The 115343-nt window shown below is 37.2% G+C and carries 114 protein-coding genes, 1 tRNA gene, 3 pseudogenes and 1 other annotated feature; of the genes and pseudogenes, 93 read left to right on the forward strand and 25 right to left on the reverse strand.

Annotated elements, in window-relative coordinates; all coding sequences use genetic code 11:
* Nucleotides 1-26 precede the first annotated feature (26 nt).
* Complete coding sequence (gene icd / locus R6U77_RS12195) at nucleotides 27-1292, forward strand: NADP-dependent isocitrate dehydrogenase (protein WP_293928705.1); 1266 nt, start codon at nucleotides 27-29, stop codon at nucleotides 1290-1292.
* 263 nt (nucleotides 1293-1555) lie between these two features.
* Nucleotides 1556-2497 carry a malate dehydrogenase gene (mdh, locus tag R6U77_RS12200; RefSeq protein WP_319835841.1) on the forward strand — a complete coding sequence of 314 codons (942 nt, stop codon included), beginning with the start codon at nucleotides 1556-1558 and terminating at the stop codon, nucleotides 2495-2497.
* Nucleotides 2498-2581: 84 nt separating this feature from the next.
* Here mdh and R6U77_RS12205 read toward each other — a convergent pair whose 3' ends face one another.
* Complete coding sequence (locus tag R6U77_RS12205) at nucleotides 2582-3016, reverse strand: hypothetical protein (RefSeq protein WP_319835842.1); 435 nt, start codon at nucleotides 3014-3016, stop codon at nucleotides 2582-2584.
* Nucleotides 3017-3038: 22 nt separating this feature from the next.
* Nucleotides 3039-3533 carry a hypothetical protein gene (locus tag R6U77_RS12210; protein WP_293928710.1) on the reverse strand — a complete coding sequence of 165 codons (495 nt, stop codon included), beginning with the start codon at nucleotides 3531-3533 and terminating at the stop codon, nucleotides 3039-3041.
* Between the two features lie 183 nt (nucleotides 3534-3716).
* Between R6U77_RS12210 and R6U77_RS12215 the strand changes: the two genes are divergently transcribed.
* From R6U77_RS12215 to coaE, 11 genes are all read left to right on the forward strand, one after another.
* Entirely contained in the window at nucleotides 3717-4154 is a 438-nt protein-coding gene (locus R6U77_RS12215; protein ID WP_319835843.1) for a MaoC/PaaZ C-terminal domain-containing protein, read from the forward strand.
* Nucleotides 4155-4199: 45 nt separating this feature from the next.
* Complete coding sequence (locus tag R6U77_RS12220; protein ID WP_293928712.1) at nucleotides 4200-4910, forward strand: response regulator transcription factor; 711 nt, start codon at nucleotides 4200-4202, stop codon at nucleotides 4908-4910.
* Nucleotides 4907-6454 carry a two-component system histidine kinase PnpS gene (pnpS, locus tag R6U77_RS12225; RefSeq protein WP_319835844.1) on the forward strand — a complete coding sequence of 516 codons (1548 nt, stop codon included), beginning with the start codon at nucleotides 4907-4909 and terminating at the stop codon, nucleotides 6452-6454. Before R6U77_RS12220 ends, pnpS begins: the two co-directional genes overlap by 4 nt.
* Nucleotides 6455-6663: 209 nt before the next feature.
* Nucleotides 6664-7620 carry an FtsH protease activity modulator HflK gene (gene hflK / locus R6U77_RS12230; protein ID WP_293926094.1) on the forward strand — a complete coding sequence of 319 codons (957 nt, stop codon included), beginning with the start codon at nucleotides 6664-6666 and terminating at the stop codon, nucleotides 7618-7620.
* Nucleotides 7617-8639, forward strand: a complete 1023-nt coding sequence (hflC, locus tag R6U77_RS12235) for a protease modulator HflC (RefSeq protein ID WP_319835845.1) — start codon at nucleotides 7617-7619, stop codon at nucleotides 8637-8639. The genes hflK and hflC overlap by 4 nt, the downstream gene beginning before the upstream one ends.
* Nucleotides 8640-8947: 308 nt before the next feature.
* On the forward strand, nucleotides 8948-10093 hold the full coding sequence (locus tag R6U77_RS12240) for an ATP-grasp domain-containing protein (protein ID WP_319835846.1): 1146 nt from the start codon (nucleotides 8948-8950) through the stop codon (nucleotides 10091-10093).
* A 368-nt stretch (nucleotides 10094-10461) separates the two neighbouring features.
* Entirely contained in the window at nucleotides 10462-10899 is a 438-nt protein-coding gene (locus tag R6U77_RS12245) for a DNA polymerase I (protein ID WP_319835847.1), read from the forward strand.
* Nucleotides 10900-11046: 147 nt separating this feature from the next.
* A complete protein-coding gene (gene polA / locus R6U77_RS12250; protein WP_319835848.1) occupies nucleotides 11047-13677 on the forward strand; it encodes a DNA polymerase I in 2631 nt (876 codons plus the stop codon).
* A gap of 11 nt (nucleotides 13678-13688) precedes the next feature.
* Nucleotides 13689-14564: a bifunctional DNA-formamidopyrimidine glycosylase/DNA-(apurinic or apyrimidinic site) lyase gene (mutM, locus tag R6U77_RS12255; RefSeq protein ID WP_319835849.1), complete on the forward strand. Its 876-nt coding sequence runs from the start codon at nucleotides 13689-13691 to the stop codon at nucleotides 14562-14564.
* Between the two features lie 75 nt (nucleotides 14565-14639).
* The gene (locus R6U77_RS12260; RefSeq protein ID WP_406601106.1) at nucleotides 14640-15560 is read left to right on the forward strand and encodes an arsenic resistance protein; all 921 of its coding nucleotides are present in this window, start codon (nucleotides 14640-14642) and stop codon (nucleotides 15558-15560) included.
* Nucleotides 15557-16150, forward strand: a complete 594-nt coding sequence (coaE, locus tag R6U77_RS12265) for a dephospho-CoA kinase (protein ID WP_319835851.1) — start codon at nucleotides 15557-15559, stop codon at nucleotides 16148-16150. The genes R6U77_RS12260 and coaE overlap by 4 nt, the downstream gene beginning before the upstream one ends.
* Before the next feature lie 47 nt (nucleotides 16151-16197).
* On the opposite strand, the gene R6U77_RS12270 is transcribed toward coaE, so the two are convergent.
* Together R6U77_RS12270 and R6U77_RS12275 are read right to left on the reverse strand one after the other, a co-directional pair.
* The gene (locus tag R6U77_RS12270; RefSeq protein ID WP_319835852.1) at nucleotides 16198-17076 is read right to left on the reverse strand and encodes a hypothetical protein; all 879 of its coding nucleotides are present in this window, start codon (nucleotides 17074-17076) and stop codon (nucleotides 16198-16200) included.
* A complete protein-coding gene (locus R6U77_RS12275) occupies nucleotides 17063-17569 on the reverse strand; it encodes an RNA polymerase sigma factor (RefSeq protein WP_319835853.1) in 507 nt (168 codons plus the stop codon). Before R6U77_RS12275 ends, R6U77_RS12270 begins: the two co-directional genes overlap by 14 nt.
* Before the next feature lie 276 nt (nucleotides 17570-17845).
* On the opposite strand from R6U77_RS12275, the gene R6U77_RS12280 reads away from it, so the two are divergent.
* The 12 genes and pseudogenes from R6U77_RS12280 (at nucleotide 17846) to R6U77_RS12335 (ending at nucleotide 30715) form a co-directional block, all read left to right on the forward strand.
* Entirely contained in the window at nucleotides 17846-18865 is a 1020-nt protein-coding gene (locus tag R6U77_RS12280) for a glyceraldehyde-3-phosphate dehydrogenase (RefSeq protein WP_293926118.1), read from the forward strand.
* Between the two features lie 213 nt (nucleotides 18866-19078).
* Entirely contained in the window at nucleotides 19079-19441 is a 363-nt protein-coding gene (gene speD, locus R6U77_RS12285) for an adenosylmethionine decarboxylase (protein ID WP_293926120.1), read from the forward strand.
* A gap of 246 nt (nucleotides 19442-19687) precedes the next feature.
* A complete protein-coding gene (locus tag R6U77_RS12290; RefSeq protein ID WP_319835854.1) occupies nucleotides 19688-20176 on the forward strand; it encodes an RNA polymerase sigma factor in 489 nt (162 codons plus the stop codon).
* 3 nt (nucleotides 20177-20179) lie between these two features.
* A complete protein-coding gene (locus R6U77_RS12295) occupies nucleotides 20180-21100 on the forward strand; it encodes an anti sigma factor C-terminal domain-containing protein (RefSeq protein WP_319835855.1) in 921 nt (306 codons plus the stop codon).
* A gap of 25 nt (nucleotides 21101-21125) precedes the next feature.
* Nucleotides 21126-22037: a VanZ family protein gene (locus R6U77_RS12300; protein WP_319835856.1), complete on the forward strand. Its 912-nt coding sequence runs from the start codon at nucleotides 21126-21128 to the stop codon at nucleotides 22035-22037.
* Nucleotides 22038-22218: 181 nt separating this feature from the next.
* Entirely contained in the window at nucleotides 22219-22686 is a 468-nt protein-coding gene (nrdR, locus tag R6U77_RS12305) for a transcriptional regulator NrdR (RefSeq protein ID WP_293926127.1), read from the forward strand.
* 21 nt (nucleotides 22687-22707) lie between these two features.
* Nucleotides 22708-25404, forward strand: coding sequence for a DnaD domain protein (locus R6U77_RS12310; RefSeq protein ID WP_319835857.1), 2697 nt, complete (start codon nucleotides 22708-22710; stop codon nucleotides 25402-25404).
* Nucleotides 25391-26332 (forward strand): primosomal protein DnaI, encoded by a 942-nt coding sequence (gene dnaI / locus R6U77_RS12315; RefSeq protein WP_319835858.1) that lies wholly within the window; start codon nucleotides 25391-25393, stop codon nucleotides 26330-26332. Before R6U77_RS12310 ends, dnaI begins: the two co-directional genes overlap by 14 nt.
* Before the next feature lie 311 nt (nucleotides 26333-26643).
* Nucleotides 26644-28575: a threonine--tRNA ligase gene (thrS, locus tag R6U77_RS12320; RefSeq protein WP_319835859.1), complete on the forward strand. Its 1932-nt coding sequence runs from the start codon at nucleotides 26644-26646 to the stop codon at nucleotides 28573-28575.
* A 384-nt stretch (nucleotides 28576-28959) separates the two neighbouring features.
* Nucleotides 28960-29502, forward strand: a complete 543-nt coding sequence (locus tag R6U77_RS12325; RefSeq protein ID WP_319835860.1) for a hypothetical protein — start codon at nucleotides 28960-28962, stop codon at nucleotides 29500-29502.
* 7 nt (nucleotides 29503-29509) lie between these two features.
* Nucleotides 29510-29641, forward strand: a pseudogene (locus tag R6U77_RS12330) (His/Gly/Thr/Pro-type tRNA ligase C-terminal domain-containing protein); the annotation flags it as partial.
* Between the two features lie 78 nt (nucleotides 29642-29719).
* Entirely contained in the window at nucleotides 29720-30715 is a 996-nt protein-coding gene (locus R6U77_RS12335) for a GNAT family N-acetyltransferase (RefSeq protein ID WP_319835862.1), read from the forward strand.
* Nucleotides 30716-30786: 71 nt separating this feature from the next.
* On the opposite strand, the gene R6U77_RS12340 is transcribed toward R6U77_RS12335, so the two are convergent.
* Nucleotides 30787-31281, reverse strand: coding sequence for a hypothetical protein (locus R6U77_RS12340; protein ID WP_319835863.1), 495 nt, complete (start codon nucleotides 31279-31281; stop codon nucleotides 30787-30789).
* A gap of 170 nt (nucleotides 31282-31451) precedes the next feature.
* On the opposite strand from R6U77_RS12340, the gene R6U77_RS12345 reads away from it, so the two are divergent.
* Nucleotides 31452-32354 carry a hypothetical protein gene (locus R6U77_RS12345; RefSeq protein ID WP_319835864.1) on the forward strand — a complete coding sequence of 301 codons (903 nt, stop codon included), beginning with the start codon at nucleotides 31452-31454 and terminating at the stop codon, nucleotides 32352-32354.
* A 505-nt stretch (nucleotides 32355-32859) separates the two neighbouring features.
* The gene (locus R6U77_RS12350; protein WP_319835865.1) at nucleotides 32860-33939 is read left to right on the forward strand and encodes a hypothetical protein; all 1080 of its coding nucleotides are present in this window, start codon (nucleotides 32860-32862) and stop codon (nucleotides 33937-33939) included.
* A 400-nt stretch (nucleotides 33940-34339) separates the two neighbouring features.
* Here the strand turns inward: R6U77_RS12350 and R6U77_RS12355 are convergent, their stop codons facing one another.
* From R6U77_RS12355 to R6U77_RS12365, 3 genes are read right to left on the reverse strand one after another with little or no spacing between them, the layout of a single operon-like run.
* On the reverse strand, nucleotides 34340-34720 hold the full coding sequence (locus R6U77_RS12355) for a hypothetical protein (RefSeq protein ID WP_319835866.1): 381 nt from the start codon (nucleotides 34718-34720) through the stop codon (nucleotides 34340-34342).
* A 52-nt stretch (nucleotides 34721-34772) separates the two neighbouring features.
* Complete coding sequence (locus R6U77_RS12360; RefSeq protein WP_319835867.1) at nucleotides 34773-34925, reverse strand: hypothetical protein; 153 nt, start codon at nucleotides 34923-34925, stop codon at nucleotides 34773-34775.
* Nucleotides 34926-34973: 48 nt separating this feature from the next.
* The gene (locus R6U77_RS12365) at nucleotides 34974-35984 is read right to left on the reverse strand and encodes a DUF2332 domain-containing protein (protein WP_319835868.1); all 1011 of its coding nucleotides are present in this window, start codon (nucleotides 35982-35984) and stop codon (nucleotides 34974-34976) included.
* A gap of 111 nt (nucleotides 35985-36095) precedes the next feature.
* On the opposite strand from R6U77_RS12365, the gene R6U77_RS12370 reads away from it, so the two are divergent.
* The 8 genes from R6U77_RS12370 to R6U77_RS12405 all read left to right on the forward strand — a co-directional run bounded on the left by R6U77_RS12370 (nucleotide 36096) and on the right by R6U77_RS12405 (nucleotide 42158).
* Nucleotides 36096-36980 (forward strand): LysR family transcriptional regulator, encoded by an 885-nt coding sequence (locus tag R6U77_RS12370; RefSeq protein WP_319835869.1) that lies wholly within the window; start codon nucleotides 36096-36098, stop codon nucleotides 36978-36980.
* A 453-nt stretch (nucleotides 36981-37433) separates the two neighbouring features.
* Nucleotides 37434-38006: a glycerol-3-phosphate 1-O-acyltransferase PlsY gene (gene plsY / locus R6U77_RS12375; protein ID WP_319835870.1), complete on the forward strand. Its 573-nt coding sequence runs from the start codon at nucleotides 37434-37436 to the stop codon at nucleotides 38004-38006.
* A gap of 433 nt (nucleotides 38007-38439) precedes the next feature.
* Nucleotides 38440-38988, forward strand: coding sequence for a hypothetical protein (locus R6U77_RS12380; RefSeq protein WP_319835871.1), 549 nt, complete (start codon nucleotides 38440-38442; stop codon nucleotides 38986-38988).
* 556 nt (nucleotides 38989-39544) lie between these two features.
* Nucleotides 39545-40225: a helix-turn-helix domain-containing protein gene (locus R6U77_RS12385; RefSeq protein ID WP_319835872.1), complete on the forward strand. Its 681-nt coding sequence runs from the start codon at nucleotides 39545-39547 to the stop codon at nucleotides 40223-40225.
* Between the two features lie 333 nt (nucleotides 40226-40558).
* Entirely contained in the window at nucleotides 40559-41065 is a 507-nt protein-coding gene (infC, locus tag R6U77_RS12390) for a translation initiation factor IF-3 (RefSeq protein WP_107840680.1), read from the forward strand.
* Nucleotides 41066-41097: 32 nt separating this feature from the next.
* On the forward strand, nucleotides 41098-41298 hold the full coding sequence (rpmI, locus tag R6U77_RS12395; RefSeq protein ID WP_293926149.1) for a 50S ribosomal protein L35: 201 nt from the start codon (nucleotides 41098-41100) through the stop codon (nucleotides 41296-41298).
* A 68-nt stretch (nucleotides 41299-41366) separates the two neighbouring features.
* Nucleotides 41367-41726, forward strand: a complete 360-nt coding sequence (gene rplT, locus R6U77_RS12400; RefSeq protein ID WP_107840681.1) for a 50S ribosomal protein L20 — start codon at nucleotides 41367-41369, stop codon at nucleotides 41724-41726.
* A 162-nt stretch (nucleotides 41727-41888) separates the two neighbouring features.
* Nucleotides 41889-42158 (forward strand): DUF1294 domain-containing protein, encoded by a 270-nt coding sequence (locus R6U77_RS12405; protein ID WP_406601042.1) that lies wholly within the window; start codon nucleotides 41889-41891, stop codon nucleotides 42156-42158.
* A 22-nt stretch (nucleotides 42159-42180) separates the two neighbouring features.
* On the opposite strand, the gene R6U77_RS12410 is transcribed toward R6U77_RS12405, so the two are convergent.
* The 3 genes from R6U77_RS12410 to pxpB all read right to left on the reverse strand — a co-directional run bounded on the left by R6U77_RS12410 (nucleotide 42181) and on the right by pxpB (nucleotide 44292).
* A complete protein-coding gene (locus R6U77_RS12410; protein WP_293926154.1) occupies nucleotides 42181-42579 on the reverse strand; it encodes a sigma-w pathway protein ysdB in 399 nt (132 codons plus the stop codon).
* A gap of 67 nt (nucleotides 42580-42646) precedes the next feature.
* A complete protein-coding gene (locus R6U77_RS12415; protein ID WP_319835873.1) occupies nucleotides 42647-43582 on the reverse strand; it encodes a 5-oxoprolinase subunit C family protein in 936 nt (311 codons plus the stop codon).
* On the reverse strand, nucleotides 43579-44292 hold the full coding sequence (pxpB, locus tag R6U77_RS12420; RefSeq protein ID WP_406601043.1) for a 5-oxoprolinase subunit PxpB: 714 nt from the start codon (nucleotides 44290-44292) through the stop codon (nucleotides 43579-43581). The genes R6U77_RS12415 and pxpB overlap by 4 nt, the downstream gene beginning before the upstream one ends.
* A gap of 54 nt (nucleotides 44293-44346) precedes the next feature.
* Between pxpB and R6U77_RS12425 the strand changes: the two genes are divergently transcribed.
* The 4 genes from R6U77_RS12425 (at nucleotide 44347) to argF (ending at nucleotide 48182) form a co-directional block, all read left to right on the forward strand.
* Entirely contained in the window at nucleotides 44347-45105 is a 759-nt protein-coding gene (locus R6U77_RS12425) for a LamB/YcsF family protein (protein ID WP_319835875.1), read from the forward strand.
* Nucleotides 45106-45175: 70 nt separating this feature from the next.
* The gene (locus R6U77_RS12430) at nucleotides 45176-46264 is read left to right on the forward strand and encodes a M42 family metallopeptidase (RefSeq protein ID WP_293926162.1); all 1089 of its coding nucleotides are present in this window, start codon (nucleotides 45176-45178) and stop codon (nucleotides 46262-46264) included.
* 65 nt (nucleotides 46265-46329) lie between these two features.
* The gene (locus R6U77_RS12435) at nucleotides 46330-47064 is read left to right on the forward strand and encodes a DUF3784 domain-containing protein (RefSeq protein WP_319835876.1); all 735 of its coding nucleotides are present in this window, start codon (nucleotides 46330-46332) and stop codon (nucleotides 47062-47064) included.
* 152 nt (nucleotides 47065-47216) lie between these two features.
* Complete coding sequence (argF, locus tag R6U77_RS12440) at nucleotides 47217-48182, forward strand: ornithine carbamoyltransferase (protein WP_319835877.1); 966 nt, start codon at nucleotides 47217-47219, stop codon at nucleotides 48180-48182.
* 332 nt (nucleotides 48183-48514) lie between these two features.
* Here argF and sspI read toward each other — a convergent pair whose 3' ends face one another.
* Nucleotides 48515-48721 (reverse strand): small acid-soluble spore protein SspI, encoded by a 207-nt coding sequence (sspI, locus tag R6U77_RS12445; protein WP_319835878.1) that lies wholly within the window; start codon nucleotides 48719-48721, stop codon nucleotides 48515-48517.
* A gap of 123 nt (nucleotides 48722-48844) precedes the next feature.
* On the opposite strand from sspI, the gene R6U77_RS12450 reads away from it, so the two are divergent.
* The 3 genes from R6U77_RS12450 to pheT all read left to right on the forward strand — a co-directional run bounded on the left by R6U77_RS12450 (nucleotide 48845) and on the right by pheT (nucleotide 53574).
* Nucleotides 48845-49600, forward strand: a complete 756-nt coding sequence (locus tag R6U77_RS12450; RefSeq protein WP_319838377.1) for a TrmH family RNA methyltransferase — start codon at nucleotides 48845-48847, stop codon at nucleotides 49598-49600.
* A 227-nt stretch (nucleotides 49601-49827) separates the two neighbouring features.
* Nucleotides 49828-50067, forward strand: a binding site (T-box leader).
* A gap of 48 nt (nucleotides 50068-50115) precedes the next feature.
* Nucleotides 50116-51153, forward strand: a complete 1038-nt coding sequence (gene pheS, locus R6U77_RS12455; protein WP_293926174.1) for a phenylalanine--tRNA ligase subunit alpha — start codon at nucleotides 50116-50118, stop codon at nucleotides 51151-51153.
* 12 nt (nucleotides 51154-51165) lie between these two features.
* Nucleotides 51166-53574 (forward strand): phenylalanine--tRNA ligase subunit beta, encoded by a 2409-nt coding sequence (pheT, locus tag R6U77_RS12460; RefSeq protein ID WP_319835879.1) that lies wholly within the window; start codon nucleotides 51166-51168, stop codon nucleotides 53572-53574.
* 45 nt (nucleotides 53575-53619) lie between these two features.
* On the opposite strand, the gene R6U77_RS12465 is transcribed toward pheT, so the two are convergent.
* The 3 genes and pseudogenes from R6U77_RS12465 to R6U77_RS12475 form a co-directional block, all read right to left on the reverse strand.
* Nucleotides 53620-53991, reverse strand: coding sequence for a VOC family protein (locus tag R6U77_RS12465; protein WP_456319653.1), 372 nt, complete (start codon nucleotides 53989-53991; stop codon nucleotides 53620-53622).
* A gap of 33 nt (nucleotides 53992-54024) precedes the next feature.
* A pseudogene (locus R6U77_RS12470) lies at nucleotides 54025-54897 on the reverse strand (helix-turn-helix domain-containing protein).
* A 30-nt stretch (nucleotides 54898-54927) separates the two neighbouring features.
* Nucleotides 54928-55410: a nucleoside-diphosphate sugar epimerase gene (locus R6U77_RS12475; RefSeq protein WP_319835881.1), complete on the reverse strand. Its 483-nt coding sequence runs from the start codon at nucleotides 55408-55410 to the stop codon at nucleotides 54928-54930.
* Between the two features lie 113 nt (nucleotides 55411-55523).
* Between R6U77_RS12475 and R6U77_RS12480 the strand changes: the two genes are divergently transcribed.
* Both R6U77_RS12480 and R6U77_RS12485 read left to right on the forward strand, forming a co-directional pair.
* Nucleotides 55524-56060, forward strand: a complete 537-nt coding sequence (locus R6U77_RS12480; protein ID WP_293926181.1) for a hydrolase — start codon at nucleotides 55524-55526, stop codon at nucleotides 56058-56060.
* Between the two features lie 86 nt (nucleotides 56061-56146).
* Nucleotides 56147-56560: a VOC family protein gene (locus tag R6U77_RS12485; RefSeq protein WP_319835882.1), complete on the forward strand. Its 414-nt coding sequence runs from the start codon at nucleotides 56147-56149 to the stop codon at nucleotides 56558-56560.
* A gap of 42 nt (nucleotides 56561-56602) precedes the next feature.
* Here R6U77_RS12485 and R6U77_RS12490 read toward each other — a convergent pair whose 3' ends face one another.
* A complete protein-coding gene (locus R6U77_RS12490; protein ID WP_319835883.1) occupies nucleotides 56603-57793 on the reverse strand; it encodes a coenzyme F420-0:L-glutamate ligase in 1191 nt (396 codons plus the stop codon).
* 116 nt (nucleotides 57794-57909) lie between these two features.
* Here R6U77_RS12490 and R6U77_RS12495 point away from each other — a divergent pair, with 116 nt between their 5' ends.
* The 4 genes from R6U77_RS12495 (at nucleotide 57910) to R6U77_RS12510 (ending at nucleotide 61671) form a co-directional block, all read left to right on the forward strand.
* A complete protein-coding gene (locus R6U77_RS12495; RefSeq protein ID WP_319835884.1) occupies nucleotides 57910-58806 on the forward strand; it encodes a LysR family transcriptional regulator in 897 nt (298 codons plus the stop codon).
* Nucleotides 58807-58857: 51 nt separating this feature from the next.
* Nucleotides 58858-60342, forward strand: a complete 1485-nt coding sequence (locus R6U77_RS12500) for a DEAD/DEAH box helicase (RefSeq protein ID WP_319835885.1) — start codon at nucleotides 58858-58860, stop codon at nucleotides 60340-60342.
* Nucleotides 60339-61127: a YqhG family protein gene (locus R6U77_RS12505; protein ID WP_319835886.1), complete on the forward strand. Its 789-nt coding sequence runs from the start codon at nucleotides 60339-60341 to the stop codon at nucleotides 61125-61127. The genes R6U77_RS12500 and R6U77_RS12505 overlap by 4 nt, the downstream gene beginning before the upstream one ends.
* Nucleotides 61128-61209: 82 nt before the next feature.
* Nucleotides 61210-61671, forward strand: a complete 462-nt coding sequence (locus R6U77_RS12510; protein WP_319835887.1) for a DUF2798 domain-containing protein — start codon at nucleotides 61210-61212, stop codon at nucleotides 61669-61671.
* Between the two features lie 49 nt (nucleotides 61672-61720).
* Here the strand turns inward: R6U77_RS12510 and R6U77_RS12515 are convergent, their stop codons facing one another.
* Nucleotides 61721-62599 carry a TetR/AcrR family transcriptional regulator gene (locus R6U77_RS12515; RefSeq protein WP_319835888.1) on the reverse strand — a complete coding sequence of 293 codons (879 nt, stop codon included), beginning with the start codon at nucleotides 62597-62599 and terminating at the stop codon, nucleotides 61721-61723.
* Nucleotides 62600-62868: 269 nt separating this feature from the next.
* Between R6U77_RS12515 and R6U77_RS12520 the strand changes: the two genes are divergently transcribed.
* Nucleotides 62869-64368: a DHA2 family efflux MFS transporter permease subunit gene (locus R6U77_RS12520; RefSeq protein WP_293926196.1), complete on the forward strand. Its 1500-nt coding sequence runs from the start codon at nucleotides 62869-62871 to the stop codon at nucleotides 64366-64368.
* 57 nt (nucleotides 64369-64425) lie between these two features.
* Here R6U77_RS12520 and R6U77_RS12525 read toward each other — a convergent pair whose 3' ends face one another.
* Both R6U77_RS12525 and rnhC read right to left on the reverse strand, forming a co-directional pair.
* Complete coding sequence (locus R6U77_RS12525; protein ID WP_319835889.1) at nucleotides 64426-66219, reverse strand: M3 family oligoendopeptidase; 1794 nt, start codon at nucleotides 66217-66219, stop codon at nucleotides 64426-64428.
* A gap of 158 nt (nucleotides 66220-66377) precedes the next feature.
* Entirely contained in the window at nucleotides 66378-67295 is a 918-nt protein-coding gene (gene rnhC, locus R6U77_RS12530) for a ribonuclease HIII (protein ID WP_319835890.1), read from the reverse strand.
* Between the two features lie 172 nt (nucleotides 67296-67467).
* Between rnhC and R6U77_RS12535 the strand changes: the two genes are divergently transcribed.
* From R6U77_RS12535 to R6U77_RS12600, 14 genes are all read left to right on the forward strand, one after another.
* Nucleotides 67468-68592 carry a DUF4062 domain-containing protein gene (locus R6U77_RS12535; protein ID WP_319835891.1) on the forward strand — a complete coding sequence of 375 codons (1125 nt, stop codon included), beginning with the start codon at nucleotides 67468-67470 and terminating at the stop codon, nucleotides 68590-68592.
* A 3-nt stretch (nucleotides 68593-68595) separates the two neighbouring features.
* Nucleotides 68596-68748: a hypothetical protein gene (locus R6U77_RS12540; protein WP_293926205.1), complete on the forward strand. Its 153-nt coding sequence runs from the start codon at nucleotides 68596-68598 to the stop codon at nucleotides 68746-68748.
* A gap of 304 nt (nucleotides 68749-69052) precedes the next feature.
* Complete coding sequence (zapA, locus tag R6U77_RS12545; RefSeq protein WP_293926207.1) at nucleotides 69053-69313, forward strand: cell division protein ZapA; 261 nt, start codon at nucleotides 69053-69055, stop codon at nucleotides 69311-69313.
* A gap of 4 nt (nucleotides 69314-69317) precedes the next feature.
* Entirely contained in the window at nucleotides 69318-69857 is a 540-nt protein-coding gene (locus tag R6U77_RS12550; protein ID WP_293926210.1) for a CvpA family protein, read from the forward strand.
* A gap of 52 nt (nucleotides 69858-69909) precedes the next feature.
* The gene (gene polX, locus R6U77_RS12555; protein ID WP_319835892.1) at nucleotides 69910-71619 is read left to right on the forward strand and encodes a DNA polymerase/3'-5' exonuclease PolX; all 1710 of its coding nucleotides are present in this window, start codon (nucleotides 69910-69912) and stop codon (nucleotides 71617-71619) included.
* Nucleotides 71620-71637: 18 nt separating this feature from the next.
* Nucleotides 71638-74004, forward strand: coding sequence for an endonuclease MutS2 (locus tag R6U77_RS12560; protein WP_319835893.1), 2367 nt, complete (start codon nucleotides 71638-71640; stop codon nucleotides 74002-74004).
* A 13-nt stretch (nucleotides 74005-74017) separates the two neighbouring features.
* Entirely contained in the window at nucleotides 74018-74431 is a 414-nt protein-coding gene (locus tag R6U77_RS12565) for a DUF350 domain-containing protein (protein ID WP_319835894.1), read from the forward strand.
* Nucleotides 74432-74597: 166 nt separating this feature from the next.
* Nucleotides 74598-75458 carry an alpha/beta fold hydrolase gene (locus tag R6U77_RS12570; RefSeq protein WP_319835895.1) on the forward strand — a complete coding sequence of 287 codons (861 nt, stop codon included), beginning with the start codon at nucleotides 74598-74600 and terminating at the stop codon, nucleotides 75456-75458.
* A gap of 213 nt (nucleotides 75459-75671) precedes the next feature.
* Nucleotides 75672-77360: a long-chain-fatty-acid--CoA ligase gene (locus tag R6U77_RS12575; RefSeq protein ID WP_319835896.1), complete on the forward strand. Its 1689-nt coding sequence runs from the start codon at nucleotides 75672-75674 to the stop codon at nucleotides 77358-77360.
* 127 nt (nucleotides 77361-77487) lie between these two features.
* Nucleotides 77488-78069: a fatty acid metabolism transcriptional regulator FadR gene (locus R6U77_RS12580; protein WP_293926224.1), complete on the forward strand. Its 582-nt coding sequence runs from the start codon at nucleotides 77488-77490 to the stop codon at nucleotides 78067-78069.
* A gap of 16 nt (nucleotides 78070-78085) precedes the next feature.
* The gene (locus R6U77_RS12585) at nucleotides 78086-78859 is read left to right on the forward strand and encodes an enoyl-CoA hydratase (protein WP_293926226.1); all 774 of its coding nucleotides are present in this window, start codon (nucleotides 78086-78088) and stop codon (nucleotides 78857-78859) included.
* Nucleotides 78860-78986: 127 nt separating this feature from the next.
* The gene (locus R6U77_RS12590) at nucleotides 78987-79760 is read left to right on the forward strand and encodes an electron transfer flavoprotein subunit beta/FixA family protein (RefSeq protein ID WP_293926229.1); all 774 of its coding nucleotides are present in this window, start codon (nucleotides 78987-78989) and stop codon (nucleotides 79758-79760) included.
* Between the two features lie 37 nt (nucleotides 79761-79797).
* The gene (locus R6U77_RS12595) at nucleotides 79798-80775 is read left to right on the forward strand and encodes an electron transfer flavoprotein subunit alpha/FixB family protein (RefSeq protein WP_293926232.1); all 978 of its coding nucleotides are present in this window, start codon (nucleotides 79798-79800) and stop codon (nucleotides 80773-80775) included.
* 564 nt (nucleotides 80776-81339) lie between these two features.
* Nucleotides 81340-82026 (forward strand): M23 family metallopeptidase, encoded by a 687-nt coding sequence (locus R6U77_RS12600; protein ID WP_319835897.1) that lies wholly within the window; start codon nucleotides 81340-81342, stop codon nucleotides 82024-82026.
* A gap of 423 nt (nucleotides 82027-82449) precedes the next feature.
* On the opposite strand, the gene R6U77_RS12605 is transcribed toward R6U77_RS12600, so the two are convergent.
* Together R6U77_RS12605 and R6U77_RS12610 are read right to left on the reverse strand one after the other, a co-directional pair.
* Nucleotides 82450-83085 (reverse strand): hypothetical protein, encoded by a 636-nt coding sequence (locus R6U77_RS12605; RefSeq protein ID WP_293926236.1) that lies wholly within the window; start codon nucleotides 83083-83085, stop codon nucleotides 82450-82452.
* Nucleotides 83078-83596 (reverse strand): sigma-70 family RNA polymerase sigma factor, encoded by a 519-nt coding sequence (locus R6U77_RS12610; protein ID WP_293926238.1) that lies wholly within the window; start codon nucleotides 83594-83596, stop codon nucleotides 83078-83080. Before R6U77_RS12610 ends, R6U77_RS12605 begins: the two co-directional genes overlap by 8 nt.
* A 455-nt stretch (nucleotides 83597-84051) precedes the next feature.
* On the opposite strand from R6U77_RS12610, the gene R6U77_RS12615 reads away from it, so the two are divergent.
* The 3 genes from R6U77_RS12615 to uvrC all read left to right on the forward strand — a co-directional run bounded on the left by R6U77_RS12615 (nucleotide 84052) and on the right by uvrC (nucleotide 86798).
* Nucleotides 84052-84543 (forward strand): GNAT family N-acetyltransferase, encoded by a 492-nt coding sequence (locus R6U77_RS12615; RefSeq protein WP_319835898.1) that lies wholly within the window; start codon nucleotides 84052-84054, stop codon nucleotides 84541-84543.
* Nucleotides 84544-84614: 71 nt separating this feature from the next.
* Nucleotides 84615-84929 (forward strand): thioredoxin, encoded by a 315-nt coding sequence (gene trxA, locus R6U77_RS12620; RefSeq protein ID WP_319835899.1) that lies wholly within the window; start codon nucleotides 84615-84617, stop codon nucleotides 84927-84929.
* Between the two features lie 81 nt (nucleotides 84930-85010).
* Complete coding sequence (gene uvrC, locus R6U77_RS12625; RefSeq protein ID WP_319835900.1) at nucleotides 85011-86798, forward strand: excinuclease ABC subunit UvrC; 1788 nt, start codon at nucleotides 85011-85013, stop codon at nucleotides 86796-86798.
* Between the two features lie 129 nt (nucleotides 86799-86927).
* Here uvrC and R6U77_RS12630 read toward each other — a convergent pair whose 3' ends face one another.
* On the reverse strand, nucleotides 86928-87341 hold the full coding sequence (locus R6U77_RS12630) for a YslB family protein (RefSeq protein WP_293926248.1): 414 nt from the start codon (nucleotides 87339-87341) through the stop codon (nucleotides 86928-86930).
* A 269-nt stretch (nucleotides 87342-87610) separates the two neighbouring features.
* Between R6U77_RS12630 and R6U77_RS12635 the strand changes: the two genes are divergently transcribed.
* From R6U77_RS12635 to R6U77_RS12700, 14 genes are all read left to right on the forward strand, one after another.
* Nucleotides 87611-88225 carry a succinate dehydrogenase cytochrome b558 subunit gene (locus R6U77_RS12635; protein WP_293926251.1) on the forward strand — a complete coding sequence of 205 codons (615 nt, stop codon included), beginning with the start codon at nucleotides 87611-87613 and terminating at the stop codon, nucleotides 88223-88225.
* Between the two features lie 41 nt (nucleotides 88226-88266).
* Nucleotides 88267-90024, forward strand: coding sequence for a succinate dehydrogenase flavoprotein subunit (gene sdhA, locus R6U77_RS12640; protein ID WP_293926254.1), 1758 nt, complete (start codon nucleotides 88267-88269; stop codon nucleotides 90022-90024).
* A 2-nt stretch (nucleotides 90025-90026) separates the two neighbouring features.
* A complete protein-coding gene (gene sdhB, locus R6U77_RS12645) occupies nucleotides 90027-90803 on the forward strand; it encodes a succinate dehydrogenase iron-sulfur subunit (RefSeq protein WP_293926257.1) in 777 nt (258 codons plus the stop codon).
* A 235-nt stretch (nucleotides 90804-91038) separates the two neighbouring features.
* The gene (locus R6U77_RS12650; RefSeq protein ID WP_293926260.1) at nucleotides 91039-91485 is read left to right on the forward strand and encodes an acyl-CoA thioesterase; all 447 of its coding nucleotides are present in this window, start codon (nucleotides 91039-91041) and stop codon (nucleotides 91483-91485) included.
* A 70-nt stretch (nucleotides 91486-91555) separates the two neighbouring features.
* A complete protein-coding gene (locus R6U77_RS12655) occupies nucleotides 91556-91783 on the forward strand; it encodes a helix-turn-helix domain-containing protein (protein WP_107840794.1) in 228 nt (75 codons plus the stop codon).
* Between the two features lie 67 nt (nucleotides 91784-91850).
* Nucleotides 91851-92294: a MarR family winged helix-turn-helix transcriptional regulator gene (locus tag R6U77_RS12660; RefSeq protein WP_293926265.1), complete on the forward strand. Its 444-nt coding sequence runs from the start codon at nucleotides 91851-91853 to the stop codon at nucleotides 92292-92294.
* 16 nt (nucleotides 92295-92310) lie between these two features.
* Entirely contained in the window at nucleotides 92311-93105 is a 795-nt protein-coding gene (racE, locus tag R6U77_RS12665) for a glutamate racemase (RefSeq protein ID WP_319835901.1), read from the forward strand.
* 106 nt (nucleotides 93106-93211) lie between these two features.
* Nucleotides 93212-93967 carry a ribonuclease PH gene (gene rph, locus R6U77_RS12670; protein WP_319835902.1) on the forward strand — a complete coding sequence of 252 codons (756 nt, stop codon included), beginning with the start codon at nucleotides 93212-93214 and terminating at the stop codon, nucleotides 93965-93967.
* Between the two features lie 6 nt (nucleotides 93968-93973).
* Nucleotides 93974-94567 carry an XTP/dITP diphosphatase gene (locus R6U77_RS12675; protein ID WP_293926273.1) on the forward strand — a complete coding sequence of 198 codons (594 nt, stop codon included), beginning with the start codon at nucleotides 93974-93976 and terminating at the stop codon, nucleotides 94565-94567.
* 25 nt (nucleotides 94568-94592) lie between these two features.
* Entirely contained in the window at nucleotides 94593-95099 is a 507-nt protein-coding gene (locus R6U77_RS12680) for a metallophosphoesterase (protein WP_319835903.1), read from the forward strand.
* 83 nt (nucleotides 95100-95182) lie between these two features.
* Nucleotides 95183-95256 (forward strand) — tRNA-Arg (locus tag R6U77_RS12685).
* A 132-nt stretch (nucleotides 95257-95388) separates the two neighbouring features.
* Nucleotides 95389-96375, forward strand: a complete 987-nt coding sequence (locus R6U77_RS12690) for a tyrosine-type recombinase/integrase (RefSeq protein ID WP_319835904.1) — start codon at nucleotides 95389-95391, stop codon at nucleotides 96373-96375.
* A gap of 11 nt (nucleotides 96376-96386) precedes the next feature.
* Complete coding sequence (locus R6U77_RS12695; RefSeq protein WP_319835905.1) at nucleotides 96387-96815, forward strand: hypothetical protein; 429 nt, start codon at nucleotides 96387-96389, stop codon at nucleotides 96813-96815.
* 470 nt (nucleotides 96816-97285) lie between these two features.
* Nucleotides 97286-98767 carry a DEAD/DEAH box helicase gene (locus R6U77_RS12700; protein ID WP_319835906.1) on the forward strand — a complete coding sequence of 494 codons (1482 nt, stop codon included), beginning with the start codon at nucleotides 97286-97288 and terminating at the stop codon, nucleotides 98765-98767.
* 874 nt (nucleotides 98768-99641) lie between these two features.
* Here R6U77_RS12700 and R6U77_RS12705 read toward each other — a convergent pair.
* Nucleotides 99642-99971, reverse strand: coding sequence for a helix-turn-helix domain-containing protein (locus R6U77_RS12705; protein WP_319835907.1), 330 nt, complete (start codon nucleotides 99969-99971; stop codon nucleotides 99642-99644).
* Between the two features lie 139 nt (nucleotides 99972-100110).
* Between R6U77_RS12705 and R6U77_RS12710 the strand changes: the two genes are divergently transcribed.
* Nucleotides 100111-100287, forward strand: a complete 177-nt coding sequence (locus R6U77_RS12710) for a hypothetical protein (protein WP_319835908.1) — start codon at nucleotides 100111-100113, stop codon at nucleotides 100285-100287.
* Between the two features lie 16 nt (nucleotides 100288-100303).
* A complete protein-coding gene (locus R6U77_RS12715) occupies nucleotides 100304-101107 on the forward strand; it encodes a hypothetical protein (RefSeq protein WP_319835909.1) in 804 nt (267 codons plus the stop codon).
* A gap of 424 nt (nucleotides 101108-101531) precedes the next feature.
* Here R6U77_RS12715 and R6U77_RS12720 read toward each other — a convergent pair whose 3' ends face one another.
* Nucleotides 101532-102305: a hypothetical protein gene (locus R6U77_RS12720; RefSeq protein WP_319835910.1), complete on the reverse strand. Its 774-nt coding sequence runs from the start codon at nucleotides 102303-102305 to the stop codon at nucleotides 101532-101534.
* Nucleotides 102306-102545: 240 nt separating this feature from the next.
* Between R6U77_RS12720 and R6U77_RS12725 the strand changes: the two genes are divergently transcribed.
* The gene (locus tag R6U77_RS12725) at nucleotides 102546-103175 is read left to right on the forward strand and encodes a recombinase family protein (RefSeq protein WP_319835911.1); all 630 of its coding nucleotides are present in this window, start codon (nucleotides 102546-102548) and stop codon (nucleotides 103173-103175) included.
* 761 nt (nucleotides 103176-103936) lie between these two features.
* On the opposite strand, the gene R6U77_RS12730 is transcribed toward R6U77_RS12725, so the two are convergent.
* Nucleotides 103937-105523: a GmrSD restriction endonuclease domain-containing protein gene (locus R6U77_RS12730; RefSeq protein WP_319835912.1), complete on the reverse strand. Its 1587-nt coding sequence runs from the start codon at nucleotides 105521-105523 to the stop codon at nucleotides 103937-103939.
* 693 nt (nucleotides 105524-106216) lie between these two features.
* Here R6U77_RS12730 and R6U77_RS12735 point away from each other — a divergent pair.
* The 10 genes and pseudogenes from R6U77_RS12735 to R6U77_RS12780 form a co-directional block, all read left to right on the forward strand.
* Entirely contained in the window at nucleotides 106217-107233 is a 1017-nt protein-coding gene (locus R6U77_RS12735; protein WP_319835913.1) for an HNH endonuclease, read from the forward strand.
* Nucleotides 107234-107319: 86 nt separating this feature from the next.
* Complete coding sequence (locus tag R6U77_RS12740) at nucleotides 107320-107739, forward strand: hypothetical protein (protein ID WP_319835914.1); 420 nt, start codon at nucleotides 107320-107322, stop codon at nucleotides 107737-107739.
* Nucleotides 107740-108882: a hypothetical protein gene (locus R6U77_RS12745; protein WP_319835915.1), complete on the forward strand. Its 1143-nt coding sequence runs from the start codon at nucleotides 107740-107742 to the stop codon at nucleotides 108880-108882.
* A gap of 180 nt (nucleotides 108883-109062) precedes the next feature.
* Complete coding sequence (locus R6U77_RS12750) at nucleotides 109063-109605, forward strand: hypothetical protein (RefSeq protein ID WP_319835916.1); 543 nt, start codon at nucleotides 109063-109065, stop codon at nucleotides 109603-109605.
* Nucleotides 109532-110284 (forward strand): hypothetical protein, encoded by a 753-nt coding sequence (locus R6U77_RS12755; RefSeq protein ID WP_319835917.1) that lies wholly within the window; start codon nucleotides 109532-109534, stop codon nucleotides 110282-110284. The genes R6U77_RS12750 and R6U77_RS12755 overlap by 74 nt, the downstream gene beginning before the upstream one ends.
* A 205-nt stretch (nucleotides 110285-110489) precedes the next feature.
* Nucleotides 110490-110864, forward strand: coding sequence for a hypothetical protein (locus R6U77_RS12760; protein ID WP_319835918.1), 375 nt, complete (start codon nucleotides 110490-110492; stop codon nucleotides 110862-110864).
* Nucleotides 110865-111470: 606 nt separating this feature from the next.
* Nucleotides 111471-113207: a DUF2075 domain-containing protein gene (locus R6U77_RS12765; RefSeq protein ID WP_319835919.1), complete on the forward strand. Its 1737-nt coding sequence runs from the start codon at nucleotides 111471-111473 to the stop codon at nucleotides 113205-113207.
* Nucleotides 113208-113482: 275 nt separating this feature from the next.
* The gene (locus R6U77_RS12770) at nucleotides 113483-113809 is read left to right on the forward strand and encodes a nucleoside triphosphate pyrophosphohydrolase (RefSeq protein ID WP_319835920.1); all 327 of its coding nucleotides are present in this window, start codon (nucleotides 113483-113485) and stop codon (nucleotides 113807-113809) included.
* Between the two features lie 23 nt (nucleotides 113810-113832).
* Nucleotides 113833-114885 (forward strand): HNH endonuclease domain-containing protein, encoded by a 1053-nt coding sequence (locus R6U77_RS12775; protein WP_319835921.1) that lies wholly within the window; start codon nucleotides 113833-113835, stop codon nucleotides 114883-114885.
* 225 nt (nucleotides 114886-115110) lie between these two features.
* Nucleotides 115111-115221, forward strand: a pseudogene (locus R6U77_RS12780) (HesB/IscA family protein); the annotation flags it as partial.
* Between the last annotated feature and the right edge of the window lie 122 nt (nucleotides 115222-115343).

Below are 115343 nucleotides of genomic sequence, written 5' to 3' on the forward strand. Positions count from 1 at the left end.
TTGACGAATATAGGAGGCAACTATTCATGACTAACGGTAAAATTGTAGTAGAAAACGGCGTGTTAAACGTACCAAACAACCCAGTGATTCCTTTCATCGAGGGCGATGGTATCGGTCCAGATATTTGGGCAGCAGCTTCTCGCGTAATTGATGCAGCGGTAGAAAAAGCATACAATGGCGAAAAGAAAATCGAATGGCTAGAAGTTCTTGCAGGTGAAAAAGCATTCAACCAAACAGGTGAATGGTTACCACAAGAAACTTTAAATAAAATTGACGAGTATTTAATCGCGATTAAAGGACCTTTAACTACACCAATCGGTGGCGGTATCCGTTCTTTAAACGTAGCATTACGTCAAGAATTAGACCTATATGTTTGCTTACGTCCAGTACGTCACTTTGACGGTGTGCCTTCACCAGTAAAACGTCCAGAAGATGTAGACATGGTTATTTTCCGTGAAAATACGGAAGATATTTATGCTGGTATCGAGTACCAAGCTGGTTCTGACGAGCAAAAGAAATTATTAAACTTCTTACAAACTGAATTAGGCGTTAACAAAATCCGCTTCCCAGAAACTTCTGGTTTAGGTATTAAGCCTGTTTCTCAAGAAGGTACAGAGCGTTTAGTGCGTGCTGCAATTGAGTATGCAATCAAACACGACAAACCAACTGTTACTTTAGTACACAAAGGTAACATCATGAAATTCACTGAGGGTGGCTTCAAAAACTGGGGTTACGAATTAGCTGAAAAAGAATTCGCTGATAAAGTATTCACTTGGAACCAATACGATGCAATTAAAGCTGAGCAAGGCGAAGCTGCTGCAAACGAAGCACAAAAAGCTGCTGAAGCTGCTGGCAAAATCATCGTAAAAGATTCTATCGCTGATATTTTCTTACAACAAATTTTAACTCGTCCAACTGAGTTCGATGTAGTTGCTACAATGAACTTAAACGGTGACTATATTTCTGATGCATTAGCTGCACAAGTTGGTGGTATCGGTATCGCACCAGGGGCAAACATTAACTACGTAACTGGTCACGCTATTTTCGAAGCTACTCATGGTACAGCTCCAAAATATGCTGGTCAAGATAAAGTAAACCCATCTTCAGTTTTACTTTCTGGCGTATTAATGCTTGAGCACTTAGGTTGGCAAGAAGCTGCAGATTTAGTAACAAAATCTGTAGAAAAAACAATCTCTTCTAAAGTTGTAACTTACGACTTCGCACGTTTAATGGACGGCGCTACAGAAGTAAAATGCTCTGAATTCGCTAACGAATTAATTAAAAACCTATAAAAGTGAAGGCTGTCGGAAAAATTTTTCCGACAGCTTTTTTATGTGAGAAGTATGCTTTTGAAAAAGAGATTTTGCTAGTTTAAAAATTATGACTCGCACGATAGACAGGGAGTTTCGCACATTAAATGCTATATTTCGCACATTAATTGTCCATATGCCCCTGCTAAATTTGCTGATTTTGCCACTTCTTTTACTTATACAAGTGGTAGTTTTTTGTTAATATAGAACTAGTAAGACATTTCATCAATAGGAGTGGATTGATTATGGCATTAGGACGTAAAAAAATCACGGTAATTGGTAGCGGATTCACTGGCGCAACGGCAGCATTTTTAGCAGCGCAAAAGGAGCTTGGCGATGTTGTATTGTTAGATATTCCACAAGCTGAGAACCCAACAAAAGGGAAGGCACTCGATATGTGGGAGGCAGCACCAATTCAAGGCTATGATGCATATGTAAAAGGAACGGCTGATTATGCTGATACAGCAGATTCAGATATCGTCATCGTAACAGCAGGCGTCGCACGCAAGCCAGGCATGAGCCGCGATGATTTAGTACAGACGAATGAAAAGGTCATGATTGCTGTATCTGAGCAAATTGCGAAGTATTCACCAAATGCAACAGTGCTTGTATTAACAAACCCTGTTGATGCAATGACATATACGGTTTATAAAACAACAGGCTTCCCGAAAAATCGCGTTATCGGTCAATCAGGTGTTTTAGATACAGCCCGCTTCCGCGCATTTATCGCAGAGGAATTAAACATGTCTGTAAAAGATGTAACAGCATTAGTTTTAGGTGGTCATGGCGATACGATGGTACCATTAACACGCTATTCATTCGTAGGTGGTGTACCAATTGAATCATTGATCGCACCAGAACGCTTAGAGGAAATTGTCAACCGCACACGCAATGGTGGTGCAGAAATCGTTAACCTGCTTGGTAACGGCTCTGCCTACTACGCACCAGCAGCGGCAATGATTGAAATGGCTGAAGCGATTATTAAAGACCAAAAACGTGTACTGCCATCAATTGCTTACTTAGAAGGCGAATATGGCTATGAAAACCTTTGCTTAGGTGTACCAACATTATTAGGTGCAAACGGCATAGAAAAAATCTTTGAGCTAGAGTTAACAGAGCAAGAAAAATCAGCGCTCGACTATTCAGCAGAGGCTGTAAAATCGGTGATGGATGTTTTGAGTAAGTAAAATATTATGATAAATAGGATTACCTAGAAAGAATGTTCTTTCAAGGTAGTCCTATTTATATTTTTGGTGTTTTCTATTAAAATTTTATTTTATAGTAACTACAGGCTGTATCTCACTTAGTACATCGATAAAAAAATCAGATGTAATAAAGAGGTGATGTTCCACATTAGGTTGTAAAGTAGCCCTAGCAGAAAAGTTATTATCATACCAAGCTAAAAAATCGGAGTTTTCTACTTTATAAAAAGTAGGGTTGTACATTGGGGGATTCTCCAATAACCCAATAAGCGATTCAATATCTGGTCTTGCCATTTCTTCACAGGAACGAAAAGTAAGTATAGGATAAGGTCTTTCTTCAGGTTTTTTATAAGTAAATGTATATTCAAAGGATGTTTCATAGTCTTTAAATACTAAAATGAAATCTACCTCATATACCATTTTAACAAATAGCATTTCTCGCTCTAATCTACTAAATGGATTTTCTGTTAAGGGCTCCCATAACAACAATTTTTCTTTTGTCACAATATTCATCACCTTTCAAGTTTCAGTCTCCCATAAATCTAACTTTGTCATTACCAAAAGTTAAAGTAGGTCTCTGATTACCAAGTGTTTCTGATGTACTTCTATATAGAGTTACATAACCGCCATCTGTTTGTTTTACATAAGTTATTTTATCTCCGTTGATATGTGTTACGATTTCTCCATTTCCTCCTATTCTATTAAGTTCGGCTCTAGCAGTAGTATAATTTCCACTATTATGATAAATTCTTGTGCTGCCAGATTGATTTGAAAAGACTGAACGTCCTAGTAAACCACCCCAATCAACTTTTGCTTTGCTATAAGGCTTAGAAAATGGAGTAATTATTTGATTATTTATTTCTATATTTGTTGTTGAATTTTCAAAGTTATCATTGGTATAATTTGATGCATTCAAATCATTTACTTCTTCAGCAAAAGTAGAAATAGAAAACAATGTGCTACTTAAGAAAATAAGTGAAACTATTAGCAATACATTTCTAAAAAGTGATTTTTCTCCCATAAAAACAACTCCTTAAAAAATTTGCTTAAATTGTAACCTGACTATTCTGAATTTGTCAATCTGTCATGATAGAGGTAAAGAGTGAATGAAATATTACTTTTACCATAGCCATTCCACAACATTGTACTTTCCACAAAAAATTGATACTATAAAAGTATCGCATAAAGAAGGAGTTGCTTCGTATTGCTACAAAAGAGTAGAAAGCAAGGCAGGTTGATAACGACTTTAACAGTTGGTGAAAAGCTACATATTACAGAAAAAATGGATGATAAAGATTTGTTAATTTATTTAGGCTTAACAAATGATAATAATCCATTATTTATTCAGCATGATTATGCAGCGATTACATCATTTAAGCAGCCGATAGTTCCACAAATTATGTTAAATGGTATTATTACTGCTGCTATTTCTAAGCATCTACCTGGTCCAGGCTCTTATATTTTAGAGCAAACGATAAAATATGTAAGTCCGGCATATCATTATGAAACAGTGGATTTTGTATTGGAAATCGAGCATATTGATGAAATCAAGAATGAAGTGTTAATAGCAGTTACAGCAATTAATAGCGATAAGCTACAACTGTTGGAAGGGAAGCTTAAAGTATCTCCTCCTCTTATATAATGGATTTGGGATGGGGGTTTCAAATCGATGATGGAGGCAAGGGAAATGACGAAAACCATTTTAGTTGTAGAGGATGAATTATCCATCGCAACATTATTACAATATAATTTAGAGCAGGCTGGCTTTCATGTGCTTTTGGCACATGATGGGAAAAAAGGGCTTGATTTAGCGGTTGAAAAGACGCCAGATTTAATGCTGTTAGATTTAATGCTGCCGACAATGGACGGGATGGAAGTGTGCAAGGAATTGCGTAGCTTAAGAATGAACATCCCGATTATTATGTTAACAGCACGCGATGATGAATTTGACAAGGTGCTAGGCTTAGAGCTTGGTGCGGATGATTATATGACAAAGCCCTTCAGTCCACGTGAAGTGATTGCACGTGTGAAGGCTGTGCTTCGCCGTTTCACACCATCTGCATCAGCAGAAGAGGTGAAGACAGGGGAGACGACATATGAATATGGTAGCTTAAAGGTATTCCCAGAGCGCTTCGAGGCATTCTTAAATGAAGAGGCATTGGAATTCACACCAAAGGAATTTGAACTGCTTGTTTATTTATTAGAAAATAAAAATCGCGTTTTAACGCGTGATCAGCTACTAAGCTCTGTATGGAATTATGATTTTGCTGGTGATACGCGTATTGTCGATGTACATATTAGCCATTTACGCGATAAAATCGAGGAAAATAGCCGTAAACCATTATTTATTAAGACGATTCGCGGGCTAGGCTATAAATTTGAGGAGCCAAGAAAATGAGTAAATCGATGAGCAGTCGACTCTTTCTTTCTTTTATTTTACTTGTTACAGCGATTTTTGTTGTTCTAGAGCTTGTAATAGGTCAGCTTTTTCCTTTTTATTTAAATGACTATGTGCAAGTTCAAACAGAAGTTGTGCAGCAAAATGTGACGGAGCTGATTGAGCAAGAAAAGATTGATTTAACCTCGGCTCAGCAAGAAAAATTGCTGCAAGCATATGACGGTGATGTAGATGAAGACTATTTTCACTATATTCGTGTACGCTTGATGCTTGTCCTTATATTTTTATTTGTAATAGCGGTTGCGATTATCGGCTTAGTATCGTATCGAATGGTCAACAACTTTGTAGAGCCGATTGAAGCTGTAACACGTACAGCGCAGGAATTAGCAGTTGGAAACTATTATGCACGTGCGTTTGCAAATGGGCCAAAGACGATTGTAGAGCTACGCAATTCAATCAATGTATTAGCCCGTAATTTGCAGGATATTACAAAAATCCGTGAAATTGAAGAAGAACGTTTGAAAACATTGATTGAAAATATGGGCAGCGCCTTAATGATGATTGACCGAGAAGGCTATATATCCATCGTTAATAAGCAATTTCTTCAACGCTTTGATTTAACATTTGAGCAAGTGCAGGGCAAAAACTTTTTAACGGTTGGTCTGCCCGAAAATTTAGAAGTATTTATTGATCATGTTTTTCTAACGGAACAGCCTTATCAAAAGCAGCTTAAAATGGAATTGCAGCAAGAAATCACACATAAGCTTGTGTATGGAGCGCCCGTTGTTGGGGAGCATGGGCGCTGGCTCGGTGTCGTCTTAGTTATGCATGATGTGACAGAGTTGATTCGTTTGGAGCAAATTCGCAAAGATTTCGTAGCGAATGTTTCACATGAATTGCGCACGCCAATCACTTCAATTAAAGGCTTTTCTGAAACATTATTAGACGGTGCATATAAAGATGAAAGCATGCTGCTATCATTTTTAGAAATTATTTATAAAGAAAGCAATCGCCTTCAGGAATTAATTCACGATTTATTAGAGCTATCCAAAATTGAGCAGCACGGTTTTTCAGTAGCGATTGCTCCGACAAGCTTGCAGGAGGTCATTGCAAGGGTCGTAGATGTCACAAGCCCTCGACTTGATGAAAAAAATATGCAATTTGATATGCAAATAGATCGAGATGTACGTGTACTAGGTGATGAAAACCGGTTAATTCAAATTTTTACGAACTTAATTTCTAATGCAGTTACGTATTCTCCAGATGGCACAACTGTTACAGTGACAATGAAGCAAGGTGCGGAATATGGTATTGTTGAAGTGGAAGATCAAGGTATCGGTATTGAAAAGCATGAAATCGCTCGTGTATTTGAGCGTTTTTATCGAATTGATCGCGCACGGAGCCGCAATTCGGGGGGGACAGGGCTAGGTCTTGCCATTGTAAAGCATTTAGTGGAAGCACATCACGGCAAAATCGTCGTCACAAGCGAGGTAGGGAAAGGAACAAAAATTCAAATCCATTTACCGCTTGCACCATCATCTTAACAAAATCTTTACAATCGCTTTATAAAATCTTAAAAAAACATCTATATAATAAAGCGTAAGAAACCCCATTTCAAAACTATTATATACAGGAAGGCGTCCGGAAATTATCTGGGCGCTTTTTTTATTATTTAAAAAATCAACATAATTCTGAAACCTTTTCGTAGGCTTCTTCGTAAAAAAGCTATAGCAAAATAAAGGGAGGCACATAAATGAGTACAAAGCGTACATTACTAACAATTGCTTTAGGGCTTTTTGCAATATTCGCCATCATCGCTGCTTTTACAACATGGTATACAGTAGATGAGTCTGAGCAAGCGGTTGTTGTGACTTTTGGTAAGTCAGGAGAAACGATTACAGAGTCGGGGCTGCATTTTAAGCTACCATGGCCGATGCAAAAAGTAGAAGTTTTATCGAAGGAAACATTTAGTTTAGAATTTGGCTATAAAGAGCGTTCTCAAGGGGATATGGAGCTATATCCATCCGAAACAAAAATGATTACAGGGGATGAATTTTTCGTTTTAACAGATTTAGTTGTGCAATGGAAAATTACTGATCCAAAAAAGTATTTATTTAATTCAGAGGAGCCAAAGGAGCTATTACATAGTGCGACATCTAGCGCCATTCGTTCCATTATCGGAAACTCTAAAATTGATGCTGCTTTAACGGATGGAAAATCAGAAATTGAATCGAAAACACGTGAGCTATTATCACAATTAATGGAAAAGTACGATGTTGGGATTAGTATATTAGGTGTTAAGCTGCAGGATGTGGAATTACCAAATGAAGAAGTGCGTGCAGCATTTACAGCAGTGACGGATGCACGCGAAACGAAATCGACGAAAATTAACCAAGCAGATAAATATAGAAACCAACGTATTAGTGAAGTGCAAGGGGAAATCGCTGCTATTAAATCTAAGGCTGAGGGACAAAAGGTTGCACGTATTGAGCAGGCGGTAGGAGATGTCGCTGTATTTAAACAGCTTTACAATGAATATAAAGGGAATCAAGCGATTACACGTGAGCGACTTGTATTAGAAACGTTAGAAACGGTATTGCCACAAGCGCAAATTTATATTATGAACGATGATGAAGGTAGTACGATGAAATATTTACCAATCCAGCCAGCTACACCAAAGCCGAAAGAGGAAGGGAGCGATAGTCAATGAGTAACAATAACAACGACGGAGATTTAGAGAAGTTCTTAAAAAAGCTATTGGCAGATAAAACGAAGAAGAAGGGCAAAGTCGTAGACGCAGCAGACGCTGAGCCGAGCACGATTAAAAAAGAAAAGCAGCCTAAAAATATGCGTAAATGGGTTACTTCTGCCTTTATCATCACAGCTATTTTCGCCATTGGCATTATCGCTTTTGCCAATCTTTATATCGTAAAGGAGAATGAATATAAGGTTGTACGCCAATTTGGTGAAGTAGTGAAATATGAGCGCGAGCCTGGGCTGCATATGAAAATACCATTTATTCAAAGTGTGACGACATTACCGAAAAATTTAATGACATATGATATGATGCAGGAAGAAATTAATACGAAGGATAAAAAGCGTATTATTATCGATAATTATGCAGTATGGCGTGTAGTAGATCCAAAGGCGTTGATTTCAAACGCAGGGACGTTACCGAATGCCGAGCGTCGTATGAGTGAATTTATTTATTCAGTTATTCGCACAGAGCTTGGTAAATTAGATTACGGTCAAATTATTAATGATACAGATTCGTCACGCGGTGATATTAATGAAAGCGTTACGCTAAAAGTAAATGAGCTATTAGCCAACGATAACTATGGCATTGAAGTAGTTGATGTACGTATTCGTCGTACAGATTTACCGCCAGAAAATGAGCAAGCAATTTTTACACGTATGATTTCAGAGCGTGAAAAAACAGCACAAACGTATTTATCTGAAGGGGATGCTGCGAAGCGTGAAAAAGAAGCAGCAACAGATCAAGAGGTGCAAACATTGCTAGCAAAGGCAAATAGTGAAGCAGCTGTGACGATTGCCCAAGGGGAAGCTGAGGCGGCAAAAATTTATAACGAAGCCTTTGCACAAGATCCTGAATTTTACTCGCTTTATCGTACGCTAGAATCATATAAGAAGACGATCGGTGATGATACAGTCATTATTTTACCATCAGACTCTCCTTATGCTAGAATACTATCTGGCTACTTAGAATAAATAAATTGACAGGCTATTTGGAAAATGGGCGAATGTCCCATTGTTCAAATAGCCTTTGCTGTTTTAAGTGTGTAACCCCTTTGAAATAAGGCTTTTAAAAATAGATGATTTAGAAGGAGATAGTCTTTCTAAATCATCTATTTTATTATTTTCTATGATAATTTATCCATTTTTGAAAAAAGGGTAGTCAGACAAGAATATTATATTATAATAGGTTTGTGGTTATTTAGGCTTATTTATTGATAGGTTATTTGATTTATATATAATGCTTTTTAATGATTCTAAAGGATTATTCAGGAGGGAACGATATGATTTTATTAGATCCATTATATATTTCACCAATGCTGGAGCAGGCGTTACTTAAAACGACGACACCGATGTATGACATTGATCAAAAGTGCTTTATCAACGGGTCACAAGAGGGGGTAAATTGGCCGCAAGACCAGTTTATTGTAATAAATTCAGAGCATGCAATTAAAGTTTTAACAGAGCAATTTCCACATTTAAATGCGGTGCAATGGACAAATTTATTTAAAAATAAAGCCGCATTGCGCAAGCATTTAGCAACGTATTTTCCTAATTTCTATTTTCAAGAAAGCACATTACACGATTTAAGCAAGATTGATAGGGCATCTATACCTTACCCAATTATTTTAAAGCCAGCTATCGGTTATTCAAGCGTAGGTGTTCAAAAAATTAAAGATGCCGAGCAATTTACAGAAGTCGTCCAGCAATTAATTGCGAATGATGGGCTTGCTACTTCCTATTCAGAGGACATTTTAAACTTCCAAACATTTATTTTAGAAACATACATAGAAGGACAGGAATTGGCGGTAGATGCGTATTTTAACACAGAAGGTCAACCAATTATTTTAAATTTATTTGCACGCATGTTCCGAGATGAGGAGGATATGAGTGACCGTATTTATTATACGAGCAAGCACGTGTTGACAGAATATTTGCCTGTTATCGAGGCGTATTTACGTGAATTAGGTCAGTCGCTACAAATAAATAATTACCCATTCCATATCGAGCTGCGCATGGATGCACAAGGGTCTGTAATTCCAATTGAAGTAAATCCTTTACGTTTTGCAGGCGTAGGCACAACAGAGCTTGGTGTGCATGCATATCAAATCAATCCATACGAATATGCTTTGTGGCAATGGGAACCGGATTGGGCACAGAAAATTGCAGCAATGGATGACCGCATTTATAGTTTCACTTGTGCAGAGTTTGATAGCCATTTAACATTTGCTGATATTGAGCAAATTGACCATGAGCAGATTAAAGCACAGTTTGACCATCTATTAGAATATCGCGTATTGCCCTTTGACTATGGAACAGCCTTTGCAGTTATCTTTTTTGTCAGCGATTCATTTAGTCAAAATGAACGTGTTTTAGCAATGGATTTCATGTCATTCATTACAACGAAACAGCAAGCGCTTAGCTATTAACATAAAGGAGTTGTTTTTACATATATGAGTAAGAGAATATATTCAGTTAAAGCGAAAATATTAATGAGTATTGCGACAGAGCTAAATGAAATGATTGGTCATTTAAAAGCGCAAATTGAGCGCTTTAAAGTTTAAAGCAAAGGAGCTTGTCCGAAAAAATTCGGACAGCTCTTTTTAGATTGGTTGGGCGAAAATAGGCATTCGATGGGCGAATTCTGCTGTTGGTTTGGCGAAAAATCAGTTCCGCTGGGCGAATCACAACTTTTGCACTATATCCTAATATTGTCATATTAGGAGAAAGAAGTCCCTTTTCACTTTTCTATTTCTTGTTATAATAGAGTATGCAATTTCATAGAGAGGTGAATGGTATGAGCAAGCGAATTCAAAATTTGCTAGTCGCATTTATTATTGCAACGTCAGTAACGGCACTTTTTCAATCAAGCCATTTTGAATGGATGAAAATGAGCCTATTTCATATACCCGTATTGTTTATTGTCATATTTATACTTGGTGTTATTATTGCTGAGGATGTACGTAGCGCCTTTAAAAAGGTACTATGGTTTGAAAAGCGCAAAGATCCGCGTCCAATTTGGCAAGTTGGTGTTGGCATGATTTTTTATTTTGCACAAGTCGGCTTTGTGGAAGTGTTTATGAGAAGCCTAATGCCATACGAGCTCGGTGGGATGCCGTTATATTTAATTATTAGCTTTTTAAATGCCTTTTTATTAACAGTGATTTTTGAAGAAATTTTCTATAAAAAAAATCAACATGCAGTAGAGCAATATAAGTTTAAGAAATTGAAATAGCGTATTAGGTGCTTTGCCAAACTTTTTAGGAAAGTTTATGCAAAAGCGCCTTTTTTGGTGGAAAAAAACTCGATTTCACGCTAAAGTTAAGAGGAGAGTAGTTCGAACGCATGTTTTGACTTTAGAACGAAAAAAGGAGCGTACCCAATGGCGAAGGAAAAATTATTATTACTTGATGGCAATAGCTTAGCATACCGTGCATTTTTTGCATTGCCACCATTAACGAACGATAGTGGAATTCATACGAATGCGACATATGGCTTTACGACAATGCTGCAAAAAATTTTAGAAGAGGAGCAGCCAACACAAATGCTTGTCGCGTTTGATGCGGGGAAAACGACGTTCCGTCATGAATCTTATGGCGAATATAAAGGTGGACGTCAAAAAACACCGCCTGAGCTATCTGAGCAATTTCCTTATATTCGCAAGCTAATTGATGCATACAATATTAAACGCTATGAGCTTGATTTATATGAGGCAGACGATATTATTGGCACATTGGCGAAGCAAGCTGAAACGAACGGTATCGATGTCATTATTGTGTCAGGCGATAAAGACTTAACACAGCTTGCGACTGACAATGTAACCGTGTATATTACACGCAAAGGAATAACGGATATTGAAAAATATACACCAGCGCATATCGAGGAAAAATACGGGCTCACACCTGCGCAAATTATCGATATGAAGGGGCTAATGGGTGATGCATCAGATAATATTCCAGGCGTTCCAGGGGTCGGGGAAAAAACGGCAATTAAGCTGTTAAAGGAATACGGCTCAGTGGAAGCATTGTACGAAGCAATTGATGGTATGAAAGCTTCAAAGATGAAGGAAAAGCTTGTAGAAAATGAGGAAAGCGCTCATTTATCGAAAAAGCTTGCCACGATTTTTACAGAAGCACCGATTGACATAACGCTTGATGATTTGGCCTATGCTGGACCAAACGAGGATGCGCTGCTTGAAGTGTGGCGTGAGCTAGGCTTTAAATCATTAATCGAAAAAAGCGATATGCAAAGCGCAGTACAGGAGCAGGAGGAGATTCAGCTAAGCATTGTAGATCATGTGACAGCTGCGATGCTAAAAGAGACGATGGCGCTGCATGTGGAGCTAGAAAATGAGCACTATCATAGCTGCGATATGCTTGGCATTGCGCTAACAGATGGAACAGATGCAAAATATATATCTGTGGACAAAGCTTTACAGAGTGATGAATTGAAAGCTTGGCTAGAGGATGCCTCCAAGAAAAAATATGTTGTGGATAGCAAAGCGGCACAGGCGATGCTTGCGCGACATGGCATTAAGCTAGAGGGAGTAGCATTTGACTTGCTTTTAGCTTCGTATATCGTTAACCCAGCCATTTCGGGTGATGATGTGGCGACACTTGCGAAGGAGTTTGGCTATACAAATGTGCAAGCAAACGAAGTCATTTATGGCAAAGGCGCAAAATGGTCAGTGCCAGAAGAGGCTGTGTTAGCGGACCATGTGAGTCGCAAAGCAATTGCTTTATGGCATTTACAGCCTGTCGTTGAGAAAAAATTAAAAGAAAATGAGCAATACGATTTATATAATGATTTAGAATTGCCGCTTGCAAAAATTTTAGGAGATATGGAAATCGAAGGAATCTCAGTAAACGTTGAAACATTAAAGCAAATGGGACAGGCGTTGCTAGAGAAGATTGCGGTTATTGAACAAACAATTTATGAGCAGGCTGGTGAGGAATTTAATATTAATTCACCGAAGCAACTAGGTGTCATTTTATTCGATAAGCTAGGGCTACCTGTTTTGAAGAAAACGAAAACAGGCTATTCAACAGCGGCGGATGTGCTTGAAAAGCTACAATCTGAGCATGATATTGTCAAGCATATTTTAGATTACCGTCAATTAGCAAAGCTACAATCAACATATATCGAAGGCTTGACAAAAGAGATACATGCGGACGATGGCAAAGTGCATACGCGCTTCCAGCAGGCATTGACAGCAACAGGACGTTTAAGCTCGACAGACCCGAACCTGCAAAATATTCCGATTCGTTTGGAGGAAGGACGTAAAATTCGCCAAGCATTTGTGCCATCAAAAGAGGGCTGGGTGCTATTTGCGGCGGACTATTCACAAATCGAGCTACGCGTTTTAGCACATATGTGTCAGGACCCTACGCTTGTCGAGGCATTTAAGGAAGGTATGGATATTCATACACGTACAGCGATGGATGTGTTTGGTGTGACAAACCCAGATGAAGTAACAGCGAATATGCGCCGAACAGCAAAGGCGGTAAACTTCGGTATTATTTATGGGATTAGCGATTATGGCTTGTCACAAAACTTAGATATTACACGTAAGAAAGCAGCGCAGTTTATTGAAAACTATTTGCAAAGCTTCCCTGGGGTAAAGGGCTATATGGAAAGTATCGTGGCAGACGCGAAGCGCGAAGGCTTTGTGACAACGATTTTAAATCGCCGTCGCTATTTACCTGAAATTAATAGCTCCAACTTCAATTTGCGTAGCTTTGCTGAGCGGACTGCGATGAATACACCGATTCAAGGAAGCGCAGCAGACATTATTAAAAAAGCGATGATTAATATGGATGCCCGCTTGAAAAAAGAAGGCTTACAGGCAAAGCTATTATTACAAGTACATGATGAACTAATTTTTGAAGCACCAGTTGAAGAAATAGAAATTTTAGAGCGTATCGTACCAGAAGTGATGGAGTCGGCGATTGAGCTAGCTGTCCCATTAAAAGTAGATTATTCACATGGCTACTCTTGGTATGACGCAAAGTAAGGAGTGATTTTATGCCTGAACTACCAGAGGTTGAGGGCGTCGTCAACGATTTGAAGCCGCTCGTTGAAGGTAAAATAATTCAATCTGTGACATTATCGGATACAGTTTACACATCACATGCAGCAGGTAAGCAAACGATTGTCAAAGGTGGAGCGCTTGAATGGTTTGAGACAAGCGTTCAACAAATGACCATTGCAGCAATTGAACGTCGTGCAAAATATATTTTTATCCACTTACAAAAAGACGAGGAGCCATTTGTGCTCGTCAACCATTTAGGGATGACAGGTGCATGGTTTGTCGTGCAAAATGTGGCAGAAATTGCAGAGGAAAAATTCCGTAAGCATATTCATGCAACCTTTGCTTTAGCAAGCGGCGAGCTGCTCGTCTATAGCGATATTCGCCGCTTCGGAGAGCTACGTTTTTTACGCACGATTGAGGAGCATGCCCCATTAACGAAAATGGCACCAGAGCCGTTTGATGATTATGCATGTGAATTTTTCCTTGCGCAATGTGCAAAGCCAAAATATGAAAATAAAACAATTAAAGAAGTCATTATGGACGGTCAGGTCATTTCAGGCTGTGGCAATATTTATGCGACAGAAGCATTGTTTGCAACAAAGCTGCGACCGACGAAAAAGGTGAAGGCCATTCCGAAAGCAAAGAAAGTGGAGCTGTTCCAAGCGATTGTCAATGTTTTACGAGAAAGCATTGACAATGGCGGCTCAACGATTTCTGATTACCGCACTGTCAACGGTGGGGCAGGCTCGATGCAAAATCGTTTAAAAATGTATAGTCATAAAAGCTGTCCGAGCTGTCAAACGGCAACACTATCCGTTGTCATTGCTGGGCGTACATCGACATATTGCCCAAGCTGTCAAAAAGAGTAGGCAAAGGAGAACGATGTGACGCATTATAGAGAAAGACTAGAGCAGCAGCAAATTTGGGTGTATGCCTTTGCGCTATTGCTAGGAGCGGTAGTTGGTTTAGCAAATGAGCATATTGCCTTTTATTTTACGGGGATGATTACACCGTTGATTGCTATTTTACTCTATAGCATGCTTGCGCAAATTCCATTTTTCAAGCTACGTGAGGCGCTAGCTAACCGTAAATTTATTGCCGCATTAGTTATCGGTAATTTTTTAGCTGTGCCGCTCATCGTTTACGTATTGATTGCGCTGTTTCCACAGCCCACGCCAATTTTAGTAGGCGTATGCCTAGTATTGCTAACACCATGCATTGATTATGTTATTGTTTTCACACAGCTAGGAAAGGGTAATGAGAAGTTAATGCTCGCTTCGACGCCTATTTTATTTATTGTACAGCTATTGTTGCTACCGCTTTATTTGTCATTATTTATAGGTGAGGAAATGGCAGACATTGTGCAGATTCAGCCATTTTTAGAGGCATTTTTATTCTTAATTATGGCGCCTCTTATCGCGGCGCTAATTACACAGCTTTGGGCTAAAAATAGTACGGCTGGCACGAAAACATTGGAGATGACAGCATGGCTACCAGTGCCTTTTATGGCCTTCGTGTTAATTGCTGTTGTTGCCTCACAAATTGGCAAGGTTTATAGCGATTTTGAGCTGATTATAGGTGTCATTCCTATTTATGTTTTATTTTTAGTCATTACACCGCTTGTTGCTCGACTGATTTTACGGTTTATTAAATTAGATGTTGGGGCAGGGCGAGCATTGATTTTTAGCATGGGTACTCGTAACTCTCTCGTTGTGCTACCCTTAGCGCTTGCACTACCTTATGAATGGGCAACAATAGCAGCGGCCATCATTGTGACACAAACGATTGTAGAGCTTATAGGAGAGCTGATTTACATAAAGCTAGTACCTAAATGGATGCTAAAGGATAAAGGGGAGATTAGATGATTATCGGATTAACAGGCAGTATTGCGAGCGGTAAAAGCACCGTTGCACAAATGCTACAGGGCTATCAGCTTCCAATTGTTGATGCAGATATTGTAGCAAGACAGGTAGTAGAGCCTGGGACGCAGACATTGCAGCAAATCGCTGAAGCCTTTGGACAAGAGGTGATGAAAGAGGATGGCACAATGGATCGTGAAAAGGTTGGCGCCATTATTTTTCATGAGCCCGCCCAGCGCAAAGTGTTAAATGATATTATCCACCCTGCGATTCGGGCAGAAATGCTACGTCAACGCGATGAGCTTTTACAAAATGGTGCAGCACATGTGGTAATGGATATTCCGCTGTTATTTGAAAGCAAGCTCCAGCATTTTGTTGATAAAATTTTAGTTGTATCAGTGACAGAGGAAATCCAGCTTGCGCGCTTAATGGAGCGCAACCAGCTACCAGAAAGTGAGGCACGTGCACGCATTGCCTCCCAGCTTCCGATGTCTGTAAAGGAAAAAGGAGCCGATGCAGTCATCTACAATAACACAACAAAGCAATCAACGGCTGAGCAGCTAGAAAAAATTTTGCAGCAATGGGCTGTCATTTGAAATACAAAATAAGAGGATTGTCTCGTTGCAGACATTCCTCTTATTTTTTAAAAACCGAAGAACAACAAAATGTTAATTAAGCTACACAAAACAATTATTTTCCCTCGTTCGAATTTTAAAATAGTTAATGATGGGGCTCGACGCTTCATCTCTCGCAGCTGCCAAAGGGCACTGAAAATAAAAAAGGCGGCGAAAGGAGGAATGTAGACAGGTCCAATGAAAAAAATCCAACAAGCAAACAGAGCAAGTACACTTACTGTAGCAAATAATTCAATATAGGAGCTTGTTGTTCTCGGAAAAACAGCTCGCATATCTATATTGCGTTTTTTATAGTATTGAATGGATAAAAAATTAATCGTAAATATAGCGAGCAGACAAATGGAAAAGAGGAGACTCGCCTTTTTCGATTGAAATAAACTCATGAAAATATAGGAATACCTCGCACTATCATCCTGATAATAAACATTTTGGTCAACATCATAAATGTCCAGTTCAGATATTTGAAATTTCCTTTGCTCCCCATTTTCAACGAAAATAACATCTACAATATGTCGACCAAGCTGACCATCATTTATTGGCGAAAGCATTTTGATATTGTGGAAGTATTGAATAAATTCTTCATCCTGCCATTTTTGTATAGACGAATATAACAGGCTAGAGGTCTTTGCTTTAAAGTTTCCTTTTTCCCCATCGAAATACGTATAAAGTGTAGCAGAGCGTGTGTGTGCATTTTGCAGTGAATGCTCAGGGTTTGTTAGCAGTAATAAAATGAAGATACTACAAATGGCTATCATCGTTGCAGGGATTTTCCACTGAAAAGACCTCTTACTAGTCTGCTGTGCAAGCGATTGCTTTATTTGTGCTTTCCGCTGTTTATTTTCTGGTAAATGATTTAATTGCTGTAGCTGTTGTTTAAGGCGATTCATGCCATTCACCTCCTAATAGTTGTTGAAGCTTTTTCATTGCACCGCGCTGTGTATTGGCAATTTTGGTTGTAGATAAGCCAGTAATCCAGCTCGTTTCCTCAATCGATAGCTCCTCGATTTTGCGAAAAATAATGATTTCTCGCTGCACAGGCTTTAATTGCTGTAATGCCTCATATAGCTCTTTCCGCATTTCATTTTGAGCAAGCCAATCGTCCGGTGTATAAGTGAAATCATGCTGCTCATGCTCTTGTGTAAAAGGTAGCCATTGAATTAATGCTTTTTTTCGATAATGGTCGATGACAAGATTGCGTGCAATTTGCCGAATAAATGTTTGAATATGCGCCTCATTACGAAAATTTGCCTTTAATACTCTGACAAACGTTTCTTGTGTCAAATCCTCAGCTAGCTGCGCGTGTGACACCATCAATCGTATGTATTTGTAGATTGTATGAAAATATTTCTCGTATATCGCTTCGAAATCCAAAATATTCACCTCTCTTACTATAGTAGACGAAGAAACGACAAGAATTTGTAAAAAATCATTAAAAATAAATTTTTTAAATATGTTATACTATTTAGCGAGACGCAATAAAAGGACATTATATTGAAAACGTTTTATATGCTTTCATTTCGCTATTCTAGTTATCAGAAAATAATGATTTTAAAAAATAACATAAAAAATGTTCAACTTCTCGAATAATGTGTTATACTAATTAACAAATAGATAAGCAAATTACAAGGATAACCTATCAACAGGAGGATTTTTTATATGTCAGTTTCTATCGCAATTAACGGATTTGGTCGTATCGGGCGCATGGTGTTTCGCCAAGCAATCGTTCAAGAAGGGTTAAATTTAGTCGCTATTAATGCAAGCTATCCAGCGGAAACATTAGCGCATTTAATTAAGTATGACACAAATCACGGTCCATTCGAAGGTACTGTAGAAACAACAGAAAATGCATTAATTGTTAATGGCAAGCGTGTTGAAATCGTTTCAGAGCGTGACCCGAAATTATTACCATGGAAAGCAATGGGTGTAGATATCGTGATTGAGGCGACAGGTAAATTCAATTCACGCGATAAAGCGGCATTGCATTTAGAAGCAGGTGCTAAAAAGGTTATTTTAACAGCGCCAGGTAAAAACGAGGATATTACCATTGTATTAGGTGTAAATGATGAATTGCTAGATGTTGAAAAGCATGATGTCATTTCAAACGCTTCATGTACAACAAACTGCTTAGCACCTGTTGCCAAAGTGTTAAATGATACATTTGGTATTGAAAACGGCTTAATGACAACAGTTCATGCTTATACGAATGACCAAAATAATTTAGATAATCCACATAAGGACTTACGCCGTGCACGTAACTGTGGTTCGTCGATTATTCCTACATCGACAGGTGCAGCGAAAGCGCTGTCATTAGTGTTGCCTGAGCTAAATGGTAAATTACATGGCATGGCATTACGTGTACCAACACCAAACGTTTCTTTAGTGGACTTAGTTGTAGATTTACAAAAAGATGTAACGGTGGAGGAAGTAAATGCGGCATTTAAAGCAGCAGCAGAAGGTTCAATGAAAGGAATTTTAAATATTTCGATGGAGCCATTAGTATCTTCTGACTACAATACGACGACATATTCATCGACAGTAGATGGTTTAACAACGATGGTAATGGGGAATCGTAAAGTAAAGGTGCTTGCTTGGTATGATAATGAATGGGGCTACTCAGCACGCGTTGTCGATTTAACAAAAAAAGTAGCCAATGCATTAGCAATGGTGAACGCATAATATAATGTAGGGGCTACGGAAAAGTGAACTTTTCTTGTAGTCCCTGTTTTAACACTTGCAACTACTAGGAAAACATCTTATAATCACACATGTGTATGCATGATTTGCAAACACATGACTACTTAAAGGGTTAGGACCTCTTTGGACTAACTTTCCCCCGTGGTAGTCAACTTTGCACATTTTAAAATATTATGTCAAAGGGGGAAGCGAACCATGAGAACAATGGGACGTCATGTTATTGCTGAGCTTTGGGATTGCGATTTAGAAAAGTTAAATAATGTTCAATTTATTGAGCAAACTTTTGTTGATGCTGCTTTGCGGTCAGGGGCAGAAGTGCGGGAAGTAACTTTTCATAAATTTGCGCCACAAGGAGTAAGCGGAGTAGTAATTATTTCTGAATCACATTTAACGATACACAGTTTTCCGGAGCATGGCTATGCAAGCATCGATGTGTATACTTGCGGTGATTTAGATCCAACAGTTGCAGCAAATTACATTGCGGAAGCACTCGGCGCCAAAATGCGCGAGGCTGTTGTTGTGCCACGCGGTATGGGACCTGTGATCGTTGGTGCATAGATGAATAAAGTATTGTGAGACAAACATAGGCTATTTGCTAACCGACCTTCGGATGGCAAATAGCTTATTTGTTTTATCATGATTTAGTCGAAAATGTCCACTTCCACAGGTGACAACGTATAATGCTTTTTATTCAGTGGATATCAGGGGTGTTTGAAAACATAAAAATAAGACATAATTAATTTCACAAGCACTGTATACATTTTTGCTTGCTCATTCGTTGTATACGTGTAGGGAGGATATGAAATGAAAAAAGAAGATAAGCTAACTTCCTACTTGTTGCAATTAGGAGAGGAAGTGTACAGGCTATTATTAGCAAAAGGAGCGAAAAAGCAGGATGCAGAGGATATTATTCAAAATACATTTTACAAAGTGTATACATTGCTAAGTACGTTAAATGAAGGCAATTTACGTCCGTGGTTTTTTCGTGTGGCGTTAAATGAATATATTGATTTAAAGCGTAAAAAAGATGAGCAAACCTTTTCTTTGACAGAAGAAATTTATGCGAAGCTACAGCAAGAAAATGATGAATTGGCTGTCATCAATCATAAGGATGAAATTGCCTATTTGTTAAAGGATACGAAACAACAATACCGAGAGATTTTTATTTTGAAATATTATTATGATTTTACGTATGAGGAAATTGCACAAATGTTACATATCCAAACAGATAGCGTTAAGCAAAAATTATATCGTGCCCGAAAAAATATTCAGCGACAGTATGTGGAGGAGTAAAAAATGGAAGAGTCATTACAAAAAGCATTGAAAAAAGCAAAGCGCAAGCATGTCATGATGGTGATCATAGTGTCGTTTATCGTTATGCTCGTGGCATTACCAATCGTTTATAAAGTGTTTTACACAACGAGCGACTATCTTGCAGCGAAAGGATCAGAAGAATTGCAGGATACGCTATTTTTATGGCATGCCATTACTGAGCCAAATGTTCAAATTGCCTCTCAAATTACCCAATCGTCCATATTTGGTGGCACGGTTGTCACGAATCGCTCTAAAAACATTAACGGCTATGTCGTGCCATGGAGTACATTAACAAGCACATATGGCTGGAAACGTTTTAACATTAATTACGATGAGCTTGAGCCTAATTTTTATTTATCGGACAAATCCTATTATATGTATGATAAGCAAACGAAAAATAAAGTAGCAACTTTTTTTCATCCAGATTTGCAAACATATTTTACGAAAATTCCAAATGATATAGCTGCGGTTAGCTCAATGGAAAACTATGTAGCAGAGATGGCAATTTCCTTTGACCGACCATATACAGTGACGGAAATCAAATCGATGATTCCTGAAAATTTAAATGTCGTATGGCTATATGTGGCATCGGCTGTTCAAAATGAACAAACAGACCCTGCTGGCGTTCCTGTATACGGATTTGGCGCCTATCCTTTATCTGAAAAAGCATACGTCGATTTTATGCAAAATTTAGCGAAATATAATGCGCAGCAAAATGATGAAGTGATTCAAGCATTTTTAAACGACAACAAAAATACGACTTTGAATGATTTACCTGTGCTCGGTGTAATGTTAACAGGTCAGACTAAAAATTTTGCTCAGTTGGAAGGGGCAACGTTTGTAAAGGCTGCTTCAGCAGGAGCGACAGCACCGCTTGTTCCATATATTGAACCAGAGAAATAGGGATTTTAGAAGTGGAGATATGATGATGAAGAAAAGAAATTTAATAATAACAGCGACGATTTTATATACAGTACTAATTTTATATTTCATGTTTTTAGGCTTTAATCGTTTACAAGGTGGCGATTATGAGGGCTATGTATTTGAGTTTGGTCCAATCGTGGGTCCATTAGGTTTTCCGAGGCTTTCTTTTGGCTGGGTATACGATTTAGGGAATATAGCAGCCTTCATTCCTTTCGGTATTCTGCTACCTTTATTATACCGTTATACGTATAAAAAATTGATAAGCTTGTTTATTGTCTGTATTTTAGTGTTAGAAACATTACAAGCTTTAACACATCTAGGCAGCTTTGATATCAATGATGTTATTTCCAATACGCTAGGGGCAACAATTGGCTACGTTGTATATAAAATTGGGTTCACATCAAAGATAACGCCGAAAAAGCTTATCGCCTCATGTATGTCAGCCATTATACTAATCTTTTGTGTAATGCTTGTTTCTGAGGTTATAGAGAAACGTACAAGCTCACTACAGCCTTTGCAAGCTATTGAAGAGGCTACAGGTGTTAAACCTCAAACAAAGCAAATGCCATCTTTCACGATAGATGGTCAGCAAATAGAGCCTCAATCCAATTTATATATGAGCGAGAAAGGCACTAGTCAAATGATTACCTATACGATTGAAGGGAAAGAGGAGCTAGTGCTCTATTTAAATCTCGGTATCCCAGATGATGAGGAATTCCAAGGAAAAGTGACAATAGTTGCGGATGGGGAGGAAAAGTTTAAAAGAGATGAGCAATATTTAAAGGAATTTTCTGCAATGGAAAGGGCGTTAGAAGTACCGTTGTTTTTCGAATATGACACATTGACAATTACGATTACAGGTAATATGAAGGTGTGGGATGTTAGCTTTACAGAGCTAAAGCATTGGTGGGAATAAAAAATTTGATGGGCTGTCCGAAAAGGTATTACCTTTTTTGGGCAGCCTTTGCTTATATAAGTCAGACCTCTTGTTGTTTTTCTATGTTATAATAGAGTAACTATTGTGTCGCTATTTTATGTGCACTAGTTTTGGTATAATAAAATAAGTAATAAATCGAAATGAATCAGGAGAAATTTGTATGAGATGTCCAGCTTGTCAATATAAAGATACACGTGTTGTTGATTCAAGACCTGTAGATGATAATAAAGAAATTAGAAGACGACGTGAATGTGAAAAGTGCTCGTTTCGTTTTACAACGTTTGAAAAAATGGAGGAAACGCCGCTTGTTGTCGTGAAAAAAGAGGGAGCACGTGAGGAGTTTAGCCGCGAAAAGGTATTGCGTGGGCTGATTCGTGCCTGTGAAAAGCGTCCTGTATCGCTAGAGGAGCTAGAGGAGCTTGTTATTGCAATCGAAAAAGATTTGCGACGACTAGGTCAATCTGAGGTTCGCTCAGAAGATGTTGGGGAAATGGTGATGGATCGTTTAATGAAATTGGATGAAGTAGCCTATGTGCGTTTCGCCTCTGTCTATCGTCGTTTTTGCGATGTCGATGCCTTTATTCAAGAATTAAAAGAGCTACAAAACAAGCAAGGAAATGCGCAGTAACACTATGTAAGGAGGGTTCCCATGACCTTTATGAATCAATTACATCCGTATGATATTTGTGAAGTTCAATGCCCTCACGAATTTAATGCTATCAATCAAAAAATATTGCAGCTTTGCTACCAGCCGATTATCGGTGTGGATGCGGTTGCACTTTATTTAAAGCTGTCAGTCGAAGCAGCGAATGAGCATATAGCCTTCCATCATCATTATTTGCTTGATAGCTTAGATTTTTCGATAAAAAAGCTTTTCCAAGCAAGAATTACATTAGAAGCAATTGGCCTGCTACAAACATTTTGCAAAATGGAAGATGATACAACGCATTATATTTATCGTGTCAACCAACCATTGGAGGCAAAGTCGTTTTTTGCGGACCCCATTTTATCTGTATCATTAATGCGCAAGATTGATAAAAAAGCCTTTGAGCATTTGCGCAATACGCTCGTACCAAAGGAGCAGAAGCTACATAATTATACAGAGGTGACGCGCGGCTTTAATGATGTGTTTTTAAATGTGACGGAAAAAGAATTGCAGCAAATCGAGCAGCTTTATCCAGAGCAAGGCGGCGAAATAGCAACAGCTGGCTACGACTTTGACTATAATTCCTTTGATTTTAAGCTGTTTTTCGACGGTATTAGTCAAGCGCTTATTCCACGCAAGCTTTTTACAGCAGAGGTGAAGCAAGCAATTGCGAAGGTAGCCTTCCTTTATCATTTTTCGCCATTAGACATGCAGCAAATTGTCATGCAGGCATTATCGGATGAGCAAACATTAACAGCTGCCATGATTGAAAAAACGGCGCTCGATCATTATCAGCTAAGTGGTCATCGTCAAAATAATTATCAATTAGTCAAGCGCTATGAGCTTGCACCGAAAGTGGAAAAGCCAGTCCAAAAAGAGAGCGGCAGAGATGCGCATATTCACTATTTGGATACGACCTCACCAATTGAAGTGTACGAGGAGGTGCAAGGGGCTTCTCCGACAGATACGACGGTTCGGCTGTTCAATGATTTTTTAAATAGAGGCATTTCCTATGGTGTTATTAATACATTAATTCAATATATTGCGATGTCTAATGGACGTCTGGATTATAATGTGAATTTAATGCAGAGCATTATGGATACATGGGTAAGGAATGGGGCAAAAACAGCTGAGGATGCGATGCGCATTGCCAAAGAGGAGCATCATAAGCGCAACGGTAAAGTGGTACCAACAATTCAAAAAACAGTGCACTCAGTAGCTACAAATATTCCAGAGGCAATGAAGGATTACGAGCTGTCTACACCATATGAATTTTTGAAGCTATTAACTAAGGGCAAGGAGCCATTTAAAAATCAATTAAAAACGGCTGAAAGCTTAATGACGGTTTATGATATCGCACAAGGGGTCACAAATGTTATCGTTGAGCATGTGTGGAAGCTGTCAAATGGCAAGCTACCTGAAAAATTCGTCGAATCGGTTGCTGCTGAAATGCAGCAGCAAAATATTCAAACAGCAGAGCAGGCGAAGCAATTTTTAGCAAAGCGCAATGCGACACCTTATAAAATCAATCAAGATGCGCTAGGCGAATTTGCGGCTTCCCCACAAGCGCTTATTTATGACCGGACAACGCCATATGAATTTTTAAAGCAGCTGTATCATGGCAAGGAGCCTGTACGCTTTATTGTCGAGCTAGCGGAGCAGCTTGTATTAGCGCAAAAAATGCCAATCGGTGTTGTTAATTATTTAATGGAATATGCGATGCGTGAAACAAATGGAAAATTAACGCAAAACTATGTACAAGCCATTGCTAGCAACTGGATGGCACATGATTTAAAAAGTGCAGCAGACGCCATTCATTTAGTGGAGCAGGAGCAGCAAGGCGCTACAAAGCATAAAATTACGATGGACACGCCACTTGCCTTTAAAGCGAAACAGAAGGATTTAACAAATTGGTCACCACGCTATGATGAAACGATTCCTTATGAGTTTTTAAAGGCGCTGAAAAATGGCGAGGAGCCGTTGCCATATGTCGTGGAAATGGCTGAAAGCTACGTAACAGCTGGCTTAACGGTAGGTGTGGTTAATGCGATGTTTGAGCATGTCATTACAAAGGCAGGTCGTATTAATAAAAAACATATCGAGGCATTAGCGGCAAATTTGCAAATACAAAATATTATGCTTGCAAAGGATGCGTTACACTATTTACAGCAGCAAAACCAAAATGCGACAATTACAAATGATAGTTTAGCGCAATATTATCCAGCCAACTACGTTTTTGGCATGGCGGATGATAAGTACGAAAAGCAAGCACCGTATGATTTTATTAAACAGCTTAATAACGGGCAAGAGCCGTTCCCGTACACGGTTAAGGCGGCTGAAAATTTAATCACACGCTATGGCATGGTGCCTGCTGTCGTTAATTTTTTACTGGAGTATGTGCTACAAAAAACGGATGGTGCATTGCCGGAGAAATATATTAACAGCGTGGCGGATTCATGGCGTCGCCAGCAAATTCAGACGGTGGAGCAGGCGCAAAGCTATGTGAAGGGTGCTGAACAAAAGGCACTAGCAAGCAAAGGAAAGAAAGTTGAAGTTGTTCCTGAATGGTTTAATAAACCAAAGGAGGAGCCTGTCAAGGAAGAACCGGCAGAGGTAGTAGATATAGATGCAGAATACAATAAATTATTGCAGCAATTTCGCAATTATGATGGGAAGGTGAAGAGCGATGGAACCGATTAAAGAATCATTAAAGCGTGTGGTCAACGTCCCATCTTTTCAAGAGCGCTATGAGGCGATGCGAAAGTCGATTTTAGAGCATGAAAAAATTCAACAATTTTTAAAGGAAAACGAAGAAGCAATTGATGCACAAATGATTGAGCACAGCCTACTAAAGCTAAATGAATATATTAGCCAATCAACGGATTGCTGTAAATGTGGCACGGCAGCGCAGTGCACTAACTATTTGCAAGGCTTTATTCCAAAGCTATTAATAACGAACGGCCGCATTGATATTACGTATGAGCGCTGTGAGCAAAAAATCCTCGAGGATGAGCGTCGAGAAATTGCCTCAATGGTATCATCGATGCATATGCCAAAAGAGGTGTTACAGGCGACATTTGAAGATATTACAATCGCTGGCAACAGGTCGAGGCTTGATATTGCCCAACAAATTATGGCGTTTATTCAGGAATATCGAGCAACGGGCGAGCTGCCACATAAAGGTTTATACTTATACGGAGAATTCGGTGTTGGTAAATCGTTTATTTTAGGCGCAACTGCCAATGAATTAGCGAAGGTCAAAGTGAAGTCAGTTATCGTCTATGTACCAGAATTCTTACGTGAGCTTAAGGCAGCAATGGCTGACCATACGCTAGAAAGCAAGGTCGATTTTGTCAAAAAGGCACCTGTTTTAATGCTGGATGATTTAGGCGCAGAGGCAATTTCACAATGGGCACGCGATGAAATTTTAGGCACGATTTTGCATTATCGCATGAGCGAGCAGCTGCCGACATTTATTTCCTCCAACTTTAATTATGAGGAGCTGGAGCATCATTTAGCGCACTCACAGCGTGGAGAAGTCGAGGAAGTAAAGGCACGCCGTATCATGGAGCGCATTAAAGCAACAACAATGTCCATGAAAGTGGATGGCGAAAATTTACGTCGTTAGCAGTTGCATTTTTTGTCGATTCAGCGTATACTGTGCTCATATAATTCAAAGCATTGAAAAGGATACGAAGTTTGTGTACCGACTTTTAGAGAGGGGAGCCTTGGCTGGAAGCTACCTAAGTACGACACACTCTTTACTACCTTGGAGCTGTGGCGGGGATAATCCGTCAACGTTGATCAGTACGTTAACTGACCTAGAGCTTCGTTCGAGAGTATTCTCGGAAGGAAGAAGGGTGGAACCACGAGCATACGCGTCGTCCCTTTGTTGGGATGGCGCTTTTTTTGTGGGAAAAAATAAAGGAGGACATCAACATGTCAGAAATGATGAAATTAACTTTCCCAGATGGCGCTGTGAAGGAGTACGCAGTTGGTACATCGACAGAGGAAGTAGCACAATCAATTAGCCCAGGCTTACGCAAAAAAGCGTTAGCTGGTAAAGTAAACGGTCAATTAGTGGACTTAAAAACAGCGATTGAAGCAGACGCAGCAATCGAAATCATTACACCAGAATCACCAGAGGCGTTAGAAATTTTACGCCACTCAACAGCGCATTTAACAGCGCAAGCAGTAAAACGTCTATACCCAGATGCGAAGCTAGGCATCGGTCCAGTTATCGATTCAGGCTTCTATTATGATATTGATTCACCAACACCGATTACAACAGAAGATTTACCTGCAATCGAAAAGGAAATGCGTAAAATTATCGCTGAAAATATCGAAATTGAGCGCAAAAACGTTTCACGCGATGAAGCGCAAAAAATTTATGAAGAAGTTGGCGACGAATATAAATTAGAGCTACTTGAAGCCATCCCAGCAGATGAGCAAGTATCGATTTATTATCAAGGTGATTTCTTCGACCTTTGCCGCGGTATCCACGTGCCATCAACAGGCAAATTGAAGGAATTCAAGCTATTATCACTTGCGGGTGCATACTGGCGAGGTAATTCAGATAATAAAATGCTACAACGTATTTACGGTACAGCATTCTTCACAAAGGATGAGCTAAAGCATCATATTCAAATGCTTGAAGAAGCAAAGGAGCGCGACCACCGTAAAATCGGTAAAGAGTTAGATTTATTTATGACATCGCAAACTGTAGGGCAAGGCTTACCATTATGGCTGCCAAACGGTGCAACAATCCGCCGTACAATTGAGCGTTATATCGTTGATAAAGAGATTTCATTAGGCTACAAGCATGTGTACACACCAGTGCTAGGCTCGAAAAAATTATATGAAACGTCTGGACACTGGGGTCACTATCAGGACGGCATGTTCCCACCGATGGAAATGGATAATGAAACATTAGTGTTACGTCCGATGAACTGCCCGCACCATATGATGATTTTCAAAAACGGCTTGCATTCATACCGTCATTTACCAATCCGCATTGCGGAGCTTGGTACAATGCACCGTTATGAAATGAGTGGCGCGGTATCTGGCTTACAGCGTGTACGTGGTATGACATTAAATGATGCGCATATTTTCGTTCGCCCAGACCAAATTAAAGCGGAATTCAAAAAAGTAGTGGAATTAATTTTAGAAGTATACAAAGACTTCGACATTAATGACTACTCATTCCGTTTATCATACCGTGATCCAAACAACAAAGAGAAATACTTCGATGATGATGAAATGTGGGAAACAGCGCAAGCAATGCTGAAAGAAACAATGGACGAATTAGGCTTAGACTACTTCGAAGCAGAGGACGAAGCAGCGTTCTACGGTCCAAAGCTAGACGTGCAAGTAAAAACAGCCATCGGTAAAGAAGAAACATTATCAACAGCACAGCTTGATTTCTTATTGCCACAGCGCTTTGACCTTTCTTACATTGGTGAAGACGGTCAGCCACAGCGTCCAGTAGTTATCCACCGCGGTGTCGTATCAACAATGGAGCGCTTCGTAGCCTTCTTAATCGAAGAATACAAAGGGGCATTCCCAACTTGGTTAGCACCAGTACAAGTGGAAATCATTCCTGTATCAAATGCGGTGCACTACGATTATGCAAAGCAAATCGAAGAACAATTAATGGCAGCAGGCATCCGTGTCGAAATGGATGACCGCGAAGAAAAGCTAGGCTACAAAATCCGCGAAGCCCAAATGAAAAAAATTCCGTACATGCTTGTGATCGGTGACAAGGAAGTCGAAGCTGGCGGCGTCAACGTTCGTCGCTACGGCTCAAAGGATTCGGAAACAGTTTCATTTGAGGAATTCTTGAATGGCCTGAAAGAAGAAGTGAAGAAATAATGGTGGAAACAGCTCCTATCAGGGGGCTGTTTTTTTATATTAATTAAAAATAAGTCCCTAAAATGCGGAATAAAAGCTGAGGATATTTATGATGAAAGTAACATGCAATTCATTTAGAATAAAGAATGTTTGAGCTAAATTTTAATCAAAGAGATGTTAAAAACGTTGATTGCAATAAAAGTAAAACTAACTCATTTTGAAAACATTTTTCAAAATGAGTTGGTTTTTTAGTATTGATTATTTTTGTAACCCATAACCTCTGTTTTTATATGAAGACATCATATCTTACTGAGTTTGAATTACTTTAATAAGAGAAATTTTTTGTGGTAAAATTTTCATGTAATAGATGCCGCTATGGCAAGGATAATTTAGGAGGTTAGGTTGATGAAAAAATCTTTGAAGGTAGGTATTTGTTTTAGTATTCTTTTTTTAACGATAATAATATCCTTTATCCTATTTAAGGATGATTCAAGAATAAAAGCTTTAGAAAATTTGAACAGTCCTAAAGTTGATGAGTTATATTACTTTGAAAAAATGCCAATTAAGTTTAAACGATATAAGATTGCTGAACCGATTAAAAATGGTAACGGCTTTATCATTCATGAAATGTGGGATAGGGGACCGGAAAATATACAAACTATAATTTTTTCCACATTTTTTAGTGATACTGAAGAAATAGATTTAAATGCTGATTTTATAAATGCGAAAGAAGTAAAAGAAGTAAAAGGAGTAAAAGGGTATTATACGATAGAAGAACCACAAAGCGATTCTAGTAATTTATTCATAGAAAAAGTCATTTTTGGTTTAGAAGGTGTGAAATATGAGATTACATTCATTCAAAATATTAAAAAAGGGGGAACAGACATACAGCCGTTTGGTAGTGAATATATTGTTAATATGATAGATGATTATTTAGTAAAAAAATAATAAAAGCTACATGCTTGTGATTGAAGATAAAGAAGTCGAAGCTGGCGGCGTCAACGTTCGTCGCTACGGCTCAAAGGATTCGGAAACAGTTTCATTTGAGGAATTCTTGAATGGCTTGAAGGATGAAGTGAAGAAATAATATGAAAACAGCTCCTATTAAGGGGCTGTTTTTTACATGCACTATGTTGTAATGTAAAGCTATAAAGGGGCAGTAAATATGGAGTTTAAACAAATAAAGCTTGAAGATATACCCGCAATGGCTGAGCTATTGATTGAAAGGCAAAGGGTTGAAAGTGAAGCATTTCCGTTTTTAAAAAATAATTGTTTACATGTGGAGTACATAACGAATTTATTCGAGAAATGGTTTAATCATCATAAAATGCTTGGGGTTGGGGCATCTATAAATCATGAATTAGTAGGCTACATCATTGGAGAAATCAAGCATGATACGACTAGAGGCAGACATGTATGGGTTCATTACGAGGGGGTAGCCATTCGACAAGGTGAGTCACCTGAGCTTATCAGGCAGCTATATGCAAAAGCTTCAGTGGCATGGGTAGCGCAAGGCTGCTTTACGCATTACACACTTATTCCACTTGGCAATCAGGCGTACTTCGATGCCTACCAACACTTAAGCTTTGCCATCCAGCAAGCACATGCAGTGATGGAGATGGCGGACTATCAGCCTTTTGACAACACAGCAGAGATGGATGTGCGATTCGCAAACAAAATGGACAGCGAAGCGCTAGGGCAAATGTCGAGCATTATTCAAGCATACCAAAATGCTGCACCAACGTTTGAGCCTGTCTTACCAGAAACTGCCGCAGAAATAAAAATCGGCTACAGCAGCGTATTGGAGGAAGAGGATGCCATCTGTCTTTTCGCTACAAAAGATAACAAAGAATTAGCATTTCAAGTATATTTCCCTGCCAACTCCAACTTGATGACACCTGATAATGGCATTGAATTAAGCATCGCAGGCACATATGATGTGCAAATGGGCAAAGGCGTTGGTAAAAGGCTAATGAATGAAAGCTATCGAATCATGCAAGAAAAGGGCTACCAGCATATGGTGACAGACTGGCGCATCACCAATCTTGCCTCTTCGACATTTTGGCCGAAATGCGGCTTTAAGCCAGTAGCTTATCGGATGGTGAGGCATATTGATAGTAATATTGCTTGGGGGAATAAATTAAACTACCACATTCAATAATATAAACATACTTTTAAAAAATCACCTCAAAATAACGTGAAGAGGTGATTTTTATTCAATTGTGCAAAAATTTATTGATGCCATTCCAATGTATAAACTTTGTTCTCCGCTTTATTATAGATTGCAATAAATGTATCGAATCCGTCATTTTTTGATTGGTGATAATAATAATAATTTGTTTCAATCTTTATTGGATTTTGATTAATCACTTCTAAAAAATCTGCTCTTTCATTAGAAAGATACATATTTTGGGTGTTTACAATAAATGTTGTAATGTAACTTTGCACTTGCTCTATATTATCATTTGTAATCACAGTAAATTGCTCTAGTGGTAATGCCTCTTTATATAATAAAGCTTTTATCCATTCCCCATCTCCATGAGAGGGCTCTTTCGTTGACCAAATATTTTGCACTTCTGCTGGTGTAGGAATAATTAATCCCCATTCAACCTCGTAATTCTCCACAAGCGTCAAGGATGTATCCGTTATCTTATGCTTTACATTACTAACTATATAAACAGTCACAACTATCAATAATATTAGAGAAAATAATAGTGTTTTTTTCATACGTATCTCCTTTTATAAAAATAACTACAAAAAATCAGCCAAACTCTCTTTGAATAATTATCGCATAACAACAATAAAAAGGTAGATTTAGTTAAAAAGAGGGTTTTTTTATACTACATCGAATATATGGAATACAAGCAATGCTACAAAATGTAATGGAGGGGAATCATTTGAAAGCATACGGAACATTTATTAAAAAAGGTGATTACTTATTTCGAACAGAGGCTTATCTCCAATTTGGAGATAAGGACAATATTTTAGGTACTGTCATTATGCTAAATCCCGGAGGTGCGAAATTAAAGGTACCTATTACCGAAGAAAATGTGGAGATTCACAATGAAATTAATATTGACCCTACAATGCAAGCACTTATTCAACTAATGAAAATGTTTTATAACAGTAATGAAATGCTACAAGGTCGTGTATACATATATAATTTATTTCCTTTGCAAAACACCAAAAACGAGGAAGCCATTAAGTTATTTGAAAAACTGTGGTATGAAAAAGAGCCTTTTATTACAGGGTTTCCTAAAGAACAAGAGGCTTTATTAACACATTTACAAAGCTCGCCATGGATATTAACTGGATGGGGCTGTAAAAGCTCAAAAATGCTAGATATAGTAAGAGAGCAATGGTGGCAGCTTATAAAGCAATCGAATACGCCGATTATTGGGAAGCGAGAGAAATCACATTTAGATTTTTACCATCCAAGATCACAACTAGTAACACAGCAAATTGAATATCGTAATGAATTAAAAGAGCAATATTCATTGTTAGTAGAAGACAAAGAAGCGAATACGAATAAACAGGAGCAACTGCTAACGATTATTTTAAATGGAAATCCCATTCAGGAAATGCCACAAATTAAATTGAAGCCGCAGGATAAAATTATTTCAAATGGCAACATCATTAGAGCAGATTATATTGATAAATTCAATGAAGGCATCGGTTTTTATTGTGAAGCACAACCATTACCTGTTGCCTACATAGAAAATTTCAAAACAACTGTATATATTGAATTTCAAAATAGTGGGGTTGATAAAATAGCATATATTGTTAAACATGATTATTGATGTTATTAGTAAGTAAAATTTAGTTTAGCTGAACAAGTATGTATTGCAACCAATAGGCGCTCATTCTGGGTCACTACCTGCATCTAAAATCCAAGAGCAGATAGGCGCGCAGCAAGATGATTGCTGAATTTGAGCTAGCGAAATTAGACGAATCGCAATGGTTGCAAGCCATTATGAGGCACTAGATAAAGCATGTACATCTAAAGACTGTGATGGTTTTATTCAATTGATTGCATTTGAAATAGAGGTTTTGTTGGATTTGTATTTATTTGTGATAAAGTGAATCTTACCATAATTATGAATGTTTTAATTGAAAAATTATTTATTATTTAATAATTAGTATTAATTATAAAGTAGAATTATTTTATTTTCGTCAACATGGGAATTTGTATAGTAAATATACTTATATAATGTTAGTGTTTAAACAGGAGTATATGATTGAAACTTAAAAGAGATATGTTTTTTAATAAATATAGTTATTTAAATTGAGGGAGGAGTAAATTTAGTGGTGGTTCTGAATAATAAAGAAGATTTTTATATTGATATTAAAAATAGAACAATGGATATTTATGAACAATACCAGTATATTATAAAAGAAGCTTTAAAAAAAGATACCTCAAAATATAGTTTGAAATTTTGTCTTAAAGAGGATTCAAATTTAGGAGGAAAAGCTTGGTCAACTAACTATTTAGATAATATACAAGTAAATAAAGGGGTTATAGATAATTTTTTTGACTACTTTTATGGGTTTACAAAAATGCAAACGGATGATTTTTTGAAAAAATTACGTACGGATCACGAAGAAGAAGTATCGTATGAGTTTATAAAATTTGATGATAATGGGAATGTTAATCTTTTTGATAGTAAAGTTATAGATTACAAATTAGCTGGGTTACTTACGATTTTTGTATCTCGTTTTATTATTACTCATGAATTAGGTCATCTACTTAACGGGCATTGTGAATATTTAATTTCAAAAGAGAAAAATAGTGTACAATACATTTCGATGTTTGAAGAAGAGAATAGCAAAAATATAAAAAATGTATCATCATTAGATTTCAGAACTTTAGAAATGGATGCAGATGCATTTGCCGCAACGGATAATTTCAGAAATTTAATCTTACTTTATGAAAAATTTGAAGACAGGGTTGACAAAGATTTAAATATAAAACCGATAGAATTATTTTATTGGTGGTCATTTGCAATTAGAAGTAACTTTTTAATAACACAGAGAATTTTAAGTGACGAAGAATATAGACCAGATAGAAAGCATTTGCCGAGTGTAGCGCGATGGATTTTAATACTGGGCTCAATAGTAGATATTATAGATAAGGGTATGTATAAGATAAATTATAAGGCTGAAGATAATAAAGGAAAATTATTAGAATCTTTAACTACTGGATTCTTATTTGCCGAAAAATGTTATAATGAGCGTTTTCATACAAATTATAATTGTTTAGAAGAAACTATTAATAACATAGATTATGGGCATTACGCAACAGCAACTCAAACAAATTGGGGAAATCTAGTGAATAAATTGGAGGAATTTTCTAGATTGCCTTTGTATAAATCAAATAACGTTTAAGTGGAACCTGCTGTACTAGAAAATTAGTAAGGCGGATTTTGTACTAAGTCATAAAAATATGATTTTTAATGTATTACTGACTTATTTTCGTTTATATAAAACTATAAAGTAATAATACTCTTTGTATGGGAGAAGGCATAATTAATTCTAAAAAGGTTTCCAGTCACTATTTATTACACCATGGCAGAGGGAATGACTGGAAATGCAGGGCTTTCTGAAAATGATTCTGAAGAGATATTTAATATCTGGATTTAGATTAGAGGTTAATTTTTTCTTTGCCCTTAAACATCGCTTAGCTCCATCATGGTGAACCTTACCATAACCAAGCTTAAACACCACCTAAAACACTATAAAAACAAACATTTTAGGTGGTTCTATTTTATTGTAAAGCCCAATTACTTCACTTTTTCAACGTCCCGACCCACACATCTCCAACATTCACCTTATAAAGGACATCATTTTGAATCTTTTCCATTCGATAAGATCGATGGATAATCTTTTCTACATCCACGATAGTTCTTAATTTTAAGTCAATATCTTCTTTCAGGTCAGATGCCCAATAATCATCGGCAGCGATATGTAGTTCCCATTGAAACCTTGATAATCGTTCTTCTGACGACTTATATTTCTCTAGTGGGAATGTCTTTAGAGTTGGGTTTTTATCGAATGTATACTCGTAAAAATCTAAGCAATCTTTATACGCAACAACAATTTGAGAGCGAATAAAATTTGGTTCATACAACCATATTTTTAAATAAAAATCTTCCTTTTTACTATTCATTTGTTCATATCAATTGAAATAAACATCAATCATAGCATGTAATAATAAACGATTAAACCAATTTGGCGGGTTTCTTTGAAAATGGATGAATCCATAATTTGACGTAGCTCCTTTGGTAGTGGCGAATACTATCCATATCAAGATTAATTGCATCCTGCGTCCATCCTCGAAGCTTCTTCTTTTTAGAATGATAAAATTCTTTCATGTTAGTCAACTCCTAGCATTTGAGAAAGGCTTTAAAATATACTCCATTTTAGCTCCAATAAAAGAAGTTTCCATGTCCATCAGTATTTTTTAACGTTTTCATTGATAGCATCATTTCTTGCTCAATAAAATCTACATGCAAGTCTGAATCATATAAATTATTATAGATATGGTAAATACTATGCAGGTTACTTAATTGCTTGAGCGTTGTTAACAGCTTTTCTTTTAACTGCACTGTAAACTGATTGGCTACATGTGTATGAAAAATAATCACTTGGCTGTCTTTTAAGTCTTGCTCTTCAAATATGGATGGGAGAATCTTTCTAAAATCTCCTGTGTATAAAAGTTTAGGATAGTACGCGTGAATCGTGCGTGCTTTCTCTAAATTTTCTTTTCTATGGATAAGCTCTGGCCAAATTAAGCTTTTTAACCATAAATACTGTTCTTCATCTTTTAGGTCAATAATATTTAAATCAATACCAATACGATGCTTAATAGAAGGCTTTTTGAATAAAGGTAGCGGTTTGCCTAAGTTTTGAGCATAGAGCGTTAAATAACTATTTTCGTCCCCATAAGAAATTGAAGGGGATTGGTTTATTTCATAGCGATAACCATCTAAATTCAATAATAAGCCAGCACTTGTGCCAATTTCAATTAATGTTAAAGGCTTATTTACCTTTTGAGCAATTTCGGAAAAAATAGGATACAAATAGCTAGCACGTTGTACCTCATTCGTTTGGACAAGCTTTGTTTGGAATAAGTGGATTAGCTCATCCTCATATTGTGTACAGAATTGAATAAGCAGCTGAAAGCTTTCTGCAAAATCAACCTTAAAGGGATGATCGAACACATGTTTCAAAGGTGTTTCCTTTTGCATAGCTAGATATTGCACGGAGGCAAAAAATAAATTTGGCTTTGGCTGCGTTAGTGGGATATGTTTCATTAGCTGTAACAGTAGCTCATTAGTAATGATGTGCTCACACCAATATTTATACAGTGGGCTATTACCCTTTGCTTCATAAGTAGCAAAGCGCTGAAAAGCTGTAATTAATTTCTCCATCTTTACACCTCATTTCATCGATTGACAATAGTGTATAATTAACCTGATATTAAATAAATTAATGAATTTTAATTTCTTTAATTAATATTTTTAATCAAAAGGGTGGTTATGGTGGATTTAAAATGGTTAAAAACTTTTATCACAGTAGTGGAAGAGGGGAGCTTTCGTGCGGCTGCGGAAAAGCTATATATTTCTCAGCCTAGTATAACAGTCCATATAAAATCATTAGAGGCACAATTGCAGGTTCAATTATTTATACGTGAGCATACAAAAGTAACCCTTGCGCCAATCGGTGAACAGTATTATCCGATTGCCAAAAAGTTGCTTGCACAAGTAGAGGCAAGTATGAAAGAAATTTATCAAGCATCGCTACAGCCTAAAATTCCTCTTGTTATTTCGGTTTCTCCAGCACTACTGTCTACAAAGGTTTTGAAACAAATACATGATTTTATTCATTTACATACACAGTATGATGTAGAAATTGTGATGGGTGACCAAAGCTCTTTAAATACCTCGATAAGAACCGAACAAATAGATGTGGCTATCGGTTTACAAAAAATGATATCAAAAAATTTTCACTCAGAGCGTATTCAACGTGCGCCAATGAAGCTTGTATACTCCTCTAAATTACAGCTAGATGGAGTAAATTTGAATCAACAGCTCAAGGGGCTATTTGAACAATATCCATTATATATTGGTTATTTGAATGAACACATTCCAGTGTTAGAAGAATTGGAAAGAGAGTATGGCTTAAGTAAATATCAAAAGATACACGATATGTTATTTGCAATTAAGTTGATAAAGGAAGGCTTAGGGGTTGGGCTTTTACCAGAGATTTTAATAAGCACAGAGCTGGAAGAAGGTTCATTACGAGTATTGGAGATTGGCGCAATTGCTTCGATTTATCCGATTGATATTTATATGAGCCATTTAAGAAATAATATGAATGCCATTTCTTTTTTGAGCTATATGCGAAATCAATTTATAGAAGTATAAATGTCAAATATGATTTAAGCATTGTAGATACCTATGATGTGCAAATGGGGAAAAAGCTAATGAATGAAAGTTATCGAACCAGGCAAGAAAAGGGCTACCAACATATGGTGACAGACTGGCGCATCACCAATCTTGCCTCTTCAACACTTTGGCCGAAATGCGGCTTTAAGCCGGTAGTGTATCGGATGGTGAGGTATATTGCTTAGGTGAATTTTAGGGGGATGTAAAGATTTAATTATATTTAGAGTAGAGACTTTATTGGATAGATATTTATTTTTGATAGGGAGAGCCTAATCATAGGAAATGTATATTAAAGAATCTAAAATAATTATGCATTCTATTTAAATCATATGTCAATAATCTAAGAAGGATTATTGGATAATTTTGTCGAATTTATTGAACAACAAATAAAAATGCTTAAAATAATAGACTAAGTAAGGAGATAATACTACTTTGAACATTTTAACTCTGATTTTAAGTTATCTAATAGGTTCCGTTTCATTTGCTTTAATAATCGGCAAAATATTTTATAAGAAAGATATTCGTAATTATGGTAGTGGAAATCTTGGTGCAACTAATGCTTATAGAGTTTTAGGAATAAAAGCAGGATTAATTGTTGCAATTGCTGATATATTAAAAGGTACACTTGCTTGTTTACTTCCATTAATACTTAATTCTACGATAAACCCTATTTTTTGCGGTTTATTAGCTATATTAGGACATATATTTTCTGTATTTGCTAATTTTAAAGGTGGAAAAGCTGTTGCGACAGCAACTGGAGTCTTTTTATTTGTGACACCTTTAGGAGTTTTGGTTGGCTTTATTGTGTTTATACTAACTTTGTTAATTACTAAGTATGTATCACTAAGTTCAATGTTAGCTAGTATAACATTATTTATTTACAGTCTAATATTTGAAGATAAGGTTATCATAGCACTTTCTCTACTAATAATCGTAGCAATACTCATTCTTCATCGACAAAATATAAAGAGAATTCTAAATGGAACAGAGAATAGAATAGTCTGAATATAGAGTGTTATTAGCTAATAAAGGCTTTAATTGAATAAGTTTCGAAAAAAGAAAAGCTTTGAGCTTAAAAAATTAACCGGAGATACTATCATTTTTAACGGACAATCTAAAAGTATTTTATGATATTTGATTATTTAACCAACTCAATATCTTATGGAGAGTATCATGAGGAAAGTATTTAAGATAACTCTATCTGTGTTTATTGTAGTATCTTCTTTTAATGCAATTGGTATTCAAATAGTTCCAGCAGTATTAGAGTTTGGAGCTTATTTTATTGGAGGTATTAAATGAATAGACAATAGGGCCACATCCAACAACAGCTCAGGAAAGCAGAGTAGCTTACTGAATGGGGAGAAAATACACCACTAGAATAGATAGTGTATGTATATTCTAAATTGCAATAATAGAGTAAAAAGCGAGGGGATTATATATGTCATTAGCGCATGATTTTAAAATATATCAAGAAGAAATTGAATTAATAAGAGTTCAAACTCGTGTGGAATGTGATTTGTACTCCATAATTGCTTGTGTGATTAGAGAAAGAGAAAACAGTAAGGACATTTCTTTGCGAGAAGTTTCTCAACGTCGAAAAACCCAATTTTCAGAAAAAATGTGGGGAGATTCAGGGTTTGCAGACTTTGTGATATTAGAAAGAAATCAAAAATTTGATAAACCGTACGGAGCCATTGAAGTTAAAACAATGATTAAGAATTTGAATGATAATTCACAACAGCTAAAAAATCACCTTGATTTTTATAAAAAAGTAATTTACACGAACGGTCTCAAATGGCGATATTATGAGGTGGATAATCTTCCAAAGCCTGTATGGGAATGTGAACTTGGTGAGCTTTGTAGAAATGAAAAATGGAATGAGAGGAGCAGGGTTGAAGTACAAATTAGCAATGAGAAAATCCATTGGAATAGTGAAGAGAGCTGGGAAAAACTATTAGATGGTCTAGAAAAAATTAATTGGCGCTAAGTAAGAGCGAGTTTGGGCGGTCTTTTATAATTGAAGAGTATCGATTTAAAGAATTTAATAATGAAAAAATATATCTTCCTTTACAGCGAGGCTCTCTTTTGACATTTTAAATATGGATAAAGAGTTTCAGTGTGGTTTAGAGGTGTTATAAAGTGAGGTAGGCTAGAATCTGCCTCTTAGTCATTTCCGAGGGAATAATATATTGTCATAATTTCACCAATTTAAGGAACGATGTTTATTACTTTACCATAAAGCTAACATTGAGCCTTATCATAAGTAAGTTTTTTAGAAGAGCACTGTCCCTAATTGGAGGATAGTGCTCTTTAACTATGCGTGACAAACTTATCTAGAAGACGGTAAACAGGTTTTACTTTGGGCTTTTTAGGGTGGGGAAATTAATGATTATATGCCAGCACTGTGTTTTAAAAAAAGAGGAGAAAACGTTGATATATCAACAATGACAAGAATCTTGTCATTGAAAAATCAGGATGTGCAAAAGCTTATCTAGTCATTTAACTAGACTTGAAATAATCTGATTTTAGAAAGGAGACGAGTTATGAATTTATCTGGAAAAATAAAAAAAATAAGAGTAGAAAATAAGCTAACTCAAGAGCAATTAGCTGAAAAATTGCAAGTATCGAGATCCACTATATCAAGCTGGGAAACAGGGAGGAGTTATCCTGATTTAGAAATGGTTATTGTCATTTGTGACTGCTTTAATGTTTCTTTAGATTTTTTATTAAGAGAGGATGAGGAAATGGTGCGAAAATTGAATTTCGGAATGAAACAAAAAAGAATATTAATAGGGTTAGTATTTATTTTAGCAGCATTGTTAATTAATACATTAGTAAGCACGACATCATTTCAAGCGAATATGAAAAATTTGGAAATAACTAACATTAATCTAATTCGGGATGTAAGTTATAATGGAGAAAATCCATATAAAGATTGGAATACAACAATTAATTTAGATATGAAATCTAAAAATATATTTTTTAAACCTGTAGCGAATGAGCTATTAGTTTTCAATGATAATGGGAATTTAACCATACAAGCAAATTGGTCATTTAGCATATTTAACATATTTGATACACAGCGAACTGTTCAAGCTGACCAGTCTGTTTTAATTAATAGTGACGTATCAAATGATGCTATTACATTGAAATTGCGTGGAGATAAATCGGATAAATCCATTCCATTTCAAGTATCTAATATCATTAACCTGTCTAAAAATTAGGAATGGAGAATAAGCTAATATTTTTTATTGACATTCAAAATCCCCCATGCTATTATAAATAAGGTTAATAAATACAAAGTTTGTGGTTGAAGTAGAGGCTGCCCGCTTCTCACCTGATGTTCGACGCATTTTAGTAGTTGACAGGTTTGACACGTTGAATTGTTATACGTATGAGTACGTATGCACATATAGCGGGCGGACATCTTCTACAATGTCCGTCCTTTTTTTGTGGATAAACGTAAAAGATGTACCGTTCAACCGGGTAAGAGTACTTGCTCAAACCATGTATTTGTTCGCGACACTACTTGGAGGTGGATTATTATTAGCAAAGACATGTATGTAAACGAAGGCATTCGCGCGCGTGAACTTCGTCTTATCGACCATAATGGTGACCAACTTGGTGTGAAAACACGCAATGAGGCGCTTGAAATTGCCGCTCGTGTAAACTTGGATCTTGTCCTTGTGGCTCCTCAAGCCAAGCCGCCAGTCGCACGTATCATGGACTATGGTAAATTTAAGTTCGAACAGCAAAAGAAAGATCGCGAAATTCGTAAAAATCAAAAGGTCATCGTGATGAAAGAGGTTCGTTTGAGCCCAACAATCGATGAGCATGATTACCAAACGAAGCTACGTGCAGCAATTAAGTTCCTTGAAAAAGGAGACAAAGTAAAAGCAAGCATTCGCTTTAAAGGTCGTGCGATTACACACAAAGAAATTGGTCAACGTGTGTTAGATCGCTTTGCTGAAGCTTGTGCCGAAGTTGCAACGGTTGAACAAAAACCGAAAATGGATGGCCGCAGCATGTTTTTAGTTCTTCAACCAAAGAACGAAAAACAATAATATTTAGTATTTAGTTTAGGAGGAAATTCGACATGCCAAAAATGAAAACTCACCGTGGCGCTGCTAAGCGTTTCAAAAAAACGGGTACTGGAAAATTAAAATTTGACCGTGCTTATGGTAGCCACTTATTTGCTAACAAATCAACTAAGCAAAAGCGTCACTTACGTAAAGCGAAAGTCGCTACTTCAGGCGATTTCAAACGTATCCGTTCATTATTAACTTACATGAAATAATCACAATTGAACAGTCAGGTTCAAATCTAAAATAATCTATTCGAAAGAATTAGCAGGAGGTAATTACTATGCCACGCGTAAAAGGCGGAACAGTAACACGCGCACGTCGCAAAAAAGTATTAAAATTAGCTAAAGGTTACTACGGTTCAAAACACACTCTATATAAAGTAGCTAACCAAGCAGTAATGAAATCAGGTCAATATGCATACCGTGACCGTCGTCAAAAGAAACGTGATTTCCGTAAATTATGGATCACTCGTATCAATGCGGCAGCACGCATCAACGGTCTTTCTTACAGCCGTTTAATGCACGGTTTAAAAGTTGCAGGTATCGAAGTTAACCGTAAAATGTTAGCTGACTTAGCTGTAAACGATGCAGCAGCATTCGCTCAATTAGCAGACGCTGCAAAAAATGCACAAGCTAAATAAGAATCGAATTTCTTTGATTTAAAAATTAGCATTGCAAATAAGCTTGTACTTTGTATTTCTGCATCGAAAGTGTCAGCGACAGAAGCAAAAAACGCACAAGCTAAATAATGAATACAGACTGGTGGGTATCCATCAGTCTTTTTTCTTGTATGGGGTGAAAAAATGAAAATAGAATTTGCTGCACTTGCATATGTAGCAGTCATGTCGCTTATCCTTTGCATACTGATGTATCGTGATAAGGCAAAAGCAACGAAAAAAGAGTGGCGTATTGCAGAAAAAACATTATTTAGCGTAGCCATTTTAGGTGGGGCAATTGGTGGTGTGCTTGGCATGTATTTATTCCGTCATAAAACGCGCCACAATTCCTTTGCATTTGGCTTTCCATTGCTTGCAGCCTTACAAATTTACGTGCTTGTTACATTATTGAAGTAATATAAAAAGAAAGTAGTCAAGCTTATAGATGCTCGCTACTTTCTTCTTTCATTAACTGTTCAATTGGATTTTTCCAGCTAATTTTTGCATTTGGATAGCTCATTTTAATTTCTTTTTCTAAATATAAAAAATCGCTTTTCGTCAATCCTTGTAGCTTCATCGTATCATGGACAAAGACAAAAATCGAAATAACTTCAAATGCATCCTCTGTTGCCCCTAAATATTTTTCACCTTCAAAAAGTGCTCCTTTATAAGAAATAAAGAAATTTTTGCGCACGTTTTTTACATCATCATAAAAATAATATTGCCCGTTTTCATAAGCTTCATCTAGCTTGCGTTTCGGATCGATCAGATAGCGAACTCCTTTATAAAATATGTAAATAACCACAACTAAAATTAGCACTCGAAGTAGAAGAGCCATGAAAAGTTCCCCCTTGTTAGTCCATAGTCCCTCCTATACGAATGAGTTACGTAAAAGGTTTCATTTTTTATAAAAAATTTTTTAATAATGCTAATTGCTGTTGCTGCCTCATATAAATATTCTGTGCTTCTTCTATTGAGACAGTGGTAAAGCGGATTTTCGCTAATGGTTGAAGCTGTGCGAGCTTTGGTAAATCCGCTTGAATCACTTGTGCAATTTTTGGATACCCACCTGTTGTTTGGCAATCTGCCATTAACACAATCGGCTGCCCGCTAGGTGGTACTTGAATAGTACCGAATGTAACCGCCTCGGAAATTAAATCCTTTTGCAGCGAGCGTGTTAAGCACATATCGCTTTGTAGCCGATAACCCATGCGATCAGCATCTGTTGATAATTGAAAAGCTGTCGATAAAAAGAACTCTTGGCTTTCCTTTGTAAAGGCTTGCCACTCTGTTCCCTCTGTTATACGAATCGTTACATCATTAGAAAACTCGATAAAATGCTCTGGCTTCACAAAATAATTTGTACGTCTAGCATCGCTTGCTCTGATTGGCAACACATCCCCCTTTTGTAGAGCACGACCGTGAAAGCCGCCTATTTTTGCGCGCAAATAAGTACTGCGGCTACCTAAAATGCCAGGTACTTGCAAGCCATGCTTGACGGCAATATAGCCTCTAGCACCAATTGTAGCGGTTGCACATTGCAAAACACTTCCTGCCTTCACGGAAACAGGGCGCCACATAGGGCAAGGCTTATCGTTTAACAGTGGCAGGAAATTGGCACCAGTAATTGCGATGACCGTATCTACATCAAAGCGTAAAGTAGGGCCAATCATCGTTATTTCGATAGCTGCTTTATTTTCTTGCTGTAGTAATAATTGCCCGATGTGATAAGATAACCTATCCATTGCACCGCTCACGATAACCCCATATTGCTGGCTAGCATAGCGCCCGCCATCTTGCAAGGTTGAAAAAAGTCCTGGTTTTATTACTGTAATCGTCATATGAAATCCCTCCATTGCTGTGCAGAGATAGCTCGGAAACGTATGCGGTCTCCAGCCTGTAAATAGGTCGGTGGGTATTGCTCAGGCAAAAATAGTCGCTGGGGTGTTCTCCCGATAATTTGCCAGCCGCCCGGTGTTTCGAAAGGATAGACCCCTGTTTGCTGTCCACCAATCCCGACAGAGCCTGCTGGGATTGTTAAACGGGGTACTTCTTTGCGAGGTGTGGCAATGGTTTCGTCCAGCCCTCCTAAAAAAGCAAAGCCAGGTGCAAAGCCGAGCATATAAACAATATATTGCTGTGAGCTATGGCGTTCAATAATTTCCTCTTCTGATAACCCATGATAGCTCGCAACAAAGGCTAAATCGGGTCCGTATTCACCACCATATACAACAGGAATATCAATTAAGCGACGCGTGGATAAATCATGCTGCTCATTTTTCGTCAGCAAGCTTTGCAAATAGGTAACAATGCTTTCATAAATCGTTTGTGAAGGTTTGCGCACGACTTGCATCACATCATAATAAATACAAATCGATGTATAACTTGGGACCGCTTCAATCATCCCTTGAAATGGCTGCTCTTCAATCGTTTTATGAAAATGCTGGATTTCTTGATGTGTTGTAATGGAAATGCTATCACCAAAAACGATCAGCAGTGCGCAATCATTTAAAGGTTTAAAGGTAATATGCGTCAATATAATAACCTCCATGAATTGTGTGTGTGCCTGGCACTTATTATAATAGAAACAAGGAGAGGATAATAGATGTATAAAGTAGATATAAATTGCGATTTAGGTGAAGGCTTTGGCAATTATCGATTAGGTGAAGCGGAGGAAATACTGCAATATATCACTTCAGTCAACATTGCCTGTGGCTTTCATGCAGGTGACCCGGCAGTGATGCGTGAAACGATTAAATTAGCGTTACAATATGATGTGAAAATTGGTGCACATCCTGGTCTGCCTGATTTAGTTGGCTTTGGCCGGCGTGAAATGGCGATTTCACCGCAGGAAGCATACGATATGGTTGTCTATCAAATCGGTGCATTGCAAGCATTTTTAACAACAATGCATGCACAAATGCAGCATGTAAAGCCACATGGTGCTTTATATAATATGGCAACGAAAAATCAAGCGTTAGCAGAGGCGGTTGCCCAAGCTGTTTACGATGTTTCACCAAAGTTAATTTTATTTGGCTTAGCTTCAAGTGCTTTAACAGAAGCGGGAGAAAAAATCGGTTTACAAACAGCACACGAGGTGTTTGCGGATCGTACGTATCAGTCAGATGGCACGCTTACGTCACGCAATGAGCCAAACGCGCTCATTACAAGTGGGGAGCAGGCGGTGCAACAAATTGTGCAAATGGTGAAGCATGGCAAGGTGACATCACAGCAAGGAATAGATGTTGTGCTGCGTGCAGATACGATTTGTTTACATGGGGATGGTGAGCATGCAGTGCAATTTGCACAATTAGTACAGCAGAAATTGTTGGCTGAGCAAATTGTCGTAAAAGCATTTCAATGAAATGTTTTCTTTTCATCGGAAGCGTTTTCACGTTATAATAAAAGGGCAGTATATTTAGGAGGTCGGAATAATGACACAATTAGATGCAACATTACAAATGTTGAAGGATTTAACGGATGCAAATGGTATCCCAGGAAATGAGCGTGCACCACGTGAAGTGATGAAAAAATACATAGCACCTTTTGCTGATGAAATGGAAACAGATAATTTAGGCAGCTTAATCGCCAAAAAAGTAGGTGATACGAACGGACCAAAAATTATGGTTTCAGGACACTTAGATGAAATCGGCTTAATGGTAACAAAAATTGATGATAAAGGCTTTATTAGCTTCCAAACAGTTGGCGGCTGGTGGGGGCAAGTGATGCTTGCACAGCGCATGACGATTACAACACGCAGCGGTGAAGAAATTATCGGTGTTATCGGTTCAAAGCCACCACATATTTTGCCTGCGGAAGTACGCAAAAAGCCAGTGGATATTAAAGATATGTTTATCGATGTTGGCGCTACTTCAAAAGAAGAGGCGATGGAATGGGGCATTCGTCCAGGTGATATGATTACACCATATTTCGAATTCCACGTGATGAAAAATGACAAGCATCTATTAGCGAAAGCATGGGATAACCGTATCGGCTGTGCAATTGCCATTGATGTATTGCGTGCATTAAAGGATGAAAAGCATCCCAATATCGTATACGGTGTAGGTAGCGTACAAGAGGAAATCGGTTTACGTGGTGCAAAAACAGCGACACATAAAATTCAACCAGATATCGGCTTTGCGGTAGATGTAGGTATCGCAGGGGATACACCAGGGGTAACACCAAAGGAATCGACATCGAAAATGGGCGCAGGTCCACAAATCGTCATCTATGATGCATCAATGGTTGCACATAGCGGTTTACGTGACTTTGTACTAGATGTAGCAGAAGAAAATAACATTCCTTACCAATTTGAAACAATCGCAGGTGGCGGTACAGATGCTGGGGCAATTCATATTACAGCGAACGGTGTACCATCGCTTGCAATTGGTGTAGCAACGCGCTATATTCATTCACATGCTGGGATTTTACACCGTGATGACTATGAAAATGCGGTGAAATTAATCGTTGAAGTAATTAAAAAATTAGACCGTGATACAGTGAATCAAATTATTTTTGAATAAAATTGTCAGGTAGAAATATTCGAGAGTGAATATTTCTACCTTTTTTCAAAAGAAAGGAGAGCACAATGGTTTGGATAATTATTGCCGCAGTTTTGGTATTTTTAGGCTTTGCAGTGCATAAATTTAAATGGTATTTTCTTATTTCAGGCTATAATACGATGTCGAAGGAACAGAAGAAACATGTAGATATAGAAGGGCTCAGCCGCTTTATTGGTCGCTATATGTACGGCATCGCATTATTATTTTTAGCGTTAGGAGCTGCTGATAGGTTCGGCTATCATCGCTTGATGACGCCGCTTATTATTGTTTTAATTATTTCAGCGATTGTGATTGTAATTAAATCTCAAAAATTCAATCATAATATCATGGATGAGCATGGTAAATTGAAAAAAGGTGCAGGCAAACAACTAAAAAAACCTGCTATTATTTTAGCTGTTACATTCGTCGGTGTTGCAATTTTAATCTATTTTTCATTACAGCAAACATCTATCATCGCAACAGAGCAGCAGCTTGAAGTGAAAGGAGTGTATGGCAATGAATATGGGTGGAAAAATATACAGCAGTTAGAATTAATCGAAACGTTACCAGAAATTGCGGTGCGCACAAACGGCTCGGCAGTTGGTACAAAGCTCAAAGGACACTTTAAGCTGGAAAATGGCGAGAAAGCAAAATTGTTTGTTGATAAAAGTAAGCCGCCATTTATTCGTTTTGTTGCAGATGATCAAATTGTTATTTTTAATTTAGCTTCAAGCGAGGAAACAAGGGCAATGTATGAAACGATGCAGCGCTATGTGAAATAAACGTGTTGAATAGACACGTTTATTTTTTGAAAAACAATGTATATTTATCGAAAGTTTTAAATAAATATTAAAAAACATAAAAATACACTTGATTTTATATTTATTCATACGTATAATGAAAACAACATAAAGTTACAGAGGTGCGTATAAATATGAAATTATTAGAAGAGGTACAGTTAAAGCCTGTTGACAGTTTAAAGGGAAAAGATTTATTAACATTGCTTGATTACACAAGCGAGGAAGTGCAGGCATTAATCAAGCTTGCAACACAGATGAAAATCGTGACAAAGCAAGGCAAATGCCCACGTTTACTAGAAGGTAAGACGCTTGGCATGATTTTTGAAAAAAGCTCCACTCGTACACGCGTTTCATTTGAAGTAGGCATGCAGCAGCTAGGTGGCTATGGCATGTATATGAATGCACGCGATATGCAAATCGGTCGTGGAGAGCCTGTTGCAGATACAGGTCGTGTGTTATCAGGTTATTTAGATGGAATTATGATTCGTGCCAATTCTCACACGATGGTCGAGGAGCTTGCACAATCTGCAACAATCCCAGTGATTAACGGTTTAACAGATTTAGATCATCCTTGCCAAGCATTAGCTGACTTAGAAACAATCGCTGAGCATAAAGGCGAGCTAAAAGGCTTGAAGGTAGCATATGTAGGTGATGGCAATAATGTGGCACATGCACTTGTCATTGCAGCGGCACATGTAGGAATGCATGTAGCAGTAGCAACACCTGCTGGCTATGAATGTGATGCAACAATTATGGAGCAGGCACAACAAATTGCACTAGCAAATGGTGGCTCTGTACTTGCAACACATAACCCAGTTGAGGCAGTGAAAAATGCAGATGCTATTTATGCAGATGTATGGACATCGATGGGGCAGGAAGAGGAAACAGAGCAACGCTTAAAGGATTTCCGAGGCTATCAAATTAACGATGAGCTGGTCGCACATGCGAAGCCTGATTATATGTTTTTACACTGCTTACCAGCACATCGTGAAGAAGAAGTAGCGACATCTGTTATTGATGGACCAAACTCTTATATTTTTGAGCAAGCAGAAAATCGTTTGCATGCACAAAAGGCAGTATTAATTTCTTTATTAGCGTAGATAACAAGTTGCGGGTCGCAACTGTATCTAATAGATCAATTGCGCCTTGGCGTAATTGCGTCCAGATTTTTTCGAGCTAGCTCGAAAAGTACCTTTTTAAAATCTGTGACATCCACCGGAGGTTTGATTTTGATTCAGCGTTTAGCTGAATCAAAATCGGGCATTTGCAAGCAGGTAGCGCAACCAAATGCTGTCGTAGTTCCCTTTAATCGCTGTACGGGAGACGCTGTCCACGATTAAATAACTACATTGCGATGAATGTAATCAAGATGGACTACACCATCGCTACATAGCGAAAGCAATCCAGGAGACGCTGGATTGCTTTTTTACTGCTAATTAAATTGTGTCGCTAGCTTTTCTGTAAAGTGTTGGCGTTCTTGTTCATCCGCTACATTCCACCATTTTTCTAAAAACACGCCGAGCCCTGGTAATAAGTGCTCCTCGCCACGCTCAATTGCATCCTCTACAATATCAGTTAATTCCTGTGCATTTTGCCCTGCAACATTAGCAGTAATTGCTTGTCGTATTTGAAAGTTCATCGTTCAATCTCCTTTAAAAAATATCAGTATATTGTTACTATGGACAAAATCAGTGGAATTATACTTTTCAAAATAATTTTATGATAAAATGAGGCATTGAGAAAAAAAGGGCGGTATTGAATGATGAAACGAATTGAATCAACACAAAATGCATTGGTGAAGCATTGGAAAAAGCTTGTGACAACACGCAAGGAACGCGAAAAATCAAGTGAGTTTATCGTGGAAGGCTTTCATCTTGTAGAAGAGGCATTAAAAAATAAAGAGCAAATTGTACAAATTATCGTCAAGGACAATGTAGATTTACCACTGCTTTGGTCAATTGATGATGTGGAGATTGTGCAAGTAAATGAGGCAGTCGCTAAAGAGTTAGCTGAAACCGAGCAATCACAAGGCGTCTTTGCACATTGCAAGCAGCCAAAAATAGAGGGTATGAATGCATGGCGCAAAGTATTACTTGTCGATGCGGTACAGGACCCAGGCAATATTGGTACAATGATTCGCACGGCAGATGCGGCTGGCTTAGATGCGGTTATATTAGGGAAAGGCAGTGCAGACGCCTTCAACCCGAAAACATTGCGCTCGGCACAAGGCTCACATTTCCATATTCCTGTAGTACGTGGCGATTTAGCTGAATGGATAGAAAATCTGCAAGACGAAGGTGTTGCTGTCTACGGCACAGCGCTTGAAAATGCGGTATCGTACAAGGATATCCAAGCAACAGATGCCTTTGCATTAATCGTTGGCAATGAAGGCAGTGGTATTAGCCCACAGCTTTTAGCGAAGACAGATCAAAACATTATCATCCCGATTTTAGGGCAGGCTGAATCATTGAATGTAGCTGTCGCGACAGGGATTTTATTGTATGCGTTTGTGAAATAGAAAGGAGGGCTGTTCATTTTTGAACAGCCCCTGTTAGTTTCGTTGAGCGAATTTAGTTGCTGGATGAGCGAATTTCCACATTGGATGAGCGAATTTTGTCATCCGTTGGGCGAATTATTACTTTAGTACTAAAAATCTCGATATCTTCGTTTCAAATTCATTATCATTTTTAGTAATCAACTTGAACCTTCTACAAAAATAGCGTAGAATAAAAACATATTGTATAAATAAATGCATTGACCGGGAAGAGTAGGTTCAATTGATTCATTTAAGGGAGTGCAAGCCGCGACTGAAAGCTTGCATAATGAAATCGAACACTACAGTTCACCCCGCGAGCAGCTATTCGGGAATTCGCACATCAGCATCGAAGAAAGAATAGCCGGCGTTTAACGCGTCGTTATGTAAATGAAGTGATTGCAATAGCAATAACTAGGGTGGTACCGCGAACATTCAACCTCGTCCCTTTTTTAGGGCGGGGTTTTTTTGTTTGTACATCATTTGAAGGAGGAAAAATAATGGAACAACAATTGAATCAATTGAAAGCAGAAATGCTACAAAAAATTGAAGAAGCAGCCAATTTAAAAGCATTAAACGAAGTGCGTGTTGCGTACTTAGGCAAAAAAGGACCAATTACAGATTTATTAAAAGGGATGGGGAAGCTATCTGCTGAAGAGCGTCCGAAAATGGGAGCCTTGGTCAATACAGTGCGTGAGCAAGTAACGACTGAATTAGAGGCAAAGGCAGCGATTTTAGAGGAACAGGCAATTCAAGCGCAATTAGAGCAAGAATCAATTGACGTGACATTGCCAGGTGCAGCGGTGAAATCAGGAAACCGTCATCCATTAACACGCGTTATTGAGGAAATTGAAGATTTATTCATTTCAATGGGCTACGAAATTGCAGAAGGGCCAGAAGTGGAAAAAGACTACTACAATTTCGAGGCATTAAACTTACCGAAAGACCATCCAGCACGTGATATGCAGGATACGTTTTATATTTCCGAGGAAATTTTATTGCGTACACAAACATCGCCAGTACAAGCACGTACAATGGAGGCGAAACAAGGTGCAGCAGTGCGCATTATTTGTCCAGGGAAAGTATTCCGTCGCGATTCAGACGATGCAACACACTCGCATCAATTCATGCAAATTGAAGGCCTTGTTGTAGGCGAAAATATTTGTATGAGCGATTTAAAGGGTACGCTTGATGTCTTAACGAAAAAAATGTTTGGTGCTGATCGTGAAATTCGTTTACGTCCATCCTTTTTCCCGTTCACAGAGCCTTCTGTAGAGGTTGACGTATCATGCTTCAAATGTGGTGGCTCAGGCTGTAACGTATGTAAGCAAACTGGATGGATTGAAATTTTAGGCTCAGGCATGGTACATCCAAATGTACTTGAAATGGCTGGCTATGATCCGAAAAAGGTATCTGGTTTTGCATTTGGTATTGGTGTAGAGCGTATTGCCATGCTGAAATACGGTGTAGACGATATTCGTCATTTTTATACAAACGATGTGCGCTTCCTATCACAATTTGAGCGCGCAGAAGGGTAAGGTGGAAGAACGATGTTAGTATCATTGAAATGGCTTAGCCAATATGTTGATTTCTCAAACTTAGCACCAGCTGAATTAGCAGAAAAAATTACACGTTCAGGTATTGAAGTGGACGCTGTGATTGACCGCTCACAGGGCATGACAAATGTCGTTGTTGGGCATGTTGTTTCAAAAGAAAAGCACCCTGAAGCAGATAAATTAAATATTTGTCAAGTTGATGTTGGTGAAGAAAGCTTACAGCAAATTATTTGTGGTGCACCAAATGTTGATGCAGGACAAAAGGTGATTGTCGCTCGTCCAGGCGCCCATTTACCAGGCGGCATTAAAATTAAAAAAGCGAAGCTACGTGGTCAAGAGTCAAATGGAATGATTTGCTCATTACAAGAATTAGGCATTGAAGGTCGCCTTGTACCAAAAGCCTATGCCGAAGGGATTTATGTGCTACCAGAGGATAGCGTGCCAGGCACAGATGCACTTGAGCTATTAGGCTTACGCGACACAGTGTTAGAGCTAGGTTTAACAGCAAACCGCTCTGATGCTATGTCAATGCTAGGCGTTGCTTACGAAGTTGCAGCAATTTTAGACACGGATGTAAAACTACCTGAAATCACATACGCAACATCAAATGAAAAAGCAGCAGATGTCTTGCAGCTTGAAGTACAAGATACGACAGTGAACCCATTGTATGTTGCGAAAGTTGTTAAAAATATTCAAGTGGCTGAGTCACCATTATGGCTACAGCATTATTTAATGGCTGGTGGCATTCGTCCACATAACAATGTAGTCGATATTACGAACTATATTTTATTAGAATACGGTCAGCCATTGCATGCCTTCGACTACAATCAATTAAGTACAGGGAAAATCGTCACACGCCCAGCGCAGGCAGGCGAAAAAATGACGACATTAGATGATATTGAACGCACATTACAGCCGCATAACTATTTAATTACAAATGGTGAAGTAGCAGAGGCAGTTGCGGGTGTCATGGGTGGTGCGAAATCAGAGGTTTCTGATGCGACAACAACTGTTGTCATTGAATCTGCTTATTTCGCAGGCTCATCTGTGCGCCGTACATCGAAGGATTTAGGCTTACGCTCAGACTCTTCAGCACGCTTCGAAAAGGGAGTAGACCCGAATCGCGTATTGCTTGCAGCAGAGCGTGCAGCACAGCTATTAGCTGAACTGGCAGGCGGCGAGGTATTAGAAGGAACGGTGCTAGTTGATGAACTGGATAAAACACCAAAGCAAGTTATCGTATCACCAGATTTCATTAATGCACGCCTTGGTATGAAAATTTCATTAGAGGACATGATTTCGATTTTAAATCGCCTACAATTCGGCGTAGAAGCGGCGAACGGTGTCTTAATTGTTGATGTACCAACACGTCGTGGTGATATTACAATTGAAGAGGATATCGTGGAAGAAATTGCACGCCTGTATGGCTATGATGAAATTCCGATGACATTGCCAGCATCAGGTGAGCAAGTAGGTGGCTTAACACCATATCAAGCGAAGCGCCGTGTTGTGCGTAATGTGATGGAGGGGGCAGGCTTATACCAAGCGGTGACTTACTCATTAACATCTGCTGAGGATGCACAAAAATTTGCATTACAAAAAGAGGAAACAACGAAGCTTTTAATGCCAATGAGTGAAGAACACTCAACATTGCGTCAAAGCTTGCTGCCACATTTAATTGATGCAGTTAGCCATAACGTGGCACGTCAAGTAAACGACGTAGCATTGTATGAAATTGGCTCTGTCTTCCTTGGGAAAACGGCGGAAGATTTACCGCATGAGGAAGAGCATTTAGCGATTGCCTTAACAGGTCGTTGGATAGATAACGCATGGCAAGGTGAGAAAAAAGCAGTCGATTTCTTCGTCGCAAAAGGCATTGTAGAGGCATTGTTTGCGCAGCTAGGCTTAACTGCGGCAGTGCGTTATGAAAAAGCGGCAGTAGAAGGCTTACACCCTGGACGTACAGCACATATTTTATTAAATGACGAAGTAATTGGGGTAATCGGTCAATTACATCCTGCTGAGCAGAAAAAGAGCGATTTAAAAGAAACTTATGTAGTGGAAATGAAGCTAGCCGCTATTTTAAATGCAGAAGTAGAAGGACTTGTTTATAGCCCTGTTCCACGCTTCCCAAGCATTACGCGTGATATTGCATTAGAGCTAGACCGCGCAACAGCGGCAGGCGAAATCGAAGCGATTATTCGTGCGGCAGGTACGAAGCTATTGAAAAATGTTAAAGTGTTCGACGTATACCAAGGTGAAAAAGTAGCAGCAGACAAAAAATCCGTTGCCTTTTCATTAACATACTTCGATGCAGAGCGCACATTAACAGACGAAGAAGTTGTCGCAGCGCATAACAAAGTATTAAAAGCACTTGCAGCAGCAGGAGCAGAAGTACGTTAATAACCAATAACAAAAGGAGACCGTTGCGGCGGTCTCCTTTTGTTTTTAAATTTGCACTTCACTCATCAATGCATGGGTATTACCTTCTGTATCCTTAAAAAACACCATCCATGTTTCCACCTGTCCCATTTTCGCTACCATATGAGGTGCATCTATAAAGATCACACCTTTATCTACTAAGTTTTCATAAATGCTTTTAATGTCATTTACTTGAAAATAAATAACAGAGCTTGAGGAAGCGAACTCCTCTTTTTCAGGAAGTGATAGCAGAAGTCGCAGTCCATTACATTCAAAAAAAGCCATTGTATCTGTGTTAAATAGAAGTGTGAGCCCTAATTTCTCTTTATAAAAAACTAATGCGCGACCTAAATCTTTAACAGTTACCCCAATTTGTCCTACTTTTTGAATCATTGTCATATTCTCCTTTCAAATAACTATTCTAAGAATAAATCATTTCTTAAAATCTTTCTTATCCAATATCACTTTTTTTCGATATTCTGTAGGAGAGATTCCAACATATTGTTTAAACATTTTGCTAAAGGACACAGGATTTTGAAAGCCTAGCTGAAAGGTTATATTTGTCATATTTTTATCTTCATCTTGTAATAGCTACCTCGCTTTTTGAACTCTAAATTCGGATATATGCTGGTGTGGCGTTTTACCGTATATCTGGTAATAAGCTCTCAGTAAATGGTTAGCAGATAAACAAGCGATTTGTGCAATTTCATTTAATTTTAATGGTGTATGAAAATATGACCTAATATAGTCATGAGCTATACTGATTCTTTTATATAATTCTTCACGTGTAGAAGGACGAACCGCCTTTAATGATTCCATTTCTTTGTATGCATGAAAATGTTCATTCAAAAGAGATTGCATAATTATATGAAATGGCTCCTCATAGCCAGCCGTATCCATTTCAAGGCCAGGTAATGCCTGTTTAAAGGATTGTAGCTGAGCAGATAAAGCATTATTTTTATGAAAGGTTTTATCAAAAAAGTCGATAGAATCTATCTCCTTATATGGATCAGTTAAAAGCGTATCGTTTTTTTCTTTTAATGCACGAAACACTTCCCCAGCAAAACCATCTTTAAAGAAAATACAAAAAGACTCCACTTCGGTTATTTCCTCAATGGAGATGGTGTAAGGACCTTCATTAAGTAGAAGGTATCTACTTTCCTCTACAGTATAAAAACCATAATTGGTCTTATAATGAGCTTTGCCATTTGAGAATGTTTTAATAGATAGTTGGCCATTCCCTTCCCAATAAAATTGCTTACTCTTTGCATGTAAAATAAAATTGGAAGATTCACTCTTCGACATCTAAAAAGCTCCTTTGCTGTAAGCTAAAAACTACTCAATCTCCTCAGCCGCTTTTTTTGGCTTCACAACCCCATAAATAGCTCCAAGCACTGCACTGATCGTATGGATAAATAAAAACGTATAGTAATTAATAAACACTCGGTTCGTATATTCATTTAAAACAGGAAGACCGTAGATTTGAGATTGTGGGTCATATGTTGTGCCACCAAGTGAGGCATACACATCATTTTTGTACTGCACTGCATAATAGCCTGTAGCGATAATCAATCCAATACCTGCGATGACTAAAATATTGCGTAATATTGAGTCTTTTGAGCCTCGCGCTAGCTCCATGAAAAAACGAAATGTCACAAATAAGCTTAATAAAATAAAAGGGGTAATAAGTGCAAGCCCCACAATACCTAAATTGCCATGTTTCACTGTATCATCCAGTTGAAATGTGAAAAAATATTCAATAATCATCACGCCAAATAAAGAAATGGCGATGCTAATAAGCCAGCTTTTTCTTAACATTTAAAAAACCTCCTCGCCATACAACTATACATAAAATAGAGAGGCTGTTCAATGCTGTAAATTGTAAAACATATAGGCAGGTTTTATAATAAGGAGAAAAGGGGGAATCATCCATGTTGCAAAAAGAAGAAGCAGTACTTGTTTTAATTGATATACAAGGTAAGCTTGCACAAATCGTAGAAAATAGCGAAAATGTCATTCACAATATTGTAAAAGTAGTGAAGGGTGCAAATGTATTGGAGCTGCCAATTTTATGGCTAGAGCAATATCCGAAAGGCTTGGGTCCCACAACACCTGAAATTGCTGCTGAAATTAACGGACAGCCAATTGAGAAAATTACATTTAGCGCCTATGATACAGAGGAATTTCGTGTAAAGCTTGAAGCAACAGGCCGCAAAAAAATATTGCTTGCAGGTATTGAAGCGCATATTTGTGTCTATCAAACGGCAGCACATTTACTTGCAAACGGCTATGAAGTCGAGGTTTTAGTGGACTGTGTATCCTCACGTACGGCAGAAAATCGCCAGCTCGGTATTGGTAAAATGCTACAGCTAGGCGCTAAACAAACGAGCGTAGAAATGGCTTTATTTGAAATGCAGCAAGTCGCAAAAGGTGACGCTTTTAAAGCGATTAGCACCATCGTAAAATAAATATAGAACATTTGTTCCTTTTGGTGTATAATAAAAAACGTAATATTGTACAAGCTACTACTAAATTGAGATGGAGAGTGGATAAGATGGCAATTAACGTATACTTAATTTTTGATGGACAAACACGTGAGGCGATTGAGCTTTATAAGGAAGCATTTCAAACTGATACAACGCAAATGATGACATTTGGAGAAGGGCATGCGAACGATGAGCACCCAATTCCAGAGGAAGCAAAAGATTTAATTATGCATGCTCGTATGTCAGCGATGGGGGCAGATTTAATGTTTTCTGATACATTCCCTGGACACCCATATACAGTAGGGAACAATGTGACATTAGCTGTTGTCACAAACGATGAAGCAAAGCTGCGTCATGCCTTTGATGTATTAAAGCGTGATGGCAAGGTGCATATGGAGCTACAAGAAACGTTTTGGAGCAAATGCTATGGTGGCTTAACAGATAAATTTGGTGTGGAATGGCAGTTTAATTACGAGGCATAAACAAAGACGTCGGGGAAATCGTTTCCCCGACGCCTAGTCTTATTATTTTGTATAGTTATCGAAGTAGCCTTGAATATAAATCATTGGTGTTCCTTTGTCGCCAGAGCCAGAGGTTAAATCTGACAGCGAGCCGATTAAGTCTGTTAGCTTACGTGGTGTTGTACCTTGTGCAGCCATTTGACCTGTTAAATCTTCACCTTTATTTGTAATATATTCAGAAATCGCTGCTTTTAATTCCTCGCCTCGTAAATCAGCAAAGTCATTGTCAGCTAAATATTTTAATTTCACTTCATTTGGCGTGCCTTCAAGACCTTTTGTATATGCAGGTGATACAACTGGGTCAGCAAGCTCCCAAATCTTCCCTACAGGATCTTTAAATGCGCCATCACCATAGACCATCACTTCAACTATTTTACCTGTTGCTTCTTTAATTTTCGCTTGAATACCATCAACGATTGGCTGGCAATTATGTGGGAATAGCTTAACAGTATCTTCTGTCGCTTTATTCGAGCCAAGCAAGCCATATTCTGGATTGAAGCCAGAGCCATCAATGGATTCCGATAAAATATTATCTAAAGTAAAGACCTTTTCAGCACCGTTATTTACTAATGTACGCTTTGTACGGAAACGTGTATGAATATCACATGCTAAAACGCTTTTCGTATAATCTAAAATTGTTTTTGGGTTGTTTGAGAAGATGACTTCACATGCTGCGCCCTCTGCCTCAATTAATTGTTTGTAATACTCAATATAGTCTACGCCTGTAAACGTATGCTTTTTAAAGCCGAAATGCTCACGGAACTCAGCCTCTGATAACGTATCTGTCCAAGGATTGACACCTTTCACATCCAACTCATCGATATCGACTAAATGGTTACCTACCTCATCAGATGGATAGCTTAGCATAAGCACGATTTTTTTCGCACCTTTTGCAATGCCGCGTAAGCAGTTGGCAAAGCGATTACGAGATAGGATAGGGAAAATAACACCGATTGTATCATCACCAAATTTAGCCGCAACATCCTTCGCGATATGCTCAACGCCTGCGTAATTTCCTTGTGCACGTGCAACAACAGATTCTGTTACTGTCACAATATCACGATCTTCAATTGAGTAGCCTTCTACTTTTGCTGCATTTAATACTGTATCAACAACGATTTGTTCAATATCGTCACCTTCATTAATAATAGGACCACGAAGTCCTCGTACAACTGTTCCAACTACACGTTCCATAGTATCTCTCCTAACGTTTTCATCCAATTATCTTTTTTATCCAAAGTTTACTATACAACAATGATATGTTATAAGTAAAATTAATAATAATTATAGGGAGTATAAGTAGAATTAATATGATTGGAAAATTAGATTATTACCGTATTTTTAATATTGTTAGCCATAATAAAAGTTTTTCTAAAGCGGCAGAAGAGCTCTACATGACGCAATCCGCAGTAAGTCAAGCAATTCATAAATTAGAAAAAGAGCTTGCAACACCCCTTTTTCATCGCACCCCAAAAGGTGTGATATTAACGGATGAGGGGAAAGTGTTATATGAATATGTGCAATCAGCACTTGGCATTTTACATTCAGGTGAGGAAAAGCTAATGGAATTTAAGCATTTGACAACAGGGCAGTTACGTATTGGCGTAGGAGATACAATTTCGCGTTATTTTTTGCTACCTTATTTAGAAACGTTCCATTTGAAATATCCAGGCGTTCGTCTTACGGTATTAAACGGAACAACCTCTGAAATTCGAGATTTCATAAGAACGGGTGAAGCGGATATTGGTGTATGTAATTTGCCTATTCAAGATGAACAATTACAGGTGCTGCCATGCAAGAAAATCCATGATATTTTCGTTTGTGGAGAAAAATATAAAAACTTAACGAAAAAGCCTGTTCCATTGTCTTTGTTAATGAAAATGCCGTTAATTTTTCTGGGTAAAAAGGCAAATTCACGCAATTATGTGGAGCACTATTTGAAGGAGCAGGGCTATCATTTAACACCTGAATTTGAGCTGGGCTCACACGATTTACTGCTGCAATTTGCGCAAATTAATTTAGGCATTGCCTGTGTAACGAAGGAATTTGCGATGGAATATTTAGAAAAAGGGCTTTTATATGAGCTGTCATTACAGCAACCATTACCAGAGCGGAGCATTGGTATTTGTCATTTGAAGTCAGTGCCCTTATCAAGAGCTGCTCGGAAATTTAGCGAGCTTATAAATCCGATGATGACGCATGGATAAAATTTATTTTTTCGGGCACCCTACAAGTAATTGAATGCTGAGGTGGTCCATATGGAAATCGAACAATCAACAAAATGGCAGGAAGGTTTTATGCAACGGCTAAATGGTGAGCAGTCTTGGCAAAGCTGGGCGCTTTATCAAATGAATTATGAGCTGACGAAGGCGCAATTAATACCTGATTTTTCAGGCTTACAATGTGTGAAATATTTGCCGATGCTTTCACCGCTACAGCATCAAATTGAGGCAGCAACAACGGTTATTGAGCAAATGCATGGCAAGGCAATTTTGGCGGATGAGGTAGGCTTAGGGAAAACGATTGAAGCAGGCTTAATTTTAAAGGAATACATGGTACGTGGTCTTGTGCAAAAGGCACTTATTTTAGCTCCTGCGTCACTCATTACACAATGGATTGACGAATTGACATTGAAGTTTCATATTCCGGCAGTTGCCTATCATAAAAAATATGGGCTTGAGCAGTGCAATATTGTTGTGATGAGCATGGATACAGCGAAGAAAAGCCCGCATAAAGAACGGATTTATGCACAAAATTTTGACATGATTATTATTGATGAGGCACATAAATTAAAAAATCATAAAACACAAATTTATGAGTTTGTGCAAAGCTTGAAAAAGAAGTTTTGCTTATTGCTAACAGCAACACCGATTCAAAATAATATTTTTGAATTGTTTTATTTAATCTCCTTATTAAAGCCTGGGCAATTAGGGAGCTATGAGGCTTTTCAAGCTGCTTTTTCAGCTAAAAAGCAGTCACTGGAGCATCAAGAATTTTTACAGGAGCTTGTCCATCAAGTGATGGTGCGTAATCGACGAGAGGATACAAATGTTGAATGGACGAAGCGCCATGTGCAAATTGTACCAATTCATTTCTCGCAAGAGGAGCAGGCAATCTATGAGCAAATAAGCAGCTTAGACGTGCCAAACCCAATGACGCGCTTAACGCTGCAAAAGGAGCTATGCAGCAGTAAAGAGGCACTTTGTGAAACATTGTCAAAAATGCCACAGCTACCTGAAGAGCTTATGGAAGGTTTGCAGCAATTAACAATCAATTCAAAGGCGCAGAAAACAGCTGAACTTATTCAACAAATTAATAATAAGGTCATCATTTTTACAGAATACCGTGCGACACAGCACTATTTACAAGCTTATTTATATGAAATGGGTATTACCTCTGTTTTATTTAATGGTAAATATAAAAAAAGTAAGCGAGATTATATGAAGCATTTATTTAAGGAGCATGCGCAAGTGTTAATCGCAACAGAGGCTGGCGGTGAGGGGATTAACCTACAGTTTTGTAGTCATGTCATTAACTATGATTTACCATGGAATCCGATGAAGCTTGAGCAGCGCATCGGACGTGTGCACCGCTTAGGGCAGACGGAGGATGTACAAATTTATAATTTTGCGGTGGAACAAACGATTGAGCAGCATATTTTAGCATTGCTTCATGCCAAAATCGACGTATTTGAGCAAGTGGTCGGGGAGCTGGATGCGATTTTAACGAATAGGAGCGGATGAGACCAACGATGGATGCGCAGCGAATCAATCAGTTTTTAACGCATTTTTTTCAGGAAACAGGCTGTGAGGTTTTACAGCTAAACGATAGCTTGCAAGTGCAATTAACTGTCGAGATGGATAAAAAAATAATGAATCGCCCATTTTATTGGCAATATGTTGAGGCGACAAATAGTGAGCCGAACCCAGCTCGATTACATTTAACGACGAGCATGCAGGGGCAGGGAGAAATTATTCATTTTGGTTCACCAAGATTACAGCAGTTACGCCAAGTGACAGGAGAGTTAGGAGCATATGTCCAAATGTATGAGCAGACAGGGGGCGTTGCGCAAAATTTTCTAACCCCTTGGCTTGCAGTGAATTATAAAGTGTCCTATTGCTGTGATTGTACAAAGGAAATGCTTTATTCATTTGGCTTGAATTTAATGACAGGCTACGTAAAGCAAAATTTCCATGAGCTACTTATGCAAAAAGATTTGCAGATGACAAAGCCACAAAATAGCTTTTGTGTGCAGCATATTATTGCACCAACTAGAGGATTACAGCGTTTGCAAAGAACGATGGAAGAAATTATTTTGCAGGATAATCATGCATGGGCAGATGAAGCCATAATGAAATGGCAACGTGAGCTACGTGTACTCAATTATTTTTATGGGGATATGGAGGACAAGCCTGAGGTTTATCAAATTGAACAGCAGGCACTGCAAGAGCGTTACAATGCAAAAATTAAAATGGATGCTGTAAGTGGTGGTTTATTTTATCTTGAATCAGTAGAAAGTGATTATTAAAGTTCACGAAATGTTCACTTATGAAGAATTTTTCCTCTCTCTATAATTAGAATTTGTAAAGTGACGAGAGAGGGGAATTTATTTGCCAATAACGAGAAAAGAAAGTATTCAATTCAGTTTAATGATGTGTTTTGGAATGGTCGTCGTGATGACCTTCTATAATTTTTATCTAAATGGTTTAATAGGTGAAATTACATTAACGGAAGGGCTCATTAATTTTCTTATTACATTTATGATTGCCTTTATACTTGAAGTGTTTTTAGTTGGACCAATTGCGAAAAAAGTTGCTTTTAAAGCAACGATGCATACAACGAAAAAAGTATATAAAATTTTAGCCATCTCCATATGTATGGTAATTGGCATGGTACTTGTAATGACCTTATATGGTGTCATGACGATGAGTCTACATGTAGGTCATATGCCTGCTTATTTTGTAGCGGAATATGTAACTGCTTTCGGGAAAAACTTTGTGATAGCGTTGCCACTGCAAATACTTATTATTGGCCCATTTGTGCGATATCTTTTTATGAAGTTAATCAAATAGGCGAAAAAAGATGGAGTGAATACGGTTTTTCCGCTATTCACTCCATCTTTTAATTTTTTAGTAAGAACGTGATTTTATAAGATAATTCGATTGCTTCAGCTTCATGCGTTGTGCTTTTAAACGCAGTACGAAAGCTTTGTAGTGATGCGTTGATTACATGTTTGCGCCAAGAGTCTTTAGATAATTCCTCGATGAGAAAGGCTGCGAGCTCATGACCTGTTGCATTTGTTTTCGCTTCTAGTTGTTTAATAAAGCCCGTTAGCTGCTCTATAACATTTTCCTTTGTTGTAACAGGCTGTGTCGTCTTGTTTTGTATACGCTGAAAGGCATCAACGCCTAGCAATGTAGCATTTGTTTGTTGCATTGTTGGGAGCAAGGCTTGAACATATTCCAATCCTTTTTGTACTAGCTGATACAAGTCAGCTGGTACGTGATAGGCACTGCGCCATGCCATTGCTAAGTAATGGGTGATGCCGAAAAAAATTAAGGCGCATTCGAAGGCATATGGTCGAATTTCTTCACCGAACACATTGATTAAACGTTCTGTTAGCCATTGAATTTCCTGAAAACGGTGTTGGCGTAGCCCTTTCTTTAGCTCCAAATCACTCGATTGAAAAATACCCTCAAACAATGTCATTAAATTTTGTTCTTGTCGCAGCTTCATTGGCACAATAATTTGTTCAATTAGTATATGAATATCTTGTTCATCGTGATTCGCCAGCAATTCATAGCGTTGAAGCTGTGTTGTATAACGAAGCTGCTCCAAAATGGCTAAAAAGCATTCGTTTTTAGATGAGAAGTAATTATAAAACGTGCCTTTCGATATACTCGCATGCTCGATAATATCTTGTACGGATGTATGATGAAAGCCTTTTTCGGTAAAAAGCTGTAAGGATACATCAATGATTTTCCTTTTTCTTGTATTCACTATAGTTCAGTCCCTTGGATTTGCTTTTATTTAACCCGCATTAACGGACAGTAAGATGTCCACCTCAAGAGTTGAGAGAATGGGCGCTAACTGTCCGTAAAAGCCTGATTGAAGTTGCTCTTTATACTATCATTCTATATGTAAAACCTTGATAATTCAAGGTTTTTAAACTTATAGTAAAAAACAGTTGCGATTTTTAGACTATGAGTATAAAATAAGTCAAGTGAAACTTCGAACTATGAAATAATAAAGGGAAAGGGTTTTTAAGTATGACAACAGAAACATTAAAAAAACCGCCGTATTTAATGATTGCGATTTTATTTATTGGCACATTTGTTGCCTTTTTAAATAACACATTGTTAAATATTGCGTTACCATCTATTATGGTGGACTTAAATATTGAAAACTACTCAACTGTTCAATGGCTATCAACAGGCTATATGTTAGTGAGCGGGATTTTAGTTCCAGCCTCCGCTTTTTTAATTACAAAATTTAAAAACCGCACAATTTTCACTGTCTCAATGGGATTATTTTTACTTGGAACAGTGATGGCGGCATTTGCACCAAACTTCGGTATTTTAATCGCGGGGCGTATGGTGCAAGCAGCAGGTGCTGCTACGATGTCACCATTATTAATGAATATTATGTTAATCAGCTTCCCAATTGAAAAACGTGGGACAGCGATGGGCTTATTTGGACTTGTAATGTTCGCAGCTCCAGCAATCGGACCAACATTGTCTGGATGGATTGTAGAGCATTACGATTGGCGCGTGCTTTTCGAAATGATTATTCCATTTGCGGCAATTAGCTTGCTTCTTGGAATTTGGAAGCTGCGCAATATTATGCCAACACGTGAAGTAACAATTGATTATCTATCATTAGTGTTATCGACCATCGGGTTTGGTGGCTTGCTATATGGCTTCAGTATGGCTGGCTCAAAAGGCTGGGGCGAAGTAGAAGTGTATGGCACGATTATTTTAGGAGCAATTGGTTTACTAACATTTATTGTACGCCAATTAAAATTAGACGAACCATTATTGAATTTACGTATTTATAAATATCCGATGTTTGCCCTATCATCTGTTATTTCGATGGTCATGTCTGTAGCAATGTTCTCAGGGATGATTTTAACGCCTGCTTACGTACAAACAGTGCGTGGTATTTCACCATTCGATGCAGGGTTAATGATGCTTCCAGGGGCACTTGTGATGGGCTTCATGTCACCTATTACAGGGAAGCTTTTTGATAAATATGGCCCTCGTATCATTGCCATGATTGGTTTAATTATTATGACAGTGTCCACATATTATTTATCGAAATTATCAATGGACTCATCGCATGCTTATATTATTACAGTTTATACTGTGCGTTCATTTGGTATGGCACTTGTGATGATGCCGATTATGACAAATGGTTTGAATCAAATACCGATGAAGATGAATCCGCATGGTACAGCCATTAACAATACGGCACAGCAAGTAACAGGGGCAATTGGTACGGCGATTTTCGTAACGATTATGAACTCGCATACGAAATCGCGCGCAATAGAGCTTGCAGCAGAAGCGAAAGAAAAAGCAGCAGCTAGTGGTGTTCAGCCAACAGAGGCACAAATTGCAGAAATGACAGCACAAATTCAGCAAACAGCAATGCTCGAAGGGATTAATTTCACTTTCTTCGTTGCGGCAGCTGTTTCGTTAATTGCGCTTATTTTAACATTCTTTGTAAAACGAGTAGATGTAACCAAACGAGAAGATTATCAAGCGAAATAAATGAAGAAAGGCTATTAGAAAAGCAGGGGATACCTGCTATTTCTAATAGCCTTTTGTTTAATTTGATGTTAACGCAATAAATTCCTCAACATCTTTTTCACAAAGTGCAATGCCCTTTAACCAGAAATCGCGCTTCGTAATATCTTCGCCTAAATGCTTCATCGCTAAATCTTCCACAGTCATTACCGCTGTATCACGTAGTAAGGCGATATATTTCTCCTCAAAGCCTGTGCCTTCCTCTTTTGCCTTCGCATAAATGCTTAGCGAGAATAGGTAGCCAAACGTGTATGGGAAGTTGTAGAACGGTACACCTGTAATAAAGAAGTGTAGCTTCGTTGCCCAGAAGTGTGGGTGTGTTTCACCAAGAGCATCTACATATGCCTCACGCTGTGCTTGTTCCATTAATTCGTTTAAGCGTTTTGATGACACAACACCGTTTTTACGCTCCTCGTAGAAGCGTGTTTCAAATAGGAAGCGTGCATGGATATTCATAAAGAAGGCAACAGAGCGTTGTACTTTATCTTCAAGTAACGCAATTTTCTCTTCTTTTGTGCTTGCTTCTTCCACCGCTGCATCTGCCACAATCATCTCTGCAAATGTCGAAGCAGTTTCCGCTACGTTCATCGCATAGCCTGTATTTAATGGGTGAACAGGGCGTAACGCATAGCTATGGAATGCATGACCAAGTTCATGTGCTAATGTCGCTACATTGGACATTGAGCCTGAATACGTCATAAAAATACGCGATTGCTGTGCTAATGGGAAGCCTGTGCAGAAGCCACCTGGTTTTTTATTGTCGCGGTCCTCTGCTTCAATCCACCCATCCTCAAATGCTTTACGTGAAAAGGCTTCTAGCTCTGCGCCAAAACGACCGAAATGCTTTAAAATAAAGGCAGCCCCTTCTTGATAATCCATTTTTGCTGTTGCCTCTGTAACTGGTGCATCAAAGTCATGCCAATTTAATTTTTCATCGCCAAGCATTTGTGCTTTATGTGTTAAATAGTTTGCAAATGTAGCTTTGCGCTCTGTAATAGCACCCCACATGGCATCAAGTGTTTCTTCCTTCATGCGATTAATTGTTAAAGGCTCTTTTAATACATTGTCCCAGCCGCGTTTTTTATAAACATTTAAGCGGAAGCCTGCTAAATGGTTTAATGTTTTTGCGAAAAATTCCTCGCGCTCTGTAAACACTTTTTCAATTGCCTCGAAAGCAGCTTTGCGCACTTTTGGATCTTTATGTGAGCTTAAGTTATTCGCTTGACCAACAGAAAGCGACTTCATTTCGCCATCGATTTCAACCTCTACACGAATATCGCTTATTAATAGATCATACATTTCGCCCCAAGAACGATAGCCATCTACTGTTAAAGAAGAAATTAAAGCTTCTTCCTCTTCAGATAACGATTCCTTCGAGGCATCACGCCACTCTGTTAAAATGAAGGCAAATGGCGCTAGTTCATCCGCTGTAATTAATTGCTGGAACGTTGTTTCTTCAATTTCACCAACTATTTGACGCAGTTTTTCATATGATGGTGCCACTTCGGCATAAAGCGAAGAAACTTTGCCTAGTAATAGCATTGCTTCACGGTCTTTAATGTTTTGTGCGTTTAAACAAGATAAAAAGGCACCTGCCTGCGCCATATGCTGGCGCACGTCTTTCACTTTATCAATTACTTGTAATAATCCTGCTGTTTCTGTAGCAGATTGTGGTACAGCAAGTTCACTAACGAATTGTTGTAAATCTTGCACTAAAGCTGCTGTTTTTTCTAAATGTGCAGCAAATTGAGGCGAGCTGCTACCACCTTCGAAAAATACATCTAAATCCCATACTTCTGGATAATTCGTTGTCATGAAAATTCCCCCTATAAACAAATTCTTTTCTATTTTACAAAAATTCCGAACATATTTCACGTATTTTTTTCGATTTTCGAAATATTTCTCCTATTCAAGATCATAAAAAATTGATTAATCCTAAGAAGCTTAGGGGTAATCGATTTTTTATGGTTGAATTACTTCATCATCTTGCGTGCCTTCTCCGTATTGGCAAAATGCCATTTAGAAATGGAGCGCAACACATCCTCGCCCTTTGTCTTCCAAATTTTCGCTGCCATCACATCGACTTTACTGCTCGCACCTTTTTGCAAAGTAAAGCCGACGAGCTCACTCAATCGATCCATTTCCTTTAAAAAGGCATAGCGAGCTAAAATAGAGGCTGTTGCTACCGCAACATGCAAATTTTCCGCCTTTGTTGAAAACAGTACATTGTCACGTACGATTTCTTTTTCCTTTTGGATATGGCGATAGTACGTATCGCGCTCGGCAAATTGGTCGATTAAAATATACTGTGGCTGTTCGGGTGCAATTTTGTTTAACACATGCTTTAATGCCTGATTGTGAAGCAATGCCTTCATCTTGCCCTGTGAATAGCCCTTTGTCTGTAATGCGTTATATTTGTCATTACGCAATGTTAAAATACTGTAAGTGCAAACCTTCATTAAATCAGGGGCGATTTTTCTCATATAATCATCGGTTAACATTTTTGAATCTTTGACACCAAGCTCCTGAACCAGTGGAATTTTGTCGGCAGGTACATAAACAGCCGCAACAGTAATTGGGCCGAAATAATCGCCTGTGCCTGTTTCGTCAGAGCCAATAACCGACATTGTGGCAAAGCTTTCAGGTAATTTGTCGCCTTTTGCTGCACTTGTTTTAGCTGTTGTAGTCGCTATGCCCCATCGTGCAGCCTCACGCTCAGCGCCGCCCCCTTGAAACATCACTTTGCCTGACTTATATGCAGTAATCGATGTATCTGCTAATTTTGCTGCAAAGACAACGCCTGGAGCATTACGGCTCACTTGATTTTTTACATAAGCATTTTTCACTTCTTGCACTTGTTCATTTGTTAAGAGTAAAACGATATTGGTCATTGATTCCGTCCTTTCTATGAACTTCCTTTATTGTGCGAGGGATTTAGAGAGAAGTCAAATACTTGGATTTATATGCTAAAAGTGAAGTTATAAAACAGGATTAAATATTATTGAGGTATAATTGGTTAATTTATGGTATAATTATATGTATATAGGATTAATGGAGGTATGGATGGATAAACTATCAATATTTATTAGCTCTGTAGCACAGGATTCGTTATCTCAATTGCGCCAAACTATTACAGATAGTTTATTGGATGTAGGTCATCATATTGTTCGGTATGAAGAAAGTATTTATTTTACAGAACTTGATTCTGTTAAAACTTGTTTAAACTATGTTGACAGAAGTGATATGCTTCTTCTATTTATAGATACTAGAGCAGGTTCAATGATAGCATCTGAAGGGAAAACAGTTACGCATTTAGAGTTTTTAAAAGCATATGAAAAAGGAAAACAAATACTTATTTATGTTAATCAAGTAGTCATAACAGAATTTTTTTCAGTTCTGCCTTCTCTCAAAGAAAATTATGATTTATATGAAGGGAATTTTGAACAATTTTATGATTCTTTAAAATCAATGAATTTATCGCAAATTCAAGATCATTATGTTTTAGCTTTTTTATATGATGTCTATATAAAAGGATACTATTTACAAAATTTGAATTTAGGCACAGAAATGGTTACGCAAGTGAAAACGCAATTATCTATAATGACAAAAGAGGGGCTTCAATATTTAAGTTTAAAATCAGCAATTGACCAAGCCTTTGATCATTTTCAAATGTATGGAGATTTTTATGAAAATTCTCTGAAATTTTTAGAGGTTATTCAAAAAGGTGAAATTATAGATACAAGGCGGCTACTTTCGAAATTAAGGAATTTAATTGTAAAAGAAATTGAAGTATTTGAGATAGATACTCTATATCAAACAAAATATCTAACAACAATTAAGCCAGCAACTGCTATTACATTGTATGAATCAGATATTGATGAAATGAAATTAGTTGAGTACGATGGAGATGTTACAGCAGAAAGCATAGAACGAGATAATAAAGACTCTTATGTTGTACAAACTGCTGAAGATATGGATGTAGAGGAAACATTATATTACAATGAAGAAAAATATTTATTTTATTTCTTATTCAAAGCTAGTCCTTATATCTTTTGTATTCATTTCCCTGCAAATGGGGAGATGACAAGCGATTATGCATTGAAGTATCAAAATCATGTGTTGGATGCTATAATAAAATCGAAGGGATATCAATACTGTTATTTCCTAAAAAAACTGTTGGGAGGATAAACAATGAAAAAAGAGCCTACAGAAAAAGTTGTTTTAATTGCCTCAGCACCTAAAGGTTACGGGGAAAAAATAGTGGAGCGTCAATTGTCCCAAATGAAAAAAGAGAACGCAATGTTACAAAGGAAGTTATCTGAAATTAAACGAAGTGCATATTAAAGAATCCTTCACTTATTTAGAAAAAGCAGAAGTCCTATAGGTGGCTTCTGCTTTTTAGTGTTTTACGGGAGATGAAATATAATAATTCCTCATCATTATAGATAAACTCCCTACACCACTGCATGACAATGAGTCTAATATTGTATTATATATAACAAAAATGGTATGATAGTTAGTATGAAAATTGCAGAAAATCGAACAGGAATTGCATAAAGCTGCATTTTGCTACTTCAACATGATAAGTGAAGCGAGCAGCTTCCTGCTTGAGTTGCTGGCGTTGCCTATGCTTTTGGGAGGAATTACTTTGGCTGAACAAGAAAAAAATCGAATTTCAGTTGAAATTTATGGACGTACATATAAAATGGTTGGTACAGAATCGACAGGGCATATGCGATTAGTTGCTTCCCTCGTAGATGATAAAATGCGTCAAATCAGTGCACATAATCCAACATTAGATAGCTCAAGACTAGCAGTGCTTACAGCAGTCAATTCTGTACATGAATTATTACAACTGAAGGCGCAAGTTGAAGCGCTTGAAGAAGAAGTGAAAAGGTTAAAGGGTTGAGTAAATGCTAGATATTATTTTATTAGTGGTCTTATTCATAAGCTGTATAATTGGAGCAAAGCGTGGCTTTATCGTCCAATTGATTCATTTAGGTAGTTTTTTAATTGCATTAATTGTTGCCTATATTTATTATAAGCCATTAGCACAAAAATTTGTGCTATGGATTCCGTATCCAGGCTTTACTGAAAATGCGACAATGACATTAGTATTGGATTCTTTAGATGTCGATCGCACATTTTATCGCGTCATCGCTTTCGCACTTATTTTCTTTGTAACGAAGTTAGTTTTACAAATTATCGGCTCTATGTTTGATTTTTTAACATATTTGCCAGTACTCGGTTCAATCAATCGCCTATTAGGGGCAGTATTAGGTTTTATCGAATTTTATTTCATTATTTTTATTGCACTATATGTTTTGGCATTACTCCCATTGGAAGTCATTCAAACGGTGTTAAACAAATCAATTTTAACGAGCTTAATGCTTGAGCATACACCTGTCATTACGAAAATGTTTCAGGACTGGTGGTATATCTATATCAAATAGCACATGGCCTCTCTCGACAAATGAGGGAGGCTTTTCTTAAGGAGAGGGCAACATGAATAAAAAAGTGATTATCCGTACACTTGAAAAAATAGCTTTATATTTAGAGTTACAAGGTGAGAACCCATTTAAAGTGTCCGCATTTCGCAAAGCAGCAGCTGCTCTTGAAACAGATGAACGCAGCTTGAGCGAAATAGAGGATATTACGGCTATTAAAGGCATCGGTAAAGGCACAGCCGCAGTAATTGTCGATTTGCTAGAAAACGGACAATCGGCAGTGTTGCAGGAGCTGGAGCAAACTGTGCCAAAAGGCTTGATTCCTTTAATGAAGGTGCCAGGGCTAGGAGGCAAAAAGCTAGCAAAATTGTATCAGGAGCTAGGTGTAACAGATGCCACTTCGTTAATGCAAGCATGTGAAGCAGGGCAAGTACAGGCACTTGCTGGCTTTGGTGCTAAAACGGAGGAAAAAATCAAAAAAGAGTTAGCGAATTTAGGCTCACGTGCAGAAAGATTACCAATTTGGCAGCTGGAGCCTGTCGTGCTAGAAATCAATGAGGTGCTTGCGGAAATTGCGGAAGTAGAACGCTTTTCTGTTGCGGGTAGCTTTCGTCGTGTAAATGAAACGAGCAAGGATATCGATTTTATCGTGGCAACGACTGCACCAGAGGCGGTGAGAGAGGCAATTTTAGCACAGCTTGTGATTTTGGAAATCGTCGCAGCAGGAGATACGAAAGTGTCTGTTATTTTAGATCGAGATGAGCCTGTAAGCGTTGATTTTCGACTTGTTGCACCAAGTGAGTATGCGACAGCCTTGCATCATTTTACAGGCTCAAAGGACCATAATGTGCGCATGCGCCAGCTCGCAAAGGCACAGGGCAAAAAAATTAGCGAATATGGGGTAGAGCAGCCCGATGGTTCGGTAGCAACATTTGCGTCAGAGCAGGAATTTTTCGCGCACTTTGATTTGCCATTTATTCCACCTGCTGTAAGAGAAAGCGGCAAGGAATTGGAGCGTCTAGATGAACTAGCACAACTTGTGCGGTTATCCGATATTGTATCAGACTTGCATATGCATACAACATGGTCTGATGGTGCACATTCCGTTGCAGAAATGGGATACGCTTTAATCGAAAAGGGCTACCAATATGCGGTCATTACCGACCATTCACAATATTTGAAGGTAGCGAATGGCTTAACGCCAGAACGATTAGCAAAGCAAAAGGTAGAAGTTGAACAATTTAATGCTGAGCAGTCCGACATCCGCTTATTTAGAGGGACGGAAATGGATATATTGCCAGATGCAACCTTGGACTTTGCTGATGAGGTGTTGCATGAGTTGGATTTCGTTATCGCCTCGATTCATTCCAGCTTCACACAGTCACAGGAGAAAATTATGGCACGACTTTATACAGCCATTACAAATCCATATGTGCATATGATTGCACATCCAACAGGGCGCATTGTTGGACAGCGAGGTGGCTATAATCCAAATATTCCGCAGCTCATAGAGTGGGCGGCGGAGCATGGGAAAATACTTGAATTAAATGCGAATCCATATCGCCTCGATTTATGTACAGAGCATTTACAGCTTGCGATGGAGAAAAATGTGCCAATCGCTATTAATACAGATGCACATGCAATTGAACATTTGCGCTTTATGGAAATTGGAGTTCATTATGCACAAAAGGCATGGCTGAAAAAGGAATTGATTGTCAACACATGGACGCTCGAACAATTTGAGGCATGGATTCGCCGAAATAAATAAAAATAGGGGGTGTTTTTCATGATCGAACAACGAGCATTGAAAACACTAGAGTTTGATAAAATACGACAGCAGGTTGCCCAGTTTTGTACGTCTTCCATTGGGAAGTCTGCGATTGAAGAGCTGGTACCTGAAACCGATTATGAAACAGTTGTAGCATTGTTAGAGGAAATGGATGAGGGGTTATCTATTTTACGTGTCAAAGGCAATGTACCAATGGGGGGCATTTTCGATATACGCCCACATGCCAAGCGCGCTCAAATCGGCGGTATGCTTTCGCCGATGGAGCTAATGGAAATTGCCAGCACGATTCGCGCAAGCCGTATTCTGCGCAATTTTATTGAGGATTTACAGGCAGATGAGACAATCGAGATTCCGCATTTCGTAGAACGCAAGGAGCAAATGCCGATTTTAACTGCCTTACAGCATGAAATTAATGATTGCATTGATGAAAACGGAGGCGTCTTAGATTCCGCAAGTACAACATTGCGTACGATTCGTCAATCATTGCGTGCAGAGGAAGCAAAGGTGCGTCAAAAGCTAGAAAGCTTAACGCGTGGCGCCAATGCAGCGAAAATGCTATCCGATTCGATTATTACAATTCGTAATGACCGCTTCGTTATTCCAGTAAAGCAGGAATACCGTGGGCATTATGGCGGGATTGTGCATGACCAATCATCATCTGGACAAACATTATTTATTGAGCCAGATGCGGTTGTACAGGCAAACAATGAAGTGCAGCGTCTAAAAGTGAAAGAGCAAGCGGAAATCGAACGCATTTTACTTACACTATCTGCCAAAGTAGAGGAAGTGGGACATGATTTATTCGTCCTTGTCCAGCTACTAGGTGAAATTGATGTCATTTTAGCAAAAGGAAAATATGGGCAAGCAAATAAATGCACAATGCCAAAAATCAATGCAGATGGTTATATTCGCTTAGTACGTGCAAGACATCCGTTATTGTCAATTGAAGAGGCTGTGGCGAACACGATTGAATTTGGTCGCGATGTAACAGCAATCGTGATTACAGGACCAAATACAGGCGGTAAAACGGTGACGCTGAAAACGGTTGGGCTGTGTACATTAATGGCACAATCTGGTTTACCTGTGCCAGCACTTGATGGCTCAGAGCTAGCTGTTTTTGAGCAAATTTTCGCTGATATTGGGGATGAGCAGTCAATTGAGCAATCGCTATCAACATTCTCTTCTCATATGGTCAATATTGTCGATATTTTAAGCAAGTTTGATGATAAATCGCTTGTGCTATTCGATGAGCTTGGTGCAGGGACAGACCCGCAGGAAGGGGCAGCACTTGCGATTGCCATTTTAGATGAAGTTGTTGACTATGGTGCACGTGTGATGGCAACAACGCATTACCCTGAATTAAAGGCATATGGCTACAATCGTCCAAGCGTAGTCAATGCAAGCGTGGAATTTGATGTAGAAACATTGAGTCCAACATATCGCCTATTAATTGGTGTACCAGGACGCTCAAATGCCTTTGAAATTTCAACAAGACTTGGCTTAAAAGCAAACATTATTGACCGTGCAAAATCATTTACAGGAACAGACCGTCATGAAGTCGAATCAATGATTGCTTCTTTAGAGGAAAGCCGCGTTCGCTCAGAGCGCGAGGCAGAGGAAGCACATGGCTTGTTAGAGGAAGCAACATATTTACATGAGCAGCTAACAGAACGCATTCGCACATATGATGAGAAAAAAGAAAGCTTAGAGAAAAAGGCGAAAGACAAGGCACGTAAAATTGTTGATGAGGCCAAGCGTGAGGCAGAAGCGATTATTGAAGAGCTACGTGCCATGAAAAAAAATGCAGCAAGCGCAGTCAAAGAGCATGAATTAATTGATGCGAAAAAACGCTTGGAAGAGACAGCGCCACAAGATAATAAAGTATTGCAAAAAGTGGCAGCCGAGCGCAGTCGAGCCCAAAACTTAGCGGTGGGCGATGAAGTAAAAGTCATTAGCTACGGTCAAAAAGGTGTAATACTAGAAAAAGCATCGAACAATGAGTGGGTTGTCCAAATTGGCATTTTAAAAATGAAGCTACCAGAATCTGATTTAGAATACGTAAAGCCTGAAAAAGAGCAGCAAACGCGCACAATGGCCAATGTCAAAAATCGAGGCGGTGCTGTAAAGCTTGAATTAGATTTGCGTGGCGAGCGTTATGAGGATGCACTTCTTCGTACAGAGAAATATTTAGATGATGCATTACTTGCTAATTATCCACGTGTTTCCATCATTCACGGAAAAGGGACAGGCGCATTGCGTCAAGGGATTCAAAGCTATTTAAAAGGGCATAAGCGTGTGAAATCATTCCGCTATGGTGAGGCTGGAGAGGGCGGCTTCGGGGTAACGGTTGTAGAATTGAAATAGAGGGGGATAGCTTATGTTAGAATCTGCATTTTGGCAACATCCTTTAGTAGAGACAGCAGGTTATTTTAGCGTTGTTGTCCTTTGTTTAGTAGTGTCGATGGTATTATTTGAAGTCGTAACGAAGTATAAAAACTGGGATGAGATTAGAAAAGGCAATGTAGCGGTAGCATTAGCGACAGGTGGGAAAATTTTAGGTGTTTGTAATGTTTTCCGCTATTCGATTGAGCGTCATACATCATTAATTGAAATGTTAGGCTGGGGACTATATGGTTTTTCATTGCTTATTTTTGCCTATTTCTTATTCGAATTTTTAACACCGCTTATTAAAGTGGATGAAGAAATCGCCAAGGATAACCGGTCAGTAGGCTTCATTTCTTGTACTATTTCGGTCGGTTTATCATTTGTTATCGGCGCAAGTATTTCGTAGGAGTGTTAGATAGATGGAAAAGCTAGCGAAAGTGCTATTGATTGTGTGTGTTGCATTTATTGCAGTAGGCATTTATTATATGTTGACGAGATAGAAGCTTTTAGGAATATGGTTATTTAGCTGTATTCCTAAAAGCTTTATCTATTTGTGAAATGAGGAGGAGCAAATGGAAGGAACGACAGCAAAAATCAACGGTGTATCATTATGGCATCACGTACAAGGGCAAGGAATACCCATTGTATTTTTACATGGAGGACCAGGTGCGTATGATTATTTAGAGCCTGTAACAGCGCTATTAGATGAAAATTGCTTTCAAATGATTCGATACGAGCAGCGAGGAAGCTGGCGTTCAGAGAAAACAGGACCCTATACGATTGAAACATTCATAGAAGATTTAGAGCAGCTACGAATGCACTTGAATAGACAAAATTGGATTGTATGCGGTCATTCTTGGGGGGCGTCCTTAGCATTAGCCTACGCGACAAAATATCCGACAAAGCTGAAAGCGTTACTTTATATAGCGGGAACAGGTATCGACCCTGCATGGCATATTGATTATCGTAAAAATAGATTAAATAGAATGACTTCAACTGACAGAGCAGAGTATCTTCATTTGCGTTCAGCTATTGAAAAAATGCAGGATGAGGAACGGGAGCATACAAAAAATCGACTACGAGCACTTAGTTTAAAAGCAGATTTGTTTAATCATAATAACTTTAGCAAGCTTCCACGTATGGATGAGCCGTTTGTCAACAGCGAAGTAAATCAAGAGGTGGGGGCACAATGTGAGACGTATTTTAGTAGCGAGCAATTTAAGCAAGCAATTCCGTTTAACAGCTTTCCTGCCCTCTTTATTCACGGAGCAGCAGATCCTCGCCCGTATCGTTATGTGGAAGAGCTTGCCGCCAACTTTCAAAAGGGTGAATTTGCATTAATTCCAAATGCAGGACATTACCCTTGGCTTGATAACGCAACTATTTTAGGAAAGCATATAAAGGCATTTTTATCCCGTATTGATAAGCAATAATATTTTCTGTAATAGGTGTAAATATGAAAAATAAATTCCCTTTTTAAGTACTAAAACTAGCTACGTTCTCCATAAACTGTGACAAGTAATAAATTGCATAATCGAGCGAATTTTCTAATTAATAGCAAAAAATCATTTGTAAACGCATTCATTTTTCACTATAATAATTAATAATAGCATATGAAAAATATACTAGGTGAAGGGGAGAATGTTATGACAGAGAAGGTGTGGTTAAAGAAGTATCCCGAGGAGATTCCGCATGAAATCGACTTACCTGCAATGCCTGTACAGCAATTTTTAACGGAGGCTTACAATGCATATCCCGATAAAGTTGCCGTGCATTTTATGGGGAAGGAGCTAACGTATAAAGAGCTGTACGAATCCTCTTTAAAGTTTGCAAACTATTTGCGTTCCTTAGGGATAGAGAAGGGTGACCGTGTGGCGGTTATGCTACCGAACTGTCCACAAGCTGTTATCGCTTACTATGGTACGATGTATGCAGGGGGCATTGTTGTCCAAACAAATCCGCTTTATACAGAGCGGGAGCTGCAATATCAAATGGCTGACTCAGGCGCAAAAGTGCTATTAGTAATGGATATTTTATATCCAAGAGCGATGAAGATTATAAAGGAAACCGCTTTGGAGAATGTCATTGTCACAGGGATCAAAGATTATTTACCATTCCCGAAAAATTTAGTGTACCCATTCATTCAAAAGAAGCAATATGGCTTTAGCGTTAAGGTTGAGCATAGTGGGACAAATCATTTATTTACGCATATTATGCAATCAAGCTCGCCAAATCCAATACCTCTCGACTTTGATTTTGAGCAAGATTTAGCATTATTGCAATACACTGGTGGGACAACAGGATCACCAAAAGGGGTTATGCTAACGCATAAAAATTTAGTTGCCAATACGAAAATGTGCGATGCATGGATGTATAAAAGCGAGGAAGGCAATGAAACAGTTTTAGGCATACTGCCGTTCTTCCATGTGTATGGTATGACAACCGTTTTAATTTTAGCAGTTATGCTAAAAGGTAAAATGGTGTTACTGCCGAAGTTTGATGCAGAGCAAGCATTAAAAACGATTGATAAGCAGAAGCCAACATTATTCCCTGGTGCACCAACGATGTATATCGGTTTATTAAATCATCCAGGTATCGGCAACTATGACCTTTCCTCAATTAAAGCATGTTTAAGTGGCTCAGCTCCATTGCCAGTCGATGTGCAAGAGAAGTTTGAAAAGATTACTGGTGGAAAGCTTGTCGAAGGCTATGGGCTAACAGAAACATCACCTGTAACACATGCTAACTTTATCTGGCATGATCGCATGGTCGGTTCGATTGGTGTACCTTGGCCAAATACAGATGCTATCATTTTACGAAGTGGTGACTATGAGCCTTTACCACCAGGAGAAATTGGTGAAATTGCTGTAAAAGGTCCACAAGTCATGAAAGGCTATTGGAATCGACCAGAAGAAACGGCAATGTCATTTTATGATGGTTGGTTTTTAACTGGAGATTTAGGCTATATGGATGAAAACGGTTATTTTTATGTAGTAGACCGCAAAAAAGATATGATTATTGCAGGGGGCTTCAATATTTATCCACGTGAAGTAGAGGAAGTATTGTATGAGCATGAAGCAATACAGGAATGTGTTGTTGCAGGGATTCCTGACCCATATCGTGGTGAAACAGTGAAGGCGTATATTGTATTAAAAGAAGGCTATTCAGTAACAGAAGAGCAGCTAAATGAATTTTGTCGTAAAAACTTAGCTTCATTCAAAGTGCCACGTCACTATGAGTTCCGTACAGAGCTACCAAAAACAGCGGTAGGGAAAATTTTACGTCGCTCATTAATTGATGAAGAAAAGCAAAAGCTTGCAGCTAAAGAAGCATAAGAAAATATTTGGTGAACTACTTGACATCTAGTAGAACAAATAATAATATAAAAACATGAATGAATGGTCATTCATGTTTTTCTTATGAAAAGAAAATGTAATTGATTTTTTACTGGTGGTGATAAACATGAAGCGCAATAAACCAAAATATAAACAAATTATTGATGCTGCTGTTATTGCAATTGCTGAAAATGGCTACCATCAGGCTCAAGTTTCGAAAATTGCCAAACAGGCTGGCGTTGCTGACGGCACAATTTATCTTTATTTCAAAAACAAAGAGGATATTTTAATTTCTGTTTTTCAAGAAAAGATGGTCGTGTTCGTTGAAAACTTGCAGGAAATTTTAAAAAGTGGTGAAACCTCTTCAGAAAAACTATGCCGAATGATTGAAGGTCACTTTTCAGTATTAGCGGATGATCATCATCTTGCAACGGTGACACAATTAGAATTACGTCAGTCCAATAAGGAAATTCGCTTAAAAATCAATGCGATTTTAAAGGAATATTTAAAATTGCTTGATGAAATTTTAATTGAAGGCATGGTGTCTGGTGAATTTAATTCTGCAATGGATGTGCGAGTAGCGCGTCAAATGGTATTTGGCACAATCGATGAAATTACGACAACTTGGGTAATGAATGACTATCGTTATAATTTACTTGAACAAGCACCAAAAGTGCAGCAATTACTACTGAATGGCTTAAAAGCTTAAAGGGGTGTATGGGAGAATGGAATTTCTCAGTTGGGCAATAGACGAAGGCGTAGCTGTTGTAACAATACAGCGACCACCAGCCAACGCTTTATCACGGGGAATGATTGCAGAAGTTAATGAATTACTCGATATAGTGGAGCATAATGAGGAAGTTCGTGTCATCGTATTACATGGTGAAGGGCGCTTTTTCTCTGCCGGTGCAGATATTAAAGAATTTACAGAAGTATCATCAGGCGCAGAATTCGCAAAATTATCTCAGCATGGACAAAATGTTTTTGAGAGATTAGAAACATTCTCAAAACCTATTATTGCAGCGATTCACGGTGCAGCATTAGGCGGAGGGCTAGAGCTAGCAATGGGCTGTCACTTACGCTATGTAACTGAAGGTGCGAAGCTAGGCTTGCCAGAGCTACAGCTAGGCTTAATTCCTGGCTTTGCAGGCACACAGCGCTTACCGCGTTATGTAGGCTTTGCAAAAGCGGCTGAAATGCTGTTTACATCAGAGCCAATTACAGGGGCAGAGGCTGTCCAATGGGGATTAGCAAACCAAGCATTTACGGATGAGGAATTATTGCCAAAAACGCTTGAAATTGCGAAAAAAATTGCGAAGAAAAGTCCAGTTGCACTAAAGGCGGCTATTGCGATGCTGCAATATGCAAAGCCTGCATCCTTCCATGAAGGGGTAGCAGCCGAGGCGGAAAGCTTTGGTACAGTTTTCGTATCAGAGGACGCAAAAGAGGGAATACAAGCATTTATTGAAAAACGTCAACCAGTTTTTAAAGGTAAATAATCAATTACGCCCCAGCGTAATTGCGTCCGGATTTTTTTGAGTATGCGAGGAAAACCTCGTCACATTCCTATTAAAGAAGGAAATTTACTACTGAACCAAAATAAATTAGCTTTCGGGGGTCTGGAAAATGAACATTTATGTATTAGTAAAACGCACGTTTGACACAGAGGAAAAAATCGTTGTAGCAGGTGGCAAAATTCAAGAGGATGGCGCAGAGTTCATCATTAACCCATACGATGAGTATGCGATTGAAGAAGCGATTCAAAAGCGCGATGCACTAGGTGGCAAAGTAACGGTTATCACAATCGGTGGCGAGGATGCTGAAAAGCAATTGCGTACAGCATTGGCAATGGGTGCAGATGAAGCAGTCCTAATTAATACAGAAGACGATTTAGACGAATTAGATCAATATTCATCAGCTTATATTTTAGCAGAATATTTAAAAGATAAAGAGGTAGATTTAATTTTAGCAGGTAATGTTGCAATTGATGGTGGCTCTGGTCAAGTAGGCCCTCGTCTAGCTGACCTTTTAGGTATCAATTATGTCACAACAATTACAAGCCTAGAAATCGATGGCACAAACGTGAAGATCGTGCGTGATATCGAAGGGGATTCAGAAGTGTTAGAAACTTCATTACCTTTATTAGTAACAGCGCAACAAGGCTTAAACGAGCCACGCTACCCATCTTTACCAGGGATTATGAAGGCGAAGAAAAAACCATTAGAAGAGCTTGAGCTTGATGATTTAGACATCGATGAAGATGATGTAGAAGTAAAAGTGGAAACAGTAGAAATCTACTTACCACCACAAAAAGCAGCAGGTCGCGTGTTAGAAGGCGAATTACAGGCACAAGTAAAAGAGCTTGTTAACTTACTACACACAGAAGCAAAAGTAGTCTAATTGCATATTCATAACAAAGGTAACGGAGGGAAATAGCATGTCAAAAAAAGTGTTAGTTTTAGGGGAAGTTCGTGAAGGAAGCCTACGTAACGTATCGTTCGAGGCAATTGCAGCAGCAAAACAAATCGCTGATGGTGGCGAAATTGTTGGGGTATTAATCGGAGATAGCGTTGCGGGTGTCGCAAATGAATTAGTTGCATACGGTGCAGACCGCGTTGTCACAGTGGAACACCCACACTTAAAATCATATACATCTGATGGCTTTAGCCAAGCATTTATGGCAGTTGTTGGTGAAGAAAGCCCAGAAGCAATCGTATTTGGTCACACAGCTCTTGGGAAAGACTTATCACCAAAAATCGCATCAAAATTACAAGCAGGTCTTGTATCTGACGTAACAGAAATCGAAGGCGCTGGTGACGGTGCAGTATTTATCCGCCCAATTTATTCTGGTAAAGCATTCGAAAAAGTAAAGGTGAAGGATGGCATCGTATTTGTAACGATTCGTCCAAACAATATCGCACCACTTGCAAAAGATGCAGGTCGCTCAGGCGATGTATCGTCATTAGCTGTTGATATTACAAACTTGCGTACAATTATTAAAGAAGTTGTTCGCAAATCAGCAGAGGGTGTTGATTTATCAGAGGCAAAAGTGGTTGTTGCTGGCGGACGTGGCGTGAAATCGGAAGAAGGCTTTGAGCCATTAAAAGAGCTTGCGAACGTATTAGGCGGTGCAGTTGGTGCTTCTCGTGGTGCATGTGACGCAGAATACTGTGACTACTCTTTGCAAATCGGTCAAACGGGTAAGGTTGTAACACCTGATCTTTATATCGCAGCAGGTATTTCAGGCGCAATCCAACATTTAGCGGGTATGTCAAACTCAAAAGTAATCGTAGCGATCAACAAAGACCCAGAAGCTAACATTTTCAAAGTAGCAGACTACGGTATCGTTGGCGACCTATTCGAAGTTGTCCCAATGTTAATTGAAGAATTCAAAGCGTTGAAGGCAAACGCTTAATAAAAGGCTGTAGGGGAACACTTCCCCTACAGATTTTTGTATTTTTATTGAAATGGAGAAAAGGCCATTTCCATTTAAAGTTAGTGTAGATTTATGTAAAGAATTGATTAATTAAAAAGCCCGATAAAACAATCTCTTTTGTTATTGTATATGAGGTTGTTTTTATTTTCTTTACAAGCAAGTTCCATGTCAGATAACTACATCGATAATAAATTTAACTATCAAAGCTTAGTGTAGATTTAGAAATTGACTTTGAATGATATATTACAAGAAATCTGTCAAAGATTACTGAAAAAATCGATTATTATCAAAAAGATAATAAAAATAGGGAAATCACGAACAATTATGGTTCATCGAAACTTTATTTGTTTATGAGCAATCTGAAATTTACCCCTATATCTACTAGTGGTTCTGTTAATTATAAAAAGAGGATATAAATAACTTAATTTTGAAAATGTTGAAATAATCGGTTTACTACTCTTTGTTTTTATGGTAATTTATAGTTGTGAAGGCAATGTTTATTAATAAACATTGTGCCGATAAAATATGTTAGGGGGAAAATTCATGAAGAAAAAAATGATTGGAAGTATCTTTGTATTAGCACTATGTTTCTCTTTTGCAGGTGCCTCTTTAGCAGCTACAATCTATTGGCCCACTCAATCAACAAGAATTACATCTGAGTATGGAATGAGAACACTAAATGGTGTCACAGAAATGCACTATGGTTTGGATATTGGGGCAAGAACCGCTGGCGTAGCAGGGGATGCAGTTAAAGCAATTCATAACGGGGTAGTATATTCAGCGGGTTACCATTCTTCTTATGGGAATGTAGTATTTATTAATCATAATGGAACAAATCAAATGAACTATGTAAATGTTCAAAGTGTATATGCACATTTAAACACATATAATGTTTCGGCTGGACAAACAGTAAATGGGAATACTCAAATTGGTACTATGGGGAAAACAGGAAATGTTACAGGGGTGCACTTACATTTAGAAACTAGAAATTGCCCAACTTCCACATGTACTAATGTCACTCAATCAAATGCTACTAATCCTAAAACTTGGCTTAGTAACTTTATACCTGCTTCAATTAATTTATTAGACGAAGATATGGGTCAATTATTAGAAGAGGGTAGCGATTTGTCACCAGATAGTCCAAATTATTATTCTCATGAAGAATTAGTTAAGATGTCTCCAGAAGAATTAGAGGAAATTGGTTACCCTAATCCTTTTGACTTTCAATAGCTAATGGTTACATAATAGTATTGAAGAAACTCACTCTGGATTTTATAGAAAAACACCTCTACTTGAATTATTAGGTATTTTGATACCAATTTTCAATGTAAGGTGTTTTTATTTATTGTATTTTTAGAAATGAGAGTATAAATCAATAAAGGTTATTTTAACTTGATTCAGCAAAAGTCCGCCACTTCTATAAGTGTGGGATGAATGCAGGAAAAGTAACGAAATCAGAAGGATTGCCAAACTACCTGTATCTAACGTTACGCTTTCGATACAAAAAAGATTTGCTCCTGCGGTTACTCGTCGCAAAAAATATTGCTGATTCAAGTTAAGCCTTCGGCGGATGTCACAGATTTTGAAGGGGAGTTTTCGAACGAGCTCGAAAAAATCTGGACAAGAGTTAGCCGAGGCGTAATTGATTATAGACTAGTCTGCATTGTCTTGTTGTTCTAAAAACTTTTGTGTTTCTGCAAAGTCTGGGCCTGCATACATTAGAAATACGTATAACCCATTAGGTGTAAACTCGGCTTTTATTACATGGGACGTTTCACTTGAATAAAGAAACTGAGTTTCCTCAACAGTAAATTTTGTTCCTTTGTAATGAGTAAATACCTCATCAAAACGCTGCTCATTTGTTCCAATAAGTATGATAGACACTAATTTCTCTTGTATAAAATAAAACCTTGCATTACCCCCATAATCTAATATGAGATCCGCGTTACTACCGTCCTCTTGAAATTCTGTTGTGTAATTCTCTCCTAAGAGTTTTGTTACTTTGGCTTTTGGATCACCCAAGGTAACACCATGTAAATAAAATAAACCTTGTTCTTCATAAAATGCGGGTTCGGTGAAGTCAATCGTTGTGGCATGTTTATCCCCCATAAACATCTGATTGACAATAAAAAGAATAGAGCTGATTGTTAAAACAGCACTTAGTATAACAAATCGCCATCTAAATGCAGGCTTGCGGGGGCCATTTTCTATTTCCTGCAATACATTAAATATCACACGTTGTTTAATGGCTTGTAAGTCTTTTATTTCAGTAGGTGTATAGTTATTCATTTAAAAGCACCTCCCATTGAATATCTTTCAATTTATTTTTCAATAGTTCTTTGCCTCTTCTTAATCGCGTTTTTACCGTACTTTCTGGAATAGTCAAAATACTGGCTATATCTTTAATATTCATTTCATTAAAATAAAAATAAATGAGTACCTCTCTTTGTTTTAATGGTAATTCAAGAATTGCCTCTCCTACTATGGTTTCTTCCTCTTTTCTTACCAGTTCATCTAAATCTATTTTACTATCGAAAGGGAAAATTTTATTTTGTAGTTGTACTTTGCGATAAGACCAGCTCTTTAAATAATCTTTACTTTTATTAGCTGTCATTTTATATAAAAAAGCTTTTAGCTCTCCCCGTTCTTCATATTTATCTTGATGGTGATACATCTTTATAAATACTTCTTGAACAATATCCTCAGCTGCTTGGCAATCCTTTACATAATAATAAGCTAATCGTATTAAGGATTCTGTATATAGATTCATTATTTCTTTTAAGTCATGAATAGTTAACAAAAATACCACTCCTTTCCTTTCTTCACTTATAAAACGATTCTCAATGCAGTAAAGTTTGGATTTTTTTATTTTGTGCTGTAAAAATTTAGGTATTTACTAAAAATATGAAATTTTAGTACAGAAATGGCTCGGGGAGACATCTTGGGGAAATAGATATCTTAATGGAACATATACTAACTTGACTACAATAATTATTTTAGGTAATGGAAAAAATTTTACAGGTGCTTAAATAAAGTTTACAATAGATTATCATAAGACACCAGATGATTATAAGGGGCGTGGAGTACTGTATAAATAATATTTAAACAAACCTTATACATAAATCACATGAAATCAAAATTTACTAATTTGATTTCATGTGATTTTCATATATTCAGCAAGAAGTAAAGAAATTGAATGTTGTATGATAAGCTAATTTTAACAGCAAGAGGATTATGAATTTGAGGTGATTTTGAATGAACGACATAATGCTTAGACCTTTAAAATCAGAAGATTTCGCCTATGTCCTAGCGTGGAGCAAAGACCCAGAGTTTTGTGCAGCAAGCGGCTGGGAAATCGAGAGAGAAGAAGAGGAATTAGCTGCATGGTGGGAACGTTGTATACATATAAACAATGCTACTTTCATAAGGGTGGGTATTGAATATCAAAACAAGCTAATTGGTTACACTGATTTAGCAGAAATACATAACAGGCAAGCAGAAATTGGTATAGCGATTGGTGATCGTAGTTTGTGGGGTAGAGGTCTAGGCGTAGCAGTGGTGCAGCAACTAATTCAATACGGTATGGAGCAATTACATATCACTACATTTTTAGCTGAAACACATGCGACAAATATACGTGCACAAAAAATGCTAGAAAAGCTTGGATTTAAGGAAATTAGCCGCATTGGTAGCGAGCTGTATTGTGGCGAGGAAACCGCACTTATTCAATATCAATATAACATCTGAGCAATATGCTATCCTCAGTATTTTAAACATGCTATACTACAGGCAGATGTTAGTTGAAGGAGGCTATTTAAATGGCAATTATACAAGCGACAGATCAAAACTTTTCACAAGAAATCGCAAACGGCGTAGTTCTTGTAGACTTTTGGGCAACATGGTGCGGACCATGTAAAATGATTGCACCAGTTCTTGAGGAATTAGATGCAGAGATCGGTAATGATGTGAAAATCGTAAAAGTGGATGTTGATAACAACCAAGCGACAGCAGCAGAATACCAAATCATGTCAATCCCATCATTATTATTATTCGTAGATGGCGAATTAAAGGCGAAAACAGCTGGTTTCCAACCGAAAGAAGCATTAATCGACTTTATCGACTCGAACAAATAAGATGGAGCCGCGCACTGTGAAATCAGTAGCGCGGCTTTTCATTTTTCGCTATCATTATGTTAAAAGTATAGGTGATTCTAAATGAATGAAATCATTCACAATAAACTAGCTATTCTACCAGATGAACCAGGCTGTTATTTAATGAAAGACCGCCAAGGGACAGTGATTTATGTTGGTAAGGCAAAAATACTGAAAAACCGTGTGCGCTCTTATTTTTCGGGAACGCATGACGGTAAAACACAGCGTTTAGTTAGCGAAATCGAAGACTTTGAATATATCGTGACAGCATCTAACCTGGAGGCATTAATGCTTGAGTTAAATTTAATCAAGCAATACGATCCAAAGTATAATGTGATGCTAACAGACGATAAAACGTATCCGTATATTAAAATAACGAACGAAAAATATCCACGTATTTTAACGACGCGTAAAATTCAAAAGGATAAAGCGAAATATTTCGGTCCATATCCAAATGCCTATGCAGCTAATGAAACGCGCAAGTTGTTAGATCGCATTTATCCGCTTCGAAAATGTGCACAGTTGCCAGCACAAGTATGCTTATATTATCACTTAGGGCAATGTTTAGCACCTTGTGTGAAAGAAATTGAGCCGCACATTTATCGTGATATGACAGAGGAAATTGCGAAATTTTTAAATGGTGATTATATCGAGGTCAAGCAAAATTTAGAGCGTCAAATGCTAGAAGCAGCAGAAGCCTTACAATTTGAACGAGCAAAGGAGTTTCGCGACCAAATTGCCCATATCGAGGCGATTATGCAAAAGCAAAAAATTATTACGAAGGATTTATCCAATCGTGATGTATTTGGCTATGCGGTAGAAAAGGGCTGGATGTGTGTACAAGTATTATTCGTGCGACAAGGGAAATTAATCGAGCGTGACGTTTCCATTTTCCCGATTTACCGTGACCCAGAGGAGGAATTTTTAACATTCGTTGGGCGCTTTTATGAGGAAACGAAGCATTTGAAGCCAAAGGAAATATTGATTCCTTCATCAATTGAGGAAGCATTACTTGAGCAACTGCTAGATGTACGCGTTGTTATTCCAAAGCGTGGTGCAAAAAAAGAGCTCGTGGATATGGCGATGAAAAATGCCCAAATAGGTATTCATGAAAAATTCCAGTTGATTGAAAGGCAGGAGGTGCGCACTGTAGGCGCTTGTGAGGCGCTTGGGGAGGCGATGGGCATCGCAGCACCTCTTCGTATCGAGGCGTTCGATAATAGCCATATGCACGGTGCAGATGCGGTTTCAGCGATGGTTGTCTTTATTGATGGCAAGCCTGCGAAGAAGGAATATCGTAAATATAAATTGCGTGAAGCAGCGAGCCATGATGATTATGGTGCCATGCAGGAAGTAATTCGCCGCCGCTACAGCCGCGTGTTAAAGGAAAATCTGCCGCTGCCTGATTTAATAGTAATCGATGGTGGGAAAGGGCAAATGGAGGTGGCACGTGAAGTGATTGAGGATGAGCTAGGCTTATATATTCCGATTGCAGGCTTAGCGAAGGATGATAAGCACAATACATCACAGCTGTTATTTGGCGAGCCACCTATACCGATTGAGCTAAAGCGCACAAGCGATAGCTTTTATTTATTGCAACGTATTCAAGATGAGGTGCATCGCTTTGCCATCACCTTCTTACGTCAGCAGCATGGCACGAATGCGATTAAATCTGCGCTTGATCATATTGAAGGCGTAGGGCCGAAGCGTAAGCAACAGCTATTAAAGGCTTTCGGTTCGGTGAAAAAAATCCGTGAAGCAACGGTGGAGGAGCTAACAGCACAGCGCATTCCGCAAGCTTTAGCTGAAAAGATTTACGGATATTTTCAGGAACAAAAAGAGCAAAAATAGCGATTCGCTCAACGAAAGGTGAAAATCGCTCAACGGATGACGAAATTCGCCCATCCAATGTGAAAATTCGCTCAACCAACATAAAAGGCTAGCTTGAAAAAGAATATTTTCCAAGCTAGCCTTCTTTATTTATATCTTTTCCTTCAAATCTGTTTTTAAATGAAACTCAACATATTGCTTTTTGCTATTTTTTTCGTCATAGCATTCTGTTAAATAACCTAGCTGATGCTGCATTTGCTGTGCTAAAAAGCCTGCTTCAAGGCGGAAGCAGCGGCTATCAAATTTTAAAATGTCTGAATCACCAGTCAATAAATATGTACGGCTATCTTTTGTTTCTTTTTCTAATGTTAATGCACCCCAGCCAGCCTCTTTGAAAAATGTAGCTGCTTCTTCCATTGAAAACAGGGGGAATTTTCTTGCGATGTCTTTGCCTGCCCAATAGAGCACATCTCCTTCGTGTTTTCCTAAAATTGAGGACAGTACATAATCGCGTAGTATTTCATAGCCAAACGTTGGAATCGTCTTTGTATTACCGCTTTCCATAGGTAAAAACCTCTTTCTAAAATTTCTTCTATATTGTTTAAATTTGCAAAAAATAGATATTACGCAAGAAAAATGCGCATGAAGTAGCGAAAAAAACGCTTAAAGAGCGACATGAATTATCGTAAGCTACCTTGACGCTCTAGTAGGTTGAGAGTACAATGGACATGTCATAATATTGTACCATGATGAAATTCGCAGTCAACGGACAACGTTTACAATTTCGTGACGGCTTGGCTAGCGTATTTTAAGTACTAAGGGGGGTAACAGTCTTGTCAAAAGATCGTGAGTTTTTATGGCGCCGCTTACATTCTCTATTAGGGATTATTCCAGTAGGTCTGTTCTTGGTGTTCCACTTATCTTTGAACTTCACTGCAGTTGGTGGTGAAGAAGCTTACAATAGCGCAACTGGAATGATGGAGTTAGTTCCACATGCACTATTATTAGTAATGGAATGGGTAATCATTTATATTCCATTAATGTTCCATGCTTTCTACGGAGTGTATATCGCATTTACAGCAACAAATAATACTTCACGCTTTAGCACTTTCCGTAACTGGGCATTCCGTCTTCAACGTATGACAGGGATTTTCCTAGTAGTCTTCATCGCATGGCATATTTTCCAAACGCGTATCCAAAAGGCGCTTGGTGCGGAAGTCAACTTCGATATGATGGAGCAAATCGTTGCATCACCGTGGATGCTTGGGTTCTATATCGTAGGTATTTTATCTGCAACATTCCACTTAGCAAACGGTATTTGGGCATTTTTAGTGAGCTGGGGTATTACACAATCTCCAAAGTCACAACAAATTGCCACATATGTAACGATGGTCATCTTTGTTATTCTAAGCATTATGGGCGTAGCAGCTATCGTATCATTCGTTTAAGAGAGAAGTTTTAGTTAAAGAAAGAGGAGTGAGAAGAAATCATGGCAAAAAGCAAAATCATCGTTGTTGGTGGCGGGTTAGCCGGTTTAATGGCAACGATTAAAGCAGCCGAGGCAGGCACTCAAGTTGAATTATTCTCATTAGTTCCAGTTAAACGCTCACACTCTGTTTGTGCGCAGGGCGGAATTAATGGTGCAGTAAATACAAAAGGTGAAGGAGATTCTCCGTGGATTCACTTTGATGATACAGTATATGGTGGGGACTTCTTAGCAAACCAACCACCAGTAAAAGCGATGTGTGATGCGGCACCTGGTATTATCCACTTAATGGACCGTATGGGTGTAATGTTCAACCGTACACCAGAAGGCTTACTTGACTTCCGTCGTTTCGGTGGTACATTAATGCACCGTACAGCATTTGCTGGTGCAACGACTGGTCAACAATTACTTTACGCATTAGACGAGCAAGTTCGTGCACACGAAGTAGCTGGTTTAGTAACAAAATATGAGCACTGGGAATTCCTTGGTGCGGTGCTTGATGACGACGGCGTATGTCGCGGTATCGTAGCGCAAGACTTAGTAAAAGAAGAAATCCGCGCGTTCCGCGGTGATGCTGTTATTATGGCAACTGGTGGTCCTGGTATTATCTTCGGTAAAACAACAAACTCTGTTATTAACACAGGTTCTGCGGCTTCAATCGTTTACCAACAAGGTGCTTCATATGCAAACGGTGAATTTATTCAAATCCACCCAACAGCGATTCCTGGCGATGATAAAAACCGCTTAATGTCTGAATCTGCTCGTGGTGAAGGTGGACGTGTTTGGACTTATAAAGATGGTAAGCCTTGGTACTTCCTAGAAGAAAAATATCCAGCATATGGTAACCTAGTACCACGTGATATTGCAACACGTGAAATTTTTGATGTGTGCGTTAACCAAAAGCTTGGTATTAACGGCGAAAACATGGTGTATCTAGACCTTTCTCATAAAGATCCACATGAGTTAGATATTAAGCTTGGTGGTATCATTGAAATTTACGAGAAATTCGTAGGGGATGACCCACGCAAATTACCAATGAAAATCTTCCCAGCAGTTCACTATTCAATGGGTGGCTTATGGGTAGACTACGATCAAATGACAGAAATTCCTGGCTTATTTGCAGCTGGTGAATGTGACTTCTCACAACATGGTGCAAACCGTTTAGGTGCGAACTCACTATTATCAGCAATTTACGGTGGTATGGTTGCAGGACCAAATGCTGTAGAATATGTAAAAGGTCTGAAAAAGCATGCGGAAGATTTACCAGAAACAATCTACGATGCACGTGTAAAAGAAGAAACAGAGAAGTGGGAAGCAATCCTGAAAATGGATGGCACAGAAAATGCCTACTTATTGCATAAAGAGCTTGGTGAGTGGATGACTGACAACATGACAGTTGTACGTCATAACGATCGCTTGGAAAAAACTTACGAGAAATTAACAGAGCTACAACAACGTTGGGAAAAAATCAACATTCATGACACACAAAAATGGTCAAACCAAGGTGCTCACTTTACTCGTCAGTTAAAAAACATGCTTTACCTTGCAAAAGTAATGACAAAAGGTGCGTTACTGCGTAATGAATCACGCGGTGCTCACTACAAACCTGATTTCCCGAACCGTGACGATGAGAACTTCTTAAAAACAACAATGGCGAAATTTGACCCAGCTACTGGTGAACCAATTATTTCGTATGGAGAAGTTGACGTTTCATTAATTCCGCCACGTACTCGCGACTATTCTTCGAAAGGGGATAATTAATAATGGAAGCAGTAAACACTGGCAAAACAGTTGAATTGATTATTGTCCGTCAAGATACGGAAAATGGTCCAACACGTGAAGAGAAATTTAGCGTACCTTACCGTCCAGGTATGAACGTAATTTCGGCATTAATGCATATTCAAAGATACCCTGTAACAGCTGATGGAAAAGAAACAACACCTGTTACTTGGGATATGAACTGCTTAGAGGAAGTTTGTGGTGCATGTTCGATGGTTATTAACGGTCGTCCACAGCAATCTTGCTCGGCATTAGTTGATAAATTAACGCAACCAATTCGTTTAGAGCCAATGAAAACTTTCCCTGTTGTTCGTGACTTACAGGTTGACCGTAGCCGTATGTTCAACGCCTTGAAAAAGGTAAAAGCATGGGTGCCAATCGATGGTACGTATGACTTAGGTGAAGGTCCACGTATGCCAGAGCGCAAACGTCAATGGGCTTACGAATTATCAAAATGTATGACATGTGGTGTATGTATGGAAGCATGTCCAAACGTATCTGAAAAAGCTTCGTTTATCGGACCAGCACCATTATCACAAGTTCGCTTATTCAACACACACCCAACAGGTGCAATGAATAAAGATGAGCGTTTAGCTGCAATTATGGGCGATGGCGGTTTAGCAAACTGCGGTAACTCACAAAACTGTGTAGCTGCATGTCCAAAAGGTATTCCTTTAACAACTTCAATCGCTGCACTTAACCGTGCTGCGACTGTACAAATGTTCAAGAACTTCTTCGGTTCTGACCATATGGTAGACTAATAAGGAGCCATCCGAAAGCATAAGTGCTTTTGGATGGTTTTTTAATGTGTAGAAAGCTACAGTCGACAAAATAAAAATCAATTCTTTAAAAAAAACACAGTGCTTAGCTAGGGCAAAGGAAAACAGCAATACCATGTGCCATTTTGCATGTCAGTTTCAACTTATAGTGATTACTATATTCTTCAATTTTTTATGCTATAATGAATAGGTATTCATTATACAAGGGGGAGTTTTTATGCGAGCAGTATATATTGATAACGCAGAGCAGTGGATGGAGGAATTCCGATTTTCGGTAGAAGTAAAGGTACGTTTTAGTGAGACGGATATGTATGGACATTTAAATAATACGGTGCCATTTACTTATTTTGAAATGGCACGTATCGAATATTTACAATCGCTTGGCTTAATGGCTGATTGGGTTTCACCAAATAGTGAAACAATTCCTGTCGTTGCTGATTTGCAATGTGATTTTTTACAGCAAGTATTTTTCGATGAGCGCTTGCGAATTTTTGTGAAGGCTGCAAAAGTAGGCTCCAGCTCTGTTGATGTTCACTATTTAGCCAAAAATGAAAAAGGTGTGCCAGTGTTTACAGGACGAGGTACTATTGTACAAATAAACCGTCAAACTGGCAGAGCACAAGCATGGACAGACCATACCAAAAAACTAATGCTGACAAAGTAGTGAAATCGCCCTCACCGTAATGCTCCTGTTCACATATTTTACAAAGAACAGGATAGGAGGGTGTTATAACATGGGGAACTCACAATCACGCTTATTATTAACGAAACGAGAGCGTGAAATATTTCAACTATTAATTGAAGACTATTCGACAAAGGAAATTTCAGAGAAGCTTGCTATTAGCGAAAAAACAGTTCGCAATCATATTTCCAATACGATACAAAAATTGGGTGTTTCAAGTAGAACACAAGCATTAATCGAGCTGTTACGCTTACAAGAATTGAAGTTAAACGGAACGTAAGCTTGCTATTTTCCTCAAAAAACCTCAAAATAGAGCTATGAATTGTTGTTAGGAGTGATCTTGTAATATGCATAATAATGAAAAACACAGTGCTGACTCTATAGCGACTATAGAAAAAGAACTACGCTTTATTTCACACTTGGTGAAGCAAAAAGGTCGCGAAATTTTAAGTAACTATACAATAACACCTCCGCAGTTTGTAGCACTACAATGGTTGGGAGAAGCAGGCGATATGACGATTGGTGATTTATCCACTAAAATGTATTTAGCTTTTAGCACGACAACAGATTTAGTTGATCGTATGGAGAAAGCCCAGCTTGTACAACGTGTTCGCGATGAACAAGACCGACGTGTTGTGCGCATTCATTTACTGCCTGAGGGAGAGCGAATTATTCAAGAAGTAATTGAGCAACGTCGCCATTATTTGCGCAATATCATGGAAGATTTTGATGTAGAAGAAGCGACAGATTTAGTGCGACTTTTAAGAAAACTACATGTACAAATGAAATAGGATTGAGGCGGTTTATATGGATGCCCCTATCGGTGTCATTGATTCAGGCGTTGGTGGGCTGACAGTTGCAAAGGCGATGATGAGGCTTCTCCCAAATGAAAGCATATACTATATTGGCGATACGGCTAGATGTCCATACGGGCCAAGGACAGAACAAGAGGTACGTCAATTTACGTGGCAAATGGCAAAAGCTTTAGAAAAAATGAATATTAAAATGCTAGTCGTTGCTTGTAACACAGCAACAGCGGTTGCTTTAGAAAGCCTGCAAAGAAAACTATCAATACCTGTTATTGGTGTTATCAATGCTGGTGCACGTGCTGCCATTAAACGAACGAAGCGCAATGAGGTGGCTGTCCTCGCTACTGCAGGCACCATAAAAAGTGCTGCCTATGAAAAAGCATTGCACTCATTGTCAACAAAAGTGAAAGTTATGCCACTCGCTTGCCCGACATTTGTACCGCTTGTGGAGAGTGGTGAGTATGAGGGTCAATTTTCTTATGATTTAGTAGCGGACGGTTTAAAGCCGCTGAAGGATGTAAGCTTCGATACAGTGATTTTAGGCTGTACACATTACCCAATTATCCAAAAGCAAATAGAGGCGGCAGTAGGGGCAGGTATACATGTTGTATCATCAGCAGAAGAAACCGCATATCATGTGCTGGAAACTTTAACTTATACGAATCAATTGCGTACAAATAAACTGGCGCCACAGCATGTTTTTTTTGCGTCAGGCTCTGTACCTATTTTTCGTTCCATTGCTGAAAGATGGCTAGAGCAGCCAAATTTAAATATTCAACGCATTGCGTTTTAATACAAAAGCTAAGGCAGTCTGAAAAGGTAGTATCTTTTCGGGCTGCCCCTTTTTTGCGTACATAATATATGATAAGATTAGTGCGCGAATAAAAAGGAGGATTTTCATGATTAGACATGACGAAAGGGCAGTACATGAGCTGCGCCCAATTCATATCGATACAAATTATTTACTACATCCAGAAGGCTCTGTCCTTATTACAGTAGGCAATACAAAGGTCATTTGTACAGCGACAATAGAGGAGAAGGTTCCGGGCTTTTTAAGAGGGCAAGGCAAAGGCTGGATTACGGCTGAATATTCGATGCTTCCTAGAGCCACAGCACAGCGTACACAGCGCGAATCAGCGCGCGGTAAGATAAATGGTCGGACGATGGAAATACAGCGCCTAATCGGGCGTGCATTGCGTGCTGTTGTCGATTTAGAAGCATTAGGCGAGAAAACAGTATGGATTGACTGTGATGTCATTCAGGCGGATGGTGGTACACGTACAGCCTCCATTACAGGTGCTTTTGTCGCAATGGCACAAGCAATTGCCAAGCTAGGTGAAGAAAAGTCATTTGACACGTTTCCCATCATCGATTATTTAGCTGCAACGAGCGTCGGGATTGTCGAAGAGATTGGCGCTGTAGTAGACTTAAACTATGTAGAAGATGTGGCAGCACTCGTAGACATGAATATTGTCATGACAGGTGCAGGTCGCTTTGTTGAAGTACAAGGCACTGGTGAAGAGGCAACATTTTCTCGTCAAGAATTAAATGAGCTATTAGCGTTAGGTGAAGCGGGGATTCAACAATTAATCGTGCACCAAAAACAAGCATTAGGCGCTGTAGCGGCAATGATTGATGCGAGAAAGGAAGCGTAAGCACATATGACGAAACAAGTAGTAATTGCAACAAAAAATAAAGGCAAGGCGAAGGATTTTGAAGCACTATTCACACCGCTTGGCTATGAGGTTGTTACAATGTTTGATGTAGCACCTGATATGGAAATTGAGGAAACAGGTACAACATTTGAGGAAAATGCAATTTTAAAGGCAGAGGCATTAGCAGAAGCCTTACAAATGCTTGTTATTGCAGATGATAGCGGCTTAGCGATTGACGCATTGAACGGCGAGCCAGGCGTTTATTCAGCACGCTATGCAGGCGATCATGATGACGAGGCAAATATCATCAAAGTATTAGAAAAGCTTCAAGGTGTACCAGAAGAACAGCGTACAGCACGCTTCTGTTGTGCGTTAGCAGTAGCAGGTCCACAATTAGAAACATATACAGTGTTTGGCACGTGTGAAGGGGTTATTTTGGAGGACAAGCGCGGTACAAATGGCTTCGGCTATGATCCAATCTTTTACGTACCACAATTACAGCGTGCAATGGCTGAGCTTTCTCCAGAAGAAAAAGGCGCCATTTCACACCGTGGTAACGCCATTCGCAAATTAGCGGATGTACTTCCAACGTTAATTTAATTGACATGACAAGGGGGCAGCAAATATGAAAATACTAGTAATGAGCGACACGCATGGCGATGCGGAAGTGATTCGCCTCGTGCGCAGCCAGCAGGAAGATAGCGATATTGTTATTCATTGTGGTGACAGTGAGTTATCATATGACCATCCAAATTTAGCAGATGTCGTCCGTGTGCGCGGCAATTGTGATTATACAGACAATCGCTTTCCCGATGAAGATGTCATCATTCATGGTCATGTAAAAATATACGTTACACACGGCCATTTATTTCAAGTGAAGTCATCCTTACTAGCATTATCGTACCGTGCGAAGGAGCTAGGTGCCAATATTTGCTGCTTCGGTCATTCACACGTACTTGGTGCTGAAATGATTGATGATATCCTATTCATCAACCCAGGCAGCCTATTAATGCCAAGAGGGCGCCGTGAGCAAAGCTATGTCGTCCTAACGGTTGAACAGGAAGCATATAAAGTCGAATGCTTTACACGCCAAGGTGAGCTATTTGAAACACTGCATTTTAATCGCCACTAATTTTTAAAATTGTGTTGACTTTATAACGCTTTATTCATATAATAAATATTGTCTTTAATACCAATTGCGTTATTAAAGCAACTGTCTCCATAGCTCAGCTGGATAGAGCACGGGCCTTCTAAGCTCGCGGTCGTAGGTTCGAATCCTACTGGGGACGTAAATAGGTCGAACAGAAAAGCCTATAATATAGGCAATTAAAAGCATCTTACTCAATATAGATTAAACTACAACAATCGGTCATCTTGCTGATTAGTATAGTCAATCTATAGAGGGTGAGGTGCTTTTTTCTATGACGAAAAAGAAAGGGATATTTGATATTAATTTAGCGAATCAGTTTATTTCATCTACAAATTCAGTTAAAAAGAAGGAAGAGAAAAGAGAAGGCGTTACAATGGAACAAGCTTTAAGCACTATACTAAGACAAATGGAAGTAGAAGGCTGTAGAGAACGAACATTGTATGATTATCGAACAATTACAATCAATTTTATGCACAATACAGATGCAGTTTATCTTGATGATATTACAGAAACGGTTATTCGAGATTGGTTAGGCACAATGAAGGTTAAAAACTCTACTCGCTTAACACGTTTAAAGTGCTTTAAAGCCTTTTTATCACGTTGCTATGATAATGGGTGGATTAAGTTTAAATATTGGAAAAACATTAAAATACGAGTTGATACAGCTATTAAAGAAGGGGCTACAGATGATGAAGTAAATCTTTTATTATCTGTACTAGATTACTCTAAATTTTTAGATTTAAGAAATGCATGTGCTATTTTGTTAATGTATCGAGCAGGCTTGCGAATTGGAACTATCTCACTTATGCGTGAACGTCATATTGACTTTGAAAATATGCAGTTAAAGCTAGATGGTGACGTAATGAAGAATCACAAAGGCTTAATACTTCCAATTGATAAGCAACTTGCTTATTTACTAACTGTATTAATTAATCAAAATGAAGCAATAAGACGTGAATACAGCCAAGACAACGATTTACTGTTTATAACAATGAAAGGTACTTCTACTATTAATTCAATTACTTCTAATTCTATTAAACAGCAATTGTATAAATATACTAAGCAGTTTGGTATTAAAAATATTAATCCACATGCATTAAGGCGTGGCTTTGCATCTAATTTGTATAAGAAAAGCAATGACATATTATTAGTATCAAAGGCTTTAGGTCATGCAGATTTATCTGTAACAACTAAGTATTTACATGCAGACTTGCAGAATGTTGCAGATGACGTTAGAAAGTATTTTGAGTTTAATTAGGAGGGCTTACAATGTCAAAAATCATCAATACAGCAAACTATGGTTTATATGAGCTTCATGCTCGCTACAATGCCAAACATAATGTAGCTACATTTGATAAATATGCAGTCTATAGGAATCAACCGCCATTTAGAATGGGGTCAATTGAGCTAACGAAAGAAGATTTACATTTTATGCTCAAATATTTTTATGATGTAGACTTGGAATTAGAACAAATAAAGAAAGGGAAACGAATGATGATAGATTACAAAGTTACTTTTTCAGTGGCTCATGATTTTGAAGGGGTCAATGAGTTAACAACAGCGCAGGGGAATATTGATAGTATTGTGATTACAACAAGTGATGGTCAGACAATGGTGTTAAATGATGTGGAGAGCTTTGAGATTGTGGAAGCAGTCAAGGTTGATATAGATGAAGATAAAGACCAAAGGCTAATATAGATAAGTCAAAACACGCTAATCTTTTAAGAGATGGCGTGTTTTTGTTATGGGAGATTTGAATACTCTTGGAGAGTAGGCTAAATAGTTATTTACATCAAATATAAAATCAATCGAGGTAATTGGTATTTTTGGTTGAAAGGCTTTCAATTTATAATAATTTGATGTATAATAATAGCAATATGATTTTTTTAGACACTTACAGCAAACAGACGTTCTTTTAATAGAGCATGTGTCTAGTACAAATAAATAATAAAATGTGAAAAATCAGCCTAGCTAATGGGTTATTTGTTATACATATTTATTTGAGTTGTACTAGGGCTTCTATTATTGTTACGTGTCTATTAGGATAACAATGATGATTAGGAAGCACTTTTAAACATTTGTTTAAGAGTGCTTTTGTTTTGGTTTTGAATAGGTATTGTCAAATAGCCTTTTAGTGTAGCGGTTGTTACACAAAGGAGACAAAGGAAATGAAAGTAACAGATTTTATTGGAAACAAGTATAAGAGTTGGAGCGCAGGTGATATGGTCAGTATCGCTAGTGGAACAGGAAGTGGGAAAAGCTACTTTGTTCAAAATGTTCTAGCTGAATATGCTAAACAAAATGGTGAGCTAATTTTATATCTTGTTCCAAGAAAAAAGCTAAAAGAGCAGATTGAAGCTAAACTTAAAAAAGAAGGAATAACAAATATTACTGTTAAAATGTATCAAACTGTTGAAGCTAAGTGTAATAATCATGGAAATAATAATGGTTGGCTAGAAGTTTACAAATACATTGTTTGTGATGAATCACACTACTTTACTAATGACGCAAATTTCAATGATTATACAGACATGTCGTTGAAACATCTTTTATCAACCTCTCATGCAATCACGCTGTTTTTAAGTGCTACAGGTGAAACATTACTAAACTATGTTAAGCGCTTTTACAAAGAGAGAAAGCTCATTAAATACCCTGATGAATACCCTTTAAGTCAAGACTATGGTTTTGTTGGTAACCTTTCAGCTTATCAATCTGACGAGCAATTATACAAGGCTATGGATTGGTTGCTTAAAAACAATTATAAAACAATGGTTTTTATTCAAAGTGACAGAAGGGCATATCAACTTTTCAAAAAATATGAGCAACACGCTACATTTGTCTGTGGGGTAAATAGTGATTACGTTGAGTTTGTTGATAATGAAAAGGTTGATACAATTGTCAATGAAGAAAGGTTTGAAACGCTTTTTTTGATTGCTACCTCTGCACTTGATGTTGGTGTAAACATTGTAGATTTAGATGTACAACACATTATTATTGATATGCTTGATACAGACACATTCCTTCAATGTCTTGGGAGGAAACGCTTATCCGATGAAGTTGAGGAAAAAGTAAGACTTCTATTTAAAAATTATTCTAACATACAATTAGGTGGTTATATATCTAAGGAAGCCGAAAGAGTTAAATCAGGCAAACTGTTCTATGGAACTGTCAAATCAACCAAAGGTAAGCATACGAAATTGAGTGACATTTTTTACATTGACAGCTCAGGTAATGTGAAAGTTAATAACATGAAGTATGTTAAAGCAGCAGTAAATTTAATAAGTTATCAAAAGTATGTACAGAAGCCAAATGGGTATCTTGAAGAGATTAAATCCCTCATGGATTATCAAGAAAAGATATATATTCGAGATTATCTTGAGGATAAAAATGCTAAGTTAGCAATACTAGAAGAAAATATTGACAATAAGTTTTCTTCTGAGGAAGCCAAAGAACTTTTGGAGAAATTATTTTTGAAAAATAGCAAGACTAAAAAGGTAATAAAGAGTATCTCGACAGCTAACAGAGAGATGGTTATTTTAGGTTATCCTTATGAATTTATTGAATCCAAAGAATATATTATAGATTCTAATGGACAGAAAAAACAGCGCAGAATCTACACCTTGCATCGTGTAAGACAGAATAGTCTATAAGCTATATATAGCCTTAGGACTGTTTTGTCTTGCAATAGAAAAAGTGATATGTAAAACGGTTTTTGCTTCGAAGAAGCGAAAACCAACAAGTGTTGAGTTCGTTATTTTTTAAACATGAGCGGAGGGAGCGGAAGCGACTAAAGCCATGTTTAAACAATAACAACTCGACACGCTGTTAGGAAAAGTAGTTTATTAACAAAAGATAATGGAAATCATAAAAGAGAAAGAGTTGCTTATGGCTATCATGTTTGCTTCCAATGAAATTGAACGTACTACAGCAATTAATGAGCATCTTCTTAAAGGGAAGTAGTATAATAGTTGACCTGTTTTTCATACTTTTTAGACCGAAGGTTACGTTCAGGTACAACACTCTACTTAGTTTATTAATATATTATTATATTAAATTAAGATATATAAATACACTAAGTAGATAGGCATACCTGAACGTAACCTTCACTATTTTATGTTTAAGCCTTATTCAGTTTGGCTGTAGTGAGCCTTGGGAGGTAAAAAAACTACCATCTCACAATAGCATGAAAATCACATACCCTCTAAAAGCGATTCTAAGGGTTCTTAAAGGTGAGGTAGAGAGAACTTCTCAATCGGACTGACTGACCTTTGATGGTTTAAGACCTTGTTACCTGTGGTGTGCTTTTTATATTTCACCTTTTCAGAACGCTCTCAGGGTGGTTATCAGAGCTGAAACAACTGTCTCAAAGGAAGTAGTGTCAATTGAGTGGCACAGACAAGCCCGTAAGCAATGATAAGCATGTGTTGGTAACAATTAAAACGCTCAGGTCGTTCACAGAGCCTGTATGAGCGTTTAGACATGACATATTGAGTATATAGGCAGAGCTATCAACAAAGGATATTTCTACTTCTTATTTTGGATTTTCAATAGTTCATCAATCTGCTTTAAAACAAATTCTTGATAATCAGGATTCAGTTCTTTGAAAACATTCATTGCCATTTCAAACTTAGTATCAGCGGGATTTTTGAACATATCGCCTTCCCCATTTTTTAACCAATTTTCATTCACATTAAAAGTAGAACAAATAAGCTTTATAAGGCGGTCATTTACTTTTCGATTTCCTAATTCTATGCCTGCTATGTAACCATTGGATATTGCGATAGCTGTAGCAAACTTTGCTTGTGACAAATTTAAAGCTAATCTAATTTCCTTAACACGTTGATTGGTAGACAATACATATCACCTCTTTATTGATGAATTCAAAATATCATATTTTCGCTTACAATGAAAGTGATTGAAGTATAAATGTAGTTGAAATACTCACTTGGTGAATATATAATGCTATCATAGCGAGTTTTAGAGGAGGGTGATTATGGAGAGGGAAGACAAGTATAAGCAATTAGAGATAGGCTTTAAAAAACTAAATGATGAAGGTAAAAACTACATACTAGGAATTATGCAGGCGCTTGAGTTTGCTCAATCTAATCAAGTGGCTGATGGAGAAAAATATAAAGAGAATAAACCAATTGAAGATAAAAATTTTGAGTAAGTCAGGTGATTGAATTGTGAGCATTAAAGACGAAGTTAAAGCGGAGCAACAGAGAATATTAAATGAAAAAATGGAACAAAGACAAGTAAATGAAGTAAAGTATAAAGTAGATAAGAAGAAGCTTATCATCATATCGATGGTAATCGTAGGTATTCTTGTGTCTATTTTTGTTGCGACTAGACCTGACGAATATGAAAGAGCAAGAATTAAGGAAGATATTAGAGTAAAAGAGTTAGTTTATAACAATTATAAGAATAATACAAAATACATTATTAATAGTAATACGATTGAAGATAACATTAGTATTATGGATATTTCACATACAGCTATTGTTCATGCGAAGTACCGCCTTGATAATAATTCTGACCAAACTAAAAAAGGAAATGATAAACTGAATGAAGTAATAAAGGGAGCAACAAAAACCCTTAACAATTCCATTCTTATTGTATTAAACAGCGAAAATCTTAGTTATGAAGATTTTAAATCTATTAAATCTACTATCCAAGATGAAGTTGTTAATAGCTATGTCAATGATGAGAATAAAGAACTCTATGACAGTATAAAAGATAAATACTACTATAAAGAAATAGCTGATTCATTGGAAGAATCAAGAAAAGACCAAGACTATCAAAATAATCAATCGAGAAACATACTACAATCAAATTTACAAACAGGAATGTCAGAAAGTGAAGTTAAAAAGTTAGCAGGTTTGCCTAATGATACTTATAAAAATGATGAAGCTTATTTTTGGGTTTATGATGGTGTGGTGCTAACAATGAAAAAAGGATATGTATATGATATAACCTACGAATTAGAGTAGGGGAACTAAAGGATAGAGCGAACTGCTCTATCTTTTTTTGTTGTCATGTCAAAAGCTCACAGTCACGTTGCATGGTGCTTTGATGAAATTATGACATAGGGGGGACTGCTTCAATGGAGCTTCATGTAAGCCATGCTAGAAGGGTTAGAGTGTATTAAAATAGAATGGCAGTTATCACATGCGACACGAGAGGGTTTTATAGCTACTGTGCGCTTGGAACAATCATTCCTTTTGCTCCAAATAGAAGCGGTCTTTTAGTAAAGTAACAGAATCAGCTATTTACAGTAGCAGGAGCAAACAATGGGATAAATGTTAGGGAATCATTGAAGCTTAACGATAGAGTGTTACGATAGCTCATAGCGCAATCGAGAGGAACAGCTAAGGGCTTGTTTTGTTCTCGATTACGCTGTGATTGAACATCCAATTATGAAATAACAGGAATTTCTAGAGAGTTGAAGTAATTAATAACACCATCTAATCCACCTTTTGCCATGTAAGCTTCTGCGTCAGTGCAAGGGTGTTCAGACCTAATCTCTACTAAAGGGTGTACAAAATTTCTATAGTCTCTTAAAACTTGGTCAATTGATTTGGCTCTTTTTTGTGGTAGACAATCTATCTTTTCAGCAACAGTAATCATTTCTGCTAATTTCCAATTTTCTAGTTTTTTCACTATTTTTTGTGCGTTTTCATCTGTGGATTTTGGTGCTGATTTACAATTTAGAGCTTGCTGGTTATATTTTGGGCTACTTAGTTGGTCATACAATATAGCTTCTAAAATACTTCCTGCTAGAATAACAGAACTTTTCCATGCACCATCGGGCATTAGAATATGCACTAATTCTTTATAATCACGTTCAATAATCAATTTTAAGTTGTAATTTTGAATGAAATCAAAGTTTTTAGGCAGTTCTTGATTATGGATAGTACCATAGTTTCTTAATGCATTAGCTATTGTAGTAAATTCATTAATGAAATAGTCAATGTCTGCATAATTGAATCCCGCCTGTTTACTTTGTAATTTAATATTTTGGCGTGCCAAAATAAATTCATATCTATCATTAGGTGCAAAACACAAGGTATCTAATGTATTTAATTCATCAGCAATCATCTCGAAATATGCACGATGAGTAATACCACTTTCTCTTGATTCCATTTTTTTTATGAAGCTTTCAATGAGCTGAATAATATGATTAACCATAATAAACCTCCTAAGGATATTTAATTTTATAATACTATTTTATCGTATTTTTGAGAAATATTATTATTTATTTACTTCTGTTTGCAAAGGCATACCTTTGAGGACAGAATACCTCGATTCGGAAAATGCAGTCAAATCAATGGTTTAGGGTCAGTATAAAATTCCGTAAAGGTATTGTTTAACATTTAAAAACGTTTATAATATAAGTATAACCTTAACAAACAGGAGCGGGAAATTAACATGACAGAAACAAAAACATTCGGCTATGTTCGTGTGTCAACTAAGGAGCAGAACGCAGACCGACAAACAGTAGAAATGAAGAAATTAAAAATCAACGAGCGTGACATTTTCATTGATAAAGCGAGTGGTAAAGATTTTGACCGTCCCCAATATCAAGCACTTAAAGCCCAACTACGCAAAGGTGACCTAGTTTATATTAGTTCCCTTGACCGTTTAGGACGTAACAGTGACGCAATCAAAAAAGAATGGGAAGAAATCACAAGGGAAATTGGAGCAGATATGGTTGTGCTTGATATGCCATTGCTTGATACACGCAAATATAAAGATACGATGGGAAACTTTGTTGCTAACTTAGTCTTACAGGTGCTTACATTCATGGCTCAAAGCGAACGTGAAAAGATACTAGCACGACAAAAGGAAGGAATTGCAGTTGCTAAAGCACAAGGGAAGCATTTAGGTAGACCGCAATTAAACCTTAACACTTTGACAAAGCAACAGAGAGCAGACCTTGAGGCGAACTATACAACATGGAAAGCCAAAGAAATCACAAGTGTACAATTCATGGAAATCTTAGGACTAAAAAAGAACTCGTTTTACAAGATAATCAGTGAATATGAGGAATCTAAATAGCGCTAAAAGTATTGATTTACCTGCTTTATTATGATGCTCAAACAGGTCATAGATAGCAGGTAAAACATTGATTTTATTGAGCTGTGGTGAAGCTATCACGTATATGTTAGGTGGCTTTATTGGAGTCGTAGGAGAGCTGTGACAAGGCGTTACAGTTCGGGGTGAAACATTGGTCAGAGAAGGTTGTAGTCTTGTCGTAGAGCCATTTCAAGCGTCATATAACAAGGCTTAGGTAGGGGGCGTAGTTAGCGATAATTTGATGAAGGTGAATGAAGAATTGGAGCTACCTATTACACTCACATCGAATTAAATGATAATATTCAAAGGAAAGCACTTCTTTTACATAGATTTGTAGTTAACTCCACAAAAATCCTTAATTAGTTTATAATGGGGATAATTAAGAAATATCGAGAAGTGGTATACCTAAAAAATTATGAACGAATTGCGCTGTAACTCGTTTAGAATTACAAAACGCTGCATCTAATGAGAGTCCTTATTTTGAGAACTATCATTTCATTATGCAACTATATGGTATATACTAGTCCTCAGAAGGTGTTTGAATCAAGTTCGTAAAAATGTAATACTACCTAGTGGAGTAAATCGCATATGTTACATGAAAGAGAGCAGAGACTTGCTCTCTTTTTCTATTGTTCAAAAATGTAAAATTTAATTTTAGACTGTAGACATATTCAAAATTCTTCGATTATGTCTACAGTTTGAATCCTTTTTATATAGATGAATTATCGGATATAATTTAATACCTATTCACATAATAATTTCATTTGCTTGATTAAATCTTCTGAACGTAACTCAAGGAACTTGGAATAATCGTCAACTAAAGCTGCATCAAGTGCCTTTTGAGAAATAAAATTGCTTTCTAAAATATCAGCTGCAGAGTCTCCTAAAGAATCTAACACTGTATTAAAGTAAATCGATGGTTTTTTGTCCGAAATAGTTCTGTTGTTAATCAAATTTAAAAGGCAAATGTTTGAGTGATAATTTGCTTCTTTATCGGAAATATTTGTGTTTTTTAAATATGCTTTAGGGAAAATGTGATGATATTCATGACGGTTGATTACAGCTAAAACATTGGCGATATTAATTACTGAACCATCAAGTAGACTTTGAGGCTTTTTTGAAGCTAATAATAAACCTAAGGACTTACTATTGGCTTTATTTAATTTAAAATCATCAAAGACAAATTTTTTAAAGTCAATAGGCGTTGAGAAATTAAGAGTAGTTGTATTTCCATTTGCGAAACTTCTAATTTCTTCCAAATCCTTGGTTAATTGAGCGGTGTTAAATGAAGCGAAATATCTGCTAAAAGCAGTACGCCAAAACCATTTTTTTAATTCATCTCTTTGCTGTACAGTTGGGCTAGGACAAATGTTGAAGAACTCTACTAATAGGGTTAGTTGTAGCCCATAAGGTAAATAAGAAGATGAAGTTATTGGTAATTCAGAAGTTAAAAAATCAACAGCATGTTTATAAGCTTCAACACATTTAAGTGCGGCATTTTTCAACTCTGAAGAAGTGCAATCTCTTAATTTATCCATATCATCTTTATTAATACCATAGCCCATTACAGATGAAATATTTTTTAATATATCAGCTTCTGAAACATCTTCAAAATTTTTAGGTTTTAAAACTTCTCTTATTTTCTGTATAGTGTCACTTAAATCGAAATCACCACTCCAAGTAGCAGCTCGCATTAAATCAACAATAGTTAATCTACGACCTGTACTATTAATTCGTTCAAAAATAGGAGCTACTTCATGAACTGTCATATCACCAATAGTTACAGCAGCGACTTTATAATCTTTGATAGCCTGTAATAAACGTTCTGCATTTTTAATATATTTATCTTTATTTGGTAAAGCTTCTATTTTACGACATTCATTAATAAAGTCCATTGTTCCTATAACTTTATTTAAAGGGAGATATTCAGGTTTTGAATTACTTTCGGGATGAATAAATACTTCTTTTTCTAAATCAAATGCTATATTCCACATACTTTTTAGGTCAGAGCCATTCCAAAAAAGTGCACCACATAATGTAGAAAGCCTTTGTTGCCCATCTAACAAATAATTTGTAGGATATTCTAAACTTCTATCATCAATTTTAAAATCACCAATGTTTCTTTCGCTAGCTAATTTTTCTTTAGTGAACCAAAGTAAAATACTTCCTATAGGATAGCCTTTATAAATACTATCTAGCAGACTTAATATGTCTTTTTTCTTCCAGACAAACGGACGTTGAAACTTTGGTAATTTAATATCACCTGTCTTAACTTTTAAGACAAGTTCTTCAATTCGTAATACTTCTGGTTTTGGGTCAAAAGCCTTCACTTACAAATCTCCTCCTTTGGTAATATTAATATACCATTTTAATAACTTTTTTGGAATATTAATATTTTTTGTAGACTTTAAACTTTGATTTTATCTAATCACTAGTAAGAGGAATTCAAAAGAATTTTATGAGAATATCGAAACATGTATAAGAATAGTTAAAGTTGTAGGTCATTGTAACTACACATTCCATCTGAGAAGAGGTAGAACCGAACCACCCTGTGAGTATTTTTGTGAGTTAGATTAATTCATTTCTTTGGAGGTATCTGTGAACTCTTCCTAAGCTTCATGTGAACAGATAGTAGGGGGCATGGTTTCCGAAATGGTAAGGTAACTTCATATAGAATTGTGACCAATACACTCACACGATATTCATTCTGCACATCGAGCGACTGATTGTGAGATGAAACGTAGATATATCATTGCTGAAAAAGGCAAATCAGTAGGTAAGAGAATACTACTTCTTGTTAATTCCTAACAACGGCAGCAGGGCGGATTTTTTTGTATTAAAGAAGAAGCATACATTAACTACATTTCTACCAAAGAAAGATGAAGAAACGATAAAAACTTAATGTTTATATCGTTTTTTTATTATATAAAGGTACTTTTAATGAAAGGTATAATTGTATGTATATTTAGTAGCTGTGGAATCTATAAGACCGTATATCTAAATGAAAGAAAGGGGTAATTTGAATGTCTGAGAAACATCACCAATTACAAAAAGAATTACATAAGGTTTTATTAAATGCAGCGAAAAGTGCTAATAGTATAGGTTACAATCCTCATATTTTTAACCAAATGTTAGCAAATGAAGGTGGGTACTCTGTTGCGAAAAAACTGATTCATAGAACTTCTACAAGGTTTGAGAAATTATGGGAACTTAATCGATTGGATTTATCCACTGAAGCTGTGATATTACAAGAGAAATTTAGACCTTTGTTTACAAAAGAAGAGTTAGAGATTGCTAAAGCTAGATTAAGTGAATTTGGCTATGAAGTAGAAGATATATGCTATGATTTACCGTCTTTGAAACCAAGTGGTCGAGAAAGAGAGTTTAATTATTATCCTGAAGATTTAAAGGGAAGAGTTATTTATGAACATTTATTAAATAACCAAACTCATAGATGGCTTGATGTTAATATACTTGGTAGACCAGAAACTAATCATGGTAGAGATGCAGCGAACATCCTTTACTATCTAGGTATGAAATCAGATTATAGAGGCGTATTCCAAGGAAAAGTATTCCACGAAGTAATAGAAATTCTACAAAGAAAAGGGACAGAGTATGATGAAATTGTACGGTTATTAAATGTATATTCTGAATCAGAAAAGCTATTTGAGATTGTAAAATCAGATATTGAAGCTCAACAAGTGGAGGAAGGAAATCGAATAGAGGGAACTAAGAAAGCGTACTTAGTAAATAAATATGAGCGTGACCCAAAGAATCGTAAGAAAGCAATTGAGATTCAGGGATTGAATTGCTATGCTTGTGGATTTAATTTTGAAGATGTATATGGAGAACGAGGAACAGATTTTATAGAAATTCATCATATTAAACCATTAAGTAAATTAGAAGAAGCTGTAAAAATAAATCCTAAAACGGATTTAGTTCCTTTATGTGCAAATTGTCATCGAATGGTGCATAGAAGGAAGGATAATGTATTGAATATAGAAGAGTTAAAGAAATTAATAATTAGGGAGAAAGAGTAATGGAATGGTTTAATAATAAGTCAAAACCTTTAATTAGGTATTTTGAATAATTATTTTTTAAATAAATCATAGGTGAGGGTGATACAGTGTCAAATCAACATCCAATAAAAATTTTTAAAAACTATACTTATATTTTTTCAAATCAACATAGAATTCGACAAAATAATAATAAATCGATATGGCAAGTTAATCAAAATGAAGAATTCGATTCATTTACATTAATGTGTAATGAGAATTGGATAATAGATAACGTGAAGGGTTGGTCAGTACATAGAGTTAACAGTCGTAATGAATTTTTGGGAATTAATACAAGAAATGAAGAAGTAAAAATAGCGAAATTCCTAGATAGTGCCAATAATTTTCAGTGGCACGGTTATCCAATCGATTATAGATTTTCTGTAAATGATAAACCTAACGCTAAAATACTTAAACAATGGGTTAAGGACGAGATTATAACTAAAACACAAATGAGACGAATTTTGCAAGGGCAAGGATGTGAAATTTAAATGAAAAGTATATCTATTAGAATTGAAGGAGAATACTGGGATTATTTAATTAAGTACAATGCTTTATTTTTATGGACTTTTGAAGGAACGTTGGAAATTTACGATTGGGAATACTTGTTGAATGATTTGAGCTATAAAATGAAAGATAATAATATTTATAAATTTTTTAGAGGAAATATAAATTCTATACTTTTAAATGTTCATAATAAAGATATGAAAGAGAGTTCAAAAATAAATCTCAGAAAAAGTGAAATTCAAAAATATAAAGTAAGGGAATTTTGGATTTCTACTAATGATTTAATTATTTCCTTAGATTCATATAATGATGATTTACTTTTAAATACTGATGAGGGATTACTTTTATGCAATTTGAAAGAGATTTTGGTAGATTCAAATAATATTCATACAAATACTTTAACCAAAGAAAAATATTATGAAAAGATATTTGATATGCCTTTTTTTGATATTAGTATTGGAAATTATGGGAATGTTGCATTAGCTGGAGGTGAAGAGGGGGTATTTGAATTTGTAATGCCTCAAAAAAAATATAATGAGACAAATGAAGTTAAACATATAATAAAAAAACAATCGAATAAAGTTGATTGGCTAAAAAATAGTATTTATAATACTTCTCCAATAGAAGAAAGCTTTATTCTAAATAAGCCCATTGAAAGAGGCGTATGGAATTATAATGACTATAAAATTTATGAAGATTCACAGATTTTTCGGAAAAATGATGAAAATGTATATCATTCCAATATAAGTTGGGCTAATAATAACAAAATATATAGAGTTGTTGATAGTAGACAATTACAAGAAGTAACCGTACAAAACTTTGGGAATGGAGAATTGGCTTTTAGGTCTAGATATATTAACTTCATGGAATGGAAAGGAGATATTTTAGCTGGTGCAGGTACATCATTTGGTACAGTGGTAGAGTGTGAAAATGCTTTAGTAGTAATATTTAAAAATAAAGACTTTATTAATATACCTGGGGAAATTGTACGGTGGAAATATTATAAATCAAATGAAAGATATAGTAACTTGTTAGGAGTAATTTTTGATAAATCCATTGTCCTTCAAGCATTTGAACCTAATAATTATTTTAAAATTAGAAGTATTAATAAATCGTATTTTGAATAGCCGTTTGATGGTTATTAGGCTTCCGAACCAAGTTCGTAAATTTATAATACTTCCAAGTGGAGAAAATCGTTTATACTAATCGCATAATGTTACATGAAAGAGAGCAGAAACTTGCTCTCTTTTTCTATTAATGTAAAATCATTCTTTTACTCATGAAAGAATAAGAATAGTGGTGATGTAATGAAATTTGAAAATAGTAATATTGAAGAGGAGTACATAGATGTTAAAGGATATTGTTCTGATAAATTTATAGATTGTTATTATAATAATTTATCTATCTTTCATTCAGAAAAAGAGACCGACATTGTTTTAAGTAACTCCACATTATTAACAGTTTATCTCCCCTTAACAAGGTATTCAATAGAATGTAAGTTTGAAGATTTAGTGTTCAATATTCAAAAAGTAAAAACGGCGAATTTTATAAATGATTATACACTTTTGACTAAAGATGAAGCTTTAGTAAGAGTAACGACAACAGGAGATTTTTATGAAACAATAACAACCGTAAATGCTTATAGTGCAGATATAATTCTTGATGAGATAGAGTATATAGTATGTCTTACAAAAGGGTTCAATAGTTTTAATCTCAAAATAGTAGAAGAAGATGCATATAATAAATTTGTAGCACCTTATTATAAAGATGACATGTATGTATGTATGTATTTACAGTCCTTATATACAAAAAGAACATATAGAGGAAATTTATTTAGCTTACTTTTTTGAAATCAAAACTATGTTTAATATAGAACTAAAATATCATCCTCTAGTAGATTTGAACTTTTTTGCTGAGGAAGAAGATATCAAAGAGCCTGAACGTGAGATAAGATTAAGACCATTATTATATGGAAAAGGTATGAAAGAAGTAATTGATATCTATGCAAGGGGATTCAATACTACATTTGCAGAACATAGAATTTTAAGTTTTTGTAGAGTAATAGAATATGTATCGCAAACTGTAATTCGAAAAGACCTAATAGAAAAGGCTACAAATAAATTATCGAATAGAAGAGTTTTTTTACCTGATTCAGATTTTATATTAGAACTTGGTAAAATATTCGAACAGCACAATGAGAGTAAAAAAGACTATCAAGCTTTTAAAATAACAGTAGAAAATTGTTGTGATATTTATGAGCTTGTCAAGCTTGCACCTAGTAATTTGAAGAAGACGCAAAAAATAACTTTAAATAGTAATTCAAAACAAATTGAAGAAGCTTTTTTAGAAATAGTAGAGAGTATAACCGCAACTAGAAATAAGTTATCACATGCTAAAACCAATTATAGAACTAAGGGTGGAGAATGTCCTGAGGAAAATATGGGAGATTTTTCTGTATTTTTAGATATAGTTGCACAGCAAGTAATTCGGTGGTTTGGATGGCAAAAAGAAGAAAATAGAATAATATGATGTGATGAATTTATTCTAAAAATAGAAGTCAAATCACTTATATATAAATAAACTATTTGATGGATGGGGAGTATATCAATATGATATGCTCTTTTTCTTTTAAAAATATAAGTAATGTGGAAATAGAAAAGTTGTAACAATACTAATATTAAATGGTGTCAAATTAGATATAGAGCAAGGTCATAAAACTATGAACATGAAGTAGGTGGCAAGAGAAAGTGGTATTGGAGAAACAAAGTTAAAGCAGGTGTTTTCTTCATTCAGCTATGAATACGATAGCACTAAATACAAGGGACAGTATGTTTTGATAGATAAAAAGGATTATAGGAATTGCTCCTTATGGTTAACCATGCAATATGATGTCAATGGTAATATTGATATTATCAATACTGAAATAGAGGATATAATAAAGTCAGAGAATAATAATATTGCTTGTGGATTTACATATGAGGGAATCAAAGTATTGAAGCATCTAACACAACAACAAATGGTTAGCCAAAGTGTTATATATGGCTCTCTAGGTATTTTAGGTGATATTCAGAGCATTTCAATAAAGAAGAGTCTATCAATGATTAGCTGATAGAGCAGCTAGACGCTTTTTGTGAGCGACATAGGATAAAGAAATCAGATTTTTTAGCAATTGCAATTAGTGATAGATACATTGTAGAAATTTAGTTGAGGTTTTGCGAAGGTTACGTTTAGGTATATTCAGACGAAAATCTTGATTTATAGGGCTTTATGGCACATTAAAATTTTATGGATTGACAAGTAAAACAGCGATTTTATTTCAGTCGTGATACAGGAGTGACTGGTGGATTGTCAGAGGGGGGTGGAGCTTTGTTTGTAGTCTGTTCCTAGAGGTCAAGCTGACTTATTTGTCAGCGAAGGTCAAAAGTGTGTTGGATGGACGTTTGGAGAATTAGACGGCAAGGGTCAAGCAGGGGGGATTTTCCGATATTAAGATTGAGTATTTCCCTATTAATGTGTGACCTGTTACATCTACACAAATTGAAGTAGCTCACGATACGATATAATTGTATTTTAAAATAATTACATTGTAAATAGAAATTTCATTAACTACAATTAATATAAGAATTAGATGTGGTGGAATTGATTTTTACTCTTTTAATATGCCAAAATCTCGATAGTTTTAATGGAAAATAAATCAACTGGAGTGAATAAAATAGTGGCTAAGTATAATTGTATAACATTGAAAGTAAAAAATGGGGAACTAGAAGACTTTGATAAACTTCGCCAACCTGAACAAAATATCCTGAAAAACGGCAATGTTGTTTATATATACAGAGGAACGAAATCTAAGAAAATTTATATTGGACAAACGAAACATTTTATTGAAAGAAATAAGCAACATTATAATAGTAAAGAGGGCAAATTTAATGCAGCAGCCTTCGACCAAGTATGCATTCTTATCTCATCTTATTTCAATGGTTCAGCTTTAGATGATGTAGAAAGTCAGCTTATTACCTACTTTATTGCAGATAATCCAAAGTCTAAAGTTCAGTATGATAATGGTGAAGTTATCAATCGGAACAATGGTAATAGTGTAAATAACTACCGAGAAAGAGAAAAAGTTTCTTTAGAAGTTATTTTACCTTTCTGGGAGAAAGAATTATATCCTAATGAATGGGTAAACACTCCTTCTTTGGCGGAACTACGCACTAATGCACTAGTAAAATATAGCCCAATTAAACAATTAACGGAACAGCAAATAGATTTACTAAACGAAATAAATTTAAATCAAGATAAAGATTTTGTGATTAATGGTGATGCAGGTACAGGAAAAACTGTATTATTAACTCATTTAGTAGCTATGCTCTTAAAAGAGCAACCTAATAAGAGGATAGCAGTTGTTTTACAACGCAATTGGATTGAAACAGCAAAAGATATCTTTAGAGTGTACGGAATGAAGAGTAGTAACCTTACAATTGCAACTTCAATACAACTAATTAATGCGGATGACAATTATGATGTTGTTATTGTTGATGAATCCCATAAGCTTTCTAGAAAGTTCTCTAAACAAATGGTGAGTTTTAACAAAGTGTATAAAGGCAGATTTGTTAATGATAGCAATCATTTGGAGTGTTTGAAAAAAATGGGTAGCCAAATTGTTTTAATGTATGACATATTACAAGCTATTCGACCTGCTAACATGACACGTATTCAATTCAATGAAGCTACTAAAGATTTTGAAAAGAGATACTTAAAGACACAGTTTAGAATTCAAGCACCAGCAGGAAAAAGCTATACATCAGATGATTTTGTAAATGGTATAAAATATCTTTTATATAAGGATACGGGCTTATTAGAACAAACGAATTTCAATCCTAAATTTGATAGATATGTATTCCAAGATAAAGATATGGATGCTTATTTTGGATATTTGGAAACAGAGCCGTTAAAGAATTTAATTGACTGGATAGAGGAAGACAGAAATTTTAATCCTGAACATATTAATCGTATATTAGGTGGGTTAGTTGAACCTTGGAAACAGGCTGACGGTAAAGATTCTTCAATCACCCATTGGCATGAAGGTGATATAAAACGAAGATGGAATTCCACTCAGGAAAATTGGGTTTATTCAGATGAGGAAGATGCTGAAGAGCAAATTGGCTCTGTTTTTGCAGTGCAAGGTATTGATTTAAATAAAGTGGGCGTTTTAGTAGGAAATGACCTTCAAGTTGACACTGAGGGGCGATTATATGGGAATCCAGAGAACTTTCATAATGTAAATGGAAAATTCTCTAAAGAAGATGAAAGCCCAGAAAATGCACAAGAGTTTACTTTATTTGTATTGAATATTTATTATATTTTGATGACTAGAGGCATTGATGGTATACGACTAGGTTTTTGGAAAAATGATGCTTTTAAAGAATATATGAAGAAAACATTAGAAATTATATAACAATCTCTAAATACCTATTCAAAGGTGAAACAACTTAACAAAATATATGCTGATTGTGTGTTTCAATAGAAACCAGCACTTTTTTATTTCGAGAATAATTTAGATGATGGATAAAAATGGTGTGTAGTATTATTATGAGAGATACTTGCTACGAGTAGTGTGATAGCAGGTATTTTTCTCTCATATGTGATAATTATATTTTTATTAAAAGAGAAGTTTTCGAGTGCAATAAGGGAAGTAAGGTTTTAATTTATATGTTAAAGGAGTTAAGGATGATGCCTGTATATAATAAATTAGTAAGAGATAAAATTTTAGAGATTATCGAAGCAGATGGGTTAGCTTATAATGCTAGAATATTGGAGTCTAGTGAGCTTCTAAAGGAAGTAAAGGCGAAGATGATTGAAGAAGCTAAAGAGTTTTATGGGGCAGATAACGTCCAAGAAAGTGTTGAAGAATTAGCAGATATTTTAGAACTAGTACATACAGCTATCAGTGCATTAGGTGTAAGTTATGAAGAACTAGAAGCCATTCGTGAGCAGAAAAAGGCTAAACGTGGCGGATTTGAAAAGGCAATTTATTTAATTGATGTAGAGGATAAGTAACCTATTTTCAATGGAGTGTTTAGATGAATAATTACTTAGAAAATGATGATACCTTGGAATCGTATTTCCGCTCGATTTACTTATTTGGTAAAAATGTTGCAACTTATAAATTTGCGTTCGCTAAAACATTACTTGAATTAGGTGAGAGTAACAAAAGCTTTGTGAGCTTAGAAGAATTATCCCCTATATTTGCAAAGTATATGTTAGAGCATATTGGGAATGGGAAACGACAAATAACAAGTCAGTCATCTAAGTTTATTAGTGCTCTGGATTTATTTCATCAAAACCAAATTATGTGGGAACAGTTACTTGAGATTACTGAAAAAGTAGGGTTTAACAATGTGATAGATGCTTTTCATAACATTCCTAATGGTGAGCTTGATAAAAAATTTTATGAGAAGTCCATACAAGGAAAGACTTTAGGAATTACCTTGACTGATGGTATATTTTTTTTGAATGAAAGCTCCCAAAAAGAAAATATTTTTAGTGAAATTGAAGGTAGATGGAACTTAGTTGAAAACGCATGGACTGAACGAAATCCAAAACTAGAAGTTCAGTTTGATACAGACCTTGAGCAGTTTTTCTTTATAAAGCCTATGACACCAAAGCAGTTCATGTTGTCACATGAAAGAATCAATCTAACTTCTGCTAGAAAACCATTAAACGGGTATCAAAAGGGAAAATGCTTCTATTGCTATAGACCGATTTCAATTGAAAGTAACCAATTGAATACTTGTGACATAGACCATTTTGTGCCGCTCTCAACACAGTTCAACAGTACACATGATTTAGACTTAAATGGTGTTTGGAATTTAGTTCTAAGCTGTCAGGATTGCAATAGAGGGGAAGCTAATGGGAAGTTTGCTCGACTACCTGAAAACCATCTTTTGCAACGATTGTATAAGCGTAATGAGTATCTAATTGAAAGTAATCATCCACTAAAAGAAATGATAATTATAAGAACAGGAAAAACCCCACACCAAAGAGCGAACTTTTTAAATACTATGTATGGATTTGCAGAGTCTCTAAGTAGAGCTAAGTGGAAGCCTAAACTTGAGTATGATATTGGATTTTAAGTAGTGGAATGGTGATTGTAATCTTTTATTGATATGCAACCTGTTGCACTCACATGAATTGATGTCAATAATGAAACAACTAACTATATCTAGTAATGGTTTATCTCTGATAGTTAGGGTATAATTGAATCAGCGATATACACAATCATAGAGGCATGGGATACACAATTCACTCTGTGGTTTACAATCTATCAAAACATCGACAAACGTTGATTTAATAATATTTACAAGCAATCATTAATGGGCGGTGGTTTCACCATTGATAATCCAAATGCTCTTGCATCATGTGGCTGTGGCACATCTTTTAGAATAGCAACACGTGAAGGAACGCCTTAGGTTTGTGAGTGATTTAGCATTTATAAAAGTTGAAGTAAAGTTAGGAATATCAAGCTTTTTTGATTGTGTGTTGTAAAACATAACAAATTGAGAAGGTTTTTTTGTATTGTTTTGGAAAAGAA

The sequence above is a fragment of the Lysinibacillus louembei genome, assembly GCF_033880585.1.
Lineage (GTDB): Bacteria > Bacillota > Bacilli > Bacillales_A > Planococcaceae > Metasolibacillus > Metasolibacillus louembei.

Excerpts from the sequence above, each read along its gene's own strand:
- icd (WP_293928705.1), top strand. The coding sequence starts at position 27 with ATGACTAACGGTAAAATTGTAGTAGAAAACGGCGTGTTAAACGTACCA.
- mdh (WP_319835841.1), top strand. The coding sequence starts at position 1,556 with ATGGCATTAGGACGTAAAAAAATCACGGTAATTGGTAGCGGATTCACT.
- R6U77_RS12210 (WP_293928710.1), bottom strand. The coding sequence starts at position 3,533 with ATGGGAGAAAAATCACTTTTTAGAAATGTATTGCTAATAGTTTCACTT.
- R6U77_RS12220 (WP_293928712.1), top strand. The coding sequence starts at position 4,200 with ATGACGAAAACCATTTTAGTTGTAGAGGATGAATTATCCATCGCAACA.
- pnpS (WP_319835844.1), top strand. The coding sequence starts at position 4,907 with ATGAGTAAATCGATGAGCAGTCGACTCTTTCTTTCTTTTATTTTACTT.
- hflK (WP_293926094.1), top strand. The coding sequence starts at position 6,664 with ATGAGTACAAAGCGTACATTACTAACAATTGCTTTAGGGCTTTTTGCA.
- hflC (WP_319835845.1), top strand. The coding sequence starts at position 7,617 with ATGAGTAACAATAACAACGACGGAGATTTAGAGAAGTTCTTAAAAAAG.
- R6U77_RS12240 (WP_319835846.1), top strand. The coding sequence starts at position 8,948 with ATGATTTTATTAGATCCATTATATATTTCACCAATGCTGGAGCAGGCG.
- R6U77_RS12245 (WP_319835847.1), top strand. The coding sequence starts at position 10,462 with ATGAGCAAGCGAATTCAAAATTTGCTAGTCGCATTTATTATTGCAACG.
- polA (WP_319835848.1), top strand. The coding sequence starts at position 11,047 with ATGGCGAAGGAAAAATTATTATTACTTGATGGCAATAGCTTAGCATAC.
- mutM (WP_319835849.1), top strand. The coding sequence starts at position 13,689 with ATGCCTGAACTACCAGAGGTTGAGGGCGTCGTCAACGATTTGAAGCCG.
- coaE (WP_319835851.1), top strand. The coding sequence starts at position 15,557 with ATGATTATCGGATTAACAGGCAGTATTGCGAGCGGTAAAAGCACCGTT.
- R6U77_RS12270 (WP_319835852.1), bottom strand. The coding sequence starts at position 17,076 with ATGAATCGCCTTAAACAACAGCTACAGCAATTAAATCATTTACCAGAA.
- R6U77_RS12280 (WP_293926118.1), top strand. The coding sequence starts at position 17,846 with ATGTCAGTTTCTATCGCAATTAACGGATTTGGTCGTATCGGGCGCATG.
- speD (WP_293926120.1), top strand. The coding sequence starts at position 19,079 with ATGAGAACAATGGGACGTCATGTTATTGCTGAGCTTTGGGATTGCGAT.
- R6U77_RS12290 (WP_319835854.1), top strand. The coding sequence starts at position 19,688 with ATGAAAAAAGAAGATAAGCTAACTTCCTACTTGTTGCAATTAGGAGAG.
- R6U77_RS12295 (WP_319835855.1), top strand. The coding sequence starts at position 20,180 with ATGGAAGAGTCATTACAAAAAGCATTGAAAAAAGCAAAGCGCAAGCAT.
- R6U77_RS12300 (WP_319835856.1), top strand. The coding sequence starts at position 21,126 with ATGAAGAAAAGAAATTTAATAATAACAGCGACGATTTTATATACAGTA.
- nrdR (WP_293926127.1), top strand. The coding sequence starts at position 22,219 with ATGAGATGTCCAGCTTGTCAATATAAAGATACACGTGTTGTTGATTCA.
- R6U77_RS12310 (WP_319835857.1), top strand. The coding sequence starts at position 22,708 with ATGACCTTTATGAATCAATTACATCCGTATGATATTTGTGAAGTTCAA.
- dnaI (WP_319835858.1), top strand. The coding sequence starts at position 25,391 with ATGGAACCGATTAAAGAATCATTAAAGCGTGTGGTCAACGTCCCATCT.
- thrS (WP_319835859.1), top strand. The coding sequence starts at position 26,644 with ATGTCAGAAATGATGAAATTAACTTTCCCAGATGGCGCTGTGAAGGAG.
- R6U77_RS12325 (WP_319835860.1), top strand. The coding sequence starts at position 28,960 with ATGAAAAAATCTTTGAAGGTAGGTATTTGTTTTAGTATTCTTTTTTTA.
- R6U77_RS12335 (WP_319835862.1), top strand. The coding sequence starts at position 29,720 with ATGGAGTTTAAACAAATAAAGCTTGAAGATATACCCGCAATGGCTGAG.
- R6U77_RS12340 (WP_319835863.1), bottom strand. The coding sequence starts at position 31,281 with ATGAAAAAAACACTATTATTTTCTCTAATATTATTGATAGTTGTGACT.
- R6U77_RS12355 (WP_319835866.1), bottom strand. The coding sequence starts at position 34,720 with ATGAATAGTAAAAAGGAAGATTTTTATTTAAAAATATGGTTGTATGAA.
- R6U77_RS12360 (WP_319835867.1), bottom strand. The coding sequence starts at position 34,925 with ATGAAAGAATTTTATCATTCTAAAAAGAAGAAGCTTCGAGGATGGACG.
- R6U77_RS12365 (WP_319835868.1), bottom strand. The coding sequence starts at position 35,984 with ATGGAGAAATTAATTACAGCTTTTCAGCGCTTTGCTACTTATGAAGCA.
- R6U77_RS12380 (WP_319835871.1), top strand. The coding sequence starts at position 38,440 with ATGTCATTAGCGCATGATTTTAAAATATATCAAGAAGAAATTGAATTA.
- R6U77_RS12385 (WP_319835872.1), top strand. The coding sequence starts at position 39,545 with ATGAATTTATCTGGAAAAATAAAAAAAATAAGAGTAGAAAATAAGCTA.
- infC (WP_107840680.1), top strand. The coding sequence starts at position 40,559 with ATGTATGTAAACGAAGGCATTCGCGCGCGTGAACTTCGTCTTATCGAC.
- rpmI (WP_293926149.1), top strand. The coding sequence starts at position 41,098 with ATGCCAAAAATGAAAACTCACCGTGGCGCTGCTAAGCGTTTCAAAAAA.
- rplT (WP_107840681.1), top strand. The coding sequence starts at position 41,367 with ATGCCACGCGTAAAAGGCGGAACAGTAACACGCGCACGTCGCAAAAAA.
- R6U77_RS12405 (WP_406601042.1), top strand. The coding sequence starts at position 41,889 with ATGAAAATAGAATTTGCTGCACTTGCATATGTAGCAGTCATGTCGCTT.
- R6U77_RS12410 (WP_293926154.1), bottom strand. The coding sequence starts at position 42,579 with ATGGCTCTTCTACTTCGAGTGCTAATTTTAGTTGTGGTTATTTACATA.
- R6U77_RS12415 (WP_319835873.1), bottom strand. The coding sequence starts at position 43,582 with ATGACGATTACAGTAATAAAACCAGGACTTTTTTCAACCTTGCAAGAT.
- pxpB (WP_406601043.1), bottom strand. The coding sequence starts at position 44,292 with ATGGAGGTTATTATATTGACGCATATTACCTTTAAACCTTTAAATGAT.
- R6U77_RS12425 (WP_319835875.1), top strand. The coding sequence starts at position 44,347 with ATGTATAAAGTAGATATAAATTGCGATTTAGGTGAAGGCTTTGGCAAT.
- R6U77_RS12430 (WP_293926162.1), top strand. The coding sequence starts at position 45,176 with ATGACACAATTAGATGCAACATTACAAATGTTGAAGGATTTAACGGAT.
- R6U77_RS12435 (WP_319835876.1), top strand. The coding sequence starts at position 46,330 with ATGGTTTGGATAATTATTGCCGCAGTTTTGGTATTTTTAGGCTTTGCA.
- argF (WP_319835877.1), top strand. The coding sequence starts at position 47,217 with ATGAAATTATTAGAAGAGGTACAGTTAAAGCCTGTTGACAGTTTAAAG.
- sspI (WP_319835878.1), bottom strand. The coding sequence starts at position 48,721 with ATGAACTTTCAAATACGACAAGCAATTACTGCTAATGTTGCAGGGCAA.
- R6U77_RS12450 (WP_319838377.1), top strand. The coding sequence starts at position 48,845 with ATGAAACGAATTGAATCAACACAAAATGCATTGGTGAAGCATTGGAAA.
- pheS (WP_293926174.1), top strand. The coding sequence starts at position 50,116 with ATGGAACAACAATTGAATCAATTGAAAGCAGAAATGCTACAAAAAATT.
- pheT (WP_319835879.1), top strand. The coding sequence starts at position 51,166 with ATGTTAGTATCATTGAAATGGCTTAGCCAATATGTTGATTTCTCAAAC.
- R6U77_RS12465 (WP_456319653.1), bottom strand. The coding sequence starts at position 53,991 with ATGACAATGATTCAAAAAGTAGGACAAATTGGGGTAACTGTTAAAGAT.
- R6U77_RS12475 (WP_319835881.1), bottom strand. The coding sequence starts at position 55,410 with ATGTTAAGAAAAAGCTGGCTTATTAGCATCGCCATTTCTTTATTTGGC.
- R6U77_RS12480 (WP_293926181.1), top strand. The coding sequence starts at position 55,524 with ATGTTGCAAAAAGAAGAAGCAGTACTTGTTTTAATTGATATACAAGGT.
- R6U77_RS12485 (WP_319835882.1), top strand. The coding sequence starts at position 56,147 with ATGGCAATTAACGTATACTTAATTTTTGATGGACAAACACGTGAGGCG.
- R6U77_RS12490 (WP_319835883.1), bottom strand. The coding sequence starts at position 57,793 with ATGGAACGTGTAGTTGGAACAGTTGTACGAGGACTTCGTGGTCCTATT.
- R6U77_RS12495 (WP_319835884.1), top strand. The coding sequence starts at position 57,910 with ATGATTGGAAAATTAGATTATTACCGTATTTTTAATATTGTTAGCCAT.
- R6U77_RS12500 (WP_319835885.1), top strand. The coding sequence starts at position 58,858 with ATGGAAATCGAACAATCAACAAAATGGCAGGAAGGTTTTATGCAACGG.
- R6U77_RS12505 (WP_319835886.1), top strand. The coding sequence starts at position 60,339 with ATGAGACCAACGATGGATGCGCAGCGAATCAATCAGTTTTTAACGCAT.
- R6U77_RS12520 (WP_293926196.1), top strand. The coding sequence starts at position 62,869 with ATGACAACAGAAACATTAAAAAAACCGCCGTATTTAATGATTGCGATT.
- R6U77_RS12525 (WP_319835889.1), bottom strand. The coding sequence starts at position 66,219 with ATGACAACGAATTATCCAGAAGTATGGGATTTAGATGTATTTTTCGAA.
- rnhC (WP_319835890.1), bottom strand. The coding sequence starts at position 67,295 with ATGACCAATATCGTTTTACTCTTAACAAATGAACAAGTGCAAGAAGTG.
- R6U77_RS12535 (WP_319835891.1), top strand. The coding sequence starts at position 67,468 with ATGGATAAACTATCAATATTTATTAGCTCTGTAGCACAGGATTCGTTA.
- R6U77_RS12540 (WP_293926205.1), top strand. The coding sequence starts at position 68,596 with ATGAAAAAAGAGCCTACAGAAAAAGTTGTTTTAATTGCCTCAGCACCT.
- R6U77_RS12550 (WP_293926210.1), top strand. The coding sequence starts at position 69,318 with ATGCTAGATATTATTTTATTAGTGGTCTTATTCATAAGCTGTATAATT.
- polX (WP_319835892.1), top strand. The coding sequence starts at position 69,910 with ATGAATAAAAAAGTGATTATCCGTACACTTGAAAAAATAGCTTTATAT.
- R6U77_RS12560 (WP_319835893.1), top strand. The coding sequence starts at position 71,638 with ATGATCGAACAACGAGCATTGAAAACACTAGAGTTTGATAAAATACGA.
- R6U77_RS12565 (WP_319835894.1), top strand. The coding sequence starts at position 74,018 with ATGTTAGAATCTGCATTTTGGCAACATCCTTTAGTAGAGACAGCAGGT.
- R6U77_RS12570 (WP_319835895.1), top strand. The coding sequence starts at position 74,598 with ATGGAAGGAACGACAGCAAAAATCAACGGTGTATCATTATGGCATCAC.
- R6U77_RS12575 (WP_319835896.1), top strand. The coding sequence starts at position 75,672 with ATGACAGAGAAGGTGTGGTTAAAGAAGTATCCCGAGGAGATTCCGCAT.
- R6U77_RS12580 (WP_293926224.1), top strand. The coding sequence starts at position 77,488 with ATGAAGCGCAATAAACCAAAATATAAACAAATTATTGATGCTGCTGTT.
- R6U77_RS12585 (WP_293926226.1), top strand. The coding sequence starts at position 78,086 with ATGGAATTTCTCAGTTGGGCAATAGACGAAGGCGTAGCTGTTGTAACA.
- R6U77_RS12590 (WP_293926229.1), top strand. The coding sequence starts at position 78,987 with ATGAACATTTATGTATTAGTAAAACGCACGTTTGACACAGAGGAAAAA.
- R6U77_RS12595 (WP_293926232.1), top strand. The coding sequence starts at position 79,798 with ATGTCAAAAAAAGTGTTAGTTTTAGGGGAAGTTCGTGAAGGAAGCCTA.
- R6U77_RS12600 (WP_319835897.1), top strand. The coding sequence starts at position 81,340 with ATGAAGAAAAAAATGATTGGAAGTATCTTTGTATTAGCACTATGTTTC.
- R6U77_RS12605 (WP_293926236.1), bottom strand. The coding sequence starts at position 83,085 with ATGAATAACTATACACCTACTGAAATAAAAGACTTACAAGCCATTAAA.
- R6U77_RS12615 (WP_319835898.1), top strand. The coding sequence starts at position 84,052 with ATGAACGACATAATGCTTAGACCTTTAAAATCAGAAGATTTCGCCTAT.
- trxA (WP_319835899.1), top strand. The coding sequence starts at position 84,615 with ATGGCAATTATACAAGCGACAGATCAAAACTTTTCACAAGAAATCGCA.
- uvrC (WP_319835900.1), top strand. The coding sequence starts at position 85,011 with ATGAATGAAATCATTCACAATAAACTAGCTATTCTACCAGATGAACCA.
- R6U77_RS12630 (WP_293926248.1), bottom strand. The coding sequence starts at position 87,341 with ATGGAAAGCGGTAATACAAAGACGATTCCAACGTTTGGCTATGAAATA.
- sdhA (WP_293926254.1), top strand. The coding sequence starts at position 88,267 with ATGGCAAAAAGCAAAATCATCGTTGTTGGTGGCGGGTTAGCCGGTTTA.
- sdhB (WP_293926257.1), top strand. The coding sequence starts at position 90,027 with ATGGAAGCAGTAAACACTGGCAAAACAGTTGAATTGATTATTGTCCGT.
- R6U77_RS12650 (WP_293926260.1), top strand. The coding sequence starts at position 91,039 with ATGCGAGCAGTATATATTGATAACGCAGAGCAGTGGATGGAGGAATTC.
- R6U77_RS12655 (WP_107840794.1), top strand. The coding sequence starts at position 91,556 with ATGGGGAACTCACAATCACGCTTATTATTAACGAAACGAGAGCGTGAA.
- R6U77_RS12660 (WP_293926265.1), top strand. The coding sequence starts at position 91,851 with ATGCATAATAATGAAAAACACAGTGCTGACTCTATAGCGACTATAGAA.
- racE (WP_319835901.1), top strand. The coding sequence starts at position 92,311 with ATGGATGCCCCTATCGGTGTCATTGATTCAGGCGTTGGTGGGCTGACA.
- rph (WP_319835902.1), top strand. The coding sequence starts at position 93,212 with ATGATTAGACATGACGAAAGGGCAGTACATGAGCTGCGCCCAATTCAT.
- R6U77_RS12675 (WP_293926273.1), top strand. The coding sequence starts at position 93,974 with ATGACGAAACAAGTAGTAATTGCAACAAAAAATAAAGGCAAGGCGAAG.
- R6U77_RS12680 (WP_319835903.1), top strand. The coding sequence starts at position 94,593 with ATGAAAATACTAGTAATGAGCGACACGCATGGCGATGCGGAAGTGATT.
- R6U77_RS12690 (WP_319835904.1), top strand. The coding sequence starts at position 95,389 with ATGACGAAAAAGAAAGGGATATTTGATATTAATTTAGCGAATCAGTTT.
- R6U77_RS12695 (WP_319835905.1), top strand. The coding sequence starts at position 96,387 with ATGTCAAAAATCATCAATACAGCAAACTATGGTTTATATGAGCTTCAT.
- R6U77_RS12700 (WP_319835906.1), top strand. The coding sequence starts at position 97,286 with ATGAAAGTAACAGATTTTATTGGAAACAAGTATAAGAGTTGGAGCGCA.
- R6U77_RS12710 (WP_319835908.1), top strand. The coding sequence starts at position 100,111 with ATGGAGAGGGAAGACAAGTATAAGCAATTAGAGATAGGCTTTAAAAAA.
- R6U77_RS12720 (WP_319835910.1), bottom strand. The coding sequence starts at position 102,305 with ATGGTTAATCATATTATTCAGCTCATTGAAAGCTTCATAAAAAAAATG.
- R6U77_RS12725 (WP_319835911.1), top strand. The coding sequence starts at position 102,546 with ATGACAGAAACAAAAACATTCGGCTATGTTCGTGTGTCAACTAAGGAG.
- R6U77_RS12735 (WP_319835913.1), top strand. The coding sequence starts at position 106,217 with ATGTCTGAGAAACATCACCAATTACAAAAAGAATTACATAAGGTTTTA.
- R6U77_RS12745 (WP_319835915.1), top strand. The coding sequence starts at position 107,740 with ATGAAAAGTATATCTATTAGAATTGAAGGAGAATACTGGGATTATTTA.
- R6U77_RS12750 (WP_319835916.1), top strand. The coding sequence starts at position 109,063 with ATGAAATTTGAAAATAGTAATATTGAAGAGGAGTACATAGATGTTAAA.
- R6U77_RS12755 (WP_319835917.1), top strand. The coding sequence starts at position 109,532 with ATGTATGTATGTATTTACAGTCCTTATATACAAAAAGAACATATAGAG.
- R6U77_RS12770 (WP_319835920.1), top strand. The coding sequence starts at position 113,483 with ATGCCTGTATATAATAAATTAGTAAGAGATAAAATTTTAGAGATTATC.
- R6U77_RS12775 (WP_319835921.1), top strand. The coding sequence starts at position 113,833 with ATGAATAATTACTTAGAAAATGATGATACCTTGGAATCGTATTTCCGC.